This window comes from Paracoccus alcaliphilus, from assembly GCF_028553725.1.
Taxonomy (GTDB): Bacteria; Pseudomonadota; Alphaproteobacteria; order Rhodobacterales; family Rhodobacteraceae; genus Paracoccus; species Paracoccus alcaliphilus.
Genome location: NZ_CP067126.1, coordinates 1 through 115,343, shown reverse-complemented (window position 1 = coordinate 115,343; position 115,343 = coordinate 1). Strand labels below are relative to the sequence as shown.

The 115,343-nt window shown below is 64.5% G+C and carries 100 protein-coding genes and 5 pseudogenes (1 of these 105 running past the window's edge); 45 read left to right on the top strand and 60 right to left on the bottom strand.

Annotated elements, in window-relative coordinates:
• From JHW40_RS20890 to JHW40_RS20830, 13 genes are all read right to left on the bottom strand, one after another.
• Positions 1-1,307 carry the 5' portion of a sugar ABC transporter ATP-binding protein gene (locus tag JHW40_RS20890; RefSeq protein ID WP_090611397.1) on the bottom strand. The gene continues 196 nt to the left of window position 1, outside the view, so 1,307 of the gene's 1,503 nt are visible here — the first part of the coding sequence; the start codon lies at positions 1,305-1,307; its stop codon lies beyond the left edge, outside the window.
• A 53-nt stretch (positions 1,308-1,360) separates the two neighbouring features.
• Complete coding sequence (locus JHW40_RS20885; RefSeq protein ID WP_090611396.1) at positions 1,361-2,272, bottom strand: ABC transporter substrate-binding protein; 912 nt, start codon at positions 2,270-2,272, stop codon at positions 1,361-1,363.
• Positions 2,273-2,369: 97 nt separating this feature from the next.
• The gene (locus JHW40_RS20880; RefSeq protein WP_090611395.1) at positions 2,370-3,251 is read right to left on the bottom strand and encodes an AraC family transcriptional regulator; all 882 of its coding nucleotides are present in this window, start codon (positions 3,249-3,251) and stop codon (positions 2,370-2,372) included.
• A 270-nt stretch (positions 3,252-3,521) separates the two neighbouring features.
• A complete protein-coding gene (gene xylB / locus JHW40_RS20875; RefSeq protein ID WP_090611394.1) occupies positions 3,522-4,967 on the bottom strand; it encodes a xylulokinase in 1,446 nt (481 codons plus the stop codon).
• A 25-nt stretch (positions 4,968-4,992) separates the two neighbouring features.
• On the bottom strand, positions 4,993-6,030 hold the full coding sequence (locus JHW40_RS20870; protein WP_090611393.1) for an NAD(P)-dependent alcohol dehydrogenase: 1,038 nt from the start codon (positions 6,028-6,030) through the stop codon (positions 4,993-4,995).
• Between the two features lie 205 nt (positions 6,031-6,235).
• Positions 6,236-8,164, bottom strand: a complete 1,929-nt coding sequence (gene cysN / locus JHW40_RS20865; RefSeq protein WP_090611392.1) for a sulfate adenylyltransferase subunit CysN — start codon at positions 8,162-8,164, stop codon at positions 6,236-6,238.
• Positions 8,164-9,099: a sulfate adenylyltransferase subunit CysD gene (cysD, locus tag JHW40_RS20860; protein WP_090611391.1), complete on the bottom strand. Its 936-nt coding sequence runs from the start codon at positions 9,097-9,099 to the stop codon at positions 8,164-8,166. Before cysD ends, cysN begins: the two co-directional genes overlap by 1 nt.
• A 349-nt stretch (positions 9,100-9,448) precedes the next feature.
• Positions 9,449-10,612 (bottom strand): MFS transporter, encoded by a 1,164-nt coding sequence (locus JHW40_RS20855; protein ID WP_090611390.1) that lies wholly within the window; start codon positions 10,610-10,612, stop codon positions 9,449-9,451.
• 90 nt (positions 10,613-10,702) lie between these two features.
• Complete coding sequence (locus tag JHW40_RS20850; RefSeq protein ID WP_090611389.1) at positions 10,703-12,325, bottom strand: ABC transporter ATP-binding protein; 1,623 nt, start codon at positions 12,323-12,325, stop codon at positions 10,703-10,705.
• Positions 12,318-13,232, bottom strand: a complete 915-nt coding sequence (locus JHW40_RS20845; protein ID WP_090611388.1) for an ABC transporter permease — start codon at positions 13,230-13,232, stop codon at positions 12,318-12,320. Before JHW40_RS20845 ends, JHW40_RS20850 begins: the two co-directional genes overlap by 8 nt.
• Positions 13,233-13,235: 3 nt before the next feature.
• Positions 13,236-14,150 (bottom strand): ABC transporter permease, encoded by a 915-nt coding sequence (locus JHW40_RS20840; protein WP_090611387.1) that lies wholly within the window; start codon positions 14,148-14,150, stop codon positions 13,236-13,238.
• Positions 14,151-14,221: 71 nt separating this feature from the next.
• Positions 14,222-15,724, bottom strand: a complete 1,503-nt coding sequence (locus JHW40_RS20835; protein ID WP_090611386.1) for an ABC transporter substrate-binding protein — start codon at positions 15,722-15,724, stop codon at positions 14,222-14,224.
• A gap of 28 nt (positions 15,725-15,752) precedes the next feature.
• On the bottom strand, positions 15,753-16,634 hold the full coding sequence (locus JHW40_RS20830; protein WP_090611385.1) for a DMT family transporter: 882 nt from the start codon (positions 16,632-16,634) through the stop codon (positions 15,753-15,755).
• 245 nt (positions 16,635-16,879) lie between these two features.
• Here JHW40_RS20830 and JHW40_RS20825 point away from each other — a divergent pair, with 245 nt between their 5' ends.
• From JHW40_RS20825 to JHW40_RS20790, 8 genes are all read left to right on the top strand, one after another.
• Positions 16,880-18,067: a sialidase family protein gene (locus JHW40_RS20825; RefSeq protein ID WP_090611384.1), complete on the top strand. Its 1,188-nt coding sequence runs from the start codon at positions 16,880-16,882 to the stop codon at positions 18,065-18,067.
• Positions 18,064-19,014 carry a 4-hydroxythreonine-4-phosphate dehydrogenase PdxA gene (gene pdxA / locus JHW40_RS20820; RefSeq protein WP_090611383.1) on the top strand — a complete coding sequence of 317 codons (951 nt, stop codon included), beginning with the start codon at positions 18,064-18,066 and terminating at the stop codon, positions 19,012-19,014. The genes JHW40_RS20825 and pdxA overlap by 4 nt, the downstream gene beginning before the upstream one ends.
• Positions 19,011-19,922, top strand: a complete 912-nt coding sequence (locus JHW40_RS20815; RefSeq protein WP_090611382.1) for a dihydrodipicolinate synthase family protein — start codon at positions 19,011-19,013, stop codon at positions 19,920-19,922. Before pdxA ends, JHW40_RS20815 begins: the two co-directional genes overlap by 4 nt.
• The gene (locus tag JHW40_RS20810; RefSeq protein WP_090611381.1) at positions 19,919-21,028 is read left to right on the top strand and encodes an iron-containing alcohol dehydrogenase; all 1,110 of its coding nucleotides are present in this window, start codon (positions 19,919-19,921) and stop codon (positions 21,026-21,028) included. Before JHW40_RS20815 ends, JHW40_RS20810 begins: the two co-directional genes overlap by 4 nt.
• 9 nt (positions 21,029-21,037) lie before the next feature.
• Positions 21,038-22,060, top strand: coding sequence for a four-carbon acid sugar kinase family protein (locus JHW40_RS20805; protein ID WP_090611380.1), 1,023 nt, complete (start codon positions 21,038-21,040; stop codon positions 22,058-22,060).
• Complete coding sequence (locus JHW40_RS20800; RefSeq protein WP_090611379.1) at positions 22,060-22,794, top strand: FadR/GntR family transcriptional regulator; 735 nt, start codon at positions 22,060-22,062, stop codon at positions 22,792-22,794. The genes JHW40_RS20805 and JHW40_RS20800 overlap by 1 nt, the downstream gene beginning before the upstream one ends.
• A gap of 257 nt (positions 22,795-23,051) precedes the next feature.
• On the top strand, positions 23,052-23,210 hold the full coding sequence (locus tag JHW40_RS20795; protein ID WP_170851785.1) for a hypothetical protein: 159 nt from the start codon (positions 23,052-23,054) through the stop codon (positions 23,208-23,210).
• Positions 23,197-24,126 (top strand): mechanosensitive ion channel family protein, encoded by a 930-nt coding sequence (locus JHW40_RS20790; protein ID WP_090611378.1) that lies wholly within the window; start codon positions 23,197-23,199, stop codon positions 24,124-24,126. The genes JHW40_RS20795 and JHW40_RS20790 overlap by 14 nt, the downstream gene beginning before the upstream one ends.
• A gap of 5 nt (positions 24,127-24,131) precedes the next feature.
• Here JHW40_RS20790 and JHW40_RS20785 read toward each other — a convergent pair whose 3' ends face one another.
• Entirely contained in the window at positions 24,132-25,175 is a 1,044-nt protein-coding gene (locus tag JHW40_RS20785; protein ID WP_090611467.1) for a YeiH family protein, read from the bottom strand.
• 102 nt (positions 25,176-25,277) lie between these two features.
• Positions 25,278-25,421 (bottom strand): annotated as a pseudogene (locus JHW40_RS20780) (IS481 family transposase); the annotation flags it as partial.
• 23 nt (positions 25,422-25,444) lie between these two features.
• Between JHW40_RS20780 and JHW40_RS20775 the strand changes: the two are divergent.
• Positions 25,445-25,630, top strand: a complete 186-nt coding sequence (locus JHW40_RS20775; RefSeq protein WP_090611377.1) for a hypothetical protein — start codon at positions 25,445-25,447, stop codon at positions 25,628-25,630.
• Between the two features lie 42 nt (positions 25,631-25,672).
• On the opposite strand, the gene JHW40_RS20770 is transcribed toward JHW40_RS20775, so the two are convergent.
• The 4 genes from JHW40_RS20770 to JHW40_RS20755 form a co-directional block, all read right to left on the bottom strand.
• Positions 25,673-26,743 (bottom strand): ketopantoate reductase family protein, encoded by a 1,071-nt coding sequence (locus tag JHW40_RS20770; protein WP_090611376.1) that lies wholly within the window; start codon positions 26,741-26,743, stop codon positions 25,673-25,675.
• Positions 26,744-26,823: 80 nt separating this feature from the next.
• Complete coding sequence (gene frc, locus JHW40_RS20765) at positions 26,824-28,098, bottom strand: formyl-CoA transferase (protein WP_090611375.1); 1,275 nt, start codon at positions 28,096-28,098, stop codon at positions 26,824-26,826.
• 42 nt (positions 28,099-28,140) lie between these two features.
• On the bottom strand, positions 28,141-29,895 hold the full coding sequence (gene oxc / locus JHW40_RS20760) for an oxalyl-CoA decarboxylase (RefSeq protein WP_090611374.1): 1,755 nt from the start codon (positions 29,893-29,895) through the stop codon (positions 28,141-28,143).
• Positions 29,896-29,949: 54 nt separating this feature from the next.
• Complete coding sequence (locus JHW40_RS20755; protein WP_090611373.1) at positions 29,950-30,666, bottom strand: GntR family transcriptional regulator; 717 nt, start codon at positions 30,664-30,666, stop codon at positions 29,950-29,952.
• Positions 30,667-31,111: 445 nt separating this feature from the next.
• Here JHW40_RS20755 and sucC point away from each other — a divergent pair, with 445 nt between their 5' ends.
• Positions 31,112-32,311 carry an ADP-forming succinate--CoA ligase subunit beta gene (sucC, locus tag JHW40_RS20750; RefSeq protein WP_090611372.1) on the top strand — a complete coding sequence of 400 codons (1,200 nt, stop codon included), beginning with the start codon at positions 31,112-31,114 and terminating at the stop codon, positions 32,309-32,311.
• Positions 32,311-33,198 carry a succinate--CoA ligase subunit alpha gene (gene sucD, locus JHW40_RS20745; RefSeq protein WP_090611371.1) on the top strand — a complete coding sequence of 296 codons (888 nt, stop codon included), beginning with the start codon at positions 32,311-32,313 and terminating at the stop codon, positions 33,196-33,198. The genes sucC and sucD overlap by 1 nt, the downstream gene beginning before the upstream one ends.
• A 64-nt stretch (positions 33,199-33,262) precedes the next feature.
• Here sucD and JHW40_RS20740 read toward each other — a convergent pair whose 3' ends face one another.
• The 5 genes from JHW40_RS20740 to JHW40_RS20720 all read right to left on the bottom strand — a co-directional run bounded on the left by JHW40_RS20740 (position 33,263) and on the right by JHW40_RS20720 (position 39,957).
• Entirely contained in the window at positions 33,263-34,231 is a 969-nt protein-coding gene (locus JHW40_RS20740) for an NAD(P)H-quinone oxidoreductase (protein ID WP_090611466.1), read from the bottom strand.
• Between the two features lie 51 nt (positions 34,232-34,282).
• Entirely contained in the window at positions 34,283-35,161 is an 879-nt protein-coding gene (locus tag JHW40_RS20735) for a succinate--CoA ligase subunit alpha (RefSeq protein WP_090611465.1), read from the bottom strand.
• Entirely contained in the window at positions 35,161-36,333 is a 1,173-nt protein-coding gene (locus JHW40_RS20730) for a succinate--CoA ligase subunit beta (RefSeq protein WP_090611370.1), read from the bottom strand. The genes JHW40_RS20735 and JHW40_RS20730 overlap by 1 nt, the downstream gene beginning before the upstream one ends.
• Positions 36,334-36,567: 234 nt before the next feature.
• Complete coding sequence (locus JHW40_RS20725; protein ID WP_336390199.1) at positions 36,568-37,245, bottom strand: GntR family transcriptional regulator; 678 nt, start codon at positions 37,243-37,245, stop codon at positions 36,568-36,570.
• Positions 37,246-37,779: 534 nt separating this feature from the next.
• Positions 37,780-39,957 carry an acetate--CoA ligase family protein gene (locus JHW40_RS20720; RefSeq protein WP_090611368.1) on the bottom strand — a complete coding sequence of 726 codons (2,178 nt, stop codon included), beginning with the start codon at positions 39,955-39,957 and terminating at the stop codon, positions 37,780-37,782.
• Between the two features lie 523 nt (positions 39,958-40,480).
• Between JHW40_RS20720 and JHW40_RS20715 the strand changes: the two genes are divergently transcribed.
• The 4 genes and pseudogenes from JHW40_RS20715 (at position 40,481) to JHW40_RS20700 (ending at position 43,903) form a co-directional block, all read left to right on the top strand.
• On the top strand, positions 40,481-40,642 hold the full coding sequence (locus JHW40_RS20715; protein ID WP_170851784.1) for a hypothetical protein: 162 nt from the start codon (positions 40,481-40,483) through the stop codon (positions 40,640-40,642).
• Positions 40,643-41,044: 402 nt separating this feature from the next.
• Positions 41,045-42,376 (top strand): oxalate/formate MFS antiporter, encoded by a 1,332-nt coding sequence (oxlT, locus tag JHW40_RS20710; RefSeq protein WP_090611367.1) that lies wholly within the window; start codon positions 41,045-41,047, stop codon positions 42,374-42,376.
• Between the two features lie 77 nt (positions 42,377-42,453).
• Positions 42,454-42,727 (top strand): annotated as a pseudogene (locus JHW40_RS20705) (glycine cleavage T C-terminal barrel domain-containing protein); the annotation flags it as partial.
• Between the two features lie 99 nt (positions 42,728-42,826).
• A complete protein-coding gene (locus tag JHW40_RS20700; protein ID WP_090611366.1) occupies positions 42,827-43,903 on the top strand; it encodes an ABC transporter substrate-binding protein in 1,077 nt (358 codons plus the stop codon).
• 103 nt (positions 43,904-44,006) lie between these two features.
• Here the strand turns inward: JHW40_RS20700 and JHW40_RS20695 are convergent, their stop codons facing one another.
• The 3 genes from JHW40_RS20695 to JHW40_RS20685 all read right to left on the bottom strand — a co-directional run bounded on the left by JHW40_RS20695 (position 44,007) and on the right by JHW40_RS20685 (position 47,124).
• Entirely contained in the window at positions 44,007-45,524 is a 1,518-nt protein-coding gene (locus JHW40_RS20695) for a sulfatase-like hydrolase/transferase (protein WP_244519157.1), read from the bottom strand.
• Positions 45,525-45,717: 193 nt separating this feature from the next.
• Entirely contained in the window at positions 45,718-46,605 is an 888-nt protein-coding gene (gene yghX, locus JHW40_RS20690; protein ID WP_090611364.1) for a YghX family hydrolase, read from the bottom strand.
• A 90-nt stretch (positions 46,606-46,695) separates the two neighbouring features.
• Entirely contained in the window at positions 46,696-47,124 is a 429-nt protein-coding gene (locus JHW40_RS20685; RefSeq protein WP_090611363.1) for a hypothetical protein, read from the bottom strand.
• Between the two features lie 11 nt (positions 47,125-47,135).
• Here JHW40_RS20685 and JHW40_RS20680 point away from each other — a divergent pair.
• Both JHW40_RS20680 and JHW40_RS20675 read left to right on the top strand, forming a co-directional pair.
• Positions 47,136-47,576: pseudogene (locus tag JHW40_RS20680) on the top strand (DDE-type integrase/transposase/recombinase); the annotation flags it as partial.
• Between the two features lie 67 nt (positions 47,577-47,643).
• Entirely contained in the window at positions 47,644-47,922 is a 279-nt protein-coding gene (locus JHW40_RS20675; RefSeq protein ID WP_272849132.1) for a hypothetical protein, read from the top strand.
• Positions 47,923-48,274: 352 nt separating this feature from the next.
• On the opposite strand, the gene JHW40_RS20670 is transcribed toward JHW40_RS20675, so the two are convergent.
• From JHW40_RS20670 to JHW40_RS20660, 3 genes are read right to left on the bottom strand one after another with little or no spacing between them, the layout of a single operon-like run.
• Positions 48,275-48,718: an SRPBCC family protein gene (locus JHW40_RS20670; RefSeq protein WP_090611361.1), complete on the bottom strand. Its 444-nt coding sequence runs from the start codon at positions 48,716-48,718 to the stop codon at positions 48,275-48,277.
• Positions 48,719-48,755: 37 nt separating this feature from the next.
• A complete protein-coding gene (locus JHW40_RS20665; protein WP_090611360.1) occupies positions 48,756-49,250 on the bottom strand; it encodes a VOC family protein in 495 nt (164 codons plus the stop codon).
• A complete protein-coding gene (locus tag JHW40_RS20660) occupies positions 49,247-49,939 on the bottom strand; it encodes a TetR/AcrR family transcriptional regulator (protein WP_090611359.1) in 693 nt (230 codons plus the stop codon). The genes JHW40_RS20665 and JHW40_RS20660 overlap by 4 nt, the downstream gene beginning before the upstream one ends.
• A gap of 151 nt (positions 49,940-50,090) precedes the next feature.
• Between JHW40_RS20660 and JHW40_RS20655 the strand changes: the two genes are divergently transcribed.
• Both JHW40_RS20655 and JHW40_RS20650 read left to right on the top strand, forming a co-directional pair.
• Complete coding sequence (locus JHW40_RS20655; protein WP_090611464.1) at positions 50,091-50,648, top strand: DUF2585 domain-containing protein; 558 nt, start codon at positions 50,091-50,093, stop codon at positions 50,646-50,648.
• Between the two features lie 126 nt (positions 50,649-50,774).
• A pseudogene (locus JHW40_RS20650) lies at positions 50,775-51,005 on the top strand (macrolide ABC transporter permease/ATP-binding protein MacB); the annotation flags it as partial.
• 186 nt (positions 51,006-51,191) lie between these two features.
• Here the strand turns inward: JHW40_RS20650 and JHW40_RS20640 are convergent.
• Entirely contained in the window at positions 51,192-52,160 is a 969-nt protein-coding gene (locus JHW40_RS20640; protein ID WP_090611463.1) for a GlxA family transcriptional regulator, read from the bottom strand.
• Positions 52,161-52,254: 94 nt separating this feature from the next.
• Between JHW40_RS20640 and JHW40_RS20635 the strand changes: the two genes are divergently transcribed.
• Positions 52,255-52,797, top strand: a complete 543-nt coding sequence (locus JHW40_RS20635; RefSeq protein ID WP_090611357.1) for a cysteine hydrolase family protein — start codon at positions 52,255-52,257, stop codon at positions 52,795-52,797.
• A 10-nt stretch (positions 52,798-52,807) separates the two neighbouring features.
• Here JHW40_RS20635 and JHW40_RS20630 read toward each other — a convergent pair whose 3' ends face one another.
• From JHW40_RS20630 to JHW40_RS20585, 10 genes and pseudogenes are all read right to left on the bottom strand, one after another.
• Positions 52,808-53,173 carry a 3'-5' exonuclease gene (locus JHW40_RS20630; protein WP_336390198.1) on the bottom strand — a complete coding sequence of 122 codons (366 nt, stop codon included), beginning with the start codon at positions 53,171-53,173 and terminating at the stop codon, positions 52,808-52,810.
• 41 nt (positions 53,174-53,214) lie between these two features.
• A complete protein-coding gene (locus JHW40_RS20625; protein WP_026155396.1) occupies positions 53,215-54,147 on the bottom strand; it encodes an IS5-like element ISPpa3 family transposase in 933 nt (310 codons plus the stop codon).
• Between the two features lie 53 nt (positions 54,148-54,200).
• Positions 54,201-54,506, bottom strand: a pseudogene (locus JHW40_RS20620) (3'-5' exonuclease); the annotation flags it as partial.
• A gap of 198 nt (positions 54,507-54,704) precedes the next feature.
• Positions 54,705-55,076, bottom strand: coding sequence for a response regulator transcription factor (locus JHW40_RS20615; RefSeq protein ID WP_090618088.1), 372 nt, complete (start codon positions 55,074-55,076; stop codon positions 54,705-54,707).
• Entirely contained in the window at positions 55,076-55,573 is a 498-nt protein-coding gene (locus JHW40_RS20610) for a hypothetical protein (protein ID WP_090618068.1), read from the bottom strand. The genes JHW40_RS20615 and JHW40_RS20610 overlap by 1 nt, the downstream gene beginning before the upstream one ends.
• 7 nt (positions 55,574-55,580) lie before the next feature.
• A complete protein-coding gene (locus tag JHW40_RS20605) occupies positions 55,581-57,392 on the bottom strand; it encodes a DUF294 nucleotidyltransferase-like domain-containing protein (RefSeq protein WP_090618070.1) in 1,812 nt (603 codons plus the stop codon).
• A gap of 62 nt (positions 57,393-57,454) precedes the next feature.
• The gene (locus tag JHW40_RS20600) at positions 57,455-59,164 is read right to left on the bottom strand and encodes a cation acetate symporter (RefSeq protein WP_090618072.1); all 1,710 of its coding nucleotides are present in this window, start codon (positions 59,162-59,164) and stop codon (positions 57,455-57,457) included.
• A gap of 1 nt (position 59,165) precedes the next feature.
• Positions 59,166-59,468 carry a DUF485 domain-containing protein gene (locus JHW40_RS20595; RefSeq protein WP_090618074.1) on the bottom strand — a complete coding sequence of 101 codons (303 nt, stop codon included), beginning with the start codon at positions 59,466-59,468 and terminating at the stop codon, positions 59,166-59,168.
• A 203-nt stretch (positions 59,469-59,671) separates the two neighbouring features.
• Positions 59,672-61,627: an acetate--CoA ligase gene (gene acs, locus JHW40_RS20590; protein WP_272849026.1), complete on the bottom strand. Its 1,956-nt coding sequence runs from the start codon at positions 61,625-61,627 to the stop codon at positions 59,672-59,674.
• A 347-nt stretch (positions 61,628-61,974) separates the two neighbouring features.
• The gene (locus tag JHW40_RS20585; RefSeq protein WP_090616438.1) at positions 61,975-62,658 is read right to left on the bottom strand and encodes a GntR family transcriptional regulator; all 684 of its coding nucleotides are present in this window, start codon (positions 62,656-62,658) and stop codon (positions 61,975-61,977) included.
• Positions 62,659-62,790: 132 nt separating this feature from the next.
• Between JHW40_RS20585 and JHW40_RS20580 the strand changes: the two genes are divergently transcribed.
• The 3 genes from JHW40_RS20580 to JHW40_RS20570 all read left to right on the top strand — a co-directional run bounded on the left by JHW40_RS20580 (position 62,791) and on the right by JHW40_RS20570 (position 66,828).
• Positions 62,791-63,489, top strand: a complete 699-nt coding sequence (locus JHW40_RS20580) for an aspartate/glutamate racemase family protein (RefSeq protein WP_090616442.1) — start codon at positions 62,791-62,793, stop codon at positions 63,487-63,489.
• A 27-nt stretch (positions 63,490-63,516) separates the two neighbouring features.
• Positions 63,517-64,869 (top strand): NCS1 family transporter, encoded by a 1,353-nt coding sequence (locus tag JHW40_RS20575; protein WP_090616445.1) that lies wholly within the window; start codon positions 63,517-63,519, stop codon positions 64,867-64,869.
• A gap of 180 nt (positions 64,870-65,049) precedes the next feature.
• Positions 65,050-66,828, top strand: coding sequence for a BCCT family transporter (locus JHW40_RS20570; RefSeq protein WP_090616448.1), 1,779 nt, complete (start codon positions 65,050-65,052; stop codon positions 66,826-66,828).
• A gap of 432 nt (positions 66,829-67,260) precedes the next feature.
• Here the strand turns inward: JHW40_RS20570 and JHW40_RS20565 are convergent, their stop codons facing one another.
• Positions 67,261-67,923, bottom strand: a complete 663-nt coding sequence (locus tag JHW40_RS20565; RefSeq protein ID WP_090616452.1) for a 4'-phosphopantetheinyl transferase family protein — start codon at positions 67,921-67,923, stop codon at positions 67,261-67,263.
• 145 nt (positions 67,924-68,068) lie between these two features.
• Positions 68,069-70,210: a malate synthase G gene (locus JHW40_RS20560; RefSeq protein WP_090616456.1), complete on the bottom strand. Its 2,142-nt coding sequence runs from the start codon at positions 70,208-70,210 to the stop codon at positions 68,069-68,071.
• Between the two features lie 111 nt (positions 70,211-70,321).
• Here JHW40_RS20560 and JHW40_RS20555 point away from each other — a divergent pair, with 111 nt between their 5' ends.
• The 5 genes from JHW40_RS20555 (at position 70,322) to glcF (ending at position 76,923) form a co-directional block, all read left to right on the top strand.
• Positions 70,322-71,104 carry an IclR family transcriptional regulator gene (locus JHW40_RS20555; protein ID WP_090616519.1) on the top strand — a complete coding sequence of 261 codons (783 nt, stop codon included), beginning with the start codon at positions 70,322-70,324 and terminating at the stop codon, positions 71,102-71,104.
• A 180-nt stretch (positions 71,105-71,284) separates the two neighbouring features.
• The gene (locus JHW40_RS20550; protein ID WP_090616460.1) at positions 71,285-72,982 is read left to right on the top strand and encodes an L-lactate permease; all 1,698 of its coding nucleotides are present in this window, start codon (positions 71,285-71,287) and stop codon (positions 72,980-72,982) included.
• Between the two features lie 61 nt (positions 72,983-73,043).
• Positions 73,044-74,483 (top strand): FAD-binding oxidoreductase, encoded by a 1,440-nt coding sequence (locus JHW40_RS20545; RefSeq protein ID WP_090616463.1) that lies wholly within the window; start codon positions 73,044-73,046, stop codon positions 74,481-74,483.
• Positions 74,477-75,607: a glycolate oxidase subunit GlcE gene (glcE, locus tag JHW40_RS20540; protein ID WP_090616467.1), complete on the top strand. Its 1,131-nt coding sequence runs from the start codon at positions 74,477-74,479 to the stop codon at positions 75,605-75,607. Before JHW40_RS20545 ends, glcE begins: the two co-directional genes overlap by 7 nt.
• Positions 75,608-75,609: 2 nt before the next feature.
• Entirely contained in the window at positions 75,610-76,923 is a 1,314-nt protein-coding gene (gene glcF / locus JHW40_RS20535; protein ID WP_090616471.1) for a glycolate oxidase subunit GlcF, read from the top strand.
• Positions 76,924-76,933: 10 nt separating this feature from the next.
• Here the strand turns inward: glcF and JHW40_RS20530 are convergent, their stop codons facing one another.
• Positions 76,934-77,749: an IclR family transcriptional regulator gene (locus JHW40_RS20530; RefSeq protein ID WP_090616523.1), complete on the bottom strand. Its 816-nt coding sequence runs from the start codon at positions 77,747-77,749 to the stop codon at positions 76,934-76,936.
• A 103-nt stretch (positions 77,750-77,852) separates the two neighbouring features.
• On the opposite strand from JHW40_RS20530, the gene JHW40_RS20525 reads away from it, so the two are divergent.
• The 8 genes from JHW40_RS20525 (at position 77,853) to JHW40_RS20490 (ending at position 89,177) form a co-directional block, all read left to right on the top strand.
• Positions 77,853-79,358: a M81 family metallopeptidase gene (locus tag JHW40_RS20525; protein WP_090616475.1), complete on the top strand. Its 1,506-nt coding sequence runs from the start codon at positions 77,853-77,855 to the stop codon at positions 79,356-79,358.
• 29 nt (positions 79,359-79,387) lie between these two features.
• Complete coding sequence (locus JHW40_RS20520) at positions 79,388-80,971, top strand: ABC transporter substrate-binding protein (RefSeq protein WP_090616527.1); 1,584 nt, start codon at positions 79,388-79,390, stop codon at positions 80,969-80,971.
• Between the two features lie 88 nt (positions 80,972-81,059).
• Positions 81,060-82,001: an ABC transporter permease gene (locus JHW40_RS20515; RefSeq protein WP_090616531.1), complete on the top strand. Its 942-nt coding sequence runs from the start codon at positions 81,060-81,062 to the stop codon at positions 81,999-82,001.
• On the top strand, positions 82,001-82,882 hold the full coding sequence (locus JHW40_RS20510; protein WP_090616479.1) for an ABC transporter permease: 882 nt from the start codon (positions 82,001-82,003) through the stop codon (positions 82,880-82,882). The genes JHW40_RS20515 and JHW40_RS20510 overlap by 1 nt, the downstream gene beginning before the upstream one ends.
• A gap of 1 nt (position 82,883) precedes the next feature.
• Positions 82,884-84,542 carry an ABC transporter ATP-binding protein gene (locus JHW40_RS20505; protein WP_090616482.1) on the top strand — a complete coding sequence of 553 codons (1,659 nt, stop codon included), beginning with the start codon at positions 82,884-82,886 and terminating at the stop codon, positions 84,540-84,542.
• Between the two features lie 10 nt (positions 84,543-84,552).
• Complete coding sequence (locus JHW40_RS20500) at positions 84,553-85,731, top strand: M20 aminoacylase family protein (RefSeq protein ID WP_090616485.1); 1,179 nt, start codon at positions 84,553-84,555, stop codon at positions 85,729-85,731.
• A complete protein-coding gene (locus tag JHW40_RS20495; RefSeq protein ID WP_090616488.1) occupies positions 85,731-86,864 on the top strand; it encodes a M20/M25/M40 family metallo-hydrolase in 1,134 nt (377 codons plus the stop codon). The genes JHW40_RS20500 and JHW40_RS20495 overlap by 1 nt, the downstream gene beginning before the upstream one ends.
• Before the next feature lie 6 nt (positions 86,865-86,870).
• On the top strand, positions 86,871-89,177 hold the full coding sequence (locus JHW40_RS20490; RefSeq protein WP_244519321.1) for a penicillin acylase family protein: 2,307 nt from the start codon (positions 86,871-86,873) through the stop codon (positions 89,175-89,177).
• Between the two features lie 9 nt (positions 89,178-89,186).
• Here JHW40_RS20490 and JHW40_RS20485 read toward each other — a convergent pair whose 3' ends face one another.
• Positions 89,187-90,491, bottom strand: coding sequence for a solute carrier family 23 protein (locus tag JHW40_RS20485; protein WP_090616492.1), 1,305 nt, complete (start codon positions 90,489-90,491; stop codon positions 89,187-89,189).
• Between the two features lie 253 nt (positions 90,492-90,744).
• Here JHW40_RS20485 and JHW40_RS20480 point away from each other — a divergent pair, with 253 nt between their 5' ends.
• From JHW40_RS20480 to JHW40_RS20455, 6 genes are read left to right on the top strand one after another with little or no spacing between them, the layout of a single operon-like run.
• Entirely contained in the window at positions 90,745-91,068 is a 324-nt protein-coding gene (locus tag JHW40_RS20480) for a c-type cytochrome (RefSeq protein WP_090616495.1), read from the top strand.
• A complete protein-coding gene (locus JHW40_RS20475) occupies positions 91,065-92,342 on the top strand; it encodes an NAD(P)/FAD-dependent oxidoreductase (RefSeq protein ID WP_090616498.1) in 1,278 nt (425 codons plus the stop codon). Before JHW40_RS20480 ends, JHW40_RS20475 begins: the two co-directional genes overlap by 4 nt.
• On the top strand, positions 92,339-93,346 hold the full coding sequence (locus tag JHW40_RS20470) for a YeeE/YedE family protein (RefSeq protein ID WP_090616502.1): 1,008 nt from the start codon (positions 92,339-92,341) through the stop codon (positions 93,344-93,346). Before JHW40_RS20475 ends, JHW40_RS20470 begins: the two co-directional genes overlap by 4 nt.
• 24 nt (positions 93,347-93,370) lie before the next feature.
• Entirely contained in the window at positions 93,371-94,702 is a 1,332-nt protein-coding gene (locus JHW40_RS20465) for an FAD-dependent oxidoreductase (RefSeq protein ID WP_090616537.1), read from the top strand.
• Positions 94,686-95,183, top strand: coding sequence for a thiosulfate oxidation carrier protein SoxY (locus JHW40_RS20460; protein ID WP_090616504.1), 498 nt, complete (start codon positions 94,686-94,688; stop codon positions 95,181-95,183). The genes JHW40_RS20465 and JHW40_RS20460 overlap by 17 nt, the downstream gene beginning before the upstream one ends.
• A 12-nt stretch (positions 95,184-95,195) precedes the next feature.
• A complete protein-coding gene (locus tag JHW40_RS20455; protein WP_090616508.1) occupies positions 95,196-95,525 on the top strand; it encodes a thiosulfate oxidation carrier complex protein SoxZ in 330 nt (109 codons plus the stop codon).
• Between the two features lie 15 nt (positions 95,526-95,540).
• Here JHW40_RS20455 and JHW40_RS20450 read toward each other — a convergent pair whose 3' ends face one another.
• The 6 genes from JHW40_RS20450 to JHW40_RS20425 form a co-directional block, all read right to left on the bottom strand.
• On the bottom strand, positions 95,541-99,119 hold the full coding sequence (locus tag JHW40_RS20450) for a hypothetical protein (protein WP_139208236.1): 3,579 nt from the start codon (positions 99,117-99,119) through the stop codon (positions 95,541-95,543).
• On the bottom strand, positions 99,116-99,727 hold the full coding sequence (locus tag JHW40_RS20445; RefSeq protein ID WP_139208237.1) for a hypothetical protein: 612 nt from the start codon (positions 99,725-99,727) through the stop codon (positions 99,116-99,118). Before JHW40_RS20445 ends, JHW40_RS20450 begins: the two co-directional genes overlap by 4 nt.
• 84 nt (positions 99,728-99,811) lie before the next feature.
• Positions 99,812-100,744: an IS5-like element ISPpa3 family transposase gene (locus tag JHW40_RS20440; RefSeq protein WP_026155396.1), complete on the bottom strand. Its 933-nt coding sequence runs from the start codon at positions 100,742-100,744 to the stop codon at positions 99,812-99,814.
• A gap of 317 nt (positions 100,745-101,061) precedes the next feature.
• Positions 101,062-102,090, bottom strand: coding sequence for an IS110 family RNA-guided transposase (locus tag JHW40_RS20435; protein WP_090618173.1), 1,029 nt, complete (start codon positions 102,088-102,090; stop codon positions 101,062-101,064).
• A gap of 19 nt (positions 102,091-102,109) precedes the next feature.
• Positions 102,110-102,817: a hypothetical protein gene (locus JHW40_RS20430; protein WP_090615786.1), complete on the bottom strand. Its 708-nt coding sequence runs from the start codon at positions 102,815-102,817 to the stop codon at positions 102,110-102,112.
• Positions 102,818-102,937: 120 nt separating this feature from the next.
• Entirely contained in the window at positions 102,938-103,654 is a 717-nt protein-coding gene (locus tag JHW40_RS20425) for a hypothetical protein (RefSeq protein WP_090615792.1), read from the bottom strand.
• Between the two features lie 581 nt (positions 103,655-104,235).
• Here JHW40_RS20425 and JHW40_RS20420 point away from each other — a divergent pair.
• Together JHW40_RS20420 and JHW40_RS20415 are read left to right on the top strand one after the other, a co-directional pair.
• The gene (locus tag JHW40_RS20420) at positions 104,236-104,889 is read left to right on the top strand and encodes a DUF1007 family protein (protein WP_170851911.1); all 654 of its coding nucleotides are present in this window, start codon (positions 104,236-104,238) and stop codon (positions 104,887-104,889) included.
• Positions 104,877-105,761, top strand: a complete 885-nt coding sequence (locus tag JHW40_RS20415; RefSeq protein WP_090615801.1) for a nickel/cobalt transporter — start codon at positions 104,877-104,879, stop codon at positions 105,759-105,761. Before JHW40_RS20420 ends, JHW40_RS20415 begins: the two co-directional genes overlap by 13 nt.
• A 6-nt stretch (positions 105,762-105,767) precedes the next feature.
• On the opposite strand, the gene JHW40_RS20410 is transcribed toward JHW40_RS20415, so the two are convergent.
• The 5 genes from JHW40_RS20410 to JHW40_RS20390 all read right to left on the bottom strand — a co-directional run bounded on the left by JHW40_RS20410 (position 105,768) and on the right by JHW40_RS20390 (position 111,488).
• The gene (locus JHW40_RS20410) at positions 105,768-106,976 is read right to left on the bottom strand and encodes a metallochaperone AztD (RefSeq protein ID WP_090615804.1); all 1,209 of its coding nucleotides are present in this window, start codon (positions 106,974-106,976) and stop codon (positions 105,768-105,770) included.
• A 29-nt stretch (positions 106,977-107,005) separates the two neighbouring features.
• Positions 107,006-107,935 carry a zinc ABC transporter substrate-binding protein AztC gene (aztC, locus tag JHW40_RS20405; RefSeq protein ID WP_211657383.1) on the bottom strand — a complete coding sequence of 310 codons (930 nt, stop codon included), beginning with the start codon at positions 107,933-107,935 and terminating at the stop codon, positions 107,006-107,008.
• A gap of 24 nt (positions 107,936-107,959) precedes the next feature.
• The gene (gene aztB / locus JHW40_RS20400; RefSeq protein ID WP_090615812.1) at positions 107,960-108,826 is read right to left on the bottom strand and encodes a zinc ABC transporter permease AztB; all 867 of its coding nucleotides are present in this window, start codon (positions 108,824-108,826) and stop codon (positions 107,960-107,962) included.
• Positions 108,826-109,629, bottom strand: coding sequence for a zinc ABC transporter ATP-binding protein AztA (gene aztA / locus JHW40_RS20395; protein WP_090615815.1), 804 nt, complete (start codon positions 109,627-109,629; stop codon positions 108,826-108,828). Before aztA ends, aztB begins: the two co-directional genes overlap by 1 nt.
• Positions 109,630-109,712: 83 nt before the next feature.
• The gene (locus JHW40_RS20390; protein WP_090615818.1) at positions 109,713-111,488 is read right to left on the bottom strand and encodes a glycosyltransferase; all 1,776 of its coding nucleotides are present in this window, start codon (positions 111,486-111,488) and stop codon (positions 109,713-109,715) included.
• Between the two features lie 178 nt (positions 111,489-111,666).
• On the opposite strand from JHW40_RS20390, the gene JHW40_RS20385 reads away from it, so the two are divergent.
• Complete coding sequence (locus JHW40_RS20385; protein ID WP_090615822.1) at positions 111,667-112,413, top strand: sulfite exporter TauE/SafE family protein; 747 nt, start codon at positions 111,667-111,669, stop codon at positions 112,411-112,413.
• A gap of 12 nt (positions 112,414-112,425) precedes the next feature.
• Here JHW40_RS20385 and JHW40_RS20380 read toward each other — a convergent pair whose 3' ends face one another.
• The 4 genes from JHW40_RS20380 to JHW40_RS20365 form a co-directional block, all read right to left on the bottom strand.
• Entirely contained in the window at positions 112,426-112,581 is a 156-nt protein-coding gene (locus tag JHW40_RS20380; protein WP_170851912.1) for a hypothetical protein, read from the bottom strand.
• Between the two features lie 22 nt (positions 112,582-112,603).
• Positions 112,604-112,810 (bottom strand): hypothetical protein, encoded by a 207-nt coding sequence (locus JHW40_RS20375; RefSeq protein WP_090615825.1) that lies wholly within the window; start codon positions 112,808-112,810, stop codon positions 112,604-112,606.
• A 92-nt stretch (positions 112,811-112,902) separates the two neighbouring features.
• Positions 112,903-114,027 carry a ParB/RepB/Spo0J family partition protein gene (locus JHW40_RS20370; RefSeq protein WP_090615829.1) on the bottom strand — a complete coding sequence of 375 codons (1,125 nt, stop codon included), beginning with the start codon at positions 114,025-114,027 and terminating at the stop codon, positions 112,903-112,905.
• Complete coding sequence (locus JHW40_RS20365; protein ID WP_090615832.1) at positions 114,024-115,343, bottom strand: AAA family ATPase; 1,320 nt, start codon at positions 115,341-115,343, stop codon at positions 114,024-114,026. Before JHW40_RS20365 ends, JHW40_RS20370 begins: the two co-directional genes overlap by 4 nt.

Genomic DNA, 115,343 nt, shown 5'->3' with positions numbered 1-115,343 from the left:
CCATAGATTTCCGCCTTGGCGCCGACATCGATGCCGCGCGTCGGCTCGTCAAAGATCAGCACCTTCATCTGGTGATTCAGCCAGCGGGCGATGACGACCTTCTGCTGGTTGCCGCCCGACAGCGTATCGACACGCGCCATCGGCCCCTGCGCCTTGACGCGGACCTGCGCCATCGCGGCCTCGGTCGAGACGCGCTCTTTCTTCAGATCGATGAACCAGTGGCCCTTGCGATATTTGCCGTAATTGTTCAGCGAGATGTTCTGAAGGATGGAAAAGCTGGTGATCAGCCCCTGCTCCTTGCGGCTTTCGGGCAGCAATCCGATGCCGTGGGCCAGCGCGTCATCGGGACCGGACAGGCGCTTTTCGACGCCATCCACCCGGACCTTGCAGCGCGCGGCGGGACCGGCACCCAGCATCGCCAGCACGGTTTCCGTCCGGCCCGATCCGACCAGCCCGGCAAAACCCAGAATCTCGCCCGCGCGCAACTGGAAGCCCGAGACGGGGCCGCCCTTTTTCAGCTGCACCTCCTCGACCTCGATCATCAGCGGCGCGGCGGGGACGGGCGTGGGTTTGGGCGGGAAATTGGCCTCGATCCGGCGGCCGACCATCATTTCGACAAGCCGGTCGTTATCGACCTCGGACACCGCGCAAGAGGCGATGAAATTGCCGTCGCGCAGAACGGTGATGCGGTCGCAGATCTGGAAGATCTCTTCCAGATGGTGCGAGATGAAAACGATCGCCACGCCCTGCTTGCGCAATTCGCGCATGACCTTGAACAGATGTTCGACCTCGGTCGGGGTCAGCGTGGCGGTGGGTTCGTCCAGCACAAGGATGCGTGCATTCAGCGACAGCGCCTTGGCGATCTCGACGAATTGCTGCTGCGCCACGGACAGCCGGTTGATGGGGCGGTCCAGCGGTACATCGATGGCCAGCTGGGCCATGATCTCGGCCGCCCGCTTGCGCATGGCCTTGCGGTCCAGCAGGCCAAGCGGACCCCGGATTTCACGCGCCAGAAACATGTTCTCGACCGCGTCCAGATGCGGAATCAGGCTGAATTCCTGAAACACGATGCCGATCCCGGCCTCGATGGCCTGATCGTAATCGGCAAACTGACGTTCGGTCCCGTCGATGCGGATCGTGCCGGCCGAGGGCTGGATGATGCCGCAGAGGATCTTCATCAGCGTGGATTTGCCCGCGCCGTTCTCGCCCAGCAGCGCGTGGACCTCGCCCGCGCGCACGTTCAGATCGACGCCGTGAAGCACCTCGATCCGGCCAAAGCTTTTCCTGATCCCGCTCAGTTCCAGCATGATGCCTCCTGACAGGTTGCGATGCGCCCCGGCGAAGGGGCGCATCAAGGGGATTACCAGCTGAAGTCAGCCGCGTTCTCGCTGTCGACCACCATAACATCGATCGGCACTTCGGCGGGAACGACGCGCGCGCCCCATTTCTGCGCCAGCGCCAGCGCCAGACCGACGCGAACCTGATCGCGCGGGAATTGCGCCGTGGTTTCGATGAAGGGGCCGCCGTCGGCGATGGCCTGCACCGCCTCGGGCGCGCCATCGACCGAGGTCAGCTTGATGTCGCGGCCCGAGCCCTGAATGGCGGCCAGCGCACCCATCGCGCCGCCGTCATTGACCGAGAAGATCCCGGCAAGGTTCGCATGCGACTGGATCATGTTCTCGACCACGCCAAGCGCGACCGAGCGGTCCTGACGCCCGTTCTGGGTGGTGACCAGATTGATGCCGTCGAATTCCTCCAGCGCGGCCTTGCAGCCCTCGACACGTTGCAGGATCGGCACCACCGGGATGCCGTCGAGGATCGCCACATCGCCCTCGCCCCCCAGCGCCTCGGCCAGATATTTGCACGACAGATAGCCCGCATCGCGGTTCTTGGAACCGACGAAGGTATCGACCGGGCCATTCGCATTGGCGTCCACGGCGACGACGATCACGTCCTGCGCCTTGGCGGCGTGGACGGCGGCCTCGATCCCGGCGCTGTCGGTGGGATTAAGCAGCAGGATGTCGATACCTTGTTGCAGCATGTCCTCGACATCCGAGATCTGCTTGGCGACGTCATGGCCGGCATCGGTCACCACCACATCGGCGCCCAGATCGGCGGCGGCCTCGTTCAGGGCCTCTTGCATGGACACGAAATAGGGGTTGTTCATTTCCTGAAACGTCATGCCGATCTTCAGCATGTCCTGAGCAAGCGCAGGTGCGGCAACCAGCGCAAGCGCCAGCGCAGACGCGGAAAGCAGTTTGGAATTGGTCATCTGGATCCTCCCATCGGGAACTTGAGGCGGGCAAGGCCCGCATGACTCGGAACGACGGTGCGCCGTCCGAATTGGCGAAAAAGCAGGCGGCGCCCTGTCACTCGGCCATGACCAGATCCCGGTTGGCGGCGAATGTGGCCCTGAACTGCGACGGCGACATGCCCTTGAGGTTCAGGAAGTGGCGGTTGAAGTTGGACAGGTTGGAAAATCCGACCTCGAAGCAGATTTCGGCAACCCGCGTGTCAGGATCGGTCAGCAGCATCTGGCAGGCCAGGTCGATGCGCAGCTGGTTGCGGTATCGCACCAGCGTCGTGCCGGTATGGCGCTTGAAGGCACGGGAAAACGCGCTTTGGCTTTGGCCGACCATCTGCGCCAGCTCGCTTTCCTCGACCTGTTCGGTCAGGTGATCCTTCAGATGGGCGATGGCGCGGTTGATGCCGCTGTCATTGATGCGGGTCAGGTCCAGCTCGAAGCTGAGGCTGGCCAGAACCTCGTGCTGCCCCTCGGCCAGATGGCCAAGGATTTCCCAGAACAGCGCCAGACGCATCATGCCCTGCGTCTCGATCAGCCGCTCGACCAGAGGGCGCACCCTGTGGCTGGTCGCCTCGTCGAACAGCAACCCGCGGCGGCTGCGGTCCAGCAGCGGGCGGATCGCGGCCATTTCGGGCATGGTCTCGCAGGCGTCCTCGATAAAACCCTCGGGGAACTGGATCACCAGTGAACGCAGCGGTACGGCCTCGCCCGGTGCCAGATCGCTGATCCAGTTCTGCGGCAGGTTCGGGCCGGTCATGATCAGCTGGCCCGGGCCGAAATCGCCGACGAAATCGCCGATATAGAACTTGCCCGAGGTCGCCACGACCAGATGGATCTCGTATTCGGGATGATAATGCCAGCGCACCGTGCGGAACGGATAGCCATGCATCCACGCGGCGAAGGATTCGCCCTTGCGGATATGGACCAGTTCCAGATCGGGTTGCATTGCCATCCTCTCCCCCGTGCCCGCTCCTCCGGGCACGCCTCAGACATTTGGACGAGGCTAACGCCAAGGGGCCATGCAAGGCCACATCATGGCCAATAAATTACCGATACTATTTTGACCGGAAAATGTCAGGAATGCACAAGCGATAAGTCCGATGGTCCGGACGGATACGCCGCCACGCAGAAACCCTGCGCCGCATTGCAGCGGTGCGGGGCAGACAATTCACACGAAAGCAGGGAAAATCATGCGGATCGGCCCGCAAGCTGATCCTCAGACCAGCGGGCGCAGGCGGGTATAGGCGTTATGATTGCGGTCATACTTTTCCGCAAGCGCAGCACCCAGGTTTGCATCGGGGTGGATTTCCGCGTGGATTTTCGGCTGGCTGAACACCCGGTCCGAGATATCGTTCTCGGCGCAGGCCGCCGCCAGCCGGGCCGCGCCGAAGGCCGCGCCGAAATCGCCATCCTCGGGCTCCAGCAGCACCAGCCCGGTGGCCGAGGCCATCAGTTGCAGCCATGCCCGCGACCGCGCGCCGCCGCCGACGGCATAGGCGGCCTCCAGCCGGGTGCCCGCCGCCCTCAGCGCCCGCACGCAATCGGCAAAGGCCATCGCCACGCCCTCCATCGCCGCCTGCACCAGATCGGGCAGACCGGTGTTGCGGCGCAGCCCGTAAAAGGCGGCGGTGGCATCCGGGTCGTTCAGCGGCGTCCTTTCGCCCGACAGATAGGGCAGAAAGCTGACCGGCGATGGTTCCGTCACCTGATCCACCATCGCGGCAAGGTCGGGAACGGTGCGGCCGGTGATCTCGGACAGCCAGGTCAGGCTGTCGGTGGCCGACAGGATCACGCCCATCTGATGCCAGGTATCGGGGATGGCATGGCAGAAGGTGTGGACGGCATCGCCGGTATTGGGCTGATACCGGTCGGTGGCGGCAAACAGCACGCCCGAGGTTCCCAGCGACAGAAACCCGGTACCGGGCCGCATCACCCCCATGCCGCAAGCGGTCGCGGCATTGTCGCCGCCGCCGCCCGCCACCGGCACCGCCGGGACGCCCAAGCGCGCGGCCAGATCGGCGCGCAGATGGCCCGAGACATCGCTGCCCTCGACCAGTCGCGGCATGTGGTCGCGCGTCAGCCCGGTCGCCGCCAGCAGATCGTCCGACCAGTCGCGCCGGGCCACGTCCAGCCACAGCGTACCCGCCGCATCCGACATCTCGGCCACATGTTCGCCGGTCAGCCACAGTCGCAGATAATCCTTGGGAAGCAGCACCTTGGCGGTCTGCGCAAAGATGTCGGGTTCGTTTTCGGACACCCACAGCAGCTTGGGCGCGGTAAAGCCCGCCATGACCAGATTGCCGGCGATGCCGTGGAAATCGGCGGCCCCGGTCAGCGTGGCGCATTGTGGCCCCGACCGGCCATCATTCCACAGGATGCAGGGCCGCAGTACTTTGTCGGACGCATCCAGCAGCGTCGCGCCATGCATGTGACCCGACAACCCGATGGCCTTCAGCGCCGCCATCGCCTGCGGATGGTCGCGGCGCAGATCGGCGATCACGGATTCGGCGGCACTGATCCATTCGGCGGGGTCCTGCTCGGACCAGCCGGGATGCGGGCGACTGACGGTCAAAGCCGCATGGGCGACGCCAACGGTCGCAAAAGCCTCGTCCACCAGCATCGCCTTGATGCCCGAAGTGCCAATATCCAGCCCCAGATACATTCGCCTGTCCCTCCCAGTTCGCGACTTATTCCGGCATCGCGATTTGCAGTTTCACATCGGTGTCGCGCGCCTCGACCGCGCGGTCGAAGGCCGCGATGCTGTCCGCAAAGGGGATCGTGGCCGAGATCAGCGGCGTCAGATCCACCTTGCCCGACCCCATCAGCGCGATGGCGCGGTCATAGACATTGGCATAGCGGAAGACGGTCTCGACCCGCAATTCCTTCGCCTGCAAGCCGACGATATCCACCGGCACCGGATCGACCGGCATGCCCACCAGCACGATGGCGCCGCCCGGACGGGCCAGCGTATGCATGCCAAGGATCGCGGGCGCCGCGCCGGAACATTCGAACACCACGTCGCAGCCCCAGCCATCGGTTGCGCTTGCCACGGCCTCGGCCAGCGGGGTCTGGCGGATATTGACCACCTCGATGCCATCATAGCGGCTGATGATATCCAGCTTGGGCTGCGCCAGATCGCCGACGATCACCCGGGCGCAACCGCCCGCCAGCGCCGCCAGCGCCACCATCATGCCGATGGGACCGGCGCCCACCACCACGGCGATATCGCCCGGCTGGATCCGCGCCCGCAGCGCCGCCTGCATGCCGATGGCAAAGGGTTCGACCATCGCGCCTTCGGCGAATGACACCGCATCGGGCAGTTTATAGGTGAAGGCGGCGGGGTGGATCACTTCGGGCGTCAGACAGCCGTGAACCGGCGGCGTCGCCCAGAAGCTGACGGCGGGATCGACGTTATAGATCCCCAGCTTTGCCGCCCGAGAGGTCGGATCGGGAATCCCCGGCTCCATGCAGACGCGATCGCCGGGTTTCAGATGGGTGACGTCGGCGCCAACCTCAAGCACGGTGCCCGACGCCTCGTGACCCAGAACCATCGGCGCATCGACGACGAAATGGCCGATCTTGCCGTGGGTATAGTAGTGCACGTCAGAGCCGCAGATGCCGACCGTATGGGTTTTGATGCGGACATCCCGTGGCCCCGGATCGCCCGGAATGTCGAAATCCCGCAGCGACAGTTTGCCCTTTTCCTCAAGCACCAGTGCCTTCATCTCATGCCCCCAACACAGCCTGACAGGTCCGAATGGAAGGCATGAAGCGAGGCGGGCGGGAAGTAAACAGAAATCCGGCAACTTCGCCGATCCGGGCGCGGGACGGGAAAAATCCTATCACCGCCCGGGCCAGCCATCATTGAAACGGCGCCGCGGGCCGCCAGGGGCGATTCGGGCGCGCAAGACCGGCGCGCCCGCAACCCTGTCAGCGCAGAATGTATTCCAGCACCTTCTCGGCCGCCTCTTCCGGCGACAACTCGACCGTGTTGACCACGACCTCGGCATGTTCGGGCTCTTCGTAAGGGCTGTCGATGCCGGTGAAGTTCTTCAACTGACCCGAGCGCGCCTTGCGATACAGGCCCTTCACGTCGCGCTCTTCTGCGACATCCAGCGGCGTGTTCACATAGACCTCGACGAAATCGCCGTTCTCCATCAGATCGCGCACCATCTGCCGCTCGGACCGGAAGGGCGAGATGAAGGCGGTCAGCACGATCAGCCCGGCATCGGTCATCAGCCGCGCCACCTCGCCCACGCGGCGGATGTTTTCCACCCGGTCGGCATCGGTAAAGCCCAGATCGCGGTTCAGCCCGTGACGCACATTGTCGCCATCCAGAAGGAAGGTGTGCTTGCCCAGGGCATGCAGCTTCTTTTCCACGATATTGGCGATGGTCGATTTGCCCGAACCCGACAGGCCGGTGAACCAGACGACGCGGGCCTTCTGGTTCTTCTGCGCGGCATGGGCATCGCGGTCCACATCGACGGCCTGCCAATGCACGTTCTGGCTGCGGCGCAGGGCGAAATGGATCATCCCCGCCGCGACCGTCGCATTGGTCATGCGGTCGATCAGGATGAAACCGCCCAGATCCGGGTTGGTGGCATAGGATTCGAACGGGATCGAGCGGTCGGTCGAGATGTTCACCACCCCGATCGCGTTCAGCCCGAGTGTTTTCGAGGCCAGATGCTCCAGCGTGTTGACGTTCACCTCGTATTTCGGCTCGGTCACGGTGGCGGTGACGGTCTGGGTGCCCAGCTTCAGCAGATAGGGGCGGCCCGGCAGCATCTCGGCATCCGTCATCCAGACCAGCGTCGCCTCGAACTGGTCGGCGACCTCGCAGGGCTCGTCGGCCTGCACGATCACGTCGCCGCGCGAACAGTCGATCTCGTCCTCGAAGGTCAGGGTGATGGACTGGCCCGCGACGGCCAGATCCAGATTGCCGTCATGGGTGACGATGGATTTGACCCGCGTGGTCTTGCCCGAGGGCAGCACCCGGATCGGATCGCCCGGACGCACGCTGCCGGCGCCGATCTGGCCGGTAAAGCCGCGGAAATCCAGATTGGGACGGTTCACCCATTGCACCGGCATGCGGAAGGCATAATCCTGCATGGCGGTATCGCTCAGCGGCGCTTCTTCCAGATGGCCCAGCAGCGTTGGCCCCTGATACCACGGCATATGCGGGCTTTTCTCGACGATATTGTCGCCCTTCAGCCCGGAAATCGGGATCGGCAGAAAGCTGTCCATGCCGATCTGCTTGGCGAAATGGCTGTAATCGCTGACAATCTCATAGAACCGCTCGGCCGAGTAATCGACCAGATCCATCTTGTTGACCGCCAGCACCACGTTGCGGATGCCCAGCAGGTTCACCAGATAGGAATGCCGCCGCGTCTGGGTCAGCACGCCCTGGCGCGCGTCGATCAGGATCACCGCCAGATCGGCGGTCGAGGCGCCGGTGACCATGTTGCGGGTGTATTGTTCATGGCCCGGCGTGTCGGCGACGATGAATTTCCGCTTGTCGGTGGCGAAAAAGCGATAGGCCACGTCGATGGTGATGCCCTGCTCGCGTTCCGCTGCCAGACCGTCCACCAGCAGCGCAAAGTCGATCTCTCCGCCCTGGGTGCCGACGCTCTTGCTGTCGTTTTCCAGACTGGCCAGCTGATCCTCGAAGATCATCTTGCTGTCATAGAGCAGCCGCCCGATCAGCGTCGATTTGCCGTCATCGACCGATCCGCAGGTGATGAAGCGCAGCATGGTCTTGTGCTGGTGCTTTTCCAGATAGGCGTCGATATCCTCGGCGATCAGCGCATCGGTGACGTAAACGGGGTCGTTGCCTTCGGCGATGTGGGTGTCGGCGGACATCAGAAATACCCCTCTTGCTTCTTTTTCTCCATCGAGGCGGACTGATCGTGGTCGATCGCCCTGCCCTGACGTTCCGAGGTCGTGGTCAGCAGCATTTCCTGAATGACTTCGGGCAGCGTTCTGGCGGTGGATTCCACCGCGCCGGTCAGCGGATAGCAGCCAAGCGTGCGGAAACGCACCGATTTCATCATCGGCTGTTCACCCTCGCGCAGCGGCATCCGGTCGTCATCGACCATGATCAGCAGCCCGTCGCGTTCGACCACCGGACGCTCTTCCGAGAAATACAGCGGCACGATGTCGATGTTTTCCAGATGGATATATTGCCAGATGTCCAGTTCGGTCCAGTTGGACAGCGGAAAGACCCGGATCGATTCACCCTTGGCCTTGCGGGTGTTATACAGCTTCCACAATTCCGGGCGCTGATCCTTGGGGTTCCAGTGGTGATTGGCGCTGCGGAAGGAAAAGATGCGTTCCTTGGCGCGCGACTTTTCCTCGTCGCGGCGGGCACCGCCGAAGGCCACGTCGAAATTGTATTTCGTCAGCGCCTGTTTCAGACCGTCGGTCTTCCACATATCGGTGTGTAGGCTGCCGTGATCGAAGGGGTTGATGCCCTTTTCCATCGCCTCGGGGTTGTGATGGACCAGCAGCTTCATGCCAGCCTGTTCGGCGGCACGGTCGCGCAATTCATACATCGCGCGGAATTTCCACGTCGTATCGACATGCAGCAGCGGAAAGGGCGGAGGCGCGGGATAAAAGGCCTTCTTCGCCAGATGCAGCATACAGGCCGAGTCCTTGCCGACCGAGTAAAGCATCACCGGGTTCTCGGCCGATGCCACGACCTCGCGCATGATATGGATGCTTTCGGCTTCAAGCCGCTGCAAATGGGTCAGGGTTGCCCGGCTGATACCGGTCTGGCTTGCAGGGTTAGTCGTCATGGTCAGAAGGCCCTTCTTCTTGGCGCCGCCCTCATCGCAGATTTGTCCGGGAAGACCAAGAGGGGGTAAGCCGCGCTTTTCGATCGGCGTATCGTCTCGGCAAACATTCACCCATGAAAGGCGGCAATTTTACGACAGCGCCGCCAGGGCAGACGTTTTCCCGCGCAATCCCCCGCGGCAGGAACACCCGCCCGCATTTCGGGCAGTTTGGCGAAACGATAACCAGGGGATGATCGCCGCCGGGCTGCGCAATCGGGGCAAAAGGCCGAAGGACCTGCGGGCAATCTCTCGGTTTTGTGAGATCAGCCGCGCGAATCCCCCGGGCGATCCTGACTGCCTTTCGCGCCTGTCAGTCCCGTTCCGGCCCGACCGCAGGGGCGATGCAGAACGCACCCGCGACCAGCGCCGTCACGATCAACAGCGCCACCCTCAGCCCATAGCTCTCGCCGACCATGCCCAGACCCGGCGGGCCGACCAGCATGGCGACATATCCGACGATGGCCACGGCCTTGACGCGGGCCACCGCGCCCTCGCCCCCACGGCCTGCGGCGGACAGCGCCACCGGAAAGCCAAGCGAGGCACCGATCCCCCACATCACCACCGCGACCCCGGCCATCCATGGCGTCGAGCCAAGCGCGATATAGCCGATCCCCGCCGCCCCCAAAGCCGCGCAGACCCGCATCACATTCGTCGCGCCAAAGCGGTGCAGGAAGAAGCCGCCGCCGAACCGCCCGACCGTCATCGCCGCCGCGAAACCCACGAAGATCAGCGAACCCGAGGCCTGTGAAAAGCCGTGCTCGTCCACCATCACGATCGGCAACCAGTCATTTGCCGAACCCTCGGCCAGCGCCATCGCAAAGACGATCATCCCGATCAGCAGCACGCGCGGATCGCGCCAGACCGGCCTGCCCCCGGCCATATCCACCCGCCGCGCCGAACCGATGCCGAAACCCGCCACCATGCCGCCGCGAAAGATCAGGATCATCACCGCGACCAGCACCGCCATCACCAGCATATGTGTGCGCACCGTCACCCCCAGCGAGATCAGCGACAGCCCGACCAGCGCGCCGCAAAGGGTGCCAAGGCTGAAACAGCCATGCAATGTATGCAGCACCGGGCGGCCGACCAGCCGTTCGACCTGCGAGGCGTCAAGGTTGATGCCGATTTCGGCCACGCCCATGCCAAGGCCGAAGAACCCCAGCCCGACCGCCGCGACCAGCTGGCTGCCCCAGATCACGCCGAGCGCGATCGCCAGCAACGAGACAAAGACCAGCCACAACCCCAGCAGGCTGGCAAAACGGGTGCCAAAGCGGCTGACGATCCGGCCCGAACCAAGGATCCCGGCCATCGAACCCATCGACATGCCGAACAGCACCAGCCCCATCTGCGCGACCGATGCGCCGATGGCGTCGCGGATCTCGGGCGTTCTGGTCACCCATGATGCCAGCGCCACCCCCGGCAGGAAGAAAAAGACGAAAAGCGCGCGCTGTCTGCGCCTCAGCTGCTGATCCATGACGGCCCGCCATTGCCCGGTGCCGACAGGGCTGCCGGCGCAAGTGACCGGGCATAGGCACAAGCCCCGCCCGGCACAAGACCGCCGCCTTCAGCCCGCGGCCCGCGCCAGCCTTGCGGCGCGGCGTTCGGCCTGCACGTCCGGGTCTGGGTCCAGCCCCGCCGCCAGCAGCGCCTGCGTATAGGGCTGACGCGGGTTGTCGAAGATCTGGCGCACCGTGCCCATCTCGACCACCCGGCCATTCTGCATGACCATGACGTGATCGGCGAAATCGCGCACCACCGGCAGGTCGTGGGCGATAAAGACGAACGCGATGCCCAGCCGCTTGCGCAGCCCGTCCAGCAGTTCGATCACCTGCGCCTGAACCGACACGTCCAACGCCGACACCGCCTCGTCGCAGATAATCAGCTCGGGCTCCAGCGCCAGCGCCCGCGCAATCGCGATCCGCTGGCGCTGCCCGCCCGAGAACTGATGCGGATAGCGCCCGGCCATTTCCGGCTTCAGCCCGACCTGCCCCAGCAACTCGGCCACGCGGGCCTTCCATTTCGACCGGGGCAGGATCTGCGGATGGATGACCCAGCCCTCGGCAATCAACTGCCAGACCGTCATGCGCGGATTGAGGCTTTGCGTCGGGTCCTGAAACACCATCTGCAAATCGCGGCGCAGGGCGAACAGCTGGGCGTCGGGCATGGAAAACAGGTCCTGCCCCTTCCACAGCGCGCGGCCCCCCGTCGGCTCCTCCAGCCGCAGCAGCATCTTGGCCACCGTGGATTTTCCCGAGCCGCTTTCGCCGACGATGGCCAGCGTCTCTCCGGCCATCAGATCGAAGGACACATCATGGACGGCGGTGAAATCGCCATAGACCTTGCGGGCATTGCGCACCGACAGAACCGGCTCGGCCCGGGGCAGCGGATCATGCATCGCCCCCTTGCCCGGCGCCGCGCCGATCAGCTTGCGGGTATAGGGATGGGCCGGGCTGCGATAGACCTGCCGGGTGTCGCCGGTCTCGACCACCTCGCCGGCGTTCATCACCACGACGCGATCGGCGATCTCGGCCACGACGCCCAGATCATGGGTGATGATCAGCACGCCCATGCCGGTTTCGCGCTGCAATTCCTGCAACAGCGCCAGAACCTCGGCCTGAACGGTCACGTCCAGCGCGGTCGTCGGCTCGTCCGCGATCAGCAGATCGGGCTTCAGCGCCAGCGCCATCGCGATCATCAGCCGCTGCCGCTGCCCGCCCGAGAACTGATGCGGGTATTTGCCCATCGAAGCCTCGGCGTCGGGAATACCCACCCGGCCCAGCAGCCGCAGCGCCTCGGCCCTTGCCTTCGACCGCGCCATGCCATGCGCGGTCATTGTCTCGATGATCTGCCAGCCGACGGTATAGACTGGGTTCAGATGGCTCAGCGGATCCTGAAAGATCATCGCGATCTTGTGGCCGTTGACGCGGCGGCGCGCGGACGCGCTCAGCTTCAGCAGGTCGCGGCCCTCGAAGATGATCTGGCCGCTGGTGATCCGGCCCGGCGGCATGTCGATCAGGTCCATGATCGCCGAGGCCGACACCGACTTGCCCGAGCCGCTTTCGCCAAGGATCGCCAGCGTCTCGCCCCGGTCCAGATCGAAGCTGACATTCCGGACCGCCCGGACGGTGCCGGCCACGGTGTGGAACTCGACCGACAGGTCTTTCACCTGCAACATCGGCTCAGCCATTCCTGCGCCCCCTCATTTCAAGCCGCCAGCGTTGGGTCGGGTCCAGCGCGATGCGCATCCAGCCCGACAGCAGGTTCAGCGACAGCGTGGTCAGGATGATCGCAAGGCCCGGCCAGAAGGACAGCCACCATGCAGTCGTCAGATATTGCCGCCCCTGACTGATCATCAGCCCCCAGGTGATTTCCGGCGGCTGGATACCGATGCCCAGGAAGGACAAAGAGCTTTCGGCCAGCATCACGAAGGCGAAATCCAGCGTGGCGATGGTCATCAGCGTCGGCAGCACCACCGGCAGGATATGGCGAAAGACGATCCGCCGGGGCGAGGCGCCCATGACGCGGGCGGCCTGCACGAACATGCGCTCGCGCACCTCCAGCACCTCGGCGCGGGTGGTGCGCAGATAGACCGGGATGCGGGTGATCGCCAGCACAATCACCAGGTTGAGGATCGACGGCCCGAGGATATACAGCACCACCACCGCCAGCAGCAGCGAGGGAAAGGACATGATGACATCGGCCAGCCGCATGATCACCTGCCCCGTGCGCGGCCCGGCATAGCCCGCGATCAGCCCCAGAACCGTCCCGATCAGGGCCGAAAAGAACACCGCCCCGGCCGCCACCATCATCGTGTTCTGGGTGGCGACGATGATCCGCGCCAGCAGCGGACGGCCAAGCGCATCGGCGCCCAGAATCCACAGCCAGCCGCGCTCCCATTCAAAGGGCGGGGCGTTGCGCCCGCGCAGGTTCTGCTTTTGCGCCACGTCGTCCAGCCATGTCGGGCCGATCAGCGCAAGGATCAGCACCAGCGTCAGAAACAGCGCCGCCGCCAGCGCGAACTTGTCGGCCCACAGCATGCGGGCGAAGCGGACCAGCGGCTTCGGCTCGTCGGGGATGATGTCGATGGTTGCCATGGGTCAATACCGGATGCGCGGATCGAGCAGCGCATAGGCCATGTCGATCAGCAGGTTCATGATGAAGATGGCAATCGCGGTGATCATGATCGCCGCCAGCACGACGTTGAAATCGCGTTGCAGGATGGAATCGATCATCAGCTTGCCGACGCCAGGAAAGCCGAAGATCGTCTCGATCACCACCGCACCATTCAGCAGCGCCGCCGCCTGATCGCCGATCACGGTGATGACCGGCAGCATCGCATTACGCAGCGCATGGACAAAGATGATGGGCCGCGTCTTCACGCCCTTGGCGCGCGCGGTCTTGACATAGGCCGATGACAGCGCAGTGATCATCGAGCCGCGCACGACCTGCACGATCAGCCCGAAGGGGCGGATGAACAGCACCCCGATGGGCAGGACCCAGTGCCAGACGCTGCCCGTCCCCGAGGTCGGCAGCCAGCCCAGCCCGACCGAAAACACCACGATGGCGACGATACCCACCCAGAAATCCGGCGCCGAGGCCCCGATCAGCGAAGTCAGCGAGGCAATGCGGTCAAAGAACCCGCCGACGCGGAACGCCGCCATGGACCCCACGACGATGGCCGCCACCGTGACCAGCGTCATGGTGATGACGGCCAGTTGCAGCGTCCACATGAAGGCCTCGGTCACCACGTCGAAGGCAGGCCGCGCCCGGCGTACGGAATCGCCGAAATCCAGATGCAGCAGATCCCAGACATAGCGGCCGAACTGCACCGCGACCGGATCGTTCAGCCCGTGGATTTCGCGGAACTGGTGGCGCATCTCCTCGGACGCTTCCGAAGGCAGATACAGCGCCGCCGGATCACCCGTCAGCCGCGACAGAAAGAAGACCGCCACGATCAGCAGGATCAATGAGATCAGGCTGGCGAAGGCGCGTTGGCGTAGGAAACTCATCATGGCCGGGGCTCCGGTCGATATGGGCGGAGAGAGAGGGCGGGCGGAGGATGACCCTCCGCCCGGTTGTCAGGTCACCTGAACGCGATATCCGCCAGCGGCAGTTGCGAATTGGTGGCCATGGTGGGCTGCCAGTCCAGACGCTCGTTCACGCGGCTGAAGCCGACCATGTGGAACAGCAGCAGATCGGCCACCACCTCATCATGCAGATAGGCATGCAGCTCTTTCCACAGCGCCTCGCGCTCTTCGCCCGTCGCCGCCTGCGCGCGGTTGATCAGGTCGTCGGCCTTGGGGTCGTCGATGCCCGACTGGCGGCCATCCGACGCATATTTGAAATACATCGAGAAGGACGGATCGGCGCGGGAATTGTCATGCATGGCAACGACGATCATCGGCCCGCGACCTTCGGGATAGGGCTTGGAATACAGCTCTTCGAACTCGGCCACTTCATAGAATTGCAGCTCGACGGTAAAGCCCGCCTCTTGCAGCATCTGCTGGACCGCTTCGAGGATTTCCACGTTGTTGGGGAAATTCGCGGTGCGACCGACCAGCGTGATCGGCGTATCGGTGGCGACGCCATCGGCGGCGGCTTCCTGCAACAGGCGCGCGGCCTCTTCGGGATCATAGGGCCAGACCTCGACGCTTTCGTTCCAGCCAAGCGTGGGGGGCGGATAAACGGCACTGGCCAGCAGCGCGCCTTCGGGCACCAGCGTGCCGATGAAGGCTTCGCGGTCGATGGCCAGATTCAGCGCCTTGCGCACCCGCAGATCGTCGAAGGGCGTGACCGAGTGATCCAGCCGGCCATAGACCGTTTCGCTGTCCAGATAGGAAAAATCCGTTTCCGGGTTGGTCGCATCCAGTGCAGCAATCGAGGGCGAGATATCGGCCTCTCCGGTCGCCACCATCGCCGCGCGCACCGCCGGATCGGCCCGGAACAGATAGGTGGCCTCGGTCACGGCGGGCTGTTCGCCCCAGTAATCGTCGCGCTGGCTCAGCACGATGCGCTGGCCCGGTGTCCATTCGCTCAGCGCGTAAGGGCCGGTGCCGATGGGATCGCGCACGAATTCGATCGGCGTTTCCTCGGGCACAATGGCGATCAGCGTCAGCAGCAGCGGCAGGATCGGCTGTTCGGGATCGGCGGAAAAGTCGATGGTATGTTCGTCCACCACCTCGGCGCTGACGGTCATGCCGCCGAAATAGCGCGGCACCTCGCAGGTGATCGACGGGTCCATCGCCCGGTCGAAGGAATGTTTCACGTCATTGGCGTCGAACGTGGTCCCATCCGAAAAGGTGACACCCTGCCGCAAATGGAAGCGCCAGCTGCCGTCATCCAGCTGCTCCCAGCTTTCGGCCAGCTTCGGCTGCAACCCGCCGCCTTCGCGCAGGTCCAGAAAGGCCAGCGTCTCGTTGACGTTCTGCAATGTCACCCGCCCGATATTCGAGCGCGTGGTCATGCAGGGTTCCAGCAGGTCCACCTCTTCGTTCAGCACGATGCGGACGGTGCTGTCCTGCGCGAACGCGGGGCTCAGCGCCGCAGCTGTGGCAAACGCCCCCCAGATCAAGGATCTTGTGATCATTCATTCCTCCCTTGGCGTAGTGTCAAATTCATTCGACAGTCCTTGCACGTCGCGAGGCACGCGATGCGATCAGGGCTGCAAGGCAGATCAGCGCACCGCCGATCCAGACAGAGGGCTTTGCCAGTTCCGAAAACAGCAGATAGCCCAGAACCGCGACCAATGGCAGCCGCAGGAAATCGACCGGCGCCACGATGGACGCATCCGCCAGGCTGAAGGCATGGGTCATCAGCGCCATGCACCCCGCGCCCAGCACGCCTTGCAGCGCCAGCAGGCCCAGTTGCTCGCCCGTCGGCATGGTCAGAAAGGGCAGCGCCAGCACGAAAGCCAGCGGCACCGTCAGCAGCAGGTTCCAGATCACCAGCGTCGCCGTGCGGTCGCCCGAGGACATGCTTTTCAGCATCAGCTGAATGACCGCCTGCACCACCGCGCCCAGCAGCGCGAAGCCCATCGCCAGCGTCAACCCGGCGCCGGTCGGCCCGGCCACCAGAAACGCGCCGCAAAAGCCGATGATAACCGCGCAGATCTTCAACCCGCCCAGTCTTTCGCCCAGCAGCAGCGAGGCGCCAATGACGACAAAGATCGGCGAGGTAAAGGCAATCGCCGTCACATCGGTCAGCGGCCCCCGCGCAAAGGCGGCAAAGAACGCCACCAGCGCGATCAGCTTCAGCCCCGCCCGCGCCAGATGCTGACGCAGCGGATAGACCGATTTCAGGACCGATGGCCGCATCGCCACGATCGGCAGCACCGCAAGCCCGCCGAACAGCGCGCGGGTAAAGGCGATCATCATCGGATGCACGCCGCCATCCAGCTGCCGCACGATGGCGGCATCGACCGCGGACAGCACGGCACCCATCGCCGCCAGCCCCACCGCCAGTACCGCCGTATCGCCCCTTGCAACTGCCCGAGCCATGCCCCCTCCGAAATCTGCGCCGACACTTGTTCAGCGCGGATGCCAGACCATCGGACAGGCCCATGATTTTGTCAATATAAAACGGGATGGAAGGCAATCTTTACGGATGTGTGATTATATCATATTGTTTTTACTATTATATTTAACAATAACTACACCGATATGGGTTCGCTTTACATCTTTCAACTTGACAACTGTGAGAAATCCGCGCTGTCTTTGCGCAAATTCCGATCCGGGAGGACAGCATGGGACCAGAGGATATCGCGCAGCGCATGGATGGGCGGCTGATGCCCCTTGGCAACGGGACGCAAGAGGCATTCCTGCCCTCGCCCAAGGTGCAGAATCATGCCGCGTTCCTGTCTCTGGCCGATGACGGCGCGCTGATCTGCGCGTGGTTCGGCGGCACGCTGGAAGGCAAGTCCGACATCTCGATCCACGCCTCGGTGCTACTGTCGGGGGCCGGGGAATGGGGGCCGGTGCAGTCGCTCAGCCATGACCCCGATCATTCCGAGCAGAACCCGGTGATCTTCGCGGCGCCGGATGGCGGGCTGTGGCTGTTCCATACCTCGCAACCCTCGGGCAATCAGGACCAATGCCGCATCCGCATGGCGGCGATCCGCCGTGAAGGGGTGGCGATGACGGCGGATAAGGGCCGGTTTCTGGACCTGCCGCGCGGCTGTTTCGTGCGCGCGCCCGTCCGGCTGCGCGACGATGGCGCGTGGCTGCTGCCGATTTTCCGCTGCGTCCAGCGCCCCGGCCAGAAATGGAACGGCAGCCACGATACCGCTGCCGTGGGCGTCTCGACGGATGGCGGCCAAAGCTGGCGGTTGGAGGACGTGCCGGGTTCGATCGGCTCGGTCCATATGAGCCCGGTCGATCTGGGTCAGGGCCGCATGGCCGCCTTCTATCGCCGCCGTCAGTCGGATTTCGTCCACCGCTCGGACAGCGCGGATGGCGGGCACAGCTGGGCCGCGCCGGTGGCAACCGATGTGCCGAACAACAATTCCTCGATCAGCGCCATCACCCTGCGCGACGGGCGCATCGCGATGATCTGCAACCCGGTCAATGCCGCGATGTCGCCGGACCGCCGCGCCTCGCTGTATGATGAGTTGGGCGAGGATGACGACCGCCCCGACGCCGATCCCGCCGGCGGCTGCGCACCGATCTGGGGCGTGCCGCGCGCGCCGCTGGCGATCTGCATTTCCGGCGATGGCGGGCGGACCTTCCCGCAGCGCCTGCTGGTCGAGGACGGCCCCGGCACCTGCACCTCGAACGATTCGACCGATGGACGCAACAAGGAGATGTCCTATCCTTGGCTGCTGGAGGGCCCGGATGGGGTGCTGCACCTTGCCTATACCTATCACCGCCGCGCCATCAAATACATGCAACTGCAACCGGGCTGGGACGGCCGCCTTTCGGAGATTCGGACATGAGCGACATCATCGGCATCACCATGGGCGACCCGGCAGGCGTCGGCCCCGAGATCAGCGTCAAGGCGCTGGCGGAGATGACGCCCGAGGATCGGGCGCGGACGCTGATCTATGGCAACCTCGCCACGCTGGAGGCCGCCAGGGCCGCCGTCGGCGTCGATCTGGATCTGACCGATCGGGTGGTGAATATCGGTTATGACGGCGCCCCCCTGCCCTGGGGCCAGCTGTCGCCGGTCGCGGGCGACGCCGCCTTCCGCTTTATCGAGCGCGCGGTGTGCGACGCGCAGGCCGGTCGGATCGGCTGCATCGTCACCGCGCCCATCAACAAAGAGGCCCTGAACGCCGCAGGCCATCACTATGACGGCCATACCGGCATGTTGCGCAGCCTGACCGGGGCCGAAGCCGCCTATATGCTGCTGGCGTCCGAGCGGCTGAAGGTCATCCATGTCTCGACCCATGTGTCGCTGAAGGACGCCATCGGGCGGGCCACGACCGAACGGGTGCTGGCCACGATCCGCGCGGGCAATGCCCATCTGAAGCGCATCGGCATCAACGCACCGCGTATCGCGGTGGCGGGCATCAACCCCCATTGCGGCGAAAACGGGTTGTTCGGGACCGAGGATGACGACCAGATCGCCCCCGCCATCGCCGCCGCCCGCGCCGAGGGCATCGACGCCAGCGGCCCGATTTCCGCCGATACCGTGTTCCACCGCGCCTATTCCGGCGCATTCGATCTGGTGGTCGCGCAATATCACGATCAGGGCCATATCCCGATCAAACTGGTGGCCTTCGACACGGCGGTGAATGTCTCGGTCGAACTGCCGATCGACCGCACATCCGTCGATCACGGCACGGCGTTTGATATCGCGGGCAAGGGTATCGCCGACCACGGCAACATGAATTCCGCCATCGCCTATGCGCGCAAACTGGTTTCCGGAGGATCGAGATGAGCTTTGCCATCGAAGGCGTCTATTGCGCCGCCGCCACGCCGCTGAAATCCGACGGCACCCCCGATCTGGCACTGTTCGGCGCCCATACCAAGGCGCTGATCGAGGAAGGCTGCCACGGCATCGCCATGCTGGGTTCCACCGGAGAGGCGAACAGCTTTTCCGCCCGCGAACGCATGGACCTGCTGGAGGCCGCGATTGCAGGCGGCACCCTGCCCGGACAACTATTGCCCGGCACCTCGTCCTGCGCAGTGACCGAGGCGGTCGAGCTGACCCGCCACGCCGTGCAGGCCGGCGTCAGGGGCGTGGTACTGCTGCCGCCCTTCTACTATACCGCGTTCAGCGACGAGAGCCTGTTCCGCTTCTATGCCTCGATCATCGAGAAGGTGGCGGACGACCGGCTGAAGGTGATCCTCTATCACATTCCGATGCTGACCGGCGTGCCGATCAGCCACGAGTTGATCGCGATGCTGGTTCAGGCCTTCCCCGACACCGTGGTCGGCATCAAGGACAGCGACGGCAAGATCGAGAACATGCACGCCATTTCCGCCCGTTTCCCAGGCTTCGGCGTGCTGGCCGGGGCGGATCCGCTGCTGCTGCCGGTCCTGCAAGGCGGCGGCGCGGGTTGCATCACCGCCAGCTCGAACCTCGTCGCGCGGGAATTGCGGGTGGTTTACGATCATTGGAACGACCCGGCGAAAGCCGCCGACGTGAAGGCCGCGCAGGATGTGATCGTCGCGTGGCGCAACCTGACCAACAGCTATACGCAACTGCCCACCGTCAAGACGATGCTGGCCAAGCGCCGCGGCGACAAGGGCTGGCTGAACGTGCATCCGCCCTTCTCGGCCCTGTCCGAGGACGAGGCCGCGAAGGTCTGGGCGATCATGGACGAACTGGAGGGCGCAGCATGAGCCTGAGCCGCACCATCACCCTGCATCAACCGAAACGGCTGGAGATCGGCGCCGGGGCCTCGGCCCGTGTCGGCGCATGGGCCGGGGATGCCGAGCGCATCCTGATCATCGCCAGCCCGCATACCGCCGGTTTTGCCGAACGGCTTGGCCTTGGCGGGCAGGTCTCGGTCTTTGACGCCATTCCGGGCGAACCCGACATCGCCACCTTCGACGCCGCCATGTCCGCCGCGCGCGAGGCCCGGCCCGATCTGGTGATCGGGCTGGGCGGCGGTTCGGTCATGGATGTGGCCAAGCTGGTCGCGGCGATGTGGGATGGCGAACAGGCGCTGGCCGATGTGGCCGGGCCTGACCGGGTCGCGGGACGCAACGCTCGCCTTGTGCAGATCGCGACCACGGCGGGCACCGGGTCCGAGGCCGGCATTCGCGCGCTGATCACCGATCCCGGCAAGGGCAACAAGATCGCGGTGGAAAGCCCGCATTTGATCGCCGATCTGGCGGTGCTGGACCCGGAGCTGACCTTCTCGGTTCCCCCGGCGGTGACGGCGGCGACCGGGATCGACGCGATGGCGCATTGCGTCGAGGCCTTCACCAACCGCAACGCCCATCCGGTGATCGACGGCTTTGCCCGCATGGGGATCGCGCTTGTCGGTCGCTATCTGGCGCGGGCGGTCCGCGATGGTTCCGACACCGAGGCGCGCGAGGGGATGATGCTGGCCTCTTTCTATGGCGGCATCTGCCTTGGCCCGGTCAATACGGCGGCGGGCCATGCGCTGTCCTATCCGCTTGGCACGCTGCTGCATCTGCCGCATGGGCTGGCCAATGCCATCATCTTTCCGCATGTGCTGGCCTTCAACGAACCGGTGGCGCAGGCCAAGACCGCCGAGGTCGTGGCGGCGCTGGGGCTGGGCGACGGCGACCTGCTGACCGCCGCCCATGCGTTCTGCGCCGATCTGGGCGTCGAGATGCGGCTGTCGGCGCATGGCGCGACCGATGATCAGCTGCCCCGCTTTGCCAGTGACGCCCACGCCATCCGCCGCCTGATGGACAACAACCCCCGCGACATGACGCAGGACGAGGTTCTGGCCATCTATCGCGCGGCATTCTAGGCGGCTGCGATGAGGCTGTGCATCATTGCCGATGATCTGACGGGCGCATTGGACAGCGCCGCGCCCTTTGCCGGGCGCGGGCTGAGCGTCCAGGTCGCCCTGTCGCCGGATGCCACGGCCAAGGTCGCGGCATCCGGCGCGCAGGTCATGGCGGTCAGCACCCGTTCGCGCGACGGCGACGCAGGCGCGGCGCGCGCGGCGATGGCGCAGGTCATGGCGGCGCTGCCCGCAGGCGTGCCGGTGCTGAAAAAGATCGACTCGCGGCTCAAGGGCCATATCGCCGCTGAACTGGTGGTGCTGAACCCGTCGCGGCTGCTGGTCGCCCCTGCCATTCCCGATTTCGGGCGCATCCAGCAGGGCGGCCATGTTCAGGGCCACGGCGTCGCGCAACCGATCCCCATCGCCGATGCGCTGGGGCCGCTGACCGATCGCGCGCTGATCCCCGACGTGACCAGCGCCGCGGACATGACCGCCGCGCTGGAAATGGCCGCACCGGGCGATCTGCTGGTCGGCGCGCGCGGACTGGCCGAGGCGCTGGCGATCCGCATGACCGCTCAGGGGCAGGCCGCAATGGTGGTGCCACGCGCCGAACGCAGCCTGCTGGTCATCGGCTCTCGCGATCCGATTACGGTGGAACAGGCGCGGCGGGTGCAAGCCTCGGGTCTGGCCACGATGCTGCCCGCGCCCTTGGGTCAGGCCGACCCGGGTGCGCCGCCCCCCGCCCCGCATCTGCTGGTGCAGGCGACGGCGGGCGATGTCACCCGCCCCGGCGCGCAGGTCGCCCATGCCCTTGCCCGCAGCATCCACCCCCGGCTGACCGCCGACCGGCAGGCCCTGCTGCTCAGCGGCGGGGCCACGGCCGAGGCGGTCCTTGCGCATATGGGCATCACCTCGCTGCGGCTTGCGGGGGAATGCCTGCCCGGTTTACCTCTGGCCAATGCGGGCGAAATCAGCATCATCGCCAAATCCGGCGGCTTCGGGGATGCAGATACGCTTGTCACCTTGCTGAAAATCTTTCAGGGACGAAACTGATGGCAGCACAAGAAAAAACGGCCCGCAAACCCCTGAGCGAAGTCGTGTTCGAACGGATGGAGCGGGCGATCAAGTCCGGCTCTTACCGCCCGGATGAGAAACTGCCGACCGAACACGACCTTGCCGCCGAATTCGAGGTCTCGCGCCCCATCGTCCGCGATGCGCTGAAAAAGCTGCGAGAACGTGGCCTGATCTATTCGCGCCAAGGCGCGGGCAGTTTCGTGCGCGCCATCGGGTTGAAGCAACCGCTTGGCTTCGGCCCGCTGGAAAACGTCTCGGACCTGCTGTCCTGTTACGAATTCCGCCTGACGGTCGAACCCGCCGCCGCCGCCTGCGCCGCCGAACGGCGCGACGAGGCCGCGCTGACCCGGATCGAGGCCGCGCTGGACCTGATGCGCGATGCCACCAACCGCCAGAGCCACCGCGAGGATGCCGATTTCCAGTTCCATCTGGCCATCGCGCTGGCTTCCGAGAACACCTATTTCTCGATCGCGATGGAGGCGCTGAAGGATCATATCGCGGTCGGCATGCGGTTCCACGGCGCATCCGTCAAGCGCGAGACCAGCGGGCTGGCGCGGGTCTTTGACGAACATGCCGCGATTTTCGACGCGATCCGCACCGGCGACGGCGCCCGCGCCCGCGATCTGATGCGCGACCACCTGACCCATTCGCGCGACCGCCTGTTTGAAAGACGCAAGCCCGTGCCCGCCTCGGAAGATCTGGCGCGGCCCTGACTGTCGCCAGAAAGCCACAGCGCGGGCTAAGCCTGCACCATCTTCCGCCAAGCCGTTGAAAACACGAAAAACATGACCATATCCGTAACATCCCTTCGGATATCAGAGGTTTTTCAATGTCGCGCTTCGGCATCTGCAGAAAAGTCATGCGTCGCGAACAGGCGCTTGTGACGCCCCGGCCCCGATAACCTGCGCTGGCAGGGATCGACGGGCCGGGGTGACCTTCGCCTGTTCCCGTCCCTGATCGAGGTTCTGCCATGTTCCGCCCCTATCTTCCCGACATCTGCCCCGGCTGCGGCGAAGGCGTGCCCCGCGCCGCCGCCCGGCGCTGCCCGCTCTGCCTGACGCCCTTCATGCCGGTGCCCCACCCGGCCTCGCGTTCCCCATATGAAAGGGGCCGCGATGACGAAAGCTGAACCGAACCAATCCACTCTGCCGCGCCTGCGCATGATGGCGACGGTGCTGGCGCTGGGGCTGATCGCGGCATTTCCCGGTGCGCTTCTGGACCTGCTGCCCGCATCCCTCGGGCTGACCGGCTGGATGGAACCGCTGCGCAATGCCGCCGCCTCGCTGGCCTTCTTTGCCGCCGCGCATCTGGTGCATGGTGTCGCCTCGGACCGGCTGTCGCGGCGCGGCAAGGGTCGCAGGCCGGTGCCGAAGGTGGCGCTGGATCTGTTCCGCGTGGTGCTGTTCGCGATGGCCGTTCTGGCCAGCCTGTCGCTGTTCTTCCGCCAGGACCTGTCGGGCATCCTGACCGGATCGGGGCTGGTGCTGGCGGTGCTGGGCTTTGCCATCCGCAACGTCGTGGCCGACGCCTTTTCCGGGCTGGCGCTGGGGCTGGACGCCCCGTTCCGCATCGGCGACTGGGTGCATATCGACGGGCTGGCGCAGGGCCGCGTGCAGGAAATCGGCTGGCGCACGACCCGGCTGGTGACGCGCGACAGCACCTATGTGATCCTGCCCAACAGCCAGATTTCGCGACAGAGGATCACCAATTTCAGCGCGCCCCGGCAGGAATATCGTGACCATGTCGAGCTGACCCTGCCCATCGATTTGCCGGTGGCCGAGGCCAAGGCGCTGATCCGCGACGCGCTGGAGAATGCCCGGACCATCGCGCAGGGCAAGACGCCCGAGGCGCAGGTGACGCGATACAGCCCGCATGGCATCACCTATCAGGTGAAGTACTGGGTGCCCCGGCAGGATCACGAAATCGCCTGCCGCAACGAGGTTTTCAGCCGCATCGACGCCGCCATGCGCGACCGTGGCATCCGGCTGGCCCCGCCGCCGCCCTTCCCCGACCTGTCGCCGGTCGCCGAAACCGCCATGCAATAGCGGCGTCAGCCGAACAGATGCAGCCCCAGCAGGATGATGGCGGCCAGGAAAACTGTCTCGGTCACGATCAGGCCGACGGCGGTGCCGCCGACCTCCATCATCCGCACCAGCGAGGTCTTGATGCCCACGGCGGCAATCGCGACCAGCAGCGCCCACCGGCTGAGTTCCTCGGCCAGCCGGGCCAGAAATCCGGGAATGACGCCAAGCGAATTCAGCGTCGCCAGCATCAGAAAGCCGATGATGAAGCCCGGCAGCAAAGGCGGGCGCTGGCCGCCGTCGCTGTCACCCGGCCCGCCCGCGCGGATCGCCAGCGAAAACACCAGCACCACCGGGGCCAGCATCGACACGCGGATCAGCTTGACCACCGTCGCGGTCTCGCCCACCTCGGGGCCGATCGAGAAACCAGCGCCGACGACCTGCGCCACATCGTGGATGGTCGCGCCCAGAAACACCCCCGATTCCAGCGCCGTGAACCCGAAGGCCGACGAGACCAGCGGATAGACGATCATCGCAAGGGTGGACAACACCGTCACCGCCATCACGGTAAAGGCCAGATTCCGTTCGGATTTATCGGTCTTTGGCAGGATCGCAGCGATGGCCATGGCGGCAGATGCGCCGCAGATCGCGACCGCGCCCCCCGACAGCAGCGCCATCCGCCAGCCGCGGTTGAAGACCCGCGCCGCCAGCATCCCGAACAGGATCGTCGCCACCACGCCGCCGATGGTCAGCAGGATCATCGTTCCGCCCAGATCGGTCAGCATCTCGACCGAGATCCGCGCCCCCAGCAGCGCCACGCCCAGCCGCAGGATCGTTCGCGCAGAATATTCGACGCCCGCCTGCGTGCGCGTGCCATGCTCGGCCAGAAAGTTCAGCGCCAGCCCCAGCAGCAGCGCCATCAGCATCGCCGGCGCGCCGTAATGTTCCGACAGGAACTGCGCGGCGATGGCCACCAGCACCGCCACCGCGATGCCGGGGAACAGCGCGGCCGAGAACCCCTCGCTGATCGCGCCAGGACTGTTCCGGCGCAGCTGGTGAATGATGGCGATCATCTTCAAGATCCTTACCTGTCCTTGTCGCCGCAGCGTGCGCGTATTGCCCAAGATCTTGATGACCTGACCGGTCGGAAAGGTATGGATGACATGGCCGCCCGCGAATTGAAAGCAACGGATCTTCTCACCATGTTTTCCTGCGCATGTCAGGAACGTGACGTCCATCTGGATGTGGTGGCCCGGGACCTGCTCGTCATACCGCTTGCTGTGCACCTTCCGCACATGGGTTCCGTGCGCCAGCCGACTGAAGAGTGGCGAGGCCAAGGCCGATGGGCAGCTTGCCGGTGCTGTTCGACGCCGTGGCGCTGGTGCTGACCAACAAGGCAGCCGTGAAACTGGCGCGGGTCGGCGCGGGGATCGAGCCGGACGAGGGCGTCACCGACCTTGCCGCCCTGCCCGAGGCCGCCTGCCGCCGCTATTGGGACCGGGAGGCCACGGTCCGCGACCTCGCCTGACCGCCCGGTCCCGCCGCCTCGGCAAGGAGGCCGGCGCTGATGTCAGCCAGCGGCGGCCCGAGCCGCGGAAGAGCTGTTGTTTTCGGCCAGTCTGGCGTCGATCACCGACACCATCTCGTCGATCTCGGGACTGGATATCCCCAGATCGCGGCCGATAAGCTGCACCAGTTTGTCAACGCGCTCGATTTCGACCGCCCCGGCCGCCACGGCACGGGCGACGGATGACGGGTTGAGCAGTTGCTCGGCCGCCTTGGCATATTTCTCGAACGGCACCTGATCCTCGGGCGCCGCGCCAAGCTTGCGGGCGATGTCGTCAACAAGGTCGTACATCTTGCGCGACACCTCGGGATCCTCATAGACCGCATCGCGGATCGGCCGCACGCCATCGCGGGTGACGCACCGATAATTGCCGGTCAGCAGCATGCTCCACTTGGCAAGCGGCACGAAAAGCGAATCGAACACGCGGATCTTCACCGGCACATCCTTGCCGTCGAGGCGGACGGCCTCGATATCCGCCTCCAGTTCGGACAGGATGGTATTGGCGGCGGCGTCGCCGAATTTCGCCGCGCGGAAGTTGGTCGGCAACCCGACATGCAGGACGTTCGGCGCCTCATCGGGCGGCCGATAGGCCTGCGGGTCAGGGCTGCAAAGCGTCACGAGGTCGGGCTCGAAATCATCCCATATCCCCGGATTCGAGAAGCTGGCCGCAAGGGGGCCGACCTGAAGGTCCGGCAGCCGTCGCAGATAGGCCAGCGGCGGCATGTTCATGATGGAAAGGCACGGCTTTCTGGCGGCAGCGATGCGGCCGACCAGTTCGCGGATGTTTTGCACCCCATATTGCGGTTCCTGCATCGCGAGGCCGACCATGTCGAAGGCGTCGGGATCGACCTCTTCGGGTGTCAGCGCGTTAAGCTTGCCGGGCAGGTCCGCAGAGCGGATCCGACGATGCTCGTCCTCGTCGCGCAGCCGGATCCGCACCTCGGTGCCTTCATCGTTGATCAGGGCGGCGGTCGGTGCGCGGCAGACCAGCGACACATCGTGCCCGGCCATCAACAGCTTCGTACCGAGAAGCGACCCGTAGGAAGCACCAAGAATAAGAATGCGGTAGGTCATATGAGTACACTCGATTGGATGAGAGGAGTGGAGTGGAACGCCCGAAGGCGTTCCGGAAGAAGGTGCCCGGCACCCTGCCCTTACTCCGCCGCGACCGCGCCAACCTTGCCGACCGCGCCTGAGCCAACGATCCGGTCCAGATCGGCCCCGGAATAGCCAAGCACCCCTTCCAGGATCTCGACCGTGTGCTCTCCCAGAAGCGGCGACCGGGAAACTTCAACCGGGCTGTCGGACAGCTTTACGGGGCAACCAACAGTAAGGTATTTGCCACGCTGCGGATGGTCCACCTCGACAATGGTACCAGTTTTGCGCAGATCCGGGTCCTCGGCGATTTCCTTCATGCTGAGGATCGGACCGACCGGGATGTCCAGCGGGTTGCAGATGTCCATGACCTCGAACTTGGTCTTGGTCATCGTCCAGGCCTCGATCGCCTCGAAGATCTCGTTCAGCCGCGGCAGCCGCGCTTTGGGCGTCGCATAGTCGGGATCGTCCTTCCATTCCGGCTTGCCGATCACATCGCAGACATGCTTCCAGACCGCCGCCTGAGTGATGAAGTAGGTGTAGGCGTTCGGATCGGTCTCCCAGCCCTTGCACTTCAGGATCCGGCCCGGCTGGCCGCCGCCTGAATCGTTGCCCGCGCGCGGCACCGAATCGCCGAACTCGATCCCCTCGCCGAACTGCGAATATTCATCCAGCGGGCCCGCGGCGAGACGCTGCTGGTCGCGCAGCTTCACACGGCAGAGGTTGAGAACGCCATCCTGCATGGCAGCCAGCACCCGCTGCCCGCGCCCCGACTTTTCGCGCTGAAACAGCGCCGCCAGAATGCCGAAGGCAAGGTGCAGGCCGGTGCCGGAATCGCCGATCTGCGCGCCGGTCACCATCGGGCGGTCATCGCGCCAGCCCGTCGTCGAGGCCGAGCCACCGGCGCATTGAGCGACGTTCTCATAGACCTTGCAGTCCTCATAGCGACCGGGGCCGAAGCCCTTGACCGATGCCATGATCATGCGCGGGTTGATCTTCTGGATATTCTCCCAGCCGAAACCCATCCGGTCCAGCGCGCCCGGCGCGAAGTTCTCGACCAGAACATCGCAGGTTTCGACCAGTCTGGTCAGCACCTCCTTGCCCTCGTCGCTTTTGGTGTTCAGTTCCAGTGAGCGTTTGTTGTGGTTCAGCATCGTGAAGTACAGGCTGTCCGCACCCGGCTTGTCCACCAGCTGCTGGCGCGTGGCGTCGCCGACACCGGCGCGCTCTACCTTGATGACATCGGCGCCGAGCCAGGCAAGAAGCTGGGTGCAGGTCGGACCGGACTGAACGTGGGTGAAATCCAGAACCTTGATACCTTCGAGAGCCTTCATGGCATATTCCTTTTCTGTTCCGCGTTTCCCGGCTGAGGGGCGTTAAGCTTTCTTGGTCAGCGCGCTTTGTGGGTTGAGGCTGCCGATATTGCCGCTTTCGGTGCCGGCGGCCGGATCGATCACCGCATTCACGAGGGTCGGCTTGCCGGATTCGAGGGCCTGCCGCACCGCCTGATCGAGTTCATCCGGCGTGGTGGCATAGGCGCCGACGCCGCCGAAGGCTTCCATCATCATCTCGTAACGCGAGTCGGGGACGAAGACGGTGGTGGCCACGTCGGATCCGCCGCTCGGGTTGATGTCGGTGCCGCGATAGATGCCGTTGTTGTTGAAGATCACCACGCAGACCGGCAGATTGTAGCGGCAGATCGTCTCGACCTCCATGCCGCAGAAGCCGAAGGCACTGTCGCCCTCGATGGCAAGGACCGGCTTGCCGGTTTCGACGGCGGCGGCGATGGCCGAGCCCATGCCGACGCCCATCACGCCCCAGGTGCCGACATCCAGCCGGTGGCGCGGCGCATACATGTCGATGATGCCGCGGGTCAGGTCCAGCGTATTGGCGCCTTCATTGACAAGAATCACGTCCGGCCGGTCCTTGATGATCCGGCGCAGCGGCGCAAGCGCGGTGTGGAAATCCATTGGCGCCGAGTTCTTGTTCAGCTTCGTCGCCATCTTGGCGATGTTGGTTTCCTTGCGCTCACCCAGCTTGCCGGTCCAGTCGGCTGGCGGGGTCTGCCAATTGCTGCCCATCTGCGCAAGCAGCGCCTCGAGGCAGGATTCGACATCGCCCACCAAAGGTGCGTCGATCGGCACGTTGCTGTCCATCTCGCGCGGTTCGATATCGATATGGACGAATTTCTTGCTGCCGGGCTGACCCCAGCTTTTCCCCTTGCCGTGCGACAGCAGCCAGTTGAGGCGCGCGCCGATCAGCACAACCGCGTCGGCTTCCTTGAGCGCGAGCGAGCGGGCCGCGCCAGCCGATTGCGGATGGTCGTCAGGCAGCAAACCCTTTGCCATGCTCATCGGCAGGTAAGGGATGCCCGAGGTCTCGACGAAATTGCGGATCGTGGCATCGGCCTGGGCATAGGCGGCGCCCTTGCCGAGGATGATTAGCGGGCGCTTGGCGCCGCGTAGGACGTCGATGGCACGCTCAACCGCCTTTGGCTCGGGGATCTGGCGCGGCGCGGCGTCGATAACCTTGACCAGCGACCGGCGGCCCTCCTCGGCATCCATGGTCTGGGCCAGAAGCTTGGCCGGCAGGTCCAGATAGACGCCGCCGGGGCGGCCGGAAACCGCGGCGCGGATGGCGCGGGCGATACCGATGCCGATATCCTCGGCGTGAAGCACGCGATAGGCGGCCTTGCAATGCGGCCGGGCGATGGCAAGCTGGTCCATCTCTTCATAGTCGCCCTGCTGCAAATCAACGATCTCGCGCTCGGAAGAGCCGCTGATCAGGATCATCGGGAAGCAGTTGGTCGTCGCGTTGGCAAGCGCGGTCAGGCCATTGAGAAAGCCCGGCGCGGACACGGTCAGGCAGATGCCCGGCTTCTTGGTCAGATAACCTGCGATCGACGCGGCATAGCCTGCATGTTGCTCGTGGCGGAAGGAAATCACCCGCATCCCCTCGGCCTGAGCAAGTCGGCCAAGATCGGTGATCGGAATTCCCGGCACGTTATAGATATTGTTGATATCGTTCAGCTTGAGAGCATCGATGATCAGATGAAAGCCATCGGTCAGCGCGTGCAGCGCGTCCTGGCCTTCGACCTGATCGGTGGGCTGGGCTTGGATTGTCACATTCATGCTATCTCTCCTCCGCGTCTAAATATTCGGGATCCCTGTGCCGCAGCATCGACTTCATGCTGACATGCCCTGAGCCCCGGATTGGGTTTCCAGTCCCGTCCAGGTGCGCCGAACATGCTCGTGCAACCGCATCGTATGTTCGCGCACCAACTGCGAGGCGAGATCAGCGTCCCGACTCTCCAGCGCCTCGATGATCGCCATGTGATCGACCACCGAGCGTCCGGCCCGGTCGCTCTCACCCATCGCGCGCTGCCGGACCGCCTGCATGTGCAGGAACAGGCCATCGGCGATCGATATCAGCATCGCGCAACCAGAGAGGTCGAGGATCCGCTGGTGAAAGCGGATGTTGTGCCCGGTATATTCCAGAATATCGGCCCGCGCCGCGTTGCCGCCGAATTCCGTGCCAAGCTCACGCAGCGAGTGCAGTTCGGCATCGTCGGCGATTTCCACCGCCAGCCGCGCCGCCATGCTTTCGATCGCGGCCCAGACCACGATCACCTCGAGAACCTCATCCAGCGACTTGCGCCGGACATAGACGCCCTTGCGCGGCCGGATCTCGACATAGCCATCATGTTCCAGCCGGGCCACCGCCTCGCGCAGCGGCGTGCGCGAGATGCCAAGTTCGGCCGCCATCTTGCGCTCATCAAGCCGGAGATCGGCCCCCTCGCCATAGATGTTCATGTTCAGTATCGCGCCACGCAGCGCATTGTAGATGCGGTCCTTCAGCGTGGCACTGACCGCCAGCGGCTTAAGCCGGATGCTTGTGGTCATATGACGCCCCTCACTCACGAACCGATCTCTCCTCTCTGGCAACGGGTCTGGCCCGGTTGCTGTCGATATCTGGCATACCATAGACCACGCTATTTTCGCTTGCAACATCTTTTCCGGAAATGAAAAATTTCTTGACATGCCAAACAGGTTCTTTGGGCCAATTTGCCAATTAAATAATTGATTTATATTGGTAAATATTCCAAATCTGCGGCGCTTGATCAGGAAAACTCAATGTGGTATCTGGAATACCAACTACACGAGTCAGCGCAGGAAAGTGCCGTTTTGCACAACCTCGTCACCGATTGCGCGCTCGTCGCCCGCCACGCGGCCCGCGAAGATGGTTCATCCACGCGACGTCGCGGGCGGGGCGGTTCACCGCTGGTACCGCATGACGCACCCTGTCAGGTGACCGGGTGTGGCGGTACCGACCACAGGGAGGAAAGCCTTGAACATTCACGAATATCAGGCCAAGCAGCTGATGCGGGAATACGGCGTGCCGGTTTCGGATGGGCGCGTCGTGCTGAAGGCAGAAGAGGCGAAGACAGCGGCCAGCGAACTTGACGGGCCGGTCTGGGTCGTCAAGGCTCAAATCCACGCCGGCGGACGCGGCAAGGGGCACTTCAAGGAAGCCTCGGCAGGCGAAAAGGGCGGCGTGCGTCTGACGCGCTCGGTCGAAGAGGCCGCCGATGAGGTGCAGCGCATGCTTGGCCGCACCCTCGTCACCCATCAAAGCGGGCCGGCAGGACGCACCGTCAACCGTATCTATATCGAGGAAGGCGCCGGCATCGCCCGCGAACTGTACCTCGCGCTGCTGATCGACCGGAAGACCAGCCACATCGCCTTTGTCTGCTCGACCGAAGGCGGCATGGATATCGAGGAGGTCGCGGCGAAAACCCCCGACCGCATCGTCACCTTCACCGTTGATCCCGCCACCGGCATCTCGGGTTTTCATGGCCGCCGCGTCGCCTTCGCGCTTGGTCTTGAGGGACGTCAGGTGCGCCAATGCGTCGAACTGGTCGGCCGCCTTTACCGGCTGTTCGTTGAAAAGGACGCCGAAATGCTGGAAGTCAACCCGCTGATCGTCACCGACAAGGGCGAACTGCGTTGCCTCGACGCGAAGATGGGTTTCGATTCGAACGCGCTTTATCGCCAGCCCGAAATCCTTGCTCTGCGCGACGAGACCGAGGAGGATCCGAAGGAACTGGCCGCGTCGAAATTCGACCTCAACTATATCGCGCTGGATGGCGAGATCGGCTGCATGGTCAACGGCGCCGGTCTGGCGATGGCGACCATGGACATCATCAAGCTGTTCGGCGCGGAACCGGCGAATTTCCTTGATGTCGGCGGCGGGGCGACCACCGAGAAGGTGACCGAGGCGTTCAAGATCATCACCTCGGACCCGCAGGTGAAAGGCATCCTTATCAATATCTTCGGTGGGATCATGCGTTGCGACGTCATCGCCGAGGGTGTGATCGCCGCCGTGAAGGAGGTGGGGCTGAAGGTTCCGCTGGTCGTGCGTCTGGAAGGCACCAATGTCGAGCTGGGCAAGAAGATCCTCAACGAATCGGGCCTCGATGTCATCGCGGCCGACGATCTGGCAGATGCGGCGCAAAAGATCGTCGCGGCAGTGAAGGAGTATGCGTGATGGCCATTCTCGTTGACCAGAACACCCGCGTCATCTGTCAGGGCCTGACCGGCTCTCAGGGGACATTCCATTCCGAGCAGGCGGTCGCCTATGGCACGCAGATGGTCGGCGGCGTCACGCCGGGCAAGGGCGGCGAAACACATATCGACCTGCCCGTGTTCAACACCGTGGCCGAGGCGCGCGAGCGGACCGGGGCCAATGCAAGCGCGATCTATGTTCCGCCGCCCTTTGCCGCCGACGCCATCCTTGAGGCGATTGATGCCGGGATCGAACTGATCGTCGCCATCACCGAAGGCGTGCCGGTGCTTGACATGATGAAGGTCAAGCGGGCGTTGCAAAGTTCCGGTTCCTTGCTGATCGGCCCCAACTGCCCCGGCGTCATTACCCCCGACGCCTGCAAGATCGGCATCATGCCCGGTCATATCCACAAGCGCGGCTCGGTCGGCGTCGTTTCGCGTTCGGGCACGCTGACCTATGAGGCGGTGAAGCAGACCTCGGATGTGGGGCTTGGGCAAAGCACCTGCGTCGGCATCGGCGGCGATCCGATCAAGGGGACCGAACATATCGACGTGCTGGAATGGTTCCTTGCCGATCCCGAAACCGAATCGATCATCATGATCGGCGAGATCGGCGGCTCGGCCGAAGAGGAGGCAGCGCAGTTCCTCATGGACGAGGCCAGGCGCGGACGCTCCAAGCCCACCGCCGGTTTCATCGCCGGACGCACCGCACCGCCGGGGCGCCGCATGGGCCATGCCGGGGCCATCGTCTCGGGCGGTCAGGGCGGTGCCGAGGACAAGATCGAGGCGATGAAGTCCGCTGGTATCACCGTTGCCGAAAGCCCTGCCGATCTTGGCGGTGCCGTGCTTCGGGCATTGGGCCGCGCCTGAAACCCCTTCCGCCCCGGCCTCTGCGGCTCGGGGCGGAACTCCGCGCGAACGGGTCGGTATTTGCTCAGGGGCGCAACAGAATTTTTCCCCGATGCCCAGCCGATTCCATGATCGCATGCGCCTTCGCCGCTTCGGCGAAAGGCAGCACCATATGGGTGACCGGGCGCAGCCTGCCTTCCGCGAAAAGCGGCCAGACCTGCGCCTTGAGTGCGGCGGCCACCTCGGCCTTGAACTCAGGCGAGCGGCTGCGAAGCGTCGATCCGGTATAGACCAGCCGCTTCAGCATGACCGGCATCAGGTTGATCTCGACTTTCGAGCCCATGTTGAAGGCAAGCTGCACGATACGGGCATCGTGCCGCGCCGCCTTGATGTTGCGCGCAACATAGTCACCCCCGATGATGTCGAGGATGACATCCGCCCCGCCGGCTTCGCGGACGATTTCAACGAAATCCTCCGTGCGGAAGTCGATGGCGCGCTCGGCGCCAAGTTCCCGGCAGAAGGCGCAATCCTCGTCCGAGCCCGCGGTGGCAAAGACCCGCAGCCCGAACGCCGCACCCATCTGAACCGCCGTCGAGCCGATGCCCCCCGCCCCGCCGTGAACAAGGAACACCGTACCCGAGGCGATGGCCGCGCCGTGGAAGATATTGCTCCAGACGGTGAAAAAGGTCTCTGGCAGACCGGCGGCATCCGTTTCGTCAACGCCTTCGGGAATCGGCAGACAGTGCCGCGCGTCCACGGCGACATATTCGGCATAACCGCCGCCATTGGTCAGCGCCGTCACCCGGTCGCCCGTCTGCCAGCCATCAACGCGATCACCCAGCGCGACGATTTCTCCCGACACCTCAAGACCCAGAAGATCCGACGCCCCTTCGGGTGGCGGATACAGACCCTTGCGCTGAACAATGTCCGGGCCGTTGACGCCGATGGCGGTCACGCGGATCAGCACCTCGCCCGGACCGGGCGCGGGTACCGGCCGGCGGCCGGGCTGCAATACGTCGGGCCCGCCCGGCTCGCGTGCGACAACGACAGACATTTCATCCGGGATCACGTTACTCTCCTGCTGATCTGGTAAGGGTGACGGCCATCAGGCATCGCCGAGGGCCTGACGCATCAGCCCCGCGACCTCGTCTGCGTTCTGCGCGATCACCGCGCCAGCGTCCTGAAGGCGTCTGACCTTGGCATCGGCTGTGCCACCGCCAAGGACAGCAAGGGTTCCGGCATGGCCCATCCGGCGCTGCGTCGGCGCATGGCGCCCCACGACCAGCGCGACCACGGGCTTGCCGTAATCGACCGACGCCAGATAGTCAGCGGCGGCCTCTTCCTCGCTGCCGCCGATCTCGCCGATCAGAATGACGCCTTCGGTCGCAGGATCGTCCTTGAACAGCTCAAGACAGCGGCGGAAGCCAATGCCGTGGATAAGGTCCCCGCCGACGCCGATCGTGGTTGACTGGCCAAGCCCTGCGGCGCTGGTCTGCGCCACGATCTCGCTGGTCAGCGAGGCTGATCGCGACACGATGCCGACCCGGCCCGCCGTGGCATTCGAGGTCGCCATGACGCCGATCTTGCAAAGACCCGGGGCCAGCACGCCCTGACTGTTCGGGCCGACAAGTTCGGTCTCTGATCCCCTGAGCGCCGCCCGCACCCGCAACATGTCATGCACCGGCACCCGCTCGGTGACGCAGACGACAAGGCCAATACCGCCCTCGATCGCCTCGATCATCGCCTCTGCCGCCTTGTGCGGCGGCACCAGCACCAGACTGGCATTGGCACCTGTCGCCTCGGTCGCCTGACGCACCGTGTCGAACACCGGCAGATCAAGATGCGACGTGCCGACCTTGCCGGGCCGGACGCCGGCGACATAGGTCGAGCCATAGCGCATCGCGAGATCGGTATAGAACGTCCCTGCCCGCCCGGTCATTCCCTGCACCAGAACACGGGTATGCTCATCCACCAGTACCGCCATCATTCCGCTCCCTTCGCCAGCGCGATCACGCGCTTTACCGCACCGCTGATGTCGTCATGGGGTTCGAAGGGCAGGCGGCGGTCCTTCATGATCTTCAGTGCCCAGGACGCATTCTGCCCCGCCGCGCGAAAGACGATTGGCGGTTTGCGGGCGCTGCGCGAATAGGCGATGTTGATCGCCTCGGCCACCGTATCGCAGACCGTCATGCCGCCGCCATGGACGTTGACAAGGATCGCCCGGACGGCAGGGTCCTCAAGCAACACCCCGATGCCTCGGGCGATCTGCAGGCTGGTGGCGGTGGTGCGGATGTCCATGAAATTCGCAGGCCGCCCGCCGGCGTCGATCAGCATGTCATTGGTGGCAAGCCCAAGCCCGGCACCATTGACCACGACGCCGATATCACCGTCCATCTTGACGAAATTGATGTCGTTCTCACGCGCCACACGCTCGTATTTGTCGCGCGGCGCCGCGCGGGCGATATCCTCGAATTCGGGATGACGATAGAGCGCGCTGTCGTCGATCACCATCTTGGCATCGACCGCCACCACCTGCCCGTCCGAGAGGATTGCAAGCGGATTGATCTCGACCAGCAGCGCGTCGGTCTCTGTCGCCGCGCGGACCAGCTTTGCGATCAGGGCGGCGCCGTGCGGTGCCGCCGCACCATCGATCCCGAGGCGGTCCAGAAATCCCGCCACATCGACCCCCGAAAGATCGCCGTCGCGCGGCACTTCAAGGGATTCGAGCATGCCGGGATCGGCCCGCGCGCTCTCTTCGAAGGCGACACCTCCTTCGGGTGCGCCGAACAGTTGCGCCACGCCCTTCCGCTCGTCGATCACGAAAGCGATGTAGATGTTGCGCCGATTGTCAATTGCCGCCTCGACCCAGACGCTGTCGACCTCTTCGCCCGCCGGTCCGGTCTGCTCGGTAACAAGGCGCATGCCGATCAGTACCTCGGCCGCGTCCCTGACCGCGCTGGGTGTCGCGGCGAACTTGACGCCGCCGGCCAGCCCGCGTCCACCGGCGTGGATCTGCGCCTTGACGGCGAATTTCTCGCAGGTGATCGCCCTTGCGCGGTTTTCGGCCTCGACCGCGCTGCGCGCCAAGGCCCCCTCGGGGACGGTCACCCCATATTGAGCCAATATCTCCTTGGCCTGATACTCTGGCAAATCCATCGGCGCCCCCCCTTTGCATCCGGTCGCCGTTGCCCGTCTCGCGACCAAAGGCGCCTTGGTATTTGGTACACTAAATGCCACGAAAGGTCAACTGCTGACCCCGATACCCGGAAGGATGGCAGGCTGCATCCGCTGCCCAGCCGCAAAACCCACGCAAACGACCGGCACATAAATACGGTCGCCGCGCGCGCGGGTTTTCATGTCAGCCAGAATGCAGGCCCGTTACACGGCTGCCTAGGAAAAGAGGCCGTGCTTATCGACATGCGCGGCCAGCCCCAGCGTATGCTGACGGACAAGCTGCGCGGCCAGTTCGCCATTGCGCGCCTCAAGGGCGTCAATGATCTGCATGTGCTCTGAAAGCGAACGCTCGGCGCGGTTGTCCTGCCGAAGCGAGACGTTACGGATGGCCCGCACATGGATCAGCAGATTCGCCGACATCTCGGCAAGAAGCTGGCAGTCGCCAAGGCGGATGATCGTCTGGTGAAAGTTGATATTCGCTTCGGAATATTCGTGCATATGCTCCGAATCGGGCGCGCGCTCGAATTCCTCGAAAAGTTTGCGCAGCATGCGCAGTTCCCGCGCGCTGGCACGGTCGGCGGCCAGATAGGCCGCCATGCTCTCCAACGCGGCCCAGACGGTGATCCTTTCGATGATCTGCTGCTTGGACAGACGCACGACAAAGACGCCGCGGCGCGGCACGGTCCGCACGAAGCCTTCCTGCTCCAGGATGGTCAGCGCCTCGCGGATCGGCGTGCGACTGACGCCCAGGTCTTGCGACAGCTGCCGTTCATCAAGACGAAATTCCTCGGGGCTGCCATAGATGTCCATTCCGGTGATGGCATTCTTGATGGCATCATAGGCAAGGTCGCGCAAACTGGGATTCGCCACCAGTGGCGCGATGCCAAGCCTTATGTGGTTCTGATCTCCGATGGAGCCGGAAGCAGCATCGTCGTCCGCCCCCAGAATGCTGGAAGTCGACGGAGACACAACTCCAGCTCGGATATTCGGGCGCTTCGACATAATCTCACATGATCCTTTCAATTCGCGCAAAACGAAGGACGGGAGTGCTGGCCGGTCCAGACCAATAACACCATATTTATCCTGCGGCTTGCCACAGTCCAAGTCACTTGTATTAATCCACAGCTCTGTAATCGCGCGCCTCGAACGAAATAAGCCGTTCAGGCTGCTGTCGCCGCAGGTATGCCGCATACTGTGGATCGCCGTTCCTGTCGACCAAATATAACGCTTCTGTCAATGGTCGGGGTTCCGCTTTCCGCAGGCGGGGCGCAGGATTCGCTGGCCGACGGCTGTGCCGCCCCCACGAAACCTGCCGGTTTCCGGTCAAGTCATAAAAGGCGCGCCGCTCCTTTTTGGGGAGGGCGCGCCACGCACGGGGGCTGCGACTTTGACAGTCTTCGCACCCGCTGGGGAGGTTGCGGACGGCCCTTACAGGAGGCCCGCCCCCCGTGCCCACTTGTACTTGGCCCCAAGCACCGCCACCGGGATCTCGGTAGAGTAGGCATAGGCCGGCACACCGTTCGCATAGAGATGTTCGGCGGCTGCCTCTACCTCGACATCGCCCGCCAACGAGGCAACGATCGGCTTGTGGATCCCCTTCTTCTTCATCTCCTCGACAACGTCGATCACGACCTCGGCGAACACCATCGGCGGCGTGATGATCGTGTGCCAATAGCCAAGGATGATCGAGTGGATCCGCGGATCCTCAAGACCAAGCTTGATCGTGTTGCGATAGGTGGACGGCGGCTCGCCGCCAGTGATGTCAACCGGGTTACCGGCTGCGCCGAAGGGCGGGATAAACTTGCGGAAGGCCGTGTCCAGATCATCCGGCATCGACATCATGTTGAGGTCGTTATCGACGCAGGCATCCGACAGCAGCACGCCCGACCCACCGGCACCGGTGATGATGACGATATTCTCACCCTTTGGTGTCGGCAGAACCGGCACGCCCCGGGCGTATTCCAGCAAATCGCGAAGCGACCGCGCCCGGATGACGCCCGATTGCGCGAAAACGTCCTCATAGATCTTGTCGTTGCCGGCCAGCGCGCCGGTATGCGAACTTGCCGCCGCAGCGCCCGCCGAGGTCCGCCCGGCCTTCAGCACGACCACAGGCTTTTTCTTCGACACCCGCTTGGCCACTTCCGCGAAAGAGCGCCCGTCCTTCAGATCCTCAAGGTGTTGAGCGATGATCTTGGTGTTGTCGTCCTGCTCGAAGAAGGTCAGCAGGTCGTCCTCGTCGATATCCGACTTGTTGCCCAGACCGACGATGGCCGAGACACCCATCTTGGCCGACCGGCTGAAGCCGATGATGGCCATGCCGATGCCGCCTGACTGCGAGGACAGCGCCGCCGTTCCCTGCACATCATATGCGGTGCAGAACGTCGCGCAGAGGTTCTGCGGCGTATAGTAGAAGCCATAGATGTTCGGCCCCATCAGGCGGATATTGTATTTCCGGCCGATTGCCTGAAGCTCTTCCTGGCCTTCGACATTGCCGGTTTCGGCAAAACCCGACGGGATGAGCACGGCGCCCGATATCTCTTTCTCGCCACATTCGGTCAGCGCCCCGGCGACGAATTTGGCCGGGATGGCGAAAACGGCGACGTCGATGACGCCGGGAACGTCCTTGACCGATTTATAGGCCTTGATCCCCATGATCTCATCTGCCTTGGGATGGATCGGATAGATCTTGCCCTTGTAGCCGCCATTGATCAGGTTCTTCATCACCGAGTTGCCGATCTTGCCGTCCTCGGCAGAGGCGCCGATCACCGCGACCGCATCGGGCTTCATGATCCGGTTCATCTGGCGAACGATGTCTTCCTGACTTGGACGATAGCGTTCGGGCTGCGGCGAGAAATCGACGACCACGCGCACATCGGCGGCGATGGCCCCCGAAGCGGTGGCAAAGACCGGGTTGAGGTCAAGCTCCGAGATCTCGGGGAAGTCGCTGACCAGCTGGCTGACCTTGACGATCATGTCCGACAGCGCCTCGCGATCGACAGCTTCGCCACCGCGCACGCCCTTGAGGATCTCGGCCGCCTGAATGCCGTCCAGCATCGAAAGCGCGTCCTCGTGGGTCGCGGGGGCAAGACGGAAGGTGATGTCCTTCAGCACCTCGACCAGAACACCACCAAGGCCGAAGGCGACCAGTTTGCCAAAGCTGCTGTCGGTCACCGCACCGATGATGACCTCCTGCCCGCCGGTCAGCATCTGCTGGACCTGCACCCCATCTACACGCGCGTCGGCCTTGTAGTTGCGGGCATTGGCGAGAATGCTTTCATAGCCCTTCTCGACCTCTTCTCTGGTCTTCAGGCCCACCAGCACGCCGCCAGCCTCTGTCTTGTGGAGGATGTCGGGCGAGACGATCTTGAGCACCACCGGATAGCCCATGCCCTCTGCAAGGCTTGCCGCCTCAGAGGACGACTTCGCCACGCCTTCCTGCGGCACGGCGATACCATAAGCATCGCAGACGATCTTGCCTTCGGGTGCGGTCAGACTGTCGCGGCCCTCGGCCTTGACCTTGTCGAGGATGCTGCGCACGGCGTCGTAGGGCTGTCCAGCCTCTGGGCTGTCACTTATCGGACGCAGTTTCAGAGCTTGTTCTGCCATCGTTTCCTCCTGGCTTCGTTCCTGTTTGATCCGGCGGATACGGGGGGCCGGACTGTGCTGGCGACCGCTGAGGCGAGTCCAAAAGGCGCCAGCGGATTTCCTGTCCCGAAATCTGGCGGGGCCACGATCCTTCAGATTCGGACCGCTCTTCCGAAAGCGGGTGCCCTCATGGATCGGCGTCATCGCCACGCACATCTCCTCCCGTCGGAATCAGCGTGGCATGTGGCATGCCAACAAGTCAAGCATGAGTTCGACGTCATCCCGATGATCTTGCCCTGCCCGCGTCACAGCGCCCTGCTGCCTTTATGCTGCGGTGCCATCTGCCAAGGGCGCCCCTGATTGCCGCAAGAAACGCCGGATCGTGGATTCCCGTGTGCAGGCAACCGGGCAGATCCCAGCCATGCGCCGGATGCAATGCTGCGATGCAGTATCAGATCTACTCCACGCGCCTTGGCATGTTATATATCAAGAAATCAAACGCTCGGCAGGTCAGACGTCGGGCCGACATCAAGGAGAATGAACCATGACCACCACGACTTTGCTGCACCGCCCCACTGGTCCCCGCACCCCCCTCGATCGTGTCCAGCAGATCTTTTCGATCGTCTCTGCCAAGCTGGCCGAGATCTATGGCCGCCAAGGGTCGGTCGAGCCCAAAACCGAATCCTGGCGCTATTTCTCTGCGTAACGATTCCGCCCTGCTTATCAGTGCCGCTCTTCACACAAGAGCGGCCACAGGGCTGCGCCGAATCGCCTTTCGAGGCCTCTGAATCGTCGTTCACGCGCAGTTTTTCAGATTTTTTTTCTATACGCACCGAAACATCCACCTGCGACAATTTGTCCTTGTATTTGATAGCTCTGAGATCCCCTGAGGAACTCGGAGCAAAGGTCGTTTCCGATCCCGATTTCCGCCGATCCCCCCCTTCATAACCGATTCCTATCTTGCCATGTGGCATCCATTATACCAAGATGCCGGTGTTACATCTTCGTGAATGGGTAAGTGCCAGAGCGCCTCGTCGCTCTTTTAAGACAGTCGCTCTCGCGAAGGTGAAAACGGGGAATGTCCGCTCGAATGGAGGAGGGACGGTCAATGTCTGACACAACTGATGCATCTGCAGGGGGACAGGGGAACCCCCCAAATACTCGCTGGATTCAACTTGCGGTAGGCGTCGCCTGTATGGTCGCCGCCTCGAATATCCAGTACTCATGGACGCTTTTCGTCCCTGAAATTCAACAAGCTCATGGTTGGACGCGTGCCGCGATCCAAACCGCATTCACGATCTTCGTCGTCGTCCAGACCTGGGGCACACCCATCGTCGGGCATTTCGTCGATCGTCACGGCCCACGGGTGGTTGTCCTGATCGGCGGCCTTTTCGTCGGCCTGGCGTGGCTGGTCAATTCCTATGCCACATCTCTCAGCGGCTTCTATCTCGGCTCTGTCCTTGGCGGCATCGGTGTCGGCGCGGTTTACGCGACCTGCATCAACAATGCCCTCAAGTGGTTTCCGGATCGTCGTGGGCTTGCCGCCGGCCTGACCGCCGCCGGATACGGATCGGGCACGATCCTTACCATCATGCCAATCGCAAGCATGATCCACAACAGCGGCTATCAGCAGGCCTTCTTCACCTTCGGCCTGATTCAGGGCGCGGCGATCCTGCTTGTCGCGGGTTTCCTCAAGGCTCCGAAAGCGGGCGAAACCGTCTTTTCCGATCAGGTCGCGCAATCGCGCCGCGACTATACGCTCGGCGAGGCGCTGCGCACTCCGGTGTTCTGGGTCATGCTGGCGATGTTCACCGGCACGGTCACCGGCGGTCTGATGGCGGTCGCGCAGCTTGGCGTCATCGCGGAAGATCTGGGTGTCCGCGAAATGCCGGTCAACATGTACTTCTTCACCATGGCCGCACTGCCCATGGCGCTGATGATGGACCGGGTCATGAACGGCATCTCTCGACCGCTGTTCGGCTGGATCTCGGACCATATCGGCCGCGAAAAGACGATGTTCATCGCCTTCTCGATCGAGGGTCTTGGCATCCTCGCGCTTGGCACCTTCGGGCACAACCCATGGGCGTTCGTGATCCTGTCGGGCATCGTGTTCCTGGCCTGGGGTGAGGTGTACAGCCTGTTCAGCGCCACGGCAGGCGATGCCTTCGGCACCAAGCATATCGGCAAGATCTATGGCGTGCTCTACTGCGCCAAGGGCATGGCCGCCCTGCTGGTTCCGATCGGCAACCTGATCATGGAAGCGACGGGCACCTGGGCAACCGTCCTTTACATGATGGCTGCAATGGACATCTCTGCCGCGCTTGCCGCCATCTTCATCCTGCGACCGCTGATGAAAAAGCATCACGCTCAGAACGGGGTGGTGCTGGACGACCGAGGCAAGGTCGTGGTCGAAGACGGGCTGATACCCGCACAACGCTAGCGGCGTTGTCCTGAAGCCTGACCCGGGGTGACCAACAAGGTCGCCCCGGGTTTTCGTTTTTGCCGGCAAGTGATGTCCATTCCGGCCATGATATCACCGACGAGGATCATGTGCTGGAAGCCGGGCCTGGTTTCGCGATGAAAACGATCAGGGGCGATTTCACCGGGCAATTATGGGCGCATGCTTGGCGCAGCGGTCGGTCTGGGCTATGTTGATTGCCAGCAAGCGGGAGAACCTCCCGAGGCGATGCTGGCCTGCGATTACGCCATAGAGGTGGCCGGGCGGATTGTTCCCGCAGATGCCAGCCTGAAGCCTCTTTACGATCCGGGATCGGCAAGAATCAGGGCCTGACAGAACCAGCCGGGCGGCTGTCGGTATCAACAGCCATCCGGCACCGACAAAAGACGCGGATCAACCGCGCCATCCGACCTTATCCAATGGGAGAGAATCATGCGTAACATTTTACTGATATCCGCGGCCTTTCTGGGCGGGGCCCTTGGCGCCTCGGCGCAACAGCTGAACGTCCTGTCCTATGGCGGCGCCTTCGAGGCCAGCCAGGTCAAGGCCTATAATGAACCCTTTGCCCAGAAGACCGGGATGCGGGTCAACATGATGGCGGCGGATGACCCCGGCGCGGTGATCAAGGCGCAGGCCGAGGCCGGGAACGTCAGTGTCGATGTCGTCGATCTGGCGACCTCGGACGTGGTGCGGTTGTGCGACGAGGGGATCCTGATGGAGATCGACCCCGCGATCCTGCCTGCCGGCGATGACGGCACCCCGGCCGAAGAGGATTTCTTCGACGGTGCATTGGTTGAATGCGGCGTCGCCAATATCCTGTGGGGCAATGTCATCGGCTATGATACCCGGCAGTTCGGCGACAACCCTCCGACCAAGGCCGCCGATTTCTTCGATCTTGAGACCTATCCCGGCAAGCGCAGCCTGCCCCGGCTGGCCCGGCGCACGCTTTATCTTGCGTTGATCGCCGACGGGGCCAGCCCGGACGAGATCTATGACCTGCTGGCCACGCCCGAAGGCGTCGATCGCGCCTTCGCCAAGCTGGACACCATCAAGCGCGACGTGGTCTGGTGGGAGGCCGGCGCGCAACCGGTGCAACTGCTGGCGGACGGCGAGGTGGCGATGGCGACGGCCTATAACGGTCGGCTGTTCGATGCGATGGTCTCCGATGGCCAGGCCATCGAGATCATCTGGGACGCGCAATATATGGAGATGGACCTGTTCGCGATTCCCAAGGACGCGCCCAATCCAGAGGCCGCGATGGAATATCTGCTCTTTGCCACCGACACGCAGCGGCTGGCGGATCAGGCGCGCTATATCGCCTATGGCCCGGCGCGAAAATCCTCTGCCGCGCTGGTCGGGCTGTTTCAGGACGGTGAAACGGAAATGGCCCCGCATATGCCGACGAACCCCGACAACATGAACAATGCGGTGATGGATGATCCCGAATTCTGGGCCGATAACGAAAACCAGCTGAACGAGCGTTTCAACAGCTGGCTGGCCTCGAACTGACCGCTTGGCTGCTGTCCGTCAGGTGATGACGGGCAGCAGCACATGCTCGGCCCTGATTGGCGGCGGGCTGGAAGATCGTTCACGCCGTTGGCTTTGCCCGGGATTATCCGGGGGTTTCCGGCGTGCTGAAACCCTGCAGGATCAGGTCGCGCATCCGGTCCATCGGGATTGCGGGGCTGTCATCCGCCGGAATCAGGCCGGGCGTGAACCCCCACCCGGCGCTGCGCCGGACAAGGGCCACGGGCCCGATCACATGCATGGGAACATCGCGCCCGCCATCGGGCGCAAGGCGCTGCGTGGTCTGATGATCACCCAGCACGATGATCAGCGGCACCTCATCCGCGTGGCGCAGCGCATAACCCGTCACCGCCTTCAAGGCATAGTCGATGGCCATGCGGTAATGCCGGCGGATGTTGTCGCGGTCGCGCCAGACCTCTTGCAGGCTTTCCCCCGCGACGGCCATATCGGAAAAGACCGAGCCATCTCCGACCTCGTCCCAGTCGATCAGGTGCGGCACCGGCACCCAGGGCGCATGCGATGAGATCAGGGCGATCTGCGCAAACAGCGGCAGCCCGTCCTCCTGCCGCAACAGCCGGTCGGCGGCGGCCAGCGTGAACTGGTCGGGCATGGTGACCCAGTTGAAGGGCAACCCGCGATAGCCCAGATCCGGCGCGGTCAGGATGTGGTCGAAACCCATATGCGCGGCCTCTGGCCATGGGCGGGTGATGGCAGGCATGACGGCGGCGGTGCGAAAGCCTTCGCGCCGCGCGTAGTGAAACAGTCCCTGCCGCCCGCTGGTCAGGACGGCCTGATAATGCGACTGGTCCGCGATCCACAGACCAGAGGCGAAACTCGCATGCGCCAACCAGCTTTGCCCGCCCTGCGTGGGTGAGGTCAGAAACCCAGAGCGCATGGCCAGTCCCGCCTGTGCCAGTTCGGATTCGGCGCGGCGAAGGGTGGCCAGATGCGTTTCGGCATAGAACGGCGTCGTGAAACTGGTCCGCCCATAGCTTTCCACGAAGATCACCAGCACATCGCGGTCGATGGCCCCCAACAGCCCCTGCCGTCCCGCCATCGGATCCCCCGCCGCCCGGAAGTCGCGTTGCGCGGCAAGAGTTCCGGCGGCAATTCCGGCACGCTCGACAACGTAATGCGCAGTCTCGGGGCGCGGGGTCATGGCCGGCCACAGGGCCAGACCGATGGCCATGACAAGGATGATGCGTGCCCGCCGTCCGATGGCCGGTTGGGTCCATGGACCGGTCGCCCACCAAAGCGCGCCAGAAATGCCCAATGTCGCGATGAATGTGGCAAGGATGGCGCCGAACACCGCAAATGGGCCGAAGGTGCCACCGACCAGCCGCAGCCCGGCATCCGCAAGTGAAAGATCGGCGGCGATATTGAAGGGCCGACCCAGGGACGACACCATGATCAGATCGGCGATCTTCTGTCCCGCCAGCAGCAACAGCCCAGCCGCCACGGGCAGGCGGGCAATGCCGCCACCCAGAACCAGTAAAAGCAGCAGGACCGGCAGTTCCGGCGTCGGGCGGATCAAGCTGCCCGGCACCATCAGCACAAGCTGGAACACCAGCGCCGAGACAACCAGCGGCAGGGCGTTACGCATCGTCACGACCGGCGCGTCCAGCGGATATACCGCGTGAAGGACAGGACCACCGCCGGACAGGGTGGCTGTACAGGCAGGACATGATCGGGGGCCGTCATCGCAAGAATGCTACGCCAGGATCGCGACCAGTCAAGCACCGCGTCTGCGCCCTTGGTGCATGAACGCCCCGTCGTGAGCCATTCCGGCAAAACCCTCAGGTCAGGTATCGGTTGAACCAGTCGAGGGTCCGCTGCCAGGCCAGTTCCGCCGCTTCCTCGTCATAACGCGGGGTGGAATCGTTGTGGAAACCGTGGTTGGTGCCGGGATAGATATGCGCCTCATAGGTCTTGCCATGCTCTTGCAGCGCCGCCTCATAGGCGGGCCAGCCTGCGTTGACGTTCTCGTCATGCTCGGCGAATTGCAGCAGCAGCGGGGCGTTGATCTTCGGCACATCCTCGACCGGCGCCTGCCGGCCATAAAAGGGCACCGCCGCGGCAAGCTCGGGATAGGCCACGGCGGCCGCGTTCGACACCCCGCCGCCATAGCAGAAGCCGGTGATGCCGATCTTGTCGGTGGTCATGTCGCTGGCCAGCAGCCATTCGATGGCGGCAAAGAAATCGTTCATCAGCAAGGCCGGATCGACCTGCTGCTGCAACTCCCTGCCCTTGTCGTCATTGCCCGGATAGCCGCCCTGTGATGTCAGCCCGTCCGGCGCCAGCGCCACGAAACCTGCCTTGGCCACGCGCCGGGCGACATCCTCGATATAGGGGTTGAGGCCACGATTCTCATGCACCACGACCACGCCCGGCGCCGGTGCGGTCGCATCCGAGGGCCGCACCAGATAGCCGCGCACCTCTTCATGTCCGTTGGGCGAGGGATAGGTGATGTATTCCGCAACGATATCGGGGTCGGTAAAGGCGATCTGCTGGGCCAGCGCGTAATTCGGGCGCAACATCCCCAGCAGCGCCGTCGCCGTCAGTCCGCCCACCGCGAACTTGCCCGCACGATCAAGGAACTCGCGCTTGGTGATGCGGCCATGAGCATAGAAATCGTAAAGCTCCAGCAGTTCCTGCGGAAAATCCTTTGCGGTCAATCTGGTCATCGGCTGTCTCCCTGTTGTTCGGCGGCTCGCTTAAGTCTGCCACAGATCCCCCCGCTGAAAGCGATCATCATGTCGTGATCGCGCGCCTGTTCATCCCTTCAGCACAGTCAGATAACGCAGATCGCACCCGGCGCGGCCCGTGGCCAGCACATCGAGATCGGCGGGACCGAAGGCCAGCCCGAACCCCAGCGCCGGGGTGGCATCACCTTGCGCCCACTGCCTCAGCAGATGCCGGTTCAGCCCCGCCGAGGGCGTCGGGTCGCTGACCGGCACAACCGGATGCGCCGCGCCCGACCACAGCAGCGCCTGCAATGACTGGTCGAGCAGCCCGGGACAGCCGGTGAAGGGCTGGATCGCCTCCAGTCCGGCAAAGCTGGCCGGGCCTTCGCACAGCCGCGTCAGCAATGGGCCGAAGATGCGGACACCGCCATTCACGTCGTGGAAGGCGCGGAAGGCGGCGCCTCCGGGTTCGCTCATGCAATGGATGGCGGCGATGAAATCCGCGATGGCTGCGCGCACCCCTCGTCTCACTCGCTGAGGCCATCGACCTCTTTTCGCGGCGTGGCGTCGGCTGGTCGATGCAGAGCAGGCAAACGACAGATGTCGTCTTGCAGGCCTTGCTCATGGCGGTCTGGCGGTGCAAGCCGAAAAAAAGGTTCTGATCCGATCAAGGTAGCCAGTTCACCAGCATGGACTGGGCTGCGTTCCTGCGCGCCCACAATCTTGAGCATTTGATGAGCCGTCACGGCAACTGTCACGACAGCGCCGTCGCCGAAATCCTCTTCAACCTGATCAAGCGCGAACGGATTCGGCGCAGAACCTGCCGGACACGGGCATATTCAAAGCAGGACATGTTCGATGACATCGAGATGTTCTACAACCCGGTGCGCCTTTTGTCTGCGGACCTTGCAAGACGCTGTATAACCGGTTTCCCGAAGGACGGTAGCGTCCGCAGGCAATCGGGCGCATGAAGGGGTGCTAGGGAAGCAGAAACCGTCCAGTGGACGGTTTCGCCCGGGAGCGAATGCCAGGTTGCGCATGCTCGGCGGCGACAAAGGGCGACTGCTGGACTTCTTTCTCTTCCCCGGCCACATGGCTGACAGCGGCGGCGCCCTCGTGCTGCTGTGCCATCTGCCGAAAGTGAAACGCTTCTCGGGTAACAAGACTTATGATGCCGACTGGCTGCGCGACGACCTCAAGGACCGCGGCATCCGCCCCTGCATACCACCCGAGGCAAGAAGCGCAGAAAACCCGCCAGATACAGCAAGCGCCCTTGTCGCAAGCGCGACCGCATCGAGAATGCCTTCGGTCGCATGAAGGACGGGTGTGGGGTCGCGACCCGCTATGAGCGATGCGGCGGCAATTTCCTCAACGCCGTCATCCTGGCTGCGATCATCATCTTCTGCTTGTGAAACTTGTACCTGCATCGCCAAACACCGCCATACCCGGCCGGTCAGTTGACTCTGCTGGATATTGGTGACGTCACCCTCGGGCTTCCACGCGCGGCTCGGCGCCCGGCCAACACCCGCGCGATCCATAGCTGGATGTCGGTCACAACCATAGGCAGCGTTAAGGCCAACGACTGGAGTTGCGGCACCCACCGCGTCAGCCGGGATATCCCCGAGAGCAGGCTGGCCTGCCCCGCGAAGCGGTCGCGGAAGCTCTCTCGCTACTGTTTGATCTCGGGTTCGACGAGTTTCGCCAGCTTGCGCAGGGAGTCCTGCCAGCCAAGATAACAAGCCTCGCGCGGGATCACGTCGGGAATGCCCCGCTGCTCTATGCTGATTTCGGTGCCCACGGATACGGCCCGAAGCGTCACCGTGACCTGCATCTCTCCGGGCAGGTTGGGGTCGTCGAAGCTGTCGGTATAGACAAGCCGTTCGCCCGGCACGAATTCCAGATAGGTGCCGCCGAAGGAATGGCTGTCGCCGGTGGTGAAATTCCTGAATGACATCCGGTGCCTGCCACCCTTTTTGGCGTCCAGTTCGTGAACCGTGCACAGAAAGCCATAGGGCGGCAGCCAGCTTGCGATTGCGTCGGGCTCGACGAAAGCGCGAAAGACCTTCTCTGGTCTGGTGGCCAGAATACGGTGTAACGTGATGGCGCCTGGCATGATCGTTTCCTGTCCCGTTGAATGGTCAGAGCATCGGTTATCCTTCGGCCTGTGATCCTTGCGCCGCGGCTTCGATCCGGGCGATGTCGATCTTGCGCATCGTCATCATCGCCGCCATGGCGCGTCCGGCCTTGTCGCGGTCGGCGCCGGTGGTCAGTTCCATCAGCCGCTTCGGCGTGATCTGCCAGGAATGACCCCAGCGATCCTTGCACCAGCCGCAGTCGCTTTCCTTGCCGCCATTGCCGACGATCGCGTTCCAATAGCGGTCGGTTTCCTCCTGATCGCCGGTCAGCACCATGAAGCTGACGGCCTCGTTCGGCGTAAAGACGGGGCCGCCATTCAGGCCCAGGAACGCCCGCCCCAGCACGGTGAATTCGACGGTCAGCTCATTGCCCTTTTTGCCGCCGGGATAATCGGACGGGGATGCGTTCACGCGGTCCACGTGGCTGTCGGGAAAGGTGGCGGCATAGAATTCGGCCGCCTTGCTTGCTTCGCCGTGGTCGAACCACAGGCAGGTCACGAGATTGGTCATATCCGTTCTCCTTGAGCTTTCTTGTGCGATTGCGCCGCGTTAGCGTGCGTCGGCGAAGGATCCGGTCCGCAAGGGGCCGCAAACAGCAGTTCGATATAGCGGCGCAGATGATCGACGCTGTCGCGTGCGATCGCGCGGTCCCCGGTGGCCTTTGCCAGAATGAACGCGCCCTGCAACACGGCCTGACTGTGCGCGGCAAGGCTGGCCGGGGTCCAGTCCGCCGTGATCCCGCGTGCCTCGATCGCCGCCGCTATATCGGGTTCCAGCGTTGCGGCATGGCCGAAGATGCTGGCGGCGCAGGCGTCGCGGATCGCGGGCGACGAGCCATAGACCTCTTGCGTCATGGTCCCGACCAGACAGGTGAAGTCGGCAAGATCGCCGTCGATGATGTCCTTGCGGAATTCGACATAGCCGATCAGCCGCTCCAGCGGGTCCGCATGATGGTGATAGGGCGCCCCCGCGAAAAGCGCCGAAGTCGTCTCGGCCCAATAACCAGCGGCGGCGATGCCAAGCGCCTCCTTGTTGTCGAAGTGGTGGAAGAATGCGCCCTTGGTGACGCCGGCGGCCTTGCAAAGCTGGTCCACCGTCGTCGCCGCAAAGCCCTGCGCCCGGATCACGTCACGCGCGGCCTCCAGCAGTCTGGTCCGGGCGTCGCCGCGTTCAGGATGATATTTGGTCGGTCTTGGCATGAAGGAATATTACCAACCAGTCGGTATGTATGTCAAGGCGGTTTGTCCGGTCCCCCCCGGCCCCGTTTGCTCGAAAGCACTGGCGGAAGCGGTCGGCAATCCGCTATCCCTGCGCCAATATGGATCGACCAACGCAAAGCGACCAAGGCTGATGATACGGCGTTTCACCCCTTATATCCTTGTGACCCTGATCGTTCTTGGCGCCGCGCTGTGGCTGCTTGCGGCGGGGCGAGAGCCGATCTGCACCTGCGGTCATGTCAAGCTGTGGCACGGCCAGACCATGAGTTCGGAAAACTCGCAGCATATCGCGGACTGGTACACGCCCTCGCATCTGCTGCACGGGATCCTCTTTTACGCGCTGCTTTGGCTGATCGCGCGACGGGTGCCCTTTGGCTGGCGGCTGGTCATCGCCACGCTGATCGAGGCGGCATGGGAGATCGTCGAGAACTCGGACCGGATCATCGAGCGTTATCGCGCGGTCACCATCTCGCTGGATTACTTTGGCGACAGCGTGGTGAATTCGGTGGCCGACATTCTGGCGATGATCGCGGGTTTCTGGCTGGCGCGGGTACTGCCGGTCTGGGTCTCTGTCGCGCTGGTTCTGGGGTTCGAGCTGCTGACCATATGGATCATCCGCGACGGGCTGGCGCTGAACGTGCTGATGCTGCTGTGGCCGCTGGACGCGATCCGCGACTGGCAGGCGGGCTAGCGCAAGCCCCCGCCCTCCGCGCCGCCAGCTGCCTGCGGTCGTCGAGGCTGGACAGCAGCACCGACACCGCAATGCCGACCGCCGCGCCCAGCAGGGTATCCAGCACCCGTTCGGGCGCCATTTCGGGGCCGGCAGCAGCGGATTTCGGACGCGCGGGGGCTGATGAATGGTGGCGACGTGATCCTGGCGGATGAACCCACCGGCGCGCTGGACAGCAAAAACAGCGCCGAGCGGATCGACCTGCTTCTGGATCTGAACAGGCAGGGCCACACCATCATCATCGTCACCCACGACCCAAAGGTCGCGGCCCGTGCCCACCGCACCATCAAGATCAGCGACGGCACCATCATCGCCGACAGCGGCTGCCACCCAGACCATGACGCTGCTGGTGGGCGGGAACGGGATGGTGAACTTCTTGTTGGTTTCGGTCACGGAACGCACCCGGGAAATCGGCGGACGCATCGCCTTCGGCTTCCTGCCCGCCCGTTCGGCCGCGCAGCTTGATCCGGTGGAGGCGCTCAGCCGGGATTGCGGCGGCTCGGTTCAGGTGTGAAACCGCTGGCGATATTCCCCCGGCGGCAGGCCGACGATGCGCAGGAAAACCTTGCGAAAGGCGCCCGGGTCGGAATAGCCGACCTGCCATGCGATCCGCTCGATGGGTTGCTGGCCGAATTGCAGCAGTTCCTGCGCCCTGGCCACCCGCAGGCGTTGGGCATAATCGGTCGCGGTCAATCCGGTCGCCTTCTGGAAACGGCGCAGGAAGGTGCGTTCCTCCAGCCCCGCCGCTGCCGCAAGGGCGGACAGTCGGGCCTTCTTGCCCTCATTGGCCTGAAGCAGATGCTGCGCCTTCAGGATCGCGGCATCGCCATGGTTCAGGCGCGGCACGAAACCGCTGTAATATCGCTGCTCCCGCCCCGGCGGATCGACCAGCAGCATCCGCGCGGTTTCGGCCATCGCGACGGGGCCAAGGAAACGCTCGACCAGCTTCAACCCCAGATCGGTCCATGACATCAGCCCGCCCGCCGAAATGATGTCGCCGCCGTCGATGATCAGCCGATCGGTATCCACCCGCGCCTCGGGAAAGCGGTCCCGCAGCAGTTGCGCATGGGTCCAGTGGGCCGTCACCACACGCCCCGCCAGCAGGCCGGTTTCGCCCAGCAGGAAGGCCCCGGCGCAGACCGACGCCAGCACCGCCCCCTCGACATGACGATCCGCCAGCCAGGCTGCCAGCGGGGCAGCGGCGCCGGGGCTGATCGGCGGCTCCAGCGTTGGCGGCAGGATCAGCACATCGCAGCGCGTGCCCTGCCCACCCGGCTGCGGATCGCTGTCGAAAACGACTTCTGGCGCATCCGTCCCGCTGGCCTGCCAGTGAAGGATGCGCAATCCCGGGCCGCAACCCTGACCCGGATGGTTGAAGCGGGTCGCGATGCGGAACAGATCGGTCAGCCCCAGCACCGCCGAAAGCTGCGCGCCGGGATAAAGCAGGATGCCGATCCGCGCTTCATTGTCCATATCGCCCCGGATTCTGTCGGTTTCGCCAGTGGTCGCCACTGTTGCCGAAGGTCATGCTCAACGCAACCGGCAACGCCCATCGAAAGGACACAGCATGTCGAACCGCGCCATCCTCGTCGTCGATCTTCAGAACGAATACTGGCCCACCGGAAACTTCCCGCTGGTTGGGATCGAGGCTGCCGCCGCCAATGCCGCCCGGGTCATTACCCACGCCCGCGACAAGGGCGATCTGGTCGTCAATATCCGCCACGAGATGCCGGGCGGGCCGATCTTCATGCCGGGCAGCGATGGCGCGCAGATCAACGCAGCGGTGCAGCCCGGCGCTGATGAGCCGGTGATCACCAAGAACTTCCCCAACTCGTTCCGCGAAACCGGGCTGGACGATCTGCTGAGGGAAAACGGCATCGAGGACGTCGTGGTCATCGGCGCCATGAGCCATATGTGCGTCGATGCCACCACCCGGGCGGCCAACGATCTGGGTTACCGGACCGTCACCGTCCATGATGCCTGCGCAACCCGCGATCTGGAATTCGGCGGCGTGACCACGGCCGCGCCACAGGTCCACGCCGCCTTCATGGCCGCGCTGGCCTTCCTTTATGGCGAAGTGATCGGCACCGACGAGTTGCTGGCGCGCTGATCCGTGAGGGTCAGTCCCCCGTATCAGGCTTGCGCGCTTCTGCTGCGCGGTTGTTTGCGTCTTCGATCAGGCGGCGGTGGCGGCGTGCTTCTGTCAGGATATCCTCGAACCGTTCCAGTCCCTTGGCCTCCAGCGCGGCGATCAGCCGCAGATAGGCCTCGGCGGTGGCCAGCGTGTCGCCCATCGCGGTGTGGCGGTCGCCCTCGGGGATGACGATGCCCAGACGCTCGGTCAGCGCGTCCAGCGAATGCGGCGCCGATTGCCCCCACAGCATCGCCGACAGCAGCACTGTGTCCAGCACGCGATTGTCGAAATGGGCCCCGGTCTCAAGCGCGGCATTGCGCAGGAAGCCCATGTCGAAGGGGCGTTGTTGCAGAAGTCAGTGTGTGAGCGCAGTTTTCCCTTTCCGCGTTGAGTTCATGCCACGCGTTTGATCTCGGCGGATCCGAGGGCATTGAAGCGGTTCATGAGGGCGATGCGGATATGGATTTCGGCGGTCTGGCGGTCCGGGTCTCGTGATGAGATGCGTTCACCGAAGGCCTTGAGGCAGCGCATCCTTGCCTCGATCCTGCTTCGGACGTGATAACCTGACCAGCGCTTCCATATGGCCCTGCCCAAGCGCTGGGTTGCCCGGAGGATCTCGTTGCGCGCCCTGGCTGCGGGGCAATCCTCCTTCCAGAGACGGCCATTCCTCCGGATCGGGATGATAGCGGTGCCGCCTCGATCCAGGATCGCGGTGTGGCAGCGTCGGGTGTCAAAGGCACCGTCGCCGGTGACGGTGCCGATCTGTTCATCCTCTGGGATCTGGTTGAGCAGGTCGGGCAGAACAGGGCTGTCGCCTTCACGGCTTGAGGTGAATTCGACGGCGCGGATGTCACCTGTAGCCGTGTCCATCGCCAGATGAACCTTACGATATTGGCGTCGGCGATGCGGGCCATGCTTGCGGGCAAGCCATTCCCCATCACCAAGAAACTTGATCCCGGTGCTGTCCACCAGCAGGTTCAGCGGCCCCGGCGCACGGCGGCTCGTGATCTGAACCGTGATGCGCTTCTGCCTGCGGCTCAGGGTCGAGAAATCGGGCACCCGCCAGTCGAGCCCGGCCATCGAAAGGATGCTCGCCACCATCCCTGTCGTTTGCCGGAGAGGCAGGCCGAACAGAACCTTCACCATCAAGCAGAACTGGATCGCGGCATCAGAGAAGACCGGCGGCCGACCATTGCATCCGGATTTGGGTGCGCGCCAAACCATGTCCTTGTCCAGCCAGATCAGAAGGGACCCGCGCCGCTTCAAGGCATCGTTGTAGGACTTCCAGTTCATCGTGCGGTAGCGGGTGGGCTCAGGCTTGCTCATACTCGCCCCTTAGCCCACTGGATTCGCAGTGTGAATCCCTCAGAAAACGGAGTTCTGCAACAACGCCTGTCGAAGGGCGCGTTATGGGCCACCAGCACCGTATCCTCGGCAAAGTGGCGAAAGGCGGTCATGTCGGGGGCGCCCGCGACCATCGCATCGGTGACGCCATGCACGGCGGTCGAAGAGGCCGGGATCGGGCAGCCCGGATTGACCAGCGTCTCGAACCGCTCTCCGGTCAGGCGGCCACGGGCGATGCGGACCCCGGCGATCTGCACGATCCGGTCCGAGGGATCGAGGCCGGTGGTCTCGGTATCGAAGACCACGCAGGTCAGGTCGGCCAGCCGGGTCGAGGCGGCCTCGCGCCGCGATCAGCGCCGCCAGAACCAGCGCGTCCAGCACCAGCGCATCCGGCACCGCGCCCGACATCGCACCGGTATCGGCCCCCTGCCCGGTCAGCCGCCGGCCGGCCACCCACAGCGCCAGCACCAGAAAGCCCAGCACCGCCGCCGCCAGTCCCGCAAAGATCAGCAGGATCCGCAGCCGCAGCGCCAGCCGCGTCAGCATGGCCCCTCCAGCAGCCGCGTCAGCTCGGCGCGCAGCTCGGACAGCTCGAACGGCTTGGCGATGAAGCCATCCGCCCCCAGCGCCAGCCCCTTGCGCCGCTCGACCACCGAGCCGCGGGCGGTCATCATCACCACCCGCACATCGCCAAGCCCGAGATCGGCCCGCACATCCTGCACGATCTGATAGCCCGAGACATCGGGCAGCATCACATCCAGCAGCACCAGATCGGGATGCAGGGCGCGGATCCGCTCGACCGCGCCCGCGCCGGTATCCATGCGGTCATGCTCGTGCCCCTCGCGCGTCAGCAGGAACTCCAGCGCGGTGGCGATATTGTCCTCGTCCTCGATCACCAGAATCGATGCCATCAATCCCCCCCTTCGCAGACGGCGGCAAAGGCCGGGTCCTGCGGGCCAGACGGCGCCCAGTCGCTGCGCGGCATGCGGATCAGGCCCTTGTCGCAATCGAAATCCTGCGGCACCACCAGCGCCGGGCCGCGCCGCTCGATCAGCATGATCTCGGCCCGGCGGGTGCCCCCGGTGGTGCCGGAAACCGTGGCCGGGTCCAGCACGGCAAAGCGCGTCTCGACCGGGAACAGATAGGTCCAGGGCGCCCAGGGCAGGCGGTCATGGCCGACGACCAGCACCTGCGCGCCTGCCGGCAGCCGCGATTTCGCCCGCCCGGACCAGGCGTAATCGTTCCACACCGAATAGACGACCATCGACAGGCCGATGCCGGCGGGCAGCAGCCAGCGCGCCGGGGCCATCCCCAGTTTGCGCAGCAGGTGCATCGCGGCATAGATGACCGCCGCCGCACCCACGCCGACGGCGATGACCCCCAGAAGTTCGACCCCGACACCCGTCATATGCGCCTCATCCCAGCATTCCCTTACCATGCCCTATTGCGGATTGCATGCCGCGCACCACCACGAAAGCGTCGCGCAGATGGCTGCGTTCGAAATCGGGCAGGCCGGCAGGCGACAGAAAGTTGTCGGGGCGCTGCCCGGCCCGGATCTGTTCGGCCTGATTTTCCAGCCGCGCCGTCTGGATCAGGTCATAGGCGGCGATCAGATCCTGCCCGCCCCGCTCCGACACGATGCCGCGCGCCGCGGCCTCGGTCAGCCGCGCGCGGGTGTTGACCGGGCGCAGCCGCCCCTGCAACGCATGGATCCGGGCCAGATCGATCACCGGCACCACGCCGTTATGCTTCATGTCGATGCGGTGGCGGTTCTCGCCCGAGCGGATGGTGGCAAAGCCGCCGATCAGCCCCAGCGGCGGCCGGTGTTTCAGCGCGTTCGAGGTCAGGTTGTACAGGAAAATGGTATTGTCCGCCGCCAGTTCCAGCGTCTCGGCCTGCAAACCCTCCAGCAGCGCGGCATCGCCGCCGATCGCCCGCAGGTCGAACATGACCGAGGCCAGCATCTGCGCCTGCGGATCGGGATGGTCGATCCAGTCGCGGAAATAGCCGCGCCAGACCTGCCGGGGCTGGCGCCAGCGCGGATTGGTCGCCATCATGTCGCCGGGGCAATAGACATAGCCGCATTCGTTCAGCCCGTCGCAGACGAAACGCGCCAGTCCGGCAAACCACGGATCGGCGGGATCGCAGCCGTCTTCCAGGATCAGGCAATTGTCCTGATCGGTCTGGCCGGTCTGTTCCTGCCGCCCCTGACTGCCGCAGGCCGCCCACAGCCAGCGGCCCGGCGCCGGACCCAGCCGGGCCCCGGCCATGGCCAGCAGCCGGCGGGTCACCGCATCGGCGATATCGGTGATCATCCGGGTGACGATCTCGTGGCGGTGATTGCCGCCGACCAGCTGCACCAGCAAATCCGGAATCCGGGCGGTGCTGCGCGCCATGTCGGCCACGCTGTCGGCACGGGCAATGTCATGGATCAGCGCCGAAGAGGAAATCGCCTGCACCCGCGTCAGATCGGTCTGGCTGACCATGCCGATGAAACGCCCGCCATCGACCACCGGCAGATGGCCGATGCCCCGTTCCAGCATGATGTTCAGCACGTCATAGCCCAGCTGGTCCGGCGACAGCGTGATCGGGTCGGGGGTCATCACCGCGCTGACCGCGATGGCGGGATCGCGCCCCTCGGCCACGATCCGGTTCGACATGTCGCGGATGGTGACCAGCCCCAGCAGCCGCCCGTCCCCGACCACGCCGATGCTGCTGGCATGGGCGTCGCGCATGGCGCGGGCGGCCGCCAGCACCGGCGTGTCGGGGGGGCAGCTCAGCGCGTCCCGCCGCCCGATCAGATCGCCCACCTTCAGCACCGCCAGATCATTCTGGCGCGGACTGGACAGGCCGCCCCGGTCGAAGAACCGCGCCACCGAACGATAACTGCCGATCAGCCGCATCAGCTCGGCATGCGGCAGCATCAGCACCGTCGCCTCCCCGATGGCCGTCGCGGTGGTCACCGCCACCCCCTCGCGCAGCAACCCGCGTTCGCCAAAGGAATTGCGCGGGCCCAGTTCCGACACGCTGTCACCGGCGGCGTCAGAGATCCGGACCGCCCCGCTCTCGATCAGATGGATCCCCGGCAGCTTTTCGCCATGGCGATAGATCACGTCGCCCGCCCTGTATTGCCTGCGGCCGAAGGAACCGGCGACACGCGCCAGCTCGTCCCGCGGCAGGCTGTCATAGGGGTGAACCGTCGCGAGAAATGCACTGATACCGGTCATGGCCCATGCCCCGTGGCAGAAAAAATAACCGCGCCCCCGGAACAGGGGCGCGGTACATGGAATCAGTGGGACGAGGCTGTCGATGCCCCGATCCCGGTTTCCGAACGCACCTGCTGCGCCAGGAAGCCGGCACGGTCGATGCGCGCACGCTGGCTGTTGTCCACTTTCGAGACCAGCCAGATCCCCAGGAAAGCCAGCGTCATCGAGAACAGCGCCGGCGAGGTATAGGGGAAGGGCGCCGAACCAGCCGGATTACCCAGCGTGGCTTCCCACACCGAAGGCGACAGCACCGTCAGCGCCACCGAGGAGATCAGCCCCAGGAAACCGCCGGCAACTGCGCCGCGGGTCGTGCAGTCCTTCCACAGAACCGACATGAACAGCACCGGGAAGTTGGCCGAGGCCGCGACGGCGAAGGCCAGCGACACCATGAAGGCGATGTTCTGGTTCTTGAAGGCGATGCCCAGCACGACGGCAATCACCCCCAGCGCGATGGTCGTGATCCGCGAGACACGCAATTCGCTGCCCGGCTCGGGATTGCCCTTCTTGACCACGGTCGCATAAAGGTCATGGCTGACCGCCGAGGCCCCCGACAGCGTCAGACCCGCCACCACCGCAAGGATGGTCGCGAAGGCCACCGCCGACATGAAGCCCAGGAAGATGTTGCCGCCGACCGCCTGGGCCAGATGCACCGCCGCCATGTTGTTGCCACCGATCAGGCCGCCCTCGGCGTCCAGGAAGTCGGGATTCGTCAGCACGAAGGTGATCGCACCAAAGCCGATGATGAAGGTCAGCAGGTAGAAATAGCCGATCCAGCCCGTCGCCCACATCACCGACTTGCGCGCTTCCTTGGCGCTGGGAACGGTGAAGAAGCGCATCAGGATATGCGGCAGGCCCGCGGTACCGAACATCAGCGCCATGCCGAAGCTGATGGCCGAGATCGGGTCCTTGATGAAGGTGCCCGGCCCCATGATCGACTGGCCGACACTTGCGGCGGCATCGGGATCGGTACCGCCGGCAGTGGCGATGTCGGTCTTGATCCGGACCGCGTCGGCGAACATCGCCTCGGGGCTGAAGCCATAGGTCCACATCACCATCAGCGCCATGAACGAGGCGCCGCCAAGCAGCAGGCAGGCCTTGATGATCTGCACCCAGGTCGTCGCCGTCATGCCGCCGAACAGCACATAGATCATCATCAGCGCGCCCACGATCACCACGGCGATCCAGTAATCCAGACCGAACAGCAGCTGGATCAGTGCGCCCGCACCGACCATCTGCGCGATCAGATAGAAGGCGACGACAACCAGCGTGCCCGAGGCGGCGAAGATGCGCACCGGGGTCTGGGCAAAGCGGAAGGACGCCACATCGGCAAAGGTGAACTTGCCCAGGTTGCGCAGCCGCTCGGCCATCAGGAAGGTCAGGATCGGCCAGCCGACCAGAAAGCCGATGGAATAGATCAGCCCGTCATAGCCCGAGATCATCACCGCCGCCGAGATCCCCAGAAAGGACGCCGCCGACATATAGTCCCCGGCAATGGCCAGACCGTTCTGAAAGCCGGTGATCCCACCCCCGGCAGTATAGAAATCCGACGCCGACTTGGTTTTCGACGCCGCCCATTTGGTGATGAACAGCGTGGCGACGACGAAGATCGCGAACATGCCGATCGCGGTCCAGTTCGTCGCCTGCTTCTCTCCGCCCTGAATCGCATCGGCGGCCAGCGCCGCGCCCGGCAGCGCCAGCAAAAGCGCGCCTGCGCCTGTCAACTTGCGTATCATCTCAGCGCCCCCGCTTGATCTGTTCGGTCAGTTCGTCGAACTCCCGGTTGGCCCGGCGGACATAGATGCCGGTAACGATGATGGTGAAGATGATCACCCCAAAGCCGATCGGGATCCCCCAGGTCATCACGCCGTCGCCGATTCTGGCGGCCAGCAGCTCCTTGTTGAAGGCGATCAGCAGGATGTATCCGTAATAGACCACCAGCATGGCCAGGGTCAGCGTCCAGCCGAAACTCGTTCGCTTTGCCTTCAGCTTCTGATAGGTCGGATTTGCGGCAATCCGTTCAGCTAATGTCTCTTCCATCGGTCTGGCACCTCCACTGCCATGTCCTGTCGGATCGCCCGCCTCCTCATGGAAAATCGGCAAGCGATATCGTCGTACGGTTATCGGGTGGGACGGGCCTGTCATCGTCCAAGCCGGGACCGTGCTGCGGGTGAAGCGCCACCCGCAGGAATGATGTCCGGGAAAAACCGGCAGTCTGCCCGCCGGTCCTGTTCCCCGCGTTTTTATTCGCGGTTCATCCGGTTGTTGATGAGGTCGTCGACGACCTCGGGTTCGGCCAGGGTCGAGGTATCGCCGAGGCTGCCATAGTCGTTCTCGGCGATCTTGCGCAGGATCCGGCGCATGATCTTGCCCGAACGCGTCTTCGGCATCCCCGGCGCCCACTGGATCAGGTCCGGGCGCGCGATCGGGCCGATCTCGGTACGCACCCATTTCTCCAGCTCGGCGCGCAGATCCTCCGAAGGATCCACCCCGTTCATCAGCGTCACATAGGCATAGATGCCCTGACCCTTGACCGGATGCGGGTAACCCACAACCGCCGCCTCGGCCACCTTCGCATGCGCCACAAGCGCCGATTCGACCTCGGCCGTGCCCATCCGGTGGCCGGACACGTTGATCACGTCATCCACCCGCCCGGTGATCCAGTAATAGCCGTCCTCGTCGCGGCGGCAGCCGTCGCCGGTGAAGTAATAGCCGGGATATTGCTGGAAATAGGTCTCTTCGAACCGCTGGTGATCGCCCCAGATGGTGCGCATCTGGCCGGGCCAGCTGTCGGCGATGCACAGCACCCCCTCGGCCGGGTCGCCCTCGATCAGCTTCGCCGTTTCGGCCTCCAGCACCGCCGGGCGGATGCCGAAGAAGGGCAGCGTCGCCGAACCCGGCTTGGTCTCGATCGCCCCGGGCAAAGGCGTGATCAGATGGCCGCCGGTCTCGGTCTGCCACCAGGTGTCCACGATCGGGCAGCGGCCCTTGCCGATATTGCGGTCATACCAGTTCCAGGCCTCGGGGTTGATCGGCTCGCCCACCGTGCCCAGCAGGCGCAGGCTGGACAGGTCGTGGCCCTCGATGAATTCGGTGCCCTTGCCCATCAGCGTGCGGATCGCCGTCGGCGCGGTATAGAACTGCGTCACCTTGTGCTTGGCGCAGACCTGCCAGAAGCGGCCGGCATCGGGGAAGGTCGGCACGCCTTCGAACATCAGCGTGGTGGCGCCATTGGCCAGCGGGCCATAGATGATATAGCTGTGGCCGGTCACCCAGCCCACATCCGCCGTGCACCAGAAGACGTCGCCATCGTGGTAATCGAAGGTGTATTGATGCGTCATCGCGGCATAGACCAGATAGCCGCCGGTGGTATGGACCACCCCCTTCGGCTTGCCGGTGGACCCCGAGGTATAGAGGATGAACAGCGGGTCCTCGGCCCCCACCGGGCGCGGCGGGCAGTCGGGGCTGGCGGTCTCCATCAGCGCCTTCACATCGACATCGCGGCCCTCGACCCAGGTGGTCTGGTCGCCGGTATGCTTGACCACCAGGCAGCGCACCCTGTCCGAGCAATGCAGCAGCGCCGCATCGGCATTCGATTTCAGCGCCGTGCGCCGCCCGCCGCGCGGCGCGGTATCAGAGGTGATGACCAGTTTCGCGCCGCAATCGTTGATCCGGTTGGCCAGCGCATCGGGCGAGAACCCCGCAAAGACAATGGAATGGATCGCCCCGATCCGGGCGCAGGCCAGCATCGCATAGGCGGCCTCGGGGATCATCGGCAGATAGATCACCACCCGGTCGCCGCGCATCACCCCCTGAGACAGCAGCACATTGGCAAAGCGGTTCACCTTGTCGGACAGCTCCGCATAGGTGATGTGCTGCGCCGGATCCTTCGGGTCGTCGGGCTCGAAGATGATCGCGGTCTGGTTGGCGCGCGCCGGCAGATGCCGGTCCACGCAGTTGACGCAGGCGTTCAGCACCCCGTCGCCGTACCACTTGATGCTGACCTTGCCGAAGGTGAAATCGGTCTCTTTCACCTTGCTGTAGGGTTCGATCCAGTCCAGCCGCCGCCCTTCACGCCCCCAGAACCCCTCGGGATCCGACATCGATTCGGCATAAAGCCGCCCATAATCCTCAGGACCAACATGCGCTGACCCAAAACCAGCAGGAATCCCGTGCTTTTCAACGATTTCAGTGCTCATGGCTCCCCCTCACAACAATTATCCCCCTGCAGCCAACCCAAAGATCACCCAAGGACGAGGACCCTGAAAAAGTGTGGTGCAGATGGGCCTCCGCAAGTGTTAAGCACAATTCGCAATCTATGTTAAGTCTTTTTTAAATAAGGAAAAATTTGTAAAATCATTAACAGATAAATGTCGATATTTGTAAATTTATTTACACGTCGTCGGCCACGCCGCTTGCCATCCTTGTGAGTACCGAATTGGCGACAAAGGCTATCATCATCAGAGAGGCCCGCAGCGACCTCCGTCGCGACCCGCGCCACGTCACTGCGCAGCGGCCACTCAGATGGCGGCCTGTTGCAACCCACTTATCGTCCTGACGCCCCGAAAAGCTGGTCCTTCAGGCTGACGGATGAGACCGGCGGAAGATCGAAATCCAGCTCTGCCTCCAGATGGCGCAGGTGCTCGTCGGTCAGCCGCAGCAGCAGCTCGGCGTCGCGTGCCATCAGCGCATCGACGATGCCCACATGGTCGTCGCAATTGGAGCATGAATGCCCCTCTTTCGAATACATGCCCAGAATCAGCGTGCTGCGCATCGTCAGTTCGGCCAGAAAGCGCTCCAGGATGCGATTGCCGGAAAGCCGGGCAAGATACATGTGGAACTGCTGGGACAGGCGCAGCTCGGTCGGCTTGTCCCTCAGCGTCCGCGCCTCGGTCTCGGCGGCGATGTTGCGGCGAAGGCAGGTGATGTCGTCATCGCTGACCCGCGTCACCGCCTGACGGGCGATGGTCCGCTCGATCGCGCGGCGCGCCTGAAAGATCTCGCGCGCCTCCTGACCGGAGGGGGCGATGACGAAGGCGCCGCGATTGGGCCGCAACTCGACGACATGCTTTGCGGCCAGCGAGGCAAGCGCGCGGCGGACATTGGCACGGTTGCACTGGAACAGATCGCTCAGCGCCTGTTCGCCCAGTTTCGCGCCGGCAGGCAGGCGCTGTTCGGAAATCGCGTTCAGGACGGCGGTGACAATCTGGTTTTCCGGCTGGGCGTCCATCTGCGTTCGTTTCTTTCTGAGCAACCATCGGAAATTACAGGCAAGTCCGGAATGAAACAAGCATCCCACAAAATCCGTTGACTTGACGACATTGTTTGTTAACAATCTTTGTTAACAAACATGGAGGTAGTGGTGGATATTCTGGTCGTCAACCCGAACTCGACCCGGTCGATGACCGACAAGATCGTCGAGGCCGCCCGCGCGGTCGCCAGCCCGGGCACAGTGATCCACGGCGCCACGGCGGCAGGCGCTCCGGCCAGTATCGAGGGGCATTACGACGAGGCGATGTCCCTGCCCGGCCTGATGGCGCGGGTGCGCGAGGCCGAGGCGAACGGGATCGACGGCATCGTCGTGGCCTGTTTCGACGATCCGGGAATCGCCGCCTGCCGTGAACTGGCCAGCGGCCCGGTGCTGGGCATCTGCGAGGCGGCGGTGAAGGCGGCCAGCATGCTGGCGACCTCGTTTTCGGTCGTGACCACGCTGCCCCGCTCGATCCCGGTGATCGAGCATCTGATCCACGGCTATGGCCTGTCGCATCAATGCCGCCGCGTCCGGGCGGCTTCGATCCCGGTGCTGGCACTGGAACAGCCCGGTTCGGATGCACGGATCAAGGTGCGTGATGAAATCCTGCGCGCCATCGAGGAAGATCGCTGCGAAGCCGTTGTTCTGGGCTGCGCGGGCATGGCCGATCTGACAGCCTGGCTCAGCAGGGAAACCGGCATCCCGGTCATCGACGGCGTCAGCGTGGCGACGCGCATGATCGAGGCGCTGGCCGGCGCCGGTCTCAGGACCAGCAAGATCAACGGCTACGCCTTTCCCAACGAAAAATAGGGAAACGCACAGGGAGGAGGACTGACAATGACAACACAAGAGGTGGCGCCCGACAGCGCCGTGATCGAACACAAGGCGGTGGGTGAGGAAAGCCTTGCCCCGCAGGAGGTCCGGATCATGGACCCCTGGTCATACCTGTTCGCCTGGCTGGGCGGATGCGTGTCGATCGGAACCTTCACCGTCGGCTCGGGTCTGGTGGGCACGCTGAACCTGCTCCAGACCTTCGTGGCCATCGCCATCGGCTGCACCGTCATCGGCGTGGCGCTGATGATCAACGGGCAGGCCGGGCACAAATACGGCATTCCCTTCATGGTGCAGGCAAGGTCCGCCTTCGGCTTTACCGGCACACGGATTCCGGCGCTGGTGCGGTCGGTTCCGGCGATCGTCTGGTTCGGCTTTCAAAGCTGGATCGGCGCCGGGGCGCTGAACCTCGTTTCGGACACGCTGTTCGGCTATTCCAATATCTGGGTGTTCTTCATCGGCTTCCAGTTTCTTCAGATCGGCCTGTCGGTGCTGGGCTTTCACGGCATCAAATGGCTGGAAAACATCGGCTCGGTCTTCATCATCTTCTCGCTGATCTACATGTTCTTCAGCGTCATCAGCAAATACGGTGCCGAGATCAGCGCCAACCTGATCAATGTCGAAGGCACCTGGGGCGCGCCGTTCTGGGGTGGCACGATGCTGTTTCTGGGCATCTATTCGACGATGATGCTGAACGTCTCGGACTATTCGCGAGAGTTGCGCAGGAATGTCGGACCGGTCAGGCAGGTGGCGATCTATGCCAACTCGATCCTGCCGGCGACGCTGTTCATGGGCATGATCGGGCTGATGGTGTCCAGCGCCACGGGCGAGGTCGATCCGATCAAGGTCTTTTCCAGCGCGGTGGACAACAAGCTGCTGCTGGTGGTGACGCTGCTGTTCATCGCCTTCGCGCAGGTGACGACGAACATCCTGAACAATGTCGTGCCGCCCGCCTATGCGCTGATGGATGTGTTCAAGATCAACTTCAAGACCTCGGCGGTGATCGTCGGGCTGCTGGCCTTCGGCACCTTCCCCTGGGAACTGGTCAAGGATGAATCCGCAGCCGGGCTGAGCCTGTTCATCCGCACCTATTCGGCCTTCCTCGGCCCGATCTTCGCGATCCTGGTGGTGGATTACTTCGTGCTGCGCAAGCAGGAACTGAACATCGACAAGCTCTATGATCCCGAAGGCCCCTACAAGGGCGTCAACATGGCCGCCGTCATCGCCATGGGGGTGGGCATCGTCTTCGCGCTGATCTTCTCGGGCATCTCGTGGTATGCAAGCCTGCTGCCGTCGGGGATCCTCTATTATCTGCTGATGAAGCACCTGCCGTCAGCACAGCGTTTCCGCGAGAACTGAACCATGACACATATCGCCAAAAACGCCCGCCGCTGGTCCGGGCGGGCGGGCCGGCCGGCCGTGAATCGAAGAAGGATGGCAATTGTAAAGAAAATGTGAAAGCTTCGGCCTTGCAGGCGCGTTTCGTGCCGAGTCGAAGCCTTCGGCGCCCGATCGATCAGCAGACTGAGAAAGGGACGCATGACACAGACACCCCCGCCCGGAAAGCCGTTTCGCAAGGATCACAAGGGCCGACCCGGCGACCCTCGGCACGAACGGAACGCGCTGACCGGTCAGCATGCTCCTGAAACCGATGCCGACGTTGAGGCCCTGCCGGTGCCCGAAGGTCCAACCGAAATCATCTCGACCGATTACGAGATTGGACAGGACAATATCGAGGGGCGCAAGCTGGTCGCCTTCGACATTCATAACCCAGTCTTCATGTTCTCGGCCGTGACGATCGTGCTGTTCACCGCTGCCACGCTGCTGTTTCCGACCCAGCTTGGACCGTTCTTCGGCAGCCTGCGCGATATCGTGACCAGCCGGTTCGACTGGTTCTTCATCATCGCGGGCAATGTCTTCGTGCTGCTCAGCCTTGGGCTGATCCTGTCGCCCCTCGGATCGATCCGGCTGGGCGGCCCGCAGGCCACGCCGGATTTCACCCTGACCGGCTGGTTCGCGATGCTGTTCGCCGCCGGGATGGGCATCGGGCTGATGTTCTATGGCGTCAGCGAACCTCTGGGCCACTTCACCGCCTCGCTTGGCGGGCCGGTGGTCGAGAACGGCGTGCGCACCGACTGGGCGCCGCTGGACGGCGCGGTCGGGGACGAACTGGCCGCCCGCCGTCTGGCGATGGCCGCGACGATCTTCCACTGGGGGCTGCACCCCTGGGCGATCTATGCGGTGGTGGCGCTTGCTCTGGCGCTGTTCGCCTATAACAAGGGGTTGCCGCTGACGCTGCGTTCAGTCTTTTATCCGATCTTTGGCGAAAGGATCTGGGGCTGGCCGGGCCATGTCATCGACGTGATGGCAGTGCTGGCGACATTGTTCGGGCTGGCCACATCGCTGGGGATCGGGGCCGAGCAGGCCACAGCCGGCTTCGGCTTCCTGTTCGGCTGGACCGCAACCGATACCTCGAAGACCGTGCTAATCATCCTTATCACCGCCGTGGCCACTGGCTCTGTAGTCATGGGCGTCGAGAAGGGCGTCAAGCGGCTATCCGAGATCAATATGGTCATGGCGATCATCCTGCTGCTGTTCGTGATCCTAGTTGGGCCGACATGGCAGATCATCACCGGTTTCTTCGGCAATCTGGGCGCCTATGCGACGAATATCCTGCCGCTGTCGAACCCGTTCGGACGCGACGACGACAATTTTCGTCAGGGCTGGACGGCCTTTTACTGGGCCTGGTGGATCAGCTGGTCGCCCTTCGTCGGCATGTTCATCGCCCGCGTCAGCCGTGGCCGCACTGTGCGGCAGTTCCTGATCGCGGTGCTGATCGTGCCTTCGCTGATCTCGGTGCTGTGGATGACGACATTCGGCGGCACGGCGATCTCGCTCACGCTGGCGGGCTTTTCCGGCGTGACCGATGCGGCGCTGGAGTTGCAGTTGTTCCAGATGCTGTCGCAGCTGCCACTGACTGCGATCACCAGCTTCGTGGGCATCGTGCTGGTCATCGTCTTCTTCGTGACCTCGTCGGATTCGGGCTCGCTAGTGATCGACACCATCGCGGCAGGCGGCAAGATCAACGCGCCGGTGCCGCAGCGCATCTTCTGGTGCAGCTTCGAGGGGCTGGTCGCCATCGCGCTGCTGCTGGGCGGTGGGCTGACGGCCTTGCAGGCGATGGCGGTCTCGACCGGGCTGCCCTTTACGGTGGTGCTGCTGGGGGCGTGTTTCGCCATCGTGAAGGGGCTTATGGCCGAAAGGCGCGAGCTGCTGATGCCCGGTCCGGGTGCCGGCGGGCGCGTCAGCAGTTCCTGAAGGAATGGCGGCTTTCGGTGGCTTCGTCCCGCCGAAAGCCGTCACTTCGGACAGATCCGGGCCTGTTTGCCGATAGGCCCGGTGACACCTGCACCCAACCAGGGCGACAAGCGACATCCACGCGCCTCAAGATTCTACAGAAATGCTTTAGCGGAACGCGGCCCGCATTGGCCGCACCTTGCGGCACATCCTGTCCGCACTCGCGCAAAGGGCGGCACCACACCATAACGCCCGCTGGGATCCTTGGAACGCCCTGCCAGACAGCCAACCTCCAGATCGAAATGGTGTGGCGTTCCCGTTTCCCTATAACTCGATCTGCCAGTTCAGGCGGCCGTGAGAACCCGTTTGCGCAGCCGGAAGATGGCTCGCATCAGGTGCGGATGGGCGGCGGTTTCCTGCGGTCGGAACATCCTGAACATCGGCGGATGCCGCTCAGCGCCAGAGGATCGTGATCACATGCCCGGCGGCAACCCTCTGGGCCGCATCGAAGGTGGTGCCGGTGGGCCAGTCCGCGCCCCAATCCTCGGTCAGGCTCAGCGTCACGCGATCGGGTCCGCCGCCTGACCAATCGACATGCGCCGCAGAAAACTCCCGAAACTGGCGCGTCAGGGGATAGAGCGCCTTGTAAAGCGCCTCCTTGGCGGAAAAGGCCCGCGTGACCTCAAGTTCGGGGGGCTGACCAAGGGGTCGTTCGGGCATGACGTCGGGCGCGATCTGCAAGGCGACCTCGGCGGTCACGATCCTCTCGACATCCAGCCCCAGCAGCCGCACGCCACCGATGGGCGCAACCAGCGCCGCCGCGATCTCGTCGCTGTGGCTGATACTGCCCAGCCAGCCCGCGGGCCAGTCCGGCAGCCCGTCCTCTGCGATGCCCGGTATCGGATCGCCGCGATGGCCCGCCTTGCGCAGCGCATCCCGCGCCGCCTTCCGGCCCGACGCAAAGGTGGCCTGCCTGCGCGGGGCACAGCGGCGGATGGCTTCGGGCAGATCGAACCCGGGATCGCCGCCAACCCGCGTGAAGGCCAGCGCAGCGCCGGGCGGCAGCGGCGCATCCCGTGCGGCAAACGCCATCAGATCGGTCTGTGTCTGGTGCATGCCGCAGCCTTTCAGCGTTCCTCAATCCGGTGCCGGGATAGCCGACGCCATCCCCGCACGCCATCGCAAACCGGACATCCGGCGACAAGCCGTCCGCGTGGATAATGTGATCACAACCCCGGCCACAGGGGCTGTGATCACGCCATCAGCCGGCCTTTGCCACCCGCCGCCAATGATGCAGCAGCGGTTCGGTATAGCCCGAAGGCTGTTCGGCCCCTTTCAGGATCAGGTCGCGCGCGGCGTTGAAGGCCGGACCGTCGAAATCCGGGGCCATCGGGCGATAGGCCGGATCGCCCGCATTCTGCCGATCGACCGCCTTGGCCATGCGGCGCAGGCTGTCCTCAATCTGATCGGTTGTGATCACACCGTGCAGCAGCCAGTTGGCCAGAAACTGCGCCGAGATCCGCAGCGTCGCGCGATCCTCCATCAGCGGCACATCGTCGATATCGGGCACTTTCGAGCAACCGACGCCCTGATCGACCCAGCGCACGACATAGCCAAGGATCGACTGGCAGTTCAGGTCGATTTCCCGTGCCACCTGCGCCTCGGACAGGTTGCGCGGGCCCAGCAGCGGTGGCGTCATCAGCGCGTCGAGGCTGGCCCTTTTGCGTCCGGCCAGTTCCGCCTGCCGCGCGGCGACATCGACCTGATGGTAATGGATCGCATGCAGCACCGCCGCCGTGGGCGAGGGCACCCATGCGGTATTGGCGCCCGCCTGCGGATGCGCGGCCTTGACCGCCAGCATCTCGGCCATGTCGTCGGGCTTGGCCCACATGCCCTTGCCGATCTGGCCACGACCGTTCAGCCCGGTGGCCAGACCCGCATCGACATTGCCATCCTCATAGGCGGCCAGCCACGCGGCGTCCTTCATCTCGGCCTTGGGCAGGACCGGACCGGCGCGCATCATCGTGTGGATCTCGTCCCCCGTACGGTCGAGAAAGCCGGTATTGATGAACACGATCCGGTCCTTCAGCGCGCGGATCGATTCGCGCAGATTGGCCGAGGTCCGGCGTTCCTCGTCCATCAGGCCCAGCTTGACCGTGCCCCGCGACAGCCCCAGCATATCCTCGACGGCGCTATAGGTGCGCGCGGCAAAGGCGGCCTCTTCCGGGCCGTGGATCTTGGGCTTGACCACATAGACCGAGCCCGCGCGCGAATTGCGCGGCCCGTCGGTCTTTTGCAGATCGTGCATGGCAGCGGCAACGGTCACGACGGCATCCAGAATCCCCTCGGGGACTTCCTGCCCATCCAGCAGAACCGCATCGGTGGTCATCAGATGGCCGACATTGCGCACCAGCAGCACGGCCCGGCCCGGCAGGGTCAGGGCAGAGCCATCGGGCGCGGTGAATTCACGGTCGGGATTCAGGCGACGGGTCAGCGATTTTCCACCCTTGTCAAAGGTTTCCGCCAGATCGCCCTTCATCAGACCCAGCCAGTTGGCATAGGCCAGAACCTTGTCCTCGGCATCCACGGCGGCCACCGAATCCTCGCAATCCTGAATCGCCGTCAGCGCCGATTCCAACACCACATCGCGCAGGCCCGACGCGCTGGCCGCCCCCACCGGATGCGAGGGATCGAAAACCAGCTCGATATGCAGCCCGTTATGGCGGAACAGCAGCGAGCGCCCGTTGTCCGCGTAACCGGCGAAGGCCGCGGGATCGGCCAGCCCGGTATCGGTCCCGTCAACCGTGGCCACCGCGCGACCATCCTCGATCCGCCAGCCGGTCACATCGGCATGGCTGCCCGCGGCCAGCGGCAGCGTCCGGTCAAGGAACTGCGCGGCCCAAGCGACCGCCTCGGCCCCGCGTTCGGGGTCATAGCCCTTGCCCCGAGGTGCCCCCGGCAGCGCGTCGGTGCCGTAAAGCGCATCATAGAGCGAACCCCAGCGCGCATTCGCCGCATTCAGCGCGAACCGCGCATTCATCACCGGCACGACCAGTTGCGGCCCGGCCACGCTGGCCAGTTCGGCATCGGCAGGGCCGGTTTCCACCTGAAATTCCGGGCCTTCGGGCTGAAGATAGCCGATCTCGCGCAGGAACCCGATCCATGCGGCATTGTCCCAGTCCTGCCCGCGCCGGGCCTGTAGCCAGTCGTCGATCCGGGCCTGAAGCTGGTCGCGCGTGTCCAGAAGCCGGCGGCTGTCCGGCACCAGATCCTTCAGCAGCGCCGCGCAGCCCGACCAGAAGGCATCCGCCGTGACGGGCAATCCCGGCAGCAATTGCCCCTCGATGAAGTCAGCCAGAACCGGGGCAACCTGCAGCCCGGTGCGTTCACGATATTCCGCCATGATTTCCACTCCTGACACCCGATTCGACATCCGGCAGGCCATAGGCCGGGCTTATCAAACTGACCATATGGTCGTAGATAGTTTTCCACGATGTGGAACGAAAGCACGCAAATGGAAAAAACCGGGACGGTTCAGGCGGTGGAACGGGCGCTGACGCTGCTGGAGTTGCTGGCGGGCTTTCCCCAGGGCGCGCGGCTGACCTTGCTGGCAAAACGCGCCGGGCTGGCGCCTTCGACCGCGCATCGGTTGCTGACCACGCTGGAGCGGCGGGGTTTCGCGCAATTCGACCCGGCGGGGTCGCGCTGGCGGGTCGGGCGGCGCGCCTTTACGGTGGGCGTCGCCTTTACCCGCTGGCAAAGCTTCATCACCGCCGCGACGCCCTTTCTGCGCAGACTGCGCGATCTCAGCCACGAGACCGCCAATCTGGGCGTTCTGGAGGATGGCGAGGTCATCACCGTCGCGCAGGTCGAAAGCCGCGAGATCATCCGCGCCATCGCCTCGCCCGGGGGGCGCGCACCGGTGATGAATTCGGGCATGGGCAAGGCCATCGTCGCGACATGGCCGGACGAGGCGATCGAGGCCTTCATCCACCGCCACGGCCTGCATCCCGTCACCCGCCACAGCCTGACCACCCTGACCGAAGTGATGGCCGAGATCGCGCTGATCCGCAGGCGCGGCTATGCCTTTGACGACGAGGAATTCATCTATGGGATGCGCTGCGCCGCAGCGGCTGTCTGGGACCATTCGGGCCAGCCGGTCGGCGCGATATCCGTCTCGGCCCTTGCCAGCCGCCTGCCGGTGGCGGGGATGGCGGAAATGGGAAAGGCCGTGCGCGGCGTGGCCGGCGAGTTGTCCCTGACCATGGGCGGCAAACCCCCACCCATTCCGGCATGATCCGCAGCCGCATCCGATCGCCTCTGCCGCAAAGCAGCGATTGACTCGCGCGGTAAAATTATCTTACCAAATCTGAAGCACGGACCAGAGGGTTCGTGCAACAATGAACAAGCCAGCCGGAACCACCAGGCGTCACGGAACGCCGCAAGGATTCCGGCGCTCAGGGGAGGAGACGGCGCGTTGTCAAATGGAATTCTCGCATTATTGGCATTCCTGCCGATCATTACCGCAGGGGTATTGCTGATCGGTTTCCGGGTACCCGCGAAATATGTGATGCCGCTGACCTATGTGATCGCGGTCGTGGTTGCGCTGGCGGCGTGGGGGGTCAGCTTCAACCGGGTCTTCGCATCCACAATTCAGGGGCTGATGCAAAGCGTTGGGCTGCTGTGGATCATCTTCGGCGCGCTGTTGCTGCTGAATACGCTGAAACATTCCGGTGCGATCTCGACCATCCGTTCGGGCTTTACCTCGATCAGCCCCGACCGGCGCGTGCAGGTCATTCTGATCGCGTGGCTGTTCGGATCGTTCATCGAGGGCGCTTCGGGCTTTGGCACGCCCGCGGCGGTCGCGGCGCCGCTGATGGTCGCCGTCGGCTTTCCGGCGATGGCGGCGGTGGTCTTCGGGATGATGATCCAGTCCACGCCGGTATCCTTCGGCGCGGTCGGCACGCCGCTGATCGTCGGGGTGCAATCGGGTCTGGATCAGGCCACCATCACCAGCGAACTGGTCGCGTCCGGCTCGACATGGGAGGCGTTCTTCCACGTCATCACGTCCGAGGTGGCGATCATCCACGCCACCTGCGGCACCTTGCTGCCGCTGCTGCTGGTGATGGTGATGACGCGGTTCTTCGGCCGCAACCGTTCCTGGACCGAGGGGCTGTCGATCCTGCCCTTCGCGCTGGCGGCGGCATTCGCCATGACCATCCCCTATGTGCTGGCGGCGGTATTTCTGGGGGCGGAATTCCCCTCGATCCTTGGCGGGCTGATCGGTCTGGGCCTGATGACAATGGCGGCCAAGAAGCACATTCTGGTACCGCGCGACACCTGGGATTTCCCGCCGGTCGCGGAATGGTCCAAGGAATGGTTCGGCACCATCGATATCAAGCTGGAAAATCTGGCCAAGCGGCAGATCCCGCTGGCGCTGGCATGGGCACCCTATGTCATGCTGGCCGTGATTCTGGTTCTCAGCCGGACCATCGTACCCTTCCGCGACGCGCTGAAATCGGTCGATATCGTCGTCCCCGACATCATGGGCGAGCAGGGCATCAGCGGCGATTTCTCGTTGCTGTTCTCTCCGGGCGGATTGCTGGTCATCATCTGCCTGATCACCGTCGGGCTGCACAAGATGTCGCTGGCAGGATTCCGCAACGCGGTCGGTGAAAGCAGCGGCACGCTGGTCGGGGCCGGTTTCGTGCTGATCTTCACCGTGCCGATGGTGCGGGTGCTGATCAATTCCGGCGTCAACGCCAATGATCTGCAAAGCATGCCGATCCTTGTGGCGGACTGGGTGTCCACCTCGGTGGGTGCGGTTTATCCGTTCTTTGCGCCGGCGGTCGGTGCGCTTGGCGCCTTCCTTGCCGGATCGAACACCGTCAGCAACCTGATGCTGAGCCAGTTCCAGTTCTCGGTCGCCGAGGGTCTGGGGATTTCCTCGGCGCTGATGGTCGCGGGCCAGTCGGTCGGCGCGGCGGCGGGCAACATGATCGCGATCCACAATGTCGTCGCGGCATCGGCCACCGTCGGGCTGCTGGGACGAGAGGGCGCGACGTTGCGCATCACCCTGCTGCCCACCATCTATTATCTGTTGGTGGCGGGTTCGCTGCTGCTGGTGGGCTTCTATGTCCTTGGCATCGGCGATCCGCTGACCGCAGCACGTTGAGCATGCGGCGGGGCGGTATGACCTGCCGCCCCGCCCGCCACCTGATCCAAGGAGCCAGCCCGTGTCCACGATTGCGATGCCAGCGCCCGATGCGGGGATCATTTCCCGCAAATCCGAGATCATTGCCGCGCTGGCCGCGATTCTGCCGCCTGACGCGGTGATTTCGGACCCCGAGGAAACCCGCGCCTATGAATGCGACGCGCTGACCGCCTATCGCTGCGCGCCTTTGGCGGTTGTGCTGCCGCGCACCACCGAAGAGGTCGCGGCGGCCATGCGGGTCTGCCACCGGATGCGGGTGCCGGTGATCCCGCGCGGGGCGGGCACATCGCTGGCGGGCGGCGCGCTGCCCACCGCCGACAGCGTCGTGATCGGCACCATGCGCCTGCGCGATGTGCTGGAGATCGACACCGACAACCGCCTGATCCGCGTGCAGACCGGCGTCACCAACCTGTCGGTCAGCGCCGAACTGGAAGCGCAGGGATTCTTTTACGCGCCCGATCCCTCGTCGCAGCTGGCCTGCACCATCGCGGGCAATATCGGGATGAATTCGGGCGGCGCACATTGTCTGAAATACGGCGTGACGACGAACAACCTGCTGGGCGCGCGGATGGTGCTGGCGGATGGAGAGATCGTCGATCTGGCGGGTGGCGGGCTGGATATCCTCGGCCTGATCTGCGGTTCCGAGGGGCAGCTGGGCATCGTCACCGAGGCCACCCTGCGCATCCTGCCCAAGCCCGAAGGCGCGCGGCCGATGCTGATCGGCTTCGATTCCCCCGAAGTTGCGGGCGAATGCGTGGCGCGGATCATCCGCTCGGGCCTGCTGCCGGTGGCGATCGAATATATGGACGACGTCTGTCTGCGCGCGGTCGAGGATTTCGCCCGCGCAGGCTATCCCGACTGCGCCGCCGTGCTGATCGTTGAGGTCGAGGGCTCGGAACCCGAAATCGCCGACCAGATCGCCCGCATCCGCGCCATCGCCGATCAGCTGAACCCGGTCGAGTTCCGCGAAAGCCGCAATGCCGATGAATCGCTGGCGATCTGGAAGGGGCGCAAATCCGCCTTTGGCGCGATGGGGCGGCTGGGCGATTACCTGTGCCTCGACGGGACGGTGCCGGTGTCGAAACTGCCCTTCACGCTGAAGCGGATCGGGGAATTGTCGAAGGAACACGGGCTGGAGGTTGCCAATGTCTTTCACGCGGGCGACGGCAATATGCACCCGCTGATCCTGTTCGATGCCAACACGCCGGGCGATCTGGAACGGGCCGAGGCCTTCGGCGCCGATATCCTGCGGGTCTGCGTCGATGTTGGGGGCTGCCTGACCGGCGAACACGGCGTCGGCATCGAAAAACGCGACCTGATGACCAGCCAATACACCCCCGAGGACATGGCCATCCAGATGGAGATCAAGGACGCGCTGGACCCCTGCTGGCTGCTGAACCCGGCCAAGGTCTTTCCGCTGGAGGCCAGCCAGCCCCACCGGCAGAGGGCCGCGACATGCTGACCCAGACCGCAGACAGCCCCGCTGATGAGGTCGAACTGGCCGCGCTGATCCGCGATTGCCACGACAGCGGCCAGCCCCTGCGGATTGCCGGTGGCGGCACCCGGCTGGACCGGGCCGATGGCGCGGCCAGCCTGCTGGCGACGCGCAAGATCAGCGGCATCGTGGCCTATGAACCCGGAGAGCTGACCTTGATCGCCCGCGCGGGCACCCCCCTGGCCGAGATCGAGCAGGCGCTGGCGGCCGAAGGTCAGGCGCTGGCCTTCGAGCCGATGGATCACCGCGTCCTTCTGGGCACCAACGGCACCCCCACCATCGGCGGGATGGTCGCGGCCAATGTCTCGGGGCCGCGCCGGGTGCAGGCGGGGGCCTGCCGCGATCACCTGCTGGGCGTGCGCTTCGTCGATGGCCGGGGCCGCGTGCTGAAGAATGGCGGGCGGGTGATGAAGAACGTCACCGGCATGGATCTGGGCAAGCTGCTGTGCGGATCATATGGCACGCTGGGGGTGCTGACCGAGGTGGCGATGAAAACGCTGCCCGTGGCCGAAGCCCAGCAGACGCTGGGTTTCGCGGATGTCACGGCGGCACAGGCGGTGCGGATCTTCTCGGCCTCGCTGGCCACCCCGTTCGAGGTCTCGGGCGCGGCTTTCCACGCCGGCACCGCATGGCTGCGGATCGAGGGGCTGGCCAGTCAGGTCGCCTATCGCCGCGAACGCCTGACCGCGCAGTTCAGCGAACACCGCATCGACATCACCGATGATCAGGGCAGCCGGGCGCTGTGGCGCGACCTGCGCGATGTCCGGCATTTCGCGGGCAGCAACGAGGCGCTGTGGCGCGTCCTTGTCAAGCCGACCGACGCCCCCGCCATCGTCGCCGCGCTGGAGGCGCTGGGGGGCCGGACCTCGCTGGACTGGGGCGGCGGGCTGATCTGGTATTGCGGCAATGCCGGGGCATCCGCGATCCGCAAGGCCGCAATGGGCGGCGTGGCCACGCTGCTGCGGGGCGGACCATCGCCCGACGGCCCCCGCTTTGCGCCCGAAGCGGCTGGCGTCGCGCGCCTGTCCGCCGCCCTGCGCCGGACGTTCGATCCGGCGGGCATCCTCAATCCCGGCCTGATGGACAGCTGAACATGCAGACGAATTTCACCCCCGAACAGCTGACCGACCCCGCCACCGCCCACAGCAACGAGATCCTGCGATCCTGCGTCCATTGCGGTTTCTGCACCGCCACCTGCCCCACCTATATGGTGTTGGGGGACGAGTTGGACAGCCCGCGCGGTCGCATCTATCTGATCAAGGACATGCTGGAAAACAGCAAGGTGCCGGATGCAAAGACGGTGCAGCATATCGACCGCTGCCTGTCCTGCCTGTCCTGCATGACCACCTGTCCGTCAGGCGTGCATTACATGCATCTGGTCGATCACGCCCGGGAATATATCGAGCGTCACCACAAGCGCCGCTGGGACGACCGCGCCCTGCGCTGGCTGCTGGCGCGCATCCTGCCCTATCCGGGGCGGTTCCGGCTGGCGCTGATCGGGGCGAAACTGGCGCGGCCCTTCCGCAAGCTGATGCCCGATGCGCGGCTGCGCGCGATGCTGGAAATGGCGCCGCCGCAGTTGCCCCGGCGCAGCCCCAATGACCGGCCCCAGACTTTCGCGGCCCAAAGCCCGCGCCGCAGGCGCGTGGCGCTGCTGACCGGCTGCGCGCAACGGGCGCTGAACACCGATATCAATGACGCCACCATCCGCCTGCTGCGTCGCCACGGCTGCGAGGTGGTGATCCCGAAGGGCATCGGCTGCTGCGGCGCGCTGACCCATCACATGGGCAAGGCGGCCGAAAGCCACGCGGCGGCGGCGGCCAATATCCGCGCGTTGGTCGCGGAACTGGATGGCGAAGGGCTGGACGCGGTGGTCATCAACACCTCGGGCTGCGGCACCACGGTCAAGGATTACGGCCATATGTTCGCGGGCGATCCCCTGGCGCAGGACGCGGCACGGGTGGCCGCGCTGGCCCGCGACATCACCGAAGTGATGAGCGATATCGGCCTTGAGGCCGCCACCCATGCCGAACCCTTGCGCGTGGCCTATCACGCGGCCTGTTCGCTGCAACATGGCCAGCAGATCCGTTCCGCGCCCAAGGACCTGCTGAAGGCGGCGGGGTTCGAGGTGCTGGAGCCGCGCGACGCCCATATCTGCTGCGGCTCTGCCGGGACCTACAACCTGATGCAACCTGCGATCTCGGCGGAGCTGAAAACTCGCAAGGTCGCCACGCTGGAGGCCACCCGCCCGCAGGTCATCAGCGCCGGAAATATCGGCTGCATGATGCAGATCGGTTCCGGCACCGGCATCCCCGTCGCCCACACGGTCGAGCTGCTGGACTGGGCCACCGGAGGGCCCCGCCCGCGCAGTCTGGATCTGGCCGAACCGCAGCCCGCCAGCGCCTGAGCGGCGGGGACTACAGCATCGAGGACAGCGTCTGCCCCGCATGTTGCAGCAGCGAGGCGAAGCGGGACGCGAATTCCTCGGCCGAATGTTCGTCCAGCGATCCGGCCAGATGCAGCGCACCGACGGGGCGGCCCGCACGGTTCATCACCGCCACCCCCAGCGCGATCTCATGGCGCAGCAACTGCCGGACCGCGACGGCATAGCCCGCCTGACGCGCCGCCGTCACCATCTGCATCACCTGATCCAGCGTCGCGATGGTGTCGGGCGTGAAGGGGGTCCTGTCCGAGCGGTGGACGATATCGGCGATCTCGTCATCGCCCAGCCGGGCCAGCACCGATACCCCCCCGGCAGTGCAATAGACCGGCACGGTATTGCCGGTCAGCGTCGCGGTGAAGACCTCGTGCTTGGACGGCATCCGCATGGCATAGATCAGCCGCGTATCGTCCCACAGCGACATATCCACCCGCTCCCGCGTGCGGCGGCGCAGTTCCAGCAGGATCGGCGTGGCCTTTTGCAGGGTCGAGTTCAGCCGCAGGCTGGAGCAGGCCATCGTCAGCACCCGCTTGCCGGGGACATAGCCGCGATCCTGATCGTCCCTTTCGATCATCCCCAGCGCCTGAAGGGTATGCACGATCCGCTGCGTGGCGCTGCGGTCAAGGCCGGACATCCCCGACAATTCGTTCAGGGTCAGCGGCTGGCGGGCGGTCTCGAAAGCCGACAGCAGCATGACCGAACGCGCAATGGCCCGCACGAACAGCGGATCCTTGCCTGAATTTTCGGCCTCATCGCGATCGAAAGTCGAAACGCCGATCAGATCGCGGAACATGGGCTGGTTTTCTTCCATCGGGCTGAAATCCGTTGACAGGTGATTTAACAGCATTCTACGATATAAAAGTATCGTCTGACGATACATAATTATCAAAAACAGGATGAATATGCGCGTCGCATTTGCCGGATTCCTGCATGAGAGCAACAGCTTTGCCGCGTGGCCCGCCGATATGGCGGCCTTCCGGCAGGGCGGCGGTTACATCCCCCTTACCCGTGGCCCGGCGCTGCAACAGGCGATTCGCGGCGTCAATCTGGGCATGGCGGGGGCGATGGATTTCGCCGACAGCGCCGGTTGGGATGTGGTGCCGATCCTGTGGACGGGGGCGATTCCCTCTGCCCCGGTGACGCAGGATGCCTATGAGGCGATCAGCGCCGAAATCCTGGACGGGCTGCGGCAGGCCAGTCCGCTGGATGCGATCTTCCTTGACCTGCATGGCGCGATGGTCGCCAGCCATGTCGATGACGGCGAAGGCGAATTGCTGGCCCGCATCCGGCAGATCCATCCCGACCTGCCGATTGCCTGTGCGCTGGACCTGCATGGCAACATCACCCGCCAGATGTTCGACCTGTCCGACATCATGGTGGGTTTCCGCACCTATCCGCATGTGGACATGGCCGAGACCGGCCATCGCGCCGCCCACGCACTGGATGCGATGGTCAAATCCGGCCGGAAATGGGCCAAGGCCATGCGCCAGCTGGATTTCCTGATCCCGATCAGCTGGCAATATACCGGGATGGAACCGAACCGCAGCCTTTATGCGATGACCCGCGACCTGCCGCCCGGCGTGGCGACGGCATCGCTGTTCATGGGCTTTCCGGCCTCGGATTTCGAAGGCTGCGGGCCGACGGTCTTTGCCTATGGTCCCGATCCGGCGGCGGTCGCGGGTCATGCCGATGCCATCACCGCCGCGCTGGCGGCAGCCGAGCCCGATTTCGCCAGCACCGCGCTGGAACCCGAAGCCGCCATCCGTCAGGCGATGCGACTGGCCGCAGCGGCGTCGCGCCCGGTGGTCATCGCCGATACGCAGGACAATCCCGGCGCGGGCGGGTCATCTGACACCACCGGGATGCTGCGCGCGCTGATCGCCTGTGATGCGCAGGACGCGGCTTTGGGCAACTTCCACGACCCCGAGGCCGCCCGGCTGGCGCACGAGGCCGGTCAGGGCGCCGAGATCGAACTCAGCCTTGGCGGCCGCTCGGGCATCGCCGGGGATGCGCCCTTGCGCGTCAGGGCGCAGGTCGCCGCGCTGTCGGATGGCCGGGTGCATGCGACCGGCCCCTATTACGGCGGCACGCATATCGACATGGGGCCATCCGCGGCGCTGCGCATCGGCGGGGTGCAGGTCGTCGTGACCAGCCACGTCGCGCAGATGGCCGACCGCAATTTCTATCGCATGGTCGGCATCGAACCCGAGGCGCAGAAGATCCTCGTCAACAAAAGCTCGGTCCATTTCCGCGCCGATTTCGAACCCATCGCCGAGGTGATCCTGATCGCCACCGCGCCGGGTGCGATGCCGCTTTTCCCATCCTCGCTGCCCTGGACCAGACTGAGGCCGGGCATGCGGATCAGGCCGCTGGGGCCTGTCTTCGACAACGAACCAGCCTGAACAAAAAACCGACCAACAGAGAGATGAACATGCAAAACCCCCTGCCCTTCCTGCCAAGATCCGGCCTTTTCGCATCCGTGCTGACGCTGATCGCCTCGGGCGCGCTGGCCGAGACCACCGTCAGCGCCGTGATGCATTCCGATCTGCGCGTGCTGGACCCGGTGATTACCACCGCCCATATCACCCGCGACCACGGCTATATGATCTATGACGTGCTGATCGCCGAGGATGCGGATGGCGAGATCCAGCCCCAGATGGCCGAGTTCGAGGTCTCGGATGACGGGCTGACCTATACCTTCACCCTGCGCGATGGCCTTCAATTCCATGACGGCGCGCCGGTCACGGGCGCGGATGTGGTGGCGTCGCTTGAACGCTGGGGCCAGCGCGACACCGGCGGGCAGACGATCATGGATGTCACCGCCTCGATCGAGGCCACCGACGAACGCACCGTGGTCTGGACGCTGAATGAGCCCTTCGGGCCGCTGCTGGCGACGGTGGGCAAGCCATCGGGCGTGCCGCCCTTCATCATGCCGCAGCGGATTGCCGAAACCCCCGCCGATCAGGCGATCCAGGAACATATCGGCTCTGGCCCGTTCAAATTCGTGCCTGACGAGTTCCAGCCCGGCGTTGGCGTCTCTTATCTGCGCAACGACGATTATGTGCCGCGCGACGAGCCTGCCTCGAACTATGCCGGGGGCAAGGTGGTGAATGTGGACAAGGTGCGCTGGATCACCATGTCCGACAGCATGACGGCGGTGAACGCGCTGCAATCGGGCGATATCGACCTGATCGAATCGATGCCGGTCGATCTGATCCCGCTGCTGGAAGGCGACGATGCCGTCGTGGTCGAAAAGCGCGCCGAGTTCGGCTTCCAGACCATGGGCCGGCTGAACTTCAAGCATCCGCCCTTCGACAACCAGCAGATCCGGCAGGCCGCGCTGATGGCGATGTCGCAGGAACCGATCCTGGCCGCGCTGACCGCCAGCCCGGAATTCTATGACCTCTGCGGCGCGATCTTCGGCTGCGGCACGCGCTATGAGGACGCCACCGGGACCGAGACGCTGACGGCGGGCGGCGATCCCGAGACGGCGAAGAAGCTGCTGGAAGAGGCGGGCTATGACGGCACCCCCGTCGTGCTGATGCAACCGACCGACGGGCCGACGCTGCGCGCGCAGCCGGTGGTGGCGGCCCAGCAATTGCGGGCGGCGGGCTTCAACGTCGATATGCAGCCGATGGACTGGCAGACGCTGGTGACGCGCCGCGCCTCGATGGATGCGCCCGCGAATGGCGGCTGGAACGTGTTCTTCACCAACTGGCAGATCGCCGAAATCGCCAATCCGATCAGCAACGTGATGCTGAACGGGCGCGGCGATCAGGGCTGGTTCGGCTGGCCCGAGGATCCCGAGATCGAGTCGCTGAAACAGGAATTCATCGCCGCCACCACGCCCGAGGAACAGAAGGCCGTGACCGACCGGATTCAGGCCCACGCGATGGAGTTCGTGACCTATATCCCGCTTGGCGAATACAACTTTCCGCAGGCCCGCCGCACCGCGCTGGACGAGATGCTGCCCACCGCCAGCCCGGTCTTTTGGAACCTGACCAAGGCAGAATGATCGCGCCCGGCCCTGCCTTCGGGTGGGGCCGGTCCGGTCCGGCGCCATCGCGGCGTATGGTTTCAACACGGCTTGGCGGGGATACGCGATGCTGAGTTATATTCTGAAGCGGGTCCTGTCGGTGATCCCGGTGCTGGTTCTGGTCTCGGTCTTCGTCTTTCTGATGCTGCGGCTGACGCCCGGCGATCCGGCGGCGATCATCGCGGGCGACAATGCCACCCCCGAGACGCTGAACCGCATCCGCGAGGCGATGGGCCTGAACGAGCCGATCCTGACCCAATATGTCAGATGGATCACCGGCATCCTGCAAGGCGATTTCGGCAATTCGCTGATCTCGGGCGTGCCGGTGCTGGATCAGGTGGCGCATAGGGTGGCGCCCTCGATCTCGCTTGCGGTGCTGACGATCATCATGTCGGTTCTGGTGGCGATCCCGATGGGGGTGATCGCGGCGTGGCGGCATAAAAGCTGGGTCGATCTGCTGGTCATGTCCTTCTCGGTGCTGGGCTTTTCGGTGCCGGTCTTTCTGGTCGGCTATATCCTGCTGCTGATCTTCTCGGTCGGGCTGGGCTGGCTGCCGCCGCAGGGCTATACGCCGCTGTCCTCGGGGCTGGGGCCATTTATGGAACGCGCGATCCTGCCCGCGCTGACGCTGGCCTCGATCTATATCGCGCTGATCGCCCGCATGACCCGCGCCGCGATGCTGGATGTGCTGAACGAGGATTACATCCGCACCGCCCGCGCCAAGGGCGTCGGCGAAAGGCGCATCCTGTTCGTCCATGCGCTGAAAAACGCCGCCGTGCCCATCGCCACCATCGTCGGCGCGGGCTTTGCGCTGCTGATCTCGGGCGTGGTGGTGACGGAAACCATCTTCAACATTCCGGGCATCGGGCGGCTGACGGTCGATGCGATCCTGGCCCGCGACTATCCGGTCATTCAGGCGCTGATCCTGCTGACGGCCACGCTTTATGTCGCGGTCAACCTGCTGATCGACCTGTCCTATTCGCTGTTCGACCCGAGGATCCGCTACTGATGAGCATCGATCAACCTCATACGGACAAACCCCAGCTGCTGCGGCTGCTGGCCTTCCTGTCGCCCGCCCATACCGGCATCGGCACGCTGATCGCGGTGGCGATGCTGGCGGCGGTGATCCTGATCACGATCTTCTCGCCCTGGATCGCGCCGCATGATCCGCTGTCGATGGACCCGCTGAACCGGCTGAAACCGCCATCCGAGGATTACCTGCTGGGCACCGACGGCTATGGCCGCGACCTGTTTTCGCGGATGATCCTTGGCGGGCGGATATCGCTGCTGATCGGGATCTTCGCGGCGGTGGTGGCGCTGGTGATGGGCGTGGTGATCGGGCTGATCGCGGGTTATTTCCGGCTGGCCGATGCGCTGATCATGCGGGCGATGGATGCGCTGATGGCGATGCCCTCGATCCTGATCGCGGTGGCGCTGGTGGCGCTGAACGGGCCGTCCATCGGCTCGGTCATCGCGGCCATCACCATCCCCGAGGTGCCGCGCGTGGTGCGGCTGGTCCGCTCGGTCGTGCTCAGCGTGCGCGAGGAACCCTATGTCGAGGCCGCGACCGCGCTGGGGTCCTCGACGCCCAAGATCCTGTTCCAGCACCTGCTGCCCAACACCATGGCGCCGATGATCGTGCAGGGCACCTATATCGTCGCATCCGCCATCCTGACCGAGGCGCTGCTGTCCTTTCTGGGCGCGGGCATCAGCACCGAAATCCCGACATGGGGCAATATCATGGCCGAGGGCAGGCAGTATTTCCGCATCAATCCCGGCATCATCCTGTGGCCGGGCCTGCTGCTGACCATCTGCGTGCTGTCTATCAACCTGATCGGCGACGCGGCCCGCGACGCCCTCGATCCGCGCATGAAGAAACGGGAGGCCTGAGATGGACCTGAGAAACCGCGATTTTTCGGACGCGCCCGAGGTTCTGAATGTCCGCGATCTGGTGGTCGAGCTGTCGGGCAAGCCCAATCTGTCGCCGGTGCTGAAAGGCATCAGCTTTGACATCAGGCGCGGAGAGACCGTCTGTCTGGTCGGCGAAAGCGGCTCGGGCAAATCGGTGACCTCGCTGGCGACGATGGGGCTGTTGCCCAAGGGCGCGTTGCAGGTCCGCTCGGGGCAGATCCTGCTGAACGGGCAGAACCTGCTGGACCTGTCGCCCGGCCAGATGAAGCGCAAACGCGCCCGCGATCTGGCGATGATCTTTCAGGAACCGATGACGGCGCTGAACCCGGTGATGAAGGTCGGCGCACAGATCACCGAGGTTCTGGACATGCACAGCACCATGTCCACCAGCCAGAAACGCGCCCGCGTCATCGACATCATGGAACAGGTGCATCTGCCCGATGTGCGGCGCATCTTCGACAGCTATCCGCATCAGTTGTCGGGCGGCCAGCGCCAGCGGATCATGATCGCGATGGCGCTGATCCTGGAGCCCTCGTTGCTGATCGCGGATGAGCCGACGACGGCGCTGGACGTGACCACGCAGAAACAGATCCTGTCGCTGATCGCCGAATTGCAGGAAAAGCACGGCACGGCGGTTCTGTTCATCACCCATGACATGGGCGTGGTGGCCGAGATCGCCGACCGTGTCTGCGTCATGCGCAACGGCGAAATCCTTGAAACCGGGCTGATCCGGCAGGTTTTGCAGGAACCGCAGCACGGCTATACGCAGGCGCTGCTGACCGCCGTGCCCAGTCTGGTGCCACGAGAGGCCCGCCCCGACCCGGACCGCACGCCGGTTCTGGTGACCAGGGATCTGGGCAAGACCTACAGCAGCGGTTCGCTGTTTTTCAGAAAGCCCGATGTGCGGGCCTCCTTCGGGGTCAATTTCGCGCTGTCTCCGGGCCGGACGCTTGGCATCGTTGGCGAAAGCGGCTCGGGCAAGACCACCGTCGCGCGCTCGATCATGCGCCTGATCGAGCCGACCGAGGGCCAGATCCTGCTGGAGGGCGACGACATCGCCCATCTGTCCCGCGCCGAGCTGAAACCCAAGCGCAAGAAGTTGCAGGTGGTGTTTCAGGATCCGTTCCGCTCGCTCAACCCGCGCTGGACCATTGCGCGATCCATGACCGAGGGGCCGATCAACTATGGCACCCCCTATCGCGACGCGCTGGCCGAGGCGAAACGGCTGCTGAAGATCGTGTCGCTGCCCGAGGATGCGCTGAAACGCTATCCCCACCAGTTTTCCGGCGGGCAGCGGCAGCGGATCGCGATTGCCCGCGCGGTGATGCTGAAACCCGATGTGCTGGTCGCGGACGAGGCCGTCTCGGCGCTGGACGTGTCGGTTCAGGCGCAGGTGCTGGAGCTGCTGGACCAGTTGCAGCGCCAGACCGGCATCGCGATCATCTTCATCACCCACGACCTGCGCGTCGCCGCCCAGATCTGCGACGACGTGCTGGTGATGCAGCGCGGCCAGGTGGTCGAACAAGGCCCCGCCGGCCGCGTCCTGCATGATCCGCAACATGCCTATACCCGCGCGCTGATCGACGCCGCGCCGGGTCGTTTCTGGGATTTCGCAGCGCGAAAACCCCTTGCAGCCTGAGAGAGAGACCATGGCACTGATCCCATCCATCGAAGAAAACGCGCCCCGCATGCGCGCCATCTTCGAAGACCTGCACACCCATCCCGAAATCGGGTTCGAAGAGAAACGCACCTCGGCCATCGTGGAAAAACATCTGCGCGAATGGGGTTTCGACGAAGTCCATAGCGGCATCGCCGAAACCGGCGTCGTCGGCATCCTGCGCGGCAAGGGCAGCGGCAACCGCCGCATCGGGCTGCGCGCCGATATGGATGCGCTGCCGATTCAGGAAATCTCGGGGCTGGATTATGCCTCGCAGAATGCGGGCCGGATGCATGCCTGCGGCCATGACGGTCACACCACGATGCTGCTGGGTGCCGCGCAATATCTGGCCGCGACGCGCGATTTCGACGGCACCGCGGTTTTCATCTTCCAGCCCGCCGAAGAAGGTCTGGGCGGCGCGCGCCGCATGATCGCCGAAGGGCTGTTCCGCGACTTCCCGGTGGACGAGGTTTACGGCATGCACAACCAGCCGCTGTCGCGTCTGGGCCGCGCGGCGATCCGGCCCGGCGCGATGATGGCGGGGGCGGCGTTTTTCGACATCACCATCAACGGCAAGGGCAGCCATGCCGCCCAGCCGCACCGCTCGAAAGACGCGCTGGTCATCGGGGCCGAACTGGTCGGCCAGTTGCAGACCATCGTGTCGCGCAATGTCGATCCGGTCGATCCCTGCGTGCTGTCCTGCACGCAGTTCCATACCGGATCGGCCTATAACATCGTGCCCGAAACCGCCACGATCACCGGCACCGTGCGCTATTTCGACCAGAAGGTGATGGATCTGGTCGAACAGCGGATGCGCGAATTGTGCAACGGCATGGCGGCGGCCTATGGTGTCGGCATCGACCTTGATCTGCGCAATGTCTTTGACGTGCTGGTGAATGATCCCGATCTGACCGACGCCTATGTCGCGGCCGCGGCGGATGTGCTGGGCGCGGAAAACGTATCCGCCGAATGCCCGCAATTCATGGGGTCCGAGGATTTCGCCGATATGTCGGCGGCCATTCCCGGCGCCTATATCAATGTCATGCATGGCGGTGCGGCGGCGCTGCACAATCCCGCCTTCGTGCTGGAACCCGAGGTGTTGCCCATCGGATCATCCATCTATGCCCGCATCATCGAACGCCGCATGCCCCTGCTGAAAGAGAGCGCCTGATGTCCTTGACCGACCTGACTTTCGACCCCGAGGACATGATCGGGCGCCTGCGTCCGTGGATCGAGACCGAAAGCCCCACCTTCGACCCCGCCGCCCTTGCGCGCATGGTCGATCTGGCGGCCATAGACTGTGCCGCCGCCGGTGCCAGTATCGAGGTCATTCCGGGCCGTCCGGGTTTCGGCCCCTCGCTTCGGGCGAAATTCCCCCATCCCGATCAGGGCCAGCCGGGCATCCTGTTGTCGGGCCATCTGGACACGGTGCATCCGGTGGGCACGCTGCAACAGAACCCGTGGCGGCGCGAGGGCGGCAGGATCTTCGGTCCCGGCATTCAAGACATGAAGGGCGGCATCTTCGCCGCGCTGGAAGGGATGCGCCAGATCCTGCGGCAGGGGATGCAGACCCGCCTGCCCGTCACCTTCCTGCTGACCCCGGACGAAGAAATCGGCACCCCCGCCACCCGCGACCTGATCGAGCAGGAGGCGCGGATGAACAAATGCGTCATCCTGCCCGAACCCGCCACCGACGGGCATGGCTGCGTGATCGGGCGCTATGCCATCGCGCGGTTCAATCTGGAAACGCGCGGCGTGCCGTCCCATGCCGGATGGGCGTTGAAGGAAGGCCGCTCGGCCATTGCCATGATGGCCCGCAAGATCCCCGAAATCGAAGCGATGACGACCGACGACTGCACCTTCTCGGTCGGCGTGATCCATGCCGGGCAATGGGTGAACTGCGTGTCGTCCTCTTGCCATGCGGAAGTGCTGTCGATGGCCAAGACCGACGAGGATCTGGAACGCGGGATCGCCGCGATGCTGGCGCTTGCGGGCACCGAAAACGGGATCGAGCTGATCGTGACCCGCGGCGTGACCCGCCCGGTCTGGAAACCCGGCCAGCCGCAGGATCTGGCGCTGTTCGACACCGCCGCCGCGATTGCGAAACAGGTCGGGTTCGATCTGACGCATCAGCCCTCGGGCGGCGGCTCGGACGGCAATTTCACCGGCGCGCTGGGGATTCCGACGATCGATTCCACCGGCCTGCGCGGCGCGGGCCTGCATACCCTGACCGAGCATGTCCTTGAGGACAGTCTGGTCGAGCGCGCCCGGTTCCACGCGGGTCTGTTCCTTGAACTGGCCTGAACAGGCGTGACGCAGACCAGCTACCGTGTGGCGGGCCTTGATGCGGATGTGACGATCCGCATCGACCGCTGCGGCATTGCCCATATCCGGGCCGAAACCCGTGACGACCTGTTCTTTGCCCAGGGCTGGAACGCCGCCCGCGACCGGCTGTGGCAGATCGACCTTGCCCGCAAGCGCGGCCTTGGCCTTCTGGCGGGGGATTTCGGCCCCGGCTATCTGGAGCAGGACCGGGCGTCGCGACTGTTTCTGTATCGCGGCGCGATGGGGCCGGAATGGGCGGCCTATGCCCCCGATGCGCAGGCGATCTGCACGGCCTTCGCGGCGGGGATCAATGCCCATGTCCGCGACGTGCTGGCGGGCGATCTGCCGCTGCCGCCCGAGTTTGCGCTGCTGGGCAACCGCCCCTCGCTGTGGCAGCCCGAGGACGTGGTGCGCATCCGCAGCCATTCGCTGACCCGCAACGCCACTTCGGAACTGCTGCGGGCGCGGGTCATGGCGCTGGCGGGCGCGGACAGGGGGGCGCGACTGGACCTGCTGCGCCGCAATCTGGAACCGCCGGTCACGCCCACCTTCGCCGATGGCCTTGATCCGGCGATCCTGAGCGACCGCGTGCTGCGGGATTTCCTGCTGGCGGTCAGCCCGGTCAGCTTTAGCCGCGAACGTCTGGACGCCGGGCCGGACGAGGCGCATCTGTGGACGCAACCCACCGCCCTGGGCGAGATCGACCGCATCGCCACCACCGAGGGCTCGAACAACTGGGTGGTGTCGGGCGCGCGCACCGCCTCGGGGCGGCCGATCCTGTGCCTTGACCCGCATCGCACCCATGCCCTGCCCTCGGTGCGTTACCTCGTTCATCTGACCATGCCCGGCTTCGACGCCATCGGCGCGGGCGAGGCGATGGTGCCCGGCATCTCGATGGGTCACAACGGCACCGCCGCCTTCGGGCTGACCATCTATGGCGCGGATCAAGAGGATATCCGCGTCTATGACATCCATCCCGACGATCCCGATCTGTACCGCCATGACGGCGGCTGGCGGCGGATGGATACGGTCCGCGAAACCATCCCCCTGCGCGGCCATCCCGACCGGCAGGTCACGCTGCGTTTCACCTGTCACGGCCCGGTCGTCCATCAGCAGGGGGGCCACGCATTCGCGGTGCAGACGGTCTGGACCCGGCCCGGAACCGCGCCCTATATGGCCAGCCTCTCGGTCATGCGGGCAAGGGACCGGGGCGCATATCTGGCGGCGCTGAGGGGCTGGGGCTGCCCGTCGGTCAATCACATCTATGGCGATACCGCCGGCGATATCGTCTGGAAACCTTCGGGTGCCGAGCCTTTGCGTCAGGGGCATGACGGGCTGTTGCCGGTGCCGGGCGACGGGCGTTACGAATGGCAGGGCATGGCCGCGCCCGAGGACACGCCCATCGAGGTGAACCCGACGCGCGGCTTCATCGCCACCGCCAATGCAATGAACCTGCCCGAGGACTGGCAGGGACGCATCCCCGGCCATGAATGGCTGGATCGCAGCAGGCATGACTGGCTGAACCGGACTCTGGCCGGAAACGGGGCCGTGACCTTGCAGGATTGCGCGGCGATGCAGACAAGCTGCCATTCCGATATCGCGATGCGGCTGGCCGACTGGCTGCGATCCATGCCGATCCCGCAGGCGATGCAGGACCTGCTGGCGGATTTCAGCGGCGATCTGGGGCCGGACGGCAATGCCGCGGCCTTGATCGAGATCTGGCTGTCGCGCCACCTTGGCCCTGCCATCGCCCGGCTGGAGGGGGCCAGCGACGCCGCGCTGGCGCTGCTGGAACCCTTTGACCACGCCGCGCTGGCGGCGTGGGTCGAGGCGCAAACGTCGCTTTGCCCTGCCATCCTGACATCGCTGCGGGCCGCATGGGCGGATTGCCAGCGGCTGATGGGCGATGATCCGGCGCGGTGGTCATGGGGCGCGGTCCACCGGCTGCGCCTGTGCCATCCGCTGCACCGGCTGGCGCCCGAGGCGTGGTCCATGGCCGATATTCCGCGCGGCGGGTCGTCCTCATCGCCGAATTACGCGGGTTATCGCCCCGGTGATCTTGGGGTCGAGATGGGGCCGTCGGTGCGGATGCTGATTGATGTCGGTGAATGGGACAACAGCCTGTTCATCAATTCGCCCGGCCAGTCGGGCATTCCCGGCTCGGCCCATTACACCGATCTGCTGGCGGCCTGGGCCGGGGGGGAATATCGCCCGCTGCTCTATTCCAGCGCGGCGATCGACCGGGCGACCGAGGCGCGCATCATCCTGCGCGCAACCGCGCAGGGTGATTGAGCCGCGCTGTCAGCCGTTCCTTGCCGGAACCGGGCGCGGGTCGCGCCTGCGGATGCCCAGCACCTGATAGAGAAACAGCGCCGCGAAGGTCGAGGTGCCGATACCGCCCAGGGCAAAACCAGCAATCTCCACGGTGAAATCGCCGCCGCCGAAAATCAGCGCCACACCCACCGTGAACAGGTTGCGCGGGTCCGAGAAATCGACCTTGTTGTCCACCCAGATCCGCGCCATGGCCGAGGCGATCAGGCCAAAGACCGATACCGCAAGCCCGGCCAGAACCGGCGCCGGGATGGTTTGCAGGATGGCGCCGAATTTGGGTGACAGGCCCAGCAGAATGGCGATCACCGCAGCCATCGGAAAGATCAACGTCGAATAGACCTTCGTCATCGCCATGACGCCGATATTCTCGGCATAGGTGGTCACCCCGGTGCCGCCGCCACTGCCCGCCAGCATGGTGGCCAGCCCGTCGCCCAGAAAGCCGCGCCCGATATAGCGGTCCATGTTCTGCCCGGTGATCGCACCCAAAGCCTTGATATGGCCAAGGTTCTCGGCCACCAGAACGATGGCGACCGGGGCGATCAGGCTGATCGCCTGCCATTCGAAAACCGGCGCGGTGAATTGCGGCAACCCGAACCACGGCGCGGCGGCGATGGCGCTGAAATCAATGCCCGGCACCAGTCCCAGCCCGTTGCCGAAGACCAGCACCAGAAGATAGCCGAAGATCAGCGCCAGCAGCACCGCCACCCGTCGCGTGGCCTGCGTGCCATAGACCGAGATCGCCGCCATCGCCAGCACCGTCGTCAGCGCGATGCTCAGATGGGCATGGCTGCCGGCCAGCTGGCCCACCGCGACCGGGGCAAGGTTCAGCCCGATCGCCACGCCGATGGCGCCGGTCACCGCAGGCGGCATCAACCGCTCGACCCAGCCCGAGCCGATGGCCATCACCACCAGTCCGATCAGCGCGTAGATCAGCCCCGCCACGACGATCCCGCCCAAAGCGACGGCGATATTGGGATTGGCCCCGCCCCCGGCGAAGCCGGTCGCCGCCATGATCACCGCGATGAAGGCGAAGGAAGAGCCCAGATAGCTGGGCACCCTGCCTCCGGTCACGATGAAGAACAGCAATGTGCCGATGCCGGAAAAGAACACCGCGACATTGGGATCGAAGCCCATGATCAGCGGCGCGAGGATGGTCGAGCCGGACATGGCCAGCAGGTGCTGCACGCTCATCGGCAGGGCGGCGGCGGTTGGCAGCTTTTCATCAGGCAGAACGGTGGCGCCACTGGCCGGACGCCATTTCGGGAAATAGCCCATCAGGTCCCTCGGATAACGGTTGCGTGAGGGTCATGAACCAAAGGCCGGGAAAGTGCCAGAGGCAGGGTGGCTGTGTCCCGCGAGCGCCGGGGGTTTTACACCCCCGGACCCCCGAGGATATTTGCACACCAAAGATCGGGCGGCCGGTTTTGGGTGCTTGTCGCTTTTTTGGTGGCTTGGGGCGAGGCAAGGGGGCAGGATCGTGGGCGAGCGCCTGTCTGTTACGTCATCATAGCCAGAAAAGGGGGTTTTCATGCCCGCCAGCCATCCCGTTCTGACGCGTTGCGTCGTGTCGGTGGTTTTTGCCAGCCTTGCTTCGGTCGTCTGGGCCGGGGATGGGCAGGCCGATGCCCGCGTTCTTGCCGGGCCCTGTGCCAGTTGCCACGGGCCGGACGGGCGTTCTCCGGGGGCCATTCCCTCGATCGCCGGATTGCCCGAAGCCGGGTTGCAGCAGCGGTTGACCGCGTTCAGGGACGGATCCGCCGATGACGCCACGGTCATGGGGCGCTTGATGCGCGGCTATGACGATGCACAGATCGCGGCTTTGGCCCGCTGGTTTTCGGAGATCGAACAATGAGCATGACCCGACGCGATATTCTGGGCGGGATGGCCGGGCTGGGGGCGCTGGCGCTGCCCGGGCTGGTGCGGGCCGATACCGGGGCGGCGCATGTCGTCGTGATCGGTGGCGGTTTCGGCGGGGCGACCGCGGCGCGCTGTCTGCGGCGGTGGAACGAGGGCATGCGGATCACCCTGATCGAGCCGGCCGAGCGTTTCGTGACCTGCCCGTTCTCGAACCTCTATCTGGGCGGATTGCGGGACTGGGACAGCATCACGCATGGTTACGGCGATCTGCGCGCGGCGGGGATCGAGATCGTTCATGCCGTGGCGCAGGATGTCGATGGCGCGGCGCGGCGGGTGGTGCTGGAGGATGGAACCGCGCTGTCTTATGACCGGCTGGTGCTGTCGCCGGGGATCGATTTCCGCTGGGATGCGCTGGAAGGCTATGACGAGGCGGCGGCGGAACTGGCGCTGCATGCCTGGAAGGCCGGGCCGCAGACGCAGGCCTTGAAGGCGCAGCTGGAGGCGATGGAGGATGGCGGACGCTTTGTCATGTCGATCACCGATGGCGCCTTCCGTTGTCCGCCGGGACCCTATGAGCGCGCCTCGATGGTGGCGCATTACCTGAAGACGCATAAGCCGGCCTCGAAGATCCTGCTGCTGGACAGCAAGGAAAGCTTCTCGAAACAGGGGTTGTTCCAGCAGGGCTGGGCGGCGCTTTATGGCGAGATGATCGAATGGGTCGGGCAGGTGGATGACGGGCAGGTCATTCGCGTCGATGCGCAGGCGCGCGAGGTGGAAACCGCCTTCGGCCAGATCCACAAGGCCGATGTGCTGAATGTGGTGCCGCCGCAAAAGGCCGGATGGATCGCGGAACGTGCCGGGGTGACGGATGCCAGCGGCTGGGTGCCGGTCCGGGGCAACAGCTTCGAGTCGACGCAGGTCGCGCATATCCATGTCGTGGGCGACGCCACCATCGCCGCGCCGATGCCGAAATCGGGGTTCTGCGCCAATGCGCAGGCCAAGGTCGCCGCCGCCGCGATCAGCGCCGATCTGGCCGGGCACGAGCCGCCCGCCGCCAGTTTCATCAATACCTGTTACAGCCTTGTGGGGCCGGATTGGGGGATCTCGGTTGCGGGGGTCTATCGCGCCGAAGATGACGCCATCGTCGAGATCGCGGAATCAGGCGGGGTCAGCCCGATCGACGCCGATGCCGCATTCCGCAAGGCCGAGGCCGTCTATGGCGCCGGCTGGTATGCGGCGATTTCGGCCGATATCTGGGGGACGGCATGAATGCGGTCCTGCTGGGGCTGGTGCTTGGCGGGATTTTCGGGGCGGCCGCACGGGCGGGGCAGTTCTGCCTGCTGAGGGGCATGAAGGGCGTGATGGCCGGGGGCGATCTGTCCGCGATCCGCGCCTTTGCGCTGGCGCTGGCGGTGGCGGTCTGCGCCACGCAGGCGCTGAACCTGTGGGGTGGCACCGATCTGGCGGCGGCGCTGCCCATGCGGGACCGGTTCTCATGGGTGGGGATGCTGGCCGGGGGCGCGATCTTCGGCATCGGCATGGTGCTGGCCAATGCCTGTGGCGCGCGGTCGCTGGTGCTGGCGGCGGGCGGCAATATGCGCTCGGTTCTGGTGCTGCTGTGTCTGGGTCTGGCGGCGCAGGCCAGCCTGACCGGGGTGCTGGCGCCGCTGCGTGGCTGGGTGGCGTCTATGGGGCAGATCCGGCCCGCCGCAGCATCGCTGCCGCAACTGTTCCCGACGATAGAGCCGCAACTCGCCGTGGCGCTGGTGGCGGGGCCGCTGGCTCTGGTGCTGGTCTGGTTTGCCTTGCCGCTATGCCGACGCCATCCATTGCAGGCCGCCTGCGCGGCGATCATCGGGCTGGCGGTGGCGGGTGGCTGGTGGATCACCCATGTCACCGACGATCCCTTCGATCCCAGAGTGCTGACCTCGATCAGCTTCATCGGGCCGATGGGCGACGGCATGCTGTGGCTGATGCTGTCCACCGGGCGGGCGCTGAATTTCGGCGTCGCGGTGGTGGCGGGCACGGCGCTGGGGGCGCTGGCCGTGGCGCTTCTGTCGCGCGACTTCCGCCCCGAAAGCTTTGCTTCCGCCACCCAGATGCAGCGGGCGATGGCGGGCGGCGTCCTGATGGGTTTTGGCGGCGTGCTTGCCTTGGGGTGCTCGATCGGGCAAGGTCTGAGTGGTGTGTCAACACTGTCGCTGGCCAGTCTGGTCGCGTTTTCGGGTATCCTTGCCGGAATAGCGGTTGGTCTGGTCGTTGTTCGTAGCTGAATGTTGCAAGGAATTGACCCGATGATCCGTCGCCGCACACTTCTTACAGCCGCCCCATCGCTGGCCCTTGGGATGGGATTGCTGGGCCGGGGCGCCCTTGCCGCACCGGCTGCGCTGACATCCGACACCACGCTGATGCCGCGAACCGGCAAGGGGCCGCGGATCGTGATCTGCGGCGGCGGCTGGGGCGGGCTGTCTTCGGCCCGACATCTGCGCGACCAGTTGCCCGACGCCGAGGTGATCGTGCTGGAGCGCAACCCGATCTTCTGGTCCTGCCCGATGTCGAACAAATGGCTGATCGACGTGGTGGACACCGCCTTCCTGACCCATGACATGCTGGCCCCGGCGAACAACCACGGTTATCGCCTTGTGCAATGCGAAGTGACCGGGTTCGAGCGTGACAAGAAGATCGTGCGCACCTCGAAGGGAAATGTGGATTACGATTTCCTGATCCTGGCCGGGGGCATCCGCAACGCCTATGACGCGTGGTTCGGCGACGACCATGAGGCGGCGGAATATACCCGGACGCATTTCCCCTCGGCCTATATCGCCAATGCCGAGCATTTGAAGCTGAAGAACATGCTGCGCGACTTCAAGGGCGGCACCATCGTGATGACCCTGCCGCCGCCGCCGCATCGCTGCCCGCCCTCGCCCTATGAACGCGCCTGCGTCATGGCGTGGCATTTCAAGGTGAACAACATCCCGGCGAAGATCCTGATCCTTGACCCCAAGCCGGGGATCGCGCCGATCAGCGCCGGTTACCGCGCCGCCTTCGAGGAACTGTATCCCGACATCATCACCCATGTGCCGAATGCGCGGGTGCGCGAGCTTGATCCCTGGAACAAGCGGATCATGACCGAGGCGGGCGATTTCGATTTCGACGAGGCCGTGATCATGCCGCCGCATCAGGCGTCGGAGATGCTGTTCCACGCCGATCTGATCGGCAAGGATGAAAACGGCAATCCGACCGGCTGGGCCGATATGGATCAGCGCCTGTTCCACGCCAATGCCGACGACAGCGTCTATATCGTCGGCGACAGCATGGGGGCGATCTCGCCGCATTTCGGGCATTACCCGAAAAGCGCCCATGTCGCGAATTACATCGCCAAGATCGTGGCGCGCAATATCGGCCAGCGGGTGCGCGACGAAGAGGTCGTGGCCGAACTGCCCGACAACCTGTGCTATATGCTGGTCAATGGCGACCCGCGCGAGGCGATCTCGGTCGAGTTCACCTATGAGGTCGGCGCCGACGGGCTGGTGCATCAGAACCAGATCGACATCGACGTACGCACGCCCGACCTGCTGGAAGAGGATTTCGTCTGGGTGAACGGGATGTTCGATGACTTCCTGCGCTGACATCGACCGCCGGGGGCTGCTGCTGACGGGAACCGCGCTTGGCGCGGGCCTCGTATGCGGCATGGTGCCGCTTGGTGCCGCCGCGCAGATCGTCAGCGAGGCCACGCCGCAACCCGACGATGCCGAAGCCGATCGCATCGCCGCCGAATTTCTGGGCGGGGCGGTGCCGCTGGCCGAAGGGCTGGCGCTGGATCTGCCCGCGCTTGGCGACAATCCGGCCGCCGTGCCGGTCCGGGTGCATCTGACCGAAGCCGTCAGTGAAACGAATTACTGCGAGGAGCTGATCGTGCTGGCCCAACGCAATCCCCGCCCGCTGGCCTGCCGGTTCCGGTTCACGCCGCTGACCGGCTCGGTCGATGTCGCGCTGCGCGTGCGGCTGATGGAAAGCATGGGGCTGCGGGCGATCGCGCGAATGAATGACGGCCGTTTCCTTGAGGCGCGCGCCGATATCACCGTCGCCGCCGGCGGCTGTGGCATGTAAGGGGCCGAAGGCATGAGCAGACCCCCGCGTATCTGGATCAGCAACGAGACCCCGGAAAAGGGTGAAATCCTGCGGGTCCGCGCGCAGATCGTTCACCCGATGGAGACCGGCTTTCGCTTTGGCCCCGATGGAGAGCCGTTGCCGATGAATATCGTGACCCGGTTTCAGGCCTTGTTGGACGATGATCTGCTGCTGGAATGGCAGCCCGAAACCGCGATCTCGCAAAACCCCTATATCGAGTTCACCTTCGCCGCCCTGCGCAGCGGGCAGTTGCGCATGATCTGGACCGATGACAGCGGCGAGGTCGCCGCGGCCACGCAGGATATCGAACTGGCCGGATAGAACCGGCCAGCCTCCCTAGAACTGCGACGTGATGTTCAGGAACACCCCGCGATCCGGCAGGTCGATGGTGCGCAGATCGTCCGAGACCTTGCCCCACAGATAACCGCCCCCGACCCGCAGGTGATCGCCGAACAGCCGGTAAACCCCCGCCAGCGCCGCCTTTTCCGTCGTGTTCGAGCCGGGCGTATGCAGCGCGCGGATCTCGGCCATGACATCCCAGTTGTGGACGACGTGATAATCGGCGCGCAGCACGCCCAGATGCGCCTCGCTGCGGACGAACGTGTCGCTGCCGCGTTCCGCCGCCCGGCGCATGCGATAGCCGTATTTCGCCCCCAGCGTCCAGACCGGGCTGGCCTGCCAGTTGACCGCCGCGTTCAGGATATGGCTTTTCTGGCGCGGCCCCTCGATATCGCCGTCGATATTGACCTGATCGGCACCCGGCATGTCGTAAAGATAGGTATAGCTGAACAGCCCGTTCACCCGGTCATTCGATACCGGCCGCCAGGCATAGCCCAGCCGTGCCTCGACATAGCGGCCATTGCGGAAAGAGCTTTGGTCGCTGTCCGAGATCACGCTGTCCAATGAGGAAACGAAGCGCCAGTCCTCGCTGACCTTGTTCTCGTAAAAGCCCGAGACCAGCCAGGTATCGCGGTCCAGCTCATTATCGGGGCGGTTGGATTCCTCGTGACGCCATTCGCCGCGCAGCCCGGCGCCCATGACGTCGCCCTCGCTATAGCGCGTGCCCAAAGACAGCCCGCGCCGCTTCAGGCTTGTGCCATCGGATTCGGTGCTTTCGCCATGTTGCACCATCGCGTCGAAACGCCAGCGCTGATCCGGCGTATAGGTGACGCCGTAGCCCGAGGTCAGCGAAGGCCGCGTGCCGAAGGCGCTGTAGGTGCTTTCCGAGGTATAGGACCAGCGGTCGTTCACCTTCGAGCTGCTGCCAAAGACCAGACTGCCGCGATCCCGCCCGCTGAAATCCGTTGCATCGAAACGCCGCAGCGGGTCCAGCCGGTAACCGATGGTGGTGACGCTGTCGGCATTCGGGCGATAGCCCAGCTCGACCCGCCCCGCCGTACCCAGAGAGCCGTCCGAAACCTCGGCCAGCACCTCGACCCGGTCGGTCAGCCGCGCGCTGGCCCCGATACCGCCGCGATCATTGCTGTGCCGCGTCGGGTCATGCGACAGCGTCGCCTGCCCGAAGACCCAGACCGACAGATCCTCGTCGCGCGCCCATGTCAGGCGCAGCGCGGCATCGGTGCGGTTGCCGAAATCATCGGGCGATCCGGCCTCGTCGCGGTGATCGCGGGCGATTTCGCCCTCCAGCCCCCATGTTTCGCTGATTTGATGGGCAAAGCCGAGCCGCGCCTTTTCCTCGCGCTTGCCGTCATCGCGCCGCAGCGCCTCGCCCCCGAAGGTCAGGTCGGTCCGCGCCGTCAGCGCCACATGGCCCGACAGGCCCCAGGCCTTCTGATCGTATTGGATATCGTGATCGGGCGAGGAAAAACCCGCATCCTTGCGGTCATAATAACCCGCAATTTCTCCGCGCAATCCTGCAAAGGCCAGATCCGTGCGCCCGGCGATACGCCACGAATCCGCGCGCAGGCCCGGCAGGCCATAGCTGGGATCGGACGGGTTCAGCCCGTCGCCACTTTCCAGATCCAGCCCGCCATTCAGCGAAAAGCTGGAACCAAAGCCCGGCCCTTCGCTGGTGGCATATTCCAGCAGCAATTCCCGGCTTTCACCGTCGCGCAGCAGGATATCGGCCCCGATCAGTTCCTGATCGGCCAGCCCGGTCGTCTCGCGCAGCGCCGAGGCGCCGACGCGAACATGATCGCCCACCCAGTATTCACCACGCAGCCCGGCGCTGTAGCCATCGACCTCGCCCGTGGTCGGCACATATTCATATTGCGCCACCAGATTGACGTCGTAATCCCCCAGCGGATTGTTCGACACCAGCCCCTCGCCACCAACCGAAGATGACAGCGGGGCATTCAGGATCACCACGCCCTGCACCGCGTTGATGCGGTAATCCGCACCCTCGGTCAGGCGGCGGGTTTCGACCACAAGGCCGGTGGTGCGCGACCGCACCTCGACCGTGATGGTTTCGCTGTCCACCAGCAGATCCTGACGCGACAGGAAATAGGCGCTGCCCCCCGTCGCACGCAGAACGTCGCGCTGCATCAGACTGTCGGCCTGCGCCCCATAGCCCGAAACCCGCAGCCGGCTGTCCCCCTGCGCGGTCACGTCAAGCGAGCGGTATTCGCCCGAGGCACCGTAAAGCGCCCGGTCCGAACGCACTGTCAGATCGCCCGAATCCTGCGGCTTGAAATCACCCCATTGCAGGTGGCTGCCATCGCGTTCGGCACGCAGGAAGAACCGCCCCGAGGATGGCGCCAGTTCCGTCATCTGCGAATCGTCGCCGAAGGTGTTGAACACATCCTCGGATTTCATCGACCGCAGGGTCTGGTCGGGAAACTTGCGGCCGAAATTGCGGAACAGATCGCGCAGTTCGGCCTCTCGCGTATCGACCGAGGCGGTGATCCGCGTGCCATTGGCCAGCGTACCCTGCGCGAAACCGGCAAGGCGGCCCATGCGCCAGGTATCGCCGTCATGGCGACCAACGGTCACATCCACGATGCCGGTCGCGAACCATTCCGATTTCTCGATGGTGACCGAGCGGTCCATCCGCCGTCCGTCGATCGCGATCGCCACCCCATGCGTGCCGGGCGGCAGGATGCGCTGGACCACGAAGCGACCCGAGGGATCAACCGGCACGGCCTCTCCCAACACCTGCACCATCTGCCCGGCGGGGGCGTGGCCGGACACGGTGATCGCACCGCCCTGCACCGGGATGCCGCGCCGCGCGGTCATGTCGTCGCCTTCGGCCGCAGCCGTCACCGGGCCGGTCAGGTCCGGCGCGATCACGCTGGCGGCACGCGACAGCGCAAGGCTGCGGGTCTCGTCCCGCCTGCCGCCGCTGTCCGAGACGCGCAGGAAATACAGGAACTCGTCAGGTCCCTCGGCGGGCATGGTCCAATCCGCCACGCCATTGGGGCGGATCGGCACGGCGGCCAGTGTGCGGCCGCGAATATCGGTCACGACCACCTCGGCCCGGCTGATCCATGCGGGATAGTTCGCCGAGGCCCGGAACGTCACCGTCTCGCCCGCCACGAAGCTTTCGCGCAGATCGGCGGTGGCGACGGCCAGTCGCGGCCTGCCGCCCAGCCCGTCATAGGTCAGATCAACCCCGGCCAGATCCAGCAGCCGGTCGATCTCGCGCATCCGCTCGGGGCGCGCGGGCGCCCCGGCGATGGTCCGGCGCGGGGCGTCGGGTCCGGCCTCGACCGCGTCGATGGAAATCGAGAAGCCGATATCCCCCAGTGCCGGCGCCGGACCTTCCGAGACATTCGGCTGCACCGGGCGGCTGACCACGGTTCCCGCATTGTAATGGCTGCAATCGCCCGCGTAATCCACGCCATCGGCGCGACAACCATCGGCCTGCGATCCGGTCGCGCCCATCAGCGCCGACACCGCCACACCACCGGCAAGAACGACCCGCAAAGCGGAAGGCGAAAAACTTATCCGCTTCATTGTGCCTCTCCCACGCGTTGAATGAGGGTTTCGATGTTCAGCTTGTATTGACCGTTGCCGCGCCACAGATCGCGCAAGCTGCGGTCAACCTGCCGCAAGCGTTGACGTGCGGTCTGCTCGGCTTCGCCCGGCGACAGCAGATAGGTGATGCGCAACATGCTGGTCGTGTCGCGGATCTCGGCCACCAGCTGACGCAGACCGGCCTGCAACGGTGCGCCCATATCGGCGCCGTCAAAGGCATTGGCCGCCAGATCGACCCGCACCAGCCGCGCCATGGTCGCCCCGAAATCAAGCCGGGTGATCATGCCGGGGGTCAGGCGCACGACGCGCGGGTTCTCGGTCGTCAGGCGATAGCCTGCAGGCAGGGTCCGCTCGTCCAGTTTCAGCATGAAGTTCGAGCCGATCGCCTGCGGCAGCGCCGCGCAGGGCACGTTGAAGCGGCCATGCGCATCGGTGTTGATCGCCAGCCCGTTGGGCGCAACCAGCCGCACATTGGGCAGACCGCGTTCCTCGGCCGACTGGCTCATATGGCCGTTCTGGTCGGCATCGTCGAAGACCCGGCCCAGCACGGTCGCGCATTGCATGACCGCATCGGCCAGCACCCGCACCGTCGCCGTCGCCTCGGTGGCGATATCGGCGGCGTTGTTGCAGAAGTCAGTGTGTGAGCGCAGTTTTCCCTTTCCGCGTTGAGTTCATGCCACGCGTTTGATCTCGGCGGATCCGAGGGCATTGAAGCGGTTCATGAGGGCGATGCGGATATGGATTTCGGCGGTCTGGCGGTCCGGGTCTCGTGATGAGATGCGTTCACCGAAGGCCTTGAGGCAGCGCATCCTTGCCTCGATCCTGCTTCGGACGTGATAACCTGACCAGCGCTTCCATATGGCCCTGCCCAAGCGCTGGGTTGCCCGGAGGATCTCGTTGCGCGCCCTGGCTGCGGGGCAATCCTCCTTCCAGAGACGGCCATTCCTCCGGATCGGGATGATAGCGGTGCCGCCTCGATCCAGGATCGCGGTGTGGCAGCGTCGGGTGTCAAAGGCACCGTCGCCGGTGACGGTGCCGATCTGTTCATCCTCTGGGATCTGGTTGAGCAGGTCGGGCAGAACAGGGCTGTCGCCTTCACGGCTTGAGGTGAATTCGACGGCGCGGATGTCACCTGTAGCCGTGTCCATCGCCAGATGAACCTTACGATATTGGCGTCGGCGATGCGGGCCATGCTTGCGGGCAAGCCATTCCCCATCACCAAGAAACTTGATCCCGGTGCTGTCCACCAGCAGGTTCAGCGGCCCCGGCGCACGGCGGCTCGTGATCTGAACCGTGATGCGCTTCTGCCTGCGGCTCAGGGTCGAGAAATCGGGCACCCGCCAGTCGAGCCCGGCCATCGAAAGGATGCTCGCCACCATCCCTGTCGTTTGCCGGAGAGGCAGGCCGAACAGAACCTTCACCATCAAGCAGAACTGGATCGCGGCATCAGAGAAGACCGGCGGCCGACCATTGCATCCGGATTTGGGTGCGCGCCAAACCATGTCCTTGTCCAGCCAGATCAGAAGGGACCCGCGCCGCTTCAAGGCATCGTTGTAGGACTTCCAGTTCATCGTGCGGTAGCGGGTGGGCTCAGGCTTGCTCATACTCGCCCCTTAGCCCACTGGATTCGCAGTGTGAATCCCTCAGAAAACGGAGTTCTGCAACATGTATAACCGCCCCTTGCGCAAGAGGGTTTGTGGATCAGTTTCGCGCGCTGTCGGGTGCTGACATGTATCCGGCCTCTGTTGCGGCCATCGTCATGCCGCCGGCCCGTATGGTGTTCGCGGATCAGGTCCCAAATCAACGCCGCGTGCTCGAAGGCACTTTGTTGCAGGCTGGTTCCTCTGATCCCGTCTCACGACCGTTGCGCCAAACGTCTCCTTGCCCTCTTTTGCTCCGACGTCCTCGCGACCTTGACGGCTTATGCCGCTGCGGCCGGAGCTTTGTAGACGTCACCGTGGGCCATCAAAGCCCAGACGATGCGCGCCATCTTGTTCGCCAGCGCTACCCGCACCAGCATGGGTGGCTTGCGCGTCAGCATTCCGCCCAACCAGGTGCCTGGCCGAGCCGAGGCATGAACGTGCCGCTTGATGACCACGCTGTTGGCGCCGATGATCATCAAGCGCCGCAGGGACCGTTCCCCCATCTTCGTCGTGGCGCCAAGCCGCTGTTTGCCGCCCGTCGAGTGCTGGCGGGGCGTGAGCCCGAGCCATGCTGCAAAGTCCCGCCCCTTCCGGAAGAGTTCAGGCGGGGGAGCAAGTGTGGCGATGGCCGTTGCGATCAGGGGGCCGATGCCCGGGATTGTCATCAAGCGCCGCGCGACTTCGTTATCCTTGGCCCGCCGGCTGATCTCGGCGTCCAGCTTCCCGATCTCCGCTTCGAGGTGTCGGAGCGCCGCGACCAGCACATCAAGTGTGGCGATGGCATCGGCGGGCAGACCGCTGTCGGGGTCCTCGATGATCGCAATCAGCCGAGCCGCGTTGCCAGCACCCTGCGGCACGATCTGACCGAACTCGCCCAAATGCCCACGCAGGGCGTTGATTGCCTGTGTGCGCTGCCGGATCAGAAGTTCCCGGATGCGGAAGACCATTGCCGCCCCCTGGGTCTCCTCACTCTTTACGGGCACAAAACGCATCGTCGGGCGTGTCGCCGCTTCGCAGATGGCCTCGGCATCGGCCATGTCGTTCTTCTGGCGCTTGACGAAGGGTTTGACATAGGCAGGCGGGATCAGCCGCACCTCGTGCCCGAGCTTGCCAAGCTCGCGGCCCCAGAAGTGCGCGCCACCGCAAGCTTCCATCGCGACAACGCAGCTCGGCTGCTGGCTGAAAAACGGCAGAACCTGATCCCGCCTCAGTTTCTTGCGAAAAAGAACACGCCCCAAGGCATCAGCCCCGTGAGCCTGGAACACATTCTTCGCCAGATCGAGCCCGACAGTGATAACCTCCGACATGACCGCTCTCCTATGTGGATCATCGCAAACCCACCCTGGCACACAGATGCCGTCGGGGGGCGGTTACACCATCAACGCCGCCCAGATGTAGCGCGATTTCCAGATGGGTGCCGCGTGAGAATACCTTGCTCCACTTGGTCCCCATCACCGCCTTCAGCGGTTCCAGATCATCAGGCGCATAGTGGAAGAACACCTTCACGCCCTTACCGCTCGGGCTGATCTCGGCATAGGATGCGAAGCGGTCGACAACCTCTTGCGCCCACGGTTCAAGCGTTTTGCTGACGGGATCATAGCAGGAGTCGAGGTCAACGCCGCCCATCCGCAAGGCGGCTTCACCGCCAAGAAAGACGCCCACGCCCTTGCGCCCCTCAGTTTTGAGCCGCGCGGCAACGTTGCGGGCATCGGCGCGATTGATCCACGTTGACGGATCGTCAGACGCTGATTTGCTGCCGGTCGAGCGATACGGCACTTTCGTGACGCGCCCTTTTACTTCCTCTTCGCGCCATGCGGTCCAGATGCGCGAATCAGCAGGGAAAGTCTCGCCGCCCAGCAGGTCATCATGATCACCACCCTGTTGCGAGGCCGGCGCGATTGCTGTATTGTCTTTGGCAGGGATGACTTCCTGTCTTATTTTAGAGCCGTTGCGGGGACCAGCCGCTGCGGCTCTCTCTATTTCAGGGGTGCCCCCCAGCAGGTCGCTGAAATCGTCGTGATGTCGCATATCCATGTGCGAGTCCTCCGTTGAGGCCCCGCAAGCGGTTTGACGAATCTATAGAAACCCTATGAAAAACAGCGGAACGAATCCGGGCGGTTAGACAATGCAAGTGATTGTTTTCGCTTACTTGAGTCATATGTCGCCGGTCAGGACCTGGGTTACGAAATCCAGCGTGATCACCCCATCCGCCGGGATCGGGCCGGTAACGTCGCAGGTCACCGTATTTCCGGCGATCGAGCAGCCTGCGGGCATGGTGATGTCATGCGACAGGGCGGCGGGCAGCAGCATGGTGAATCTGGTACTGCCCCCGTCATATGGCCCGTGATTGGTGATCACCGCCTGAAAGGACAGGAACTCCCCGGCCTGAATGCTGGCGGGCGCCACGAATCCCAGTTCCAGATCGGCGCCGACCGTGACGGTGGTGTTTTGCGTCAGGATGTCCTGACCGTCGACCTGCCCGCTGAAACCGATGGTTCCGGCCAGGCTCGGCACGACCAGAACCGTCGCCTGCACCTCCTCGCGCGGGGCGAGGCTGGGGATCTGGCAGGTGATGTCGGCGGGTCCGGTGATCGCTGGCGCGGGTTCGCAATTCAGCAATCCGCCACTGATCCCGGTATAGGTGGTATTCGCCGGAATAGTTAAAGTTATATCCCGCGCATCCGTCCGGATATTCCCGCCGTTCTGAATACGAACCGCGTAATTGATTTCCCCGCCCGCAGGGATCGGATCATAATCGGTATCGGTGATATTCATCGTCAGGCCTTGCGCCTGAGCAGTCCCCGCCATCAGCAGGATGACAAGAACCAGACCCGCCAATGCGTTGAACAGGGGAAGGCTGATTTTCTTCATCGTTCCGTCTCCGGGGCGGGGCCCGACGTCGGCGATGAACAGACCAAGAGAGCCTGCAAAAACTCGTTGCAGGGTGCAAAAATCACTTGGAACAACCGTTTACCGCTTACTTCGAACCGTATTGATCTATGTGCTATCTAAGCGGCTTCTTACCGAACCGCTCCTCTCTTTCAAGCAAAAACTCGCCGATAGCGTGCAAATAGTTGCACAGGATGCACACTCATAGCGACCGATATCGCGACAAACACACGCATAGGGTGTTCTATAACGCCATGAATTTGCGCGATAATGCCGGTCACTCGCCTTGCCGAAGATGTGTGTGCGCGCAGGCCATGACCGGATTTGGCGACGGCAAAAGTTAACAATCAGCAAATCCAGATGACGGCGCATATCTGGCAGCGTGTCGTCCCGAAGAAAAAGGCGCAGATCGTATCGTTAAAATATTAATAATTCGTTAACCGTGACAAATTTAACCAACTGCGACACGTTTTTTTCTGGTCCGCTGCGGGCGATTCGCGCCGTTCCGCCCACCCACCAAGGCTTGAATTGCCTTGCCCCGGCCGCATGCGCTAAGTGGGCGCGTGTTACGCATCGTTCCCCTTTTCGCCCTTGTGGCGCTGGCCCCGGTGGCCGCCCTCGCGCATCCGCACATGTTCGTGGATGCCGGGATGACGCTGCGTTTCGACGATCAGGGCCGTCTGGGCGCGGTGGGCGTGGTCTGGGTCTATGACGATTTCAGCTCGATGCTGATCCTTGGCGATCTGGGGTTAGCCGGCGATGCCGACGGCAACCTGTCCGAGGACGAGCTGACCGTGCTGACAGAGGCCGCCCGCGACTGGCCGCAGGATTTCGAGGGCGATCTGTATCTGACCCAGGACGGCGCGCCGCTGGAACTGTCCGGGCCGCTGGAGGCGCGGATCCATTATCGCGACGGCCGCCTGATCGAGACCCATCTGCGCGCCGTGATCGCCCGCCCCGACCCGGCAGAGGCGCCTGTCTCGGTCAGGATCTATGACCCGGTCTATTACACCGCCTATTCGCTGACCGCCGCGCCCCGCATCGTCGGGCGCGAGGATTGCCGGGTCACCGTGGATGAGGCCGATCTGTCCGCCGCGCAAAAGCTCTATGCCGACGAACTGGCCACTCTGGACGCCATCAGCGCCAGCGGCGAGGTTCCGATGCCCGAACTGGGCCATGCTTTCGCCGATGAGGTCAGCCTGCAATGCGCGCCCTGATCCTGACTTTGCTGGCGCTGGCCGCGCTGGTGGGGCTGTTCTTCGCCGCCGGGCTGGATGCCGGTCTGTCGCAATGGATCACCTCGACGCAGCGCGATTACCAGAATGCGCTGGCCGGGGCCCTGCGCGGTCTGCGCGCGGGCGCGCCGGGGGCGGTTACGGGCTTCATGTCGATCTGCTTTGCCTATGGCTTCCTGCATGCGCTGGGGCCGGGGCATGGCAAGGCGGTGATGGGCGCCTATGCGATGGCCAATGACGGCACCTTGCGGCGGATGGTCTGGCTGGCCGTCACCGCCAGTCTGGCGCAGGCCACCGTCGCGGTGCTGCTGGTGCATGGCGCGATCTTGCTGCTGGGCGGGGCGCGCGACCGGATCGAGGGGCTGGCCACGCAGATCGAACCCCTCTCGGCGCTGGCCATCGGCGCGCTGGGGCTGCTGTTGTTGTGGCGCGGCGTCCGGCGGCTGCGGGACAATCGCCCGCACCACCATCATCACCACGACGCGCATTGCGGCTGCGGCCATGCCCATGCGCCGGATGCCGATCAGGTCCGGCAGGCGCGCAACTGGCGGGAAATGCTGGCGCTGGTGCTGGGCATCGCGATGCGGCCCTGCACCGGGGCGCTGTTCCTGCTGCTGATGACATGGCGGCTGCAACTGACCGGGATGGGCATCGCCGGGGCCTATGTCATGGGCGTGGGCACGGCGATGGTGACTGCGCTGGCGGCGGCGATGGCCGTGGGGATGCGGCGCGGCGTGATGATGTCGGCGCCCAGCCTTGGCCGGGCGCCGGTGGTCTTTGCCGGGTTGGAAATCGGGCTGGGCCTGCTGATCGGGCTGGCCGGTCTTGCGGCCTTCAGGGGCGGCTGGTTCTGACCGCCGTCAGTGGCTCAGCCCGCTGCCGCCGACCACGGTCAGGTTATAGGGCTGGCCCTCGACCTCGATGGTGCCGATCTCGCTCAGATCTTCGGTCGATATCCGGCGCACCAGCCCCGCGCGCGGGTCGCTGACCACGATCTCATCGCCCGCCATGGCAATGCGCGGGCGCGGGTCGTTCCAGTGACCATCCATCGAATAGGGCTCGGTCACGCTTTCGCTGGCGGCGATTTCGGCATTCAGCAGGTCGATGCGGTGCAGGGTCCCGTCCTCGGTCAGCACATAGCCATGCGCGGGCCGCACCGGGTCCAGCGCGAAATCAATGCGACGGAAGGGCAGCTCGATCCGGCGGAAATGCGGCTGATCCACCGGGTCGATCACCACCAGCCCGTCAGCGCCGTGATTGCCCAGAAACACCTGAATCGCGGTCGAGCCCAGCAGGGTACCGGTTGTCACATCCTGCGGGAAATCCTCGGGATAGGGCAGCATCTCGAAGACCGGCGCACCCCCGGCGATGGTGGCGGTCAGCACGCCCTCTTCGCAGCCCGCCGCCAGAAAGGCGCCGGAAAACGCCTCGCCATGAATGCCGGTGCATGGGGCCAGATCGCCCACTGCGCTGCCATCGGCCTGAAACTGTTGCAGACCCAGCCGCGCGCCCTCTCCATCCGCCGCCACCGTGCCCAGCCAGACCGGACCCAGCGGGGCGACAAAGCCGTGATGCGGATAAGATTGCGGGAAATTCGCCTCGCCGATGGTGCCGCCTGCCAGCGCGCTGGCCTCGATGATCCCGGCATAACCGCCCTTGTCGTAATTGATCACCACCTTGCCGCCGTGATCGACCAGATGGAACGGGCGCGGGCCGGTCAGCGGCGCGCCCAGCATGGCCGGATCGCTGACCTCCAGATCGGTATGGTCGCCGTGGTCATGCAACTCGATCCCGCTGGAGATGAAATGCACATGATCGTCATCCGACTGCACCGCCGCCACGACCGCGCCACCGGCGACCGCAAACAGCTTTGCCTGACCGGCAAGATCAAAGCTCCAGCGATGCTCGGGCTCGGTCAGATCGAAGGCGGTGACCAGCGGCTTGTCGTGATCGCCGACAAAAACACGGTAATGGGTCAGATCGTCGTCATGGTCATGGCCCTCATGCGCAAAGGCGACGGGCGCAAGGATCATCGCGATGGCGGTCGAGGTGGCGAATTTGCGGAACATGCTGGTTCTCCTGTTCATGTCGTCAGTGGTCAGCGCGGTGCCAGCGCGGACAGGATCGAGTCGGCGTTGTGGCGCATCATCGCCAGATAGCCGGGCGCCGGGCCGTCCTCTGCCGACAGCGCGTCGGAATAGAGCGTGCCCGCGATTTCCAGATCCGTCTCGGCGGCGATCCGGTCCAACAGCCGCGTATCCGAGATGCTTTCGGCAAAGATCGCCCCGGCATCGTGCTGGCGGATTTCCCGGATCAGGCCGGCGACATCGGCGGCCGAAGCCTCGGCCTCGGTCGAGACCCCCTGCGGCGACAGGAAGGTGATGCCATAGGCGTCCTCGAAATAACGAAAGGCGTTATGGGCCACGACCACGCTGCGGCGTTCGGGCGGCAAATCCGCCACCGCGTCGCGGATATGCTGGTCCAACGCCGCCAGTTCGTCATTGTAACGCGCCGCATTCGCCCGGTATTCCTCGCATCCCCCGGCATCGGCGGCGCAAAAGGCCTCGGCAATATTTTCGACATAGACCTGCGCATTCGCAACCGATTGCCAGGCATGGGGGTCCTGTGCGGCAGCGTGAAACACGGCCTCGTCGCCGTTCATGTGGTAATGCCCGCCCGCCGGATCATCCAGCACATGCGCCCCCTCGGTCAGCGCGATGATCGGCGCGTCGGTGCCGCTGGCCGCGATCAGCCGCGACAGGAACCCCTCGAAAGACAGCCCGTTGGTCAGCACCACATCGGCACCGGCCAGCGCCATCGCATCCGCCGGCCGCGGCTCATAGACATGGGCGTCCGATCCCGGCCCGACCAGCACCTTCAGGTCGATATGCTCGCCGCCCACCTGTTGCGCGAAATCGCCGATGATCGAGAAACTGGCCACGACATTCAACCGCTCGGCCTGCGCGGCGACGGAAAATAACGATGTTATAACATAGCAAATTATACCGGGAAGAAGCCTGTTTTTCATGGTCATCTCCTTGATTTCATGGGGTCAGGCGGTCCGGTGGGACCGACGCGGCAGCAGCGGCACCAGCAATCCGCGCGGCGCGAACAGCACCGACAGCGCATAGATCGCCCCGGCGCACAGAATGATCGCCGGGCCGGACGGCAACGAGACGTGATAGGACAGCAAAAGCCCGCCAAAAGAGGACAGCATTCCGATCGCCACCGCCAGCAGCGCCATCGGCAGCACGCTTTGCGTCCAGAAGCGCGCGGCGGCGGCAGGCACAACCATCAGCCCGACCGACAGCAGCGTCCCCAGTGCCTGAAATCCGGCGACGAGGTTCAGCACCACCAGCCCCAGAAAGGCGAAATGGGTCAGCCCGCCAAGGCGAGAGACCGAGCGCAGAAACAGCGGATCAAGACATTCCGCCACCAGCGCCCGCCACAGCGTGGCCAGCGTCAGCCCCGTCACCCCCGCCACCAGAACGATCAGCCACAGCGCCGCGTCGTTCAGCGCCAGAACGGTGCCGAACAGCACATGCATCAGATCGACGCTGGAGCCGCGCAGGCTGACCATCACCACCCCGATGGACAGCGAAATCAGATAGAAGGCGGCCAGCGAGGCATCCTCTTTCTGCACCGTCAGCCTTGCCACCGCCCCGGCGCCAAGCGCCACCGCCGCACCGGCCAGCAATCCGCCGATGGTCATCGGCACGATCTCCAACCCATACAGCATGAAGCCCGCCGCCGCGCCGGGCAGGATGGCATGCGACATGGCATCACCGGTCAGGCTCATCCGGCGCAGCATCAGAAAGACGCCGACGGGACAGGCCGACAGCGACAGCAGCAACGCCCCCAGCAGTGCCCGCTGCATGAAGCCGAATTCGGTGAAGGGCGCGATAAGCAGTTCCTGCATCAGGCCGCCCCCTGCCCCAGCACATGAGCATGGGCGGCGTGGCTGTGACCGGCATGTTCCTCGGGGTCGCACCAGGGCGCGCTGTCATCCCACGGTTCCTGAAACTGGCGGGCGCGGCGCAGGTTTTCGGGCGTCACCACCGTTCGCGTATCGCCCCAGGCGATGGGGCGGCGCGCCAGCAGCAGGGTTTGCGGGAAATGCGCGCGGACCAGATCCATGTCATGGGCGACGACGATCACGGTGCGGCCTTCCTCGTGCCAGCGGCGGATCAGCACGATCAGGTCGCGGATGGTCTTTTCGTCAACGGCGTTGAACGGTTCGTCCAGCAGGATCAGATCGGCATCCTGCACCAGCACGCGGGCGAACAGCGCCCGCTGCAACTGCCCGCCCGACAGGCTGTCAATGGACCGGTCGCCGAAACCGCCCAGACCCACGGCCTCCAGCGCATCGCGCACCGCCCTGCGATCGCAGGCACGGTGGCGGCCCAGCAGCCCGCGCTTCTGCCACAGCCCCATCGAGACCAGATCGACCACCCGCGCCGGAAAGCTGCGATCCAGTTCGGATTGCTGCGGCAAATAGCCGACGCTGGTGCCCGGCGTGATCCGGCAGGAACCGCTCATGGCGGGCAGCAGGCCGACGATGGTCTTGATCAGCGTCGATTTGCCCGACCCGTTCGGCCCGACAATCGCCATCAGCGTCCCGCGCCCGATCTGCCCCGACAGGTGATGGACGGCGGCATGGCTGTTATAGCCCACGGTCAGATCGGTGAATCTGATGCAGGTCTGGGGCGTCTGAATGTTCATCTCGGGTCTGTCCGGCCTTTGGCGGATTCGGTTATGAGATGTTATTACATCGTGGCGCGATCAGGGCAAGGGCCGCATCGCATCTATCCGACCGCGGTCTTAGGCTGGGCCGTGCCATCAGCCCTGCCCGCCAGATGGCGGCGCAGTTCCGCCGCCATCGCCGGACGGTTCATCGCCGCAAGCGCCACCTGCAAACGCGATGCCAGCCGGGGATCGTCGCGCGCCACAGCCTTTTTCGTCACCCCGCCAAGGAACCGGCGAAAGCTGCGCGCCTGCCGGTACAGCTGATAGAAACGCGCCGGGGTCATCCCGCCTTCGACACATTCATCGACGAAACGGGACAAGACGCCGATCTGACCCAGAAACTGCGCCGTGAAATGCGCGGCATGGCGCGCGCGCAGCAGCTCGACATGCCGCCCCGCCAGCCGCTCGGCATGCCTGCGGTCTTCGGCAACCTCGGGGTCGTAAACGATCCAGGCCTTGCGGGTATCGCGCAGCCCGACCGCGCCATCGGCGAAGGGACCGGACCAGTCGGCGCGCGAGCCGCTGGGATAGCGCCGGTCCCAATCCGCCAGCTTCGGGTCCAGCGTGGATTGCGGCGAAAAGGCGATGACCGTGCTGCCCGGCGCCAGCGAAGAAAACGCGCAGGCCGCATAGGCCCCCATCGAGACGCCCGAAAAGACGACCTTGCGATAGCCCTCGAAAAAACCCCCGTCGCGCAGCCGCAACAGATGGGCGAACAAGTCGGGCGAGCGGAACCAGTCCGGGCGAAAGGCCATGACCCCCAGACTGGACCAGCGCCGCTGCTCGGCCAGCCCATAACCCCAGGGGTCGCGCAGCCTGTTCTTGTCACGCGCGCGGGACAGATCATCGAAGCCGACATAAAGGACATCGCGCTTGCGCCGCGTATGCTGCAACGCAAAGCTGTCCTCGGCAATGAAGAAGCCCCTGCGATATCGCGACGTGGCCATCGCATGCAGCCAGAACGGCACGGGGGGGTGATGCGGATGCGACTGCGCCATCGGCACGTCGGTCTGCAAGGCGCGTGGCAGCCCGACCAGCACCTTGGCACGGGCCGTCAGAAACGGAAAGTTCTGCGCCAGCCGTTCGGCGATCTGGCCCTCATCCAGCAGGACAAAGCCGCGCTTTTTTGCCATCTCTGGCGTGAAGGTCGTATCGTTGATGCCGCTGTGGGACACCAGCGCCAGACGGTCGGGAATGATGCAGGACCTGAACCGCTGCTCCAGCGCGAAATGACCGAAGCCGAAGATGCTTTTCGTATCATGTTTCAGCGCCAACCCCACCGCCAGAAACCTGACCGGCCAGTGATAGGTCGCGGGCGTATTACCCACCGTGGCGCAATACAGAACCCCGCCAAGCGAGATCGCAAAAGGCTCGGGCGAATCCAGCATCGGCTGCGCATGGGCCTTCAGCTGCTCGATGTAATCGGCGCAGAGGCAATCGTCGTCATCCAACCGGAACTGGATCGTATCGGCCAGCTTCAGGCGCAATTCGCGATAGACCCGCATCTGGGCCTCGCCGACAGAGGACAGTCCGAAAAACCGCAGAACCACCTGCGGGATCCGCGCGCAGATATCCTCCAGCCGGTCGCGATAGTGCTGCGGCATCATCTCTGACGCCAGCACAAGGAAACGGAAATCCTGATCCGTCTGCGCCCGCAGCGAGGCCAGCGTCAGATGTTCGAAGGATTTCAGCCGCGCCTCCATCCGTTCGGGGGTGAACAGATGTTCCGCCTGCTGCATCGCGATCGCCGCGACCTCGGCATCGCTTTTGCCGCGATAGGCCTTCCAATCCCCTCGGCCAACCAGTGAAAAGCGGCAGATCCCGACAATGTTCATTTCTGCTAACCAACGTTGAAATACTCGAACCCATCGGCTCCGCGCCCGTGCTTAGCCTATAAGCATAATGCTTGAAAGCATTGTGACAGGCTCAGCCGGAAATTGTGCAATCCGGCTCGTACCACCATTTGCACTTTCTGCATAAACCGGCAATCTGGCGACGAAGAAAGAGGGTCCCATGTTTTCGATTATCGTTCTTGTCGTCGCGGGCCTTGCGGCGGGCGCGCTGAATGCCGTCGCGGGGGGCGGCACCTTCCTGTCATTCCCGGCGCTGGTCTGGATCGGCGTACCGCCGGTGATGGCCAATGCGACGGCGACACTGGCCGCCCTGCCCGGCTATATCGGCAGCGCATGGGCCTACCGGCAAGAGATCGGATCGCGTGGCCCGATCCCGATGCGCGCCATTATCGCAATGGCGGTGCTGGGCGGGTTTCTGGGCGCCTTGCTGCTGCTGATCACCCCGCCCGAGATCTTCGTCAGCGTCGTGCCCTGGCTGCTGCTGTTCGCGACGGCGGCGTTTGCCACAGGGCCGTCGCTGCTGCGCCGCTTCACCCGCTCGGGCGGCGGGCTGGCCGGAGGGGCGGCGCTGGCGCTGTTGCTGGCGGTGTCGATTTACGGGGGGTATTTCAACGGCGGGCTGGGCATCATGCTGCTGGCCGCCTTCGGCTTTACCGGTTTCACCGACCTGCATCAGATGAACGGGCTGAAGAACGTGATCTCGGCCATTCTGTCAACGGTGTCGGTGGCGACCTATATCGCGGCGGGACTGATCGCCTGGGAATCGGCGGCGATCCTGGCGCTGGCCTGTACCGTGGGCGGCTATCTTGGCGCCCATGCCGCGCGGCGCATCACCAATATGGCGGCGCTGCGCGTGTTCATCACCCTTGTCGGGCTGGCCATGGCGGCGGCCTTCTTCACGCTGTAACGGCGCGAAGGGTCACATCCGGATAGAGCGGAAATTGGCCTCGGCGATGCCCAGCACGTTCAGGTCCAGCCGGTCGGGCTGCTGACGGTTGCGGGCGGCAGCCGCGACCGAGGCGGCGGCACGGAAAATGGCGAAAAATTCGACGATCCTGGCGAAAATGCGGTGCATGGCGAAACCTGTCTCTGAAGTATCATTGGTGGTGATACAAAGATGGGCCTTCGCCGCCGTTTCTGCAACGCAGCATAAGCTCATGGCCGCCATGCAGCAGGCGAATGGCGGGCGGCACCCGGTTGGTGTTCAGGATCCACAGCAGCGTCACCGACATGAAGGGCATGAACATCGCCCCGAATACGTCATTCGCGTTCTTCCGCGCCAGTTCCGGCGCACTTGCCGCCATTGATGATCGTTATTTATATCCGCAGTAATAGACAATAATGCGGATTACCCTGACAATGACAGGGAAAGGGATAACCTTCCCCGTGGGGAAGGTCACTCCAGTTGCTCCAGCAGCGAGGCCACAGCCGCCTCCAGCCGCCGCCGGTCGATGGCGGAAAAGTCGCGCGCCAGCCGGATCTCCAGCCGTCCATTGGCGGCGGTGCATTTGGCGCTGCCCTGCGGACGGGCAATCTGGAAGGTGGTCTTGGCCTTGGCCGCCTGCCCCGCCGTCTGTCCCGGTGGCGCGGCGGGGGCGCTGCGCTGGGGCGCGGCATCGGCACCACCCCCCTGCCCCGCAAAGCGCCGCAGCACGTCCAGTTCCTCCTTGATCGAGCGCGTGTCCCAGTCCTTGAACTCGGCCCTGATCGCCGCTGCCGTTCCCGACACCTCGGCCAGCCGCTGCGACAGCGCCAGCCCCAGCGCCCGCGGGATCTCTTGCGGATACAGCAGCGTCTCGCCCAGGGCTTCGACCAGCGTGATGAAGTTGCGGATATAGCTGCGCTTCTGATACCCGGCCGAGCGGAACAGGATCGCCACCGCCTTTTCGGGATCATTCTCGGCGGTCAGCGGGTCCATCGCATAGTGAACCGCCAGCTGCGCCATCTCGGCAAACGAAATGTCCTTGCGGACCATGTTCTCATCCACCATGCGCTGATACAGACGCTCCAGATCGTCGCCACGGGCGGAAATCCCCGCCGGGATCCGGCCCCAGCTTTCAACGTCGCCGGTCTCTTCCAGCAACTGCCGATAGGCAGACAGGCGGCGCCAGCCCTGAATCAACTCAAACCGCCCGTCCCCGGCAGGCTCGACCCGGATCGGGTTCGACAGCCCGATTTCGCGGATCGACTCGACCAGTTCCGCCAGTTCGTAATCCGGCCCCGCCGCGCGGTCGCGGATCAGTTTGGTGGTGTCGATGGCGTCCAGCGCGATCAGATCGGTAATCAGCCCGGCACGCTTCAGGCGCACATGCTCTTGCGCCAGCGCGTCGTTTTCGGCCCGGATCCGCGCCTCGAGCGCGGCGCGGTCTCGGGTCGATTCCGCCGTCTCGGCAATGGCCGATGCCATCGGCCCCCGACGCATCGACTTGGTTTCCGGCGCGGGCCCAACCTTCCCCGCGGGGAAGTCTTCCGGCCCGTCATCCGGCACCTCGATATCAAACATGCGGCGTTTCCTGCTCATGCCGTCGCCTCCAGTTCGGCCTCATCCAGCCGCGCCCAGGCCTCCATCACATGGCCGCGAAACTCGTCATAGGCCTGATCGAAGGTCGCCCGCGCGCGCCGCCAAGTGCCCCGCGTCATCTCGCGATAGTCGATTTCATAGATCGACGACAGGAAACGCCCCGACTGCTCGACCGCGCGGGTCAGCTCGATCGGGTGATCCGCCATACGGTCGCCGAACACCTGCTTGAAGGCGTTGAACATCGCCTGATGCAATTCGTTTGACGGCTCATAGCGGGTCATCAGGAAGCGGATATCGGAAAAGACCTTCGGCAGCGCGATCTTCCCCGTGGGGAAGTTTTCAAAGCCATGCGACAAATCCTCCAGCGCCTCGGCCAGCTGGCCGATGAAACTGGTGGTCGAGTCATATTCCCAGTATCCCGGCCCCGAGGGGATATAAAGCATGTCGGCAGCAAAGACCGCATTCATCGACTGATAGCCGATGGCAGGCGGGCAATCGAACAGGATCAGGTCATAGGCATCATCGGCCAGCCCGTCCAGAAACCGCGACACGGCACCGAAGAAGGTCCATTCCGGGTTCAGGTGGCGATACTGCGCGCTGGCGAACTCCACAAAGGCCGCATTGGCGCAGCTGGGCACGATGTCGATGGTCGGCCAGGCGGTCGGCTTGATGAAATCCGACGGGCGCAGCGTACCCAGACCCATGTCGCGGATCGAGGCCGGCAGCTTGCGGCGGGGCAGGGCGGTTCCGCTCTCGGCGCCACTGGCGGCACTGTTCATGCGGTCGGTCTCACGTTCCAGATCGCGGGCCATGATGCCCCAGACGGTATGGTCCTCGCCCACATCGTTCAGCCCCATCGAATGGGACAGCGTCGCCTGCGGGTCGAAATCGACGACCAGAACCCGGTATCCGTCCAGTGCGGCGGCATGGGCGAAATGCAGCGCCACCGTGGACTTGCCCGCGCCGCCCTTGAAATTGGCGATGGCGGCGCGGAAGGCGCGTTTGCCTTCGGGGCGCGGCGGCATCAGCGACTTGCGGCTGATCCTGATCCTGCGGCGCAACTCGTTGATCTCGTCCAGCGAGAACCAGCGCTGGCGCCCATCCTCTTCGACTTCCCCGAGGGGAAGGTTCGGATCGGCGGCCAGCTTGCCGCGAAAGGTGGACTGGTTGATGCGAAAGATCAGTTCGGCCACCTCCCAACTGGAAAAGCGGCGCAGCGTCTTTTCATTCGAGGGGCTGAAGGTCTGGCGGCGGATCCAGCCCTGCATCTTCAGCGACTGGGCCTGCAACCTCGATAGGTCTTCATGCGTGTACAT

Excerpts from the sequence above, each read along its gene's own strand:
- JHW40_RS20455 (WP_090616508.1), top strand. The coding sequence starts at position 95,196 with ATGAGCAGACCCCCGCGTATCTGGATCAGCAACGAGACCCCGGAAAAG.
- JHW40_RS20460 (WP_090616504.1), top strand. The coding sequence starts at position 94,686 with ATGACTTCCTGCGCTGACATCGACCGCCGGGGGCTGCTGCTGACGGGA.
- JHW40_RS20870 (WP_090611393.1), bottom strand. The coding sequence starts at position 6,030 with ATGAAGGCACTGGTGCTTGAGGAAAAGGGCAAACTGTCGCTGCGGGAT.
- JHW40_RS20815 (WP_090611382.1), top strand. The coding sequence starts at position 19,011 with ATGAGCTTTGCCATCGAAGGCGTCTATTGCGCCGCCGCCACGCCGCTG.
- JHW40_RS20575 (WP_090616445.1), top strand. The coding sequence starts at position 63,517 with ATGACAACACAAGAGGTGGCGCCCGACAGCGCCGTGATCGAACACAAG.
- frc (WP_090611375.1), bottom strand. The coding sequence starts at position 28,098 with ATGAAGGCTCTCGAAGGTATCAAGGTTCTGGATTTCACCCACGTTCAG.
- JHW40_RS20640 (WP_090611463.1), bottom strand. The coding sequence starts at position 52,160 with ATGGACAATGAAGCGCGGATCGGCATCCTGCTTTATCCCGGCGCGCAG.
- JHW40_RS20740 (WP_090611466.1), bottom strand. The coding sequence starts at position 34,231 with ATGTCTGTCGTTGTCGCACGCGAGCCGGGCGGGCCCGACGTATTGCAG.
- JHW40_RS20435 (WP_090618173.1), bottom strand. The coding sequence starts at position 102,090 with ATGTCGGAGGTTATCACTGTCGGGCTCGATCTGGCGAAGAATGTGTTC.
- aztB (WP_090615812.1), bottom strand. The coding sequence starts at position 108,826 with ATGCAGGAACTGCTTATCGCGCCCTTCACCGAATTCGGCTTCATGCAG.
- JHW40_RS20655 (WP_090611464.1), top strand. The coding sequence starts at position 50,091 with ATGATACGGCGTTTCACCCCTTATATCCTTGTGACCCTGATCGTTCTT.
- JHW40_RS20695 (WP_244519157.1), bottom strand. The coding sequence starts at position 45,524 with ATGCGTAACGCCCTGCCGCTGGTTGTCTCGGCGCTGGTGTTCCAGCTT.
- JHW40_RS20520 (WP_090616527.1), top strand. The coding sequence starts at position 79,388 with ATGCAAAACCCCCTGCCCTTCCTGCCAAGATCCGGCCTTTTCGCATCC.
- JHW40_RS20375 (WP_090615825.1), bottom strand. The coding sequence starts at position 112,810 with ATGGCGGCAAGTGCGCCGGAACTGGCGCGGAAGAACGCGAATGACGTA.
- JHW40_RS20525 (WP_090616475.1), top strand. The coding sequence starts at position 77,853 with ATGAATATGCGCGTCGCATTTGCCGGATTCCTGCATGAGAGCAACAGC.
- JHW40_RS20675 (WP_272849132.1), top strand. The coding sequence starts at position 47,644 with ATGCTCGGCGGCGACAAAGGGCGACTGCTGGACTTCTTTCTCTTCCCC.
- JHW40_RS20795 (WP_170851785.1), top strand. The coding sequence starts at position 23,052 with ATGTTCCGCCCCTATCTTCCCGACATCTGCCCCGGCTGCGGCGAAGGC.
- oxc (WP_090611374.1), bottom strand. The coding sequence starts at position 29,895 with ATGAATGTGACAATCCAAGCCCAGCCCACCGATCAGGTCGAAGGCCAG.
- JHW40_RS20885 (WP_090611396.1), bottom strand. The coding sequence starts at position 2,272 with ATGACCAATTCCAAACTGCTTTCCGCGTCTGCGCTGGCGCTTGCGCTG.
- JHW40_RS20515 (WP_090616531.1), top strand. The coding sequence starts at position 81,060 with ATGCTGAGTTATATTCTGAAGCGGGTCCTGTCGGTGATCCCGGTGCTG.
- JHW40_RS20715 (WP_170851784.1), top strand. The coding sequence starts at position 40,481 with ATGACCACCACGACTTTGCTGCACCGCCCCACTGGTCCCCGCACCCCC.
- JHW40_RS20755 (WP_090611373.1), bottom strand. The coding sequence starts at position 30,666 with ATGACCACAAGCATCCGGCTTAAGCCGCTGGCGGTCAGTGCCACGCTG.
- oxlT (WP_090611367.1), top strand. The coding sequence starts at position 41,045 with ATGTCTGACACAACTGATGCATCTGCAGGGGGACAGGGGAACCCCCCA.
- glcF (WP_090616471.1), top strand. The coding sequence starts at position 75,610 with ATGCAGACGAATTTCACCCCCGAACAGCTGACCGACCCCGCCACCGCC.
- JHW40_RS20635 (WP_090611357.1), top strand. The coding sequence starts at position 52,255 with ATGTCGAACCGCGCCATCCTCGTCGTCGATCTTCAGAACGAATACTGG.
- JHW40_RS20500 (WP_090616485.1), top strand. The coding sequence starts at position 84,553 with ATGGCACTGATCCCATCCATCGAAGAAAACGCGCCCCGCATGCGCGCC.
- JHW40_RS20880 (WP_090611395.1), bottom strand. The coding sequence starts at position 3,251 with ATGCAACCCGATCTGGAACTGGTCCATATCCGCAAGGGCGAATCCTTC.
- cysN (WP_090611392.1), bottom strand. The coding sequence starts at position 8,164 with ATGTCCGCCGACACCCACATCGCCGAAGGCAACGACCCCGTTTACGTC.
- JHW40_RS20410 (WP_090615804.1), bottom strand. The coding sequence starts at position 106,976 with ATGTTCCGCAAATTCGCCACCTCGACCGCCATCGCGATGATCCTTGCG.
- JHW40_RS20845 (WP_090611388.1), bottom strand. The coding sequence starts at position 13,232 with ATGGCAACCATCGACATCATCCCCGACGAGCCGAAGCCGCTGGTCCGC.
- JHW40_RS20530 (WP_090616523.1), bottom strand. The coding sequence starts at position 77,749 with ATGTTCCGCGATCTGATCGGCGTTTCGACTTTCGATCGCGATGAGGCC.
- JHW40_RS20850 (WP_090611389.1), bottom strand. The coding sequence starts at position 12,325 with ATGGCTGAGCCGATGTTGCAGGTGAAAGACCTGTCGGTCGAGTTCCAC.
- cysD (WP_090611391.1), bottom strand. The coding sequence starts at position 9,099 with ATGACGACTAACCCTGCAAGCCAGACCGGTATCAGCCGGGCAACCCTG.
- JHW40_RS20665 (WP_090611360.1), bottom strand. The coding sequence starts at position 49,250 with ATGACCAATCTCGTGACCTGCCTGTGGTTCGACCACGGCGAAGCAAGC.
- JHW40_RS20485 (WP_090616492.1), bottom strand. The coding sequence starts at position 90,491 with ATGGGCTATTTCCCGAAATGGCGTCCGGCCAGTGGCGCCACCGTTCTG.
- pdxA (WP_090611383.1), top strand. The coding sequence starts at position 18,064 with ATGAGCGACATCATCGGCATCACCATGGGCGACCCGGCAGGCGTCGGC.
- JHW40_RS20790 (WP_090611378.1), top strand. The coding sequence starts at position 23,197 with ATGACGAAAGCTGAACCGAACCAATCCACTCTGCCGCGCCTGCGCATG.
- JHW40_RS20570 (WP_090616448.1), top strand. The coding sequence starts at position 65,050 with ATGACACAGACACCCCCGCCCGGAAAGCCGTTTCGCAAGGATCACAAG.
- JHW40_RS20670 (WP_090611361.1), bottom strand. The coding sequence starts at position 48,718 with ATGCCAGGCGCCATCACGTTACACCGTATTCTGGCCACCAGACCAGAG.
- JHW40_RS20380 (WP_170851912.1), bottom strand. The coding sequence starts at position 112,581 with ATGCACCGCATTTTCGCCAGGATCGTCGAATTTTTCGCCATTTTCCGT.
- JHW40_RS20855 (WP_090611390.1), bottom strand. The coding sequence starts at position 10,612 with ATGGATCAGCAGCTGAGGCGCAGACAGCGCGCGCTTTTCGTCTTTTTC.
- JHW40_RS20595 (WP_090618074.1), bottom strand. The coding sequence starts at position 59,468 with ATGGAAGAGACATTAGCTGAACGGATTGCCGCAAATCCGACCTATCAG.
- yghX (WP_090611364.1), bottom strand. The coding sequence starts at position 46,605 with ATGACCAGATTGACCGCAAAGGATTTTCCGCAGGAACTGCTGGAGCTT.
- JHW40_RS20735 (WP_090611465.1), bottom strand. The coding sequence starts at position 35,161 with ATGGCGGTACTGGTGGATGAGCATACCCGTGTTCTGGTGCAGGGAATG.
- xylB (WP_090611394.1), bottom strand. The coding sequence starts at position 4,967 with ATGTATCTGGGGCTGGATATTGGCACTTCGGGCATCAAGGCGATGCTG.
- JHW40_RS20365 (WP_090615832.1), bottom strand. The coding sequence starts at position 115,343 with ATGTACACGCATGAAGACCTATCGAGGTTGCAGGCCCAGTCGCTGAAG.
- JHW40_RS20450 (WP_139208236.1), bottom strand. The coding sequence starts at position 99,119 with ATGAAGCGGATAAGTTTTTCGCCTTCCGCTTTGCGGGTCGTTCTTGCC.
- glcE (WP_090616467.1), top strand. The coding sequence starts at position 74,477 with ATGCTGACCCAGACCGCAGACAGCCCCGCTGATGAGGTCGAACTGGCC.
- JHW40_RS20840 (WP_090611387.1), bottom strand. The coding sequence starts at position 14,150 with ATGATGAGTTTCCTACGCCAACGCGCCTTCGCCAGCCTGATCTCATTG.
- JHW40_RS20775 (WP_090611377.1), top strand. The coding sequence starts at position 25,445 with ATGGGCAGCTTGCCGGTGCTGTTCGACGCCGTGGCGCTGGTGCTGACC.
- JHW40_RS20585 (WP_090616438.1), bottom strand. The coding sequence starts at position 62,658 with ATGGACGCCCAGCCGGAAAACCAGATTGTCACCGCCGTCCTGAACGCG.
- JHW40_RS20615 (WP_090618088.1), bottom strand. The coding sequence starts at position 55,076 with ATGGCATCGATTCTGGTGATCGAGGACGAGGACAATATCGCCACCGCG.
- acs (WP_272849026.1), bottom strand. The coding sequence starts at position 61,627 with ATGAGCACTGAAATCGTTGAAAAGCACGGGATTCCTGCTGGTTTTGGG.
- JHW40_RS20770 (WP_090611376.1), bottom strand. The coding sequence starts at position 26,743 with ATGACCTACCGCATTCTTATTCTTGGTGCTTCCTACGGGTCGCTTCTC.
- JHW40_RS20430 (WP_090615786.1), bottom strand. The coding sequence starts at position 102,817 with ATGGATATGCGACATCACGACGATTTCAGCGACCTGCTGGGGGGCACC.
- JHW40_RS20600 (WP_090618072.1), bottom strand. The coding sequence starts at position 59,164 with ATGATACGCAAGTTGACAGGCGCAGGCGCGCTTTTGCTGGCGCTGCCG.
- JHW40_RS20605 (WP_090618070.1), bottom strand. The coding sequence starts at position 57,392 with ATGACCGGTATCAGTGCATTTCTCGCGACGGTTCACCCCTATGACAGC.
- JHW40_RS20510 (WP_090616479.1), top strand. The coding sequence starts at position 82,001 with ATGAGCATCGATCAACCTCATACGGACAAACCCCAGCTGCTGCGGCTG.
- JHW40_RS20415 (WP_090615801.1), top strand. The coding sequence starts at position 104,877 with ATGCGCGCCCTGATCCTGACTTTGCTGGCGCTGGCCGCGCTGGTGGGG.
- JHW40_RS20565 (WP_090616452.1), bottom strand. The coding sequence starts at position 67,923 with ATGCACCAGACACAGACCGATCTGATGGCGTTTGCCGCACGGGATGCG.
- JHW40_RS20610 (WP_090618068.1), bottom strand. The coding sequence starts at position 55,573 with ATGACGGGTGTCGGGGTCGAACTTCTGGGGGTCATCGCCGTCGGCGTG.
- JHW40_RS20625 (WP_026155396.1), bottom strand. The coding sequence starts at position 54,147 with ATGAGCAAGCCTGAGCCCACCCGCTACCGCACGATGAACTGGAAGTCC.
- JHW40_RS20480 (WP_090616495.1), top strand. The coding sequence starts at position 90,745 with ATGCCCGCCAGCCATCCCGTTCTGACGCGTTGCGTCGTGTCGGTGGTT.
- JHW40_RS20370 (WP_090615829.1), bottom strand. The coding sequence starts at position 114,027 with ATGAGCAGGAAACGCCGCATGTTTGATATCGAGGTGCCGGATGACGGG.
- JHW40_RS20505 (WP_090616482.1), top strand. The coding sequence starts at position 82,884 with ATGGACCTGAGAAACCGCGATTTTTCGGACGCGCCCGAGGTTCTGAAT.
- JHW40_RS20830 (WP_090611385.1), bottom strand. The coding sequence starts at position 16,634 with ATGGCTCGGGCAGTTGCAAGGGGCGATACGGCGGTACTGGCGGTGGGG.
- aztA (WP_090615815.1), bottom strand. The coding sequence starts at position 109,629 with ATGAACATTCAGACGCCCCAGACCTGCATCAGATTCACCGATCTGACC.
- sucD (WP_090611371.1), top strand. The coding sequence starts at position 32,311 with ATGGCCATTCTCGTTGACCAGAACACCCGCGTCATCTGTCAGGGCCTG.
- JHW40_RS20425 (WP_090615792.1), bottom strand. The coding sequence starts at position 103,654 with ATGAAGAAAATCAGCCTTCCCCTGTTCAACGCATTGGCGGGTCTGGTT.
- JHW40_RS20560 (WP_090616456.1), bottom strand. The coding sequence starts at position 70,210 with ATGGCGGAATATCGTGAACGCACCGGGCTGCAGGTTGCCCCGGTTCTG.
- JHW40_RS20475 (WP_090616498.1), top strand. The coding sequence starts at position 91,065 with ATGAGCATGACCCGACGCGATATTCTGGGCGGGATGGCCGGGCTGGGG.
- JHW40_RS20810 (WP_090611381.1), top strand. The coding sequence starts at position 19,919 with ATGAGCCTGAGCCGCACCATCACCCTGCATCAACCGAAACGGCTGGAG.
- JHW40_RS20835 (WP_090611386.1), bottom strand. The coding sequence starts at position 15,724 with ATGATCACAAGATCCTTGATCTGGGGGGCGTTTGCCACAGCTGCGGCG.
- JHW40_RS20390 (WP_090615818.1), bottom strand. The coding sequence starts at position 111,488 with ATGAACATTGTCGGGATCTGCCGCTTTTCACTGGTTGGCCGAGGGGAT.
- JHW40_RS20700 (WP_090611366.1), top strand. The coding sequence starts at position 42,827 with ATGCGTAACATTTTACTGATATCCGCGGCCTTTCTGGGCGGGGCCCTT.
- JHW40_RS20800 (WP_090611379.1), top strand. The coding sequence starts at position 22,060 with ATGGCAGCACAAGAAAAAACGGCCCGCAAACCCCTGAGCGAAGTCGTG.
- JHW40_RS20720 (WP_090611368.1), bottom strand. The coding sequence starts at position 39,957 with ATGGCAGAACAAGCTCTGAAACTGCGTCCGATAAGTGACAGCCCAGAG.
- JHW40_RS20730 (WP_090611370.1), bottom strand. The coding sequence starts at position 36,333 with ATGGATTTGCCAGAGTATCAGGCCAAGGAGATATTGGCTCAATATGGG.
- JHW40_RS20825 (WP_090611384.1), top strand. The coding sequence starts at position 16,880 with ATGGGACCAGAGGATATCGCGCAGCGCATGGATGGGCGGCTGATGCCC.
- JHW40_RS20440 (WP_026155396.1), bottom strand. The coding sequence starts at position 100,744 with ATGAGCAAGCCTGAGCCCACCCGCTACCGCACGATGAACTGGAAGTCC.
- JHW40_RS20470 (WP_090616502.1), top strand. The coding sequence starts at position 92,339 with ATGAATGCGGTCCTGCTGGGGCTGGTGCTTGGCGGGATTTTCGGGGCG.
- JHW40_RS20555 (WP_090616519.1), top strand. The coding sequence starts at position 70,322 with ATGGAAAAAACCGGGACGGTTCAGGCGGTGGAACGGGCGCTGACGCTG.
- JHW40_RS20660 (WP_090611359.1), bottom strand. The coding sequence starts at position 49,939 with ATGCCAAGACCGACCAAATATCATCCTGAACGCGGCGACGCCCGGACC.
- JHW40_RS20785 (WP_090611467.1), bottom strand. The coding sequence starts at position 25,175 with ATGATCGCCATCATTCACCAGCTGCGCCGGAACAGTCCTGGCGCGATC.
- JHW40_RS20805 (WP_090611380.1), top strand. The coding sequence starts at position 21,038 with ATGAGGCTGTGCATCATTGCCGATGATCTGACGGGCGCATTGGACAGC.
- aztC (WP_211657383.1), bottom strand. The coding sequence starts at position 107,935 with ATGAAAAACAGGCTTCTTCCCGGTATAATTTGCTATGTTATAACATCG.
- JHW40_RS20385 (WP_090615822.1), top strand. The coding sequence starts at position 111,667 with ATGTTTTCGATTATCGTTCTTGTCGTCGCGGGCCTTGCGGCGGGCGCG.
- JHW40_RS20495 (WP_090616488.1), top strand. The coding sequence starts at position 85,731 with ATGTCCTTGACCGACCTGACTTTCGACCCCGAGGACATGATCGGGCGC.